The 114832-nt window shown below is 66.1% G+C and carries 113 protein-coding genes and 1 pseudogene (2 of these 114 running past the window's edge); 61 read left to right on the plus strand and 53 right to left on the minus strand.

The annotated features are described in order from the left end of the window. The 8 genes from SLQ33_RS20030 to SLQ33_RS20065 form a co-directional block, all read left to right on the plus strand. Window positions 1-727, plus strand: the 3' portion of a protein-coding gene (locus SLQ33_RS20030; RefSeq protein WP_319455913.1) for an acyl-CoA dehydrogenase. 272 nt of this gene lie to the left of the window's left edge; the window shows 727 of its 999 coding nt (coding positions 273-999); its start codon lies beyond the left edge, outside the window; its stop codon occupies window positions 725-727. Further along, complete coding sequence (locus SLQ33_RS20035; protein WP_319455621.1) at window positions 711-1895, plus strand: acyl-CoA dehydrogenase family protein; 1185 nt, start codon at window positions 711-713, stop codon at window positions 1893-1895. The genes SLQ33_RS20030 and SLQ33_RS20035 overlap by 17 nt, the downstream gene beginning before the upstream one ends. Window positions 1896-1948: 53 nt before the next feature. Further along, window positions 1949-2803 carry an enoyl-CoA hydratase/isomerase family protein gene (locus SLQ33_RS20040; RefSeq protein WP_319455622.1) on the plus strand — a complete coding sequence of 285 codons (855 nt, stop codon included), beginning with the start codon at window positions 1949-1951 and terminating at the stop codon, window positions 2801-2803. 47 nt (window positions 2804-2850) lie between these two features. Continuing rightward, window positions 2851-3219: a nuclear transport factor 2 family protein gene (locus SLQ33_RS20045; protein WP_319455623.1), complete on the plus strand. Its 369-nt coding sequence runs from the start codon at window positions 2851-2853 to the stop codon at window positions 3217-3219. Window positions 3220-3334: 115 nt separating this feature from the next. After that, window positions 3335-4936, plus strand: coding sequence for an AMP-binding protein (locus tag SLQ33_RS20050; RefSeq protein WP_319455624.1), 1602 nt, complete (start codon window positions 3335-3337; stop codon window positions 4934-4936). Window positions 4937-5004: 68 nt separating this feature from the next. Further along, window positions 5005-6255, plus strand: a complete 1251-nt coding sequence (locus tag SLQ33_RS20055; protein ID WP_319455625.1) for a cytochrome P450 — start codon at window positions 5005-5007, stop codon at window positions 6253-6255. Next, window positions 6252-8102, plus strand: coding sequence for an NAD(P)/FAD-dependent oxidoreductase (locus SLQ33_RS20060; RefSeq protein WP_319455626.1), 1851 nt, complete (start codon window positions 6252-6254; stop codon window positions 8100-8102). The genes SLQ33_RS20055 and SLQ33_RS20060 overlap by 4 nt, the downstream gene beginning before the upstream one ends. 443 nt (window positions 8103-8545) lie before the next feature. After that, the gene (locus SLQ33_RS20065) at window positions 8546-9676 is read left to right on the plus strand and encodes a cytochrome P450 (RefSeq protein WP_413467680.1); all 1131 of its coding nucleotides are present in this window, start codon (window positions 8546-8548) and stop codon (window positions 9674-9676) included. 466 nt (window positions 9677-10142) lie between these two features. Here SLQ33_RS20065 and SLQ33_RS20070 read toward each other — a convergent pair whose 3' ends face one another. The 3 genes from SLQ33_RS20070 to SLQ33_RS20080 all read right to left on the minus strand — a co-directional run bounded on the left by SLQ33_RS20070 (window position 10143) and on the right by SLQ33_RS20080 (window position 12333). Further along, window positions 10143-10280, minus strand: coding sequence for a hypothetical protein (locus SLQ33_RS20070; protein WP_319455628.1), 138 nt, complete (start codon window positions 10278-10280; stop codon window positions 10143-10145). A gap of 172 nt (window positions 10281-10452) precedes the next feature. Continuing rightward, window positions 10453-11526: a dihydrodipicolinate reductase gene (locus tag SLQ33_RS20075; RefSeq protein ID WP_319455629.1), complete on the minus strand. Its 1074-nt coding sequence runs from the start codon at window positions 11524-11526 to the stop codon at window positions 10453-10455. Between the two features lie 18 nt (window positions 11527-11544). Next, window positions 11545-12333, minus strand: a complete 789-nt coding sequence (locus SLQ33_RS20080; RefSeq protein ID WP_319455630.1) for an SDR family NAD(P)-dependent oxidoreductase — start codon at window positions 12331-12333, stop codon at window positions 11545-11547. Window positions 12334-12643: 310 nt separating this feature from the next. Here SLQ33_RS20080 and SLQ33_RS20085 point away from each other — a divergent pair, with 310 nt between their 5' ends. From SLQ33_RS20085 to SLQ33_RS20160, 16 genes are all read left to right on the plus strand, one after another. Continuing rightward, window positions 12644-13273 (plus strand): TetR/AcrR family transcriptional regulator, encoded by a 630-nt coding sequence (locus SLQ33_RS20085; RefSeq protein WP_319455631.1) that lies wholly within the window; start codon window positions 12644-12646, stop codon window positions 13271-13273. 38 nt (window positions 13274-13311) lie between these two features. Continuing rightward, the gene (locus SLQ33_RS20090) at window positions 13312-14055 is read left to right on the plus strand and encodes a hypothetical protein (protein ID WP_413467676.1); all 744 of its coding nucleotides are present in this window, start codon (window positions 13312-13314) and stop codon (window positions 14053-14055) included. Between the two features lie 206 nt (window positions 14056-14261). Further along, on the plus strand, window positions 14262-14864 hold the full coding sequence (locus SLQ33_RS20095; protein ID WP_319455632.1) for a TetR/AcrR family transcriptional regulator: 603 nt from the start codon (window positions 14262-14264) through the stop codon (window positions 14862-14864). A 180-nt stretch (window positions 14865-15044) separates the two neighbouring features. After that, window positions 15045-16577 (plus strand): MorD protein, encoded by a 1533-nt coding sequence (locus SLQ33_RS20100; protein ID WP_319455633.1) that lies wholly within the window; start codon window positions 15045-15047, stop codon window positions 16575-16577. 23 nt (window positions 16578-16600) lie between these two features. Beyond that, complete coding sequence (locus SLQ33_RS20105) at window positions 16601-17404, plus strand: CbbQ/NirQ/NorQ/GpvN family protein (protein ID WP_319455634.1); 804 nt, start codon at window positions 16601-16603, stop codon at window positions 17402-17404. Window positions 17405-17417: 13 nt separating this feature from the next. Continuing rightward, window positions 17418-17549: a hypothetical protein gene (locus SLQ33_RS20110; RefSeq protein ID WP_319455930.1), complete on the plus strand. Its 132-nt coding sequence runs from the start codon at window positions 17418-17420 to the stop codon at window positions 17547-17549. Then, the gene (locus SLQ33_RS20115; RefSeq protein ID WP_413467675.1) at window positions 17546-18292 is read left to right on the plus strand and encodes a hypothetical protein; all 747 of its coding nucleotides are present in this window, start codon (window positions 17546-17548) and stop codon (window positions 18290-18292) included. Before SLQ33_RS20110 ends, SLQ33_RS20115 begins: the two co-directional genes overlap by 4 nt. A gap of 21 nt (window positions 18293-18313) precedes the next feature. Then, on the plus strand, window positions 18314-18724 hold the full coding sequence (locus SLQ33_RS20120) for a hypothetical protein (protein ID WP_319455635.1): 411 nt from the start codon (window positions 18314-18316) through the stop codon (window positions 18722-18724). Between the two features lie 17 nt (window positions 18725-18741). Continuing rightward, window positions 18742-19812 (plus strand): dihydrodipicolinate reductase, encoded by a 1071-nt coding sequence (locus SLQ33_RS20125; protein WP_319455636.1) that lies wholly within the window; start codon window positions 18742-18744, stop codon window positions 19810-19812. Beyond that, entirely contained in the window at window positions 19809-20861 is a 1053-nt protein-coding gene (locus tag SLQ33_RS20130) for a dihydrodipicolinate reductase (protein ID WP_319455637.1), read from the plus strand. Before SLQ33_RS20125 ends, SLQ33_RS20130 begins: the two co-directional genes overlap by 4 nt. Before the next feature lie 12 nt (window positions 20862-20873). Further along, window positions 20874-21929 carry a dihydrodipicolinate reductase gene (locus SLQ33_RS20135; protein ID WP_319455638.1) on the plus strand — a complete coding sequence of 352 codons (1056 nt, stop codon included), beginning with the start codon at window positions 20874-20876 and terminating at the stop codon, window positions 21927-21929. Then, on the plus strand, window positions 21926-22351 hold the full coding sequence (locus tag SLQ33_RS20140) for a VOC family protein (protein WP_319455639.1): 426 nt from the start codon (window positions 21926-21928) through the stop codon (window positions 22349-22351). Before SLQ33_RS20135 ends, SLQ33_RS20140 begins: the two co-directional genes overlap by 4 nt. An 18-nt stretch (window positions 22352-22369) precedes the next feature. Beyond that, on the plus strand, window positions 22370-23557 hold the full coding sequence (locus tag SLQ33_RS20145; protein WP_319455640.1) for a cytochrome P450: 1188 nt from the start codon (window positions 22370-22372) through the stop codon (window positions 23555-23557). Then, complete coding sequence (locus SLQ33_RS20150) at window positions 23554-24807, plus strand: cytochrome P450 (protein WP_319455916.1); 1254 nt, start codon at window positions 23554-23556, stop codon at window positions 24805-24807. The genes SLQ33_RS20145 and SLQ33_RS20150 overlap by 4 nt, the downstream gene beginning before the upstream one ends. A gap of 52 nt (window positions 24808-24859) precedes the next feature. Further along, a complete protein-coding gene (locus SLQ33_RS20155; protein WP_319455641.1) occupies window positions 24860-26062 on the plus strand; it encodes a cytochrome P450 in 1203 nt (400 codons plus the stop codon). Between the two features lie 105 nt (window positions 26063-26167). Next, on the plus strand, window positions 26168-26986 hold the full coding sequence (locus SLQ33_RS20160) for a mycofactocin-coupled SDR family oxidoreductase (RefSeq protein ID WP_319455642.1): 819 nt from the start codon (window positions 26168-26170) through the stop codon (window positions 26984-26986). 64 nt (window positions 26987-27050) lie between these two features. Here the strand turns inward: SLQ33_RS20160 and SLQ33_RS20165 are convergent, their stop codons facing one another. The 3 genes from SLQ33_RS20165 to fgd are packed head-to-tail and all read right to left on the minus strand — an operon-like array spanning window position 27051 to window position 31288. Further along, a complete protein-coding gene (locus tag SLQ33_RS20165) occupies window positions 27051-28193 on the minus strand; it encodes an acetate kinase (RefSeq protein ID WP_319455643.1) in 1143 nt (380 codons plus the stop codon). Then, window positions 28190-30259 (minus strand): phosphate acetyltransferase, encoded by a 2070-nt coding sequence (gene pta / locus SLQ33_RS20170; protein WP_319455644.1) that lies wholly within the window; start codon window positions 30257-30259, stop codon window positions 28190-28192. Before pta ends, SLQ33_RS20165 begins: the two co-directional genes overlap by 4 nt. Window positions 30260-30277: 18 nt before the next feature. After that, entirely contained in the window at window positions 30278-31288 is a 1011-nt protein-coding gene (gene fgd / locus SLQ33_RS20175; RefSeq protein WP_319455645.1) for a glucose-6-phosphate dehydrogenase (coenzyme-F420), read from the minus strand. A 79-nt stretch (window positions 31289-31367) separates the two neighbouring features. On the opposite strand from fgd, the gene SLQ33_RS20180 reads away from it, so the two are divergent. Then, complete coding sequence (locus SLQ33_RS20180; RefSeq protein WP_319455646.1) at window positions 31368-32105, plus strand: MBL fold metallo-hydrolase; 738 nt, start codon at window positions 31368-31370, stop codon at window positions 32103-32105. Continuing rightward, complete coding sequence (locus SLQ33_RS20185) at window positions 32102-32869, plus strand: class I SAM-dependent methyltransferase (protein WP_319455647.1); 768 nt, start codon at window positions 32102-32104, stop codon at window positions 32867-32869. Before SLQ33_RS20180 ends, SLQ33_RS20185 begins: the two co-directional genes overlap by 4 nt. Here the strand turns inward: SLQ33_RS20185 and SLQ33_RS20190 are convergent. From SLQ33_RS20190 to SLQ33_RS20210, 5 genes are read right to left on the minus strand one after another with little or no spacing between them, the layout of a single operon-like run. Then, on the minus strand, window positions 32851-33144 hold the full coding sequence (locus SLQ33_RS20190) for a hypothetical protein (RefSeq protein WP_319455648.1): 294 nt from the start codon (window positions 33142-33144) through the stop codon (window positions 32851-32853). The two genes, SLQ33_RS20185 and SLQ33_RS20190, sit on opposite strands and share 19 nt — an antisense overlap. 22 nt (window positions 33145-33166) lie before the next feature. Then, the gene (locus tag SLQ33_RS20195; protein ID WP_319455649.1) at window positions 33167-34075 is read right to left on the minus strand and encodes an LLM class flavin-dependent oxidoreductase; all 909 of its coding nucleotides are present in this window, start codon (window positions 34073-34075) and stop codon (window positions 33167-33169) included. Next, window positions 34072-35187, minus strand: coding sequence for an LLM class flavin-dependent oxidoreductase (locus SLQ33_RS20200; RefSeq protein ID WP_319455650.1), 1116 nt, complete (start codon window positions 35185-35187; stop codon window positions 34072-34074). Before SLQ33_RS20200 ends, SLQ33_RS20195 begins: the two co-directional genes overlap by 4 nt. After that, the gene (locus tag SLQ33_RS20205; protein WP_319455651.1) at window positions 35184-36140 is read right to left on the minus strand and encodes an LLM class flavin-dependent oxidoreductase; all 957 of its coding nucleotides are present in this window, start codon (window positions 36138-36140) and stop codon (window positions 35184-35186) included. The genes SLQ33_RS20200 and SLQ33_RS20205 overlap by 4 nt, the downstream gene beginning before the upstream one ends. Next, window positions 36137-36631, minus strand: coding sequence for a GNAT family N-acetyltransferase (locus tag SLQ33_RS20210; protein ID WP_319455652.1), 495 nt, complete (start codon window positions 36629-36631; stop codon window positions 36137-36139). Before SLQ33_RS20210 ends, SLQ33_RS20205 begins: the two co-directional genes overlap by 4 nt. A 136-nt stretch (window positions 36632-36767) precedes the next feature. Between SLQ33_RS20210 and SLQ33_RS20215 the strand changes: the two genes are divergently transcribed. After that, window positions 36768-37619, plus strand: a complete 852-nt coding sequence (locus SLQ33_RS20215; RefSeq protein WP_319455653.1) for an SDR family oxidoreductase — start codon at window positions 36768-36770, stop codon at window positions 37617-37619. Here SLQ33_RS20215 and SLQ33_RS20220 read toward each other — a convergent pair. Genes SLQ33_RS20220 through SLQ33_RS20250 form a run of 7 tightly spaced genes read right to left on the minus strand, consistent with a single transcriptional unit; the run spans window position 37606 to window position 44265 of the window. Next, complete coding sequence (locus tag SLQ33_RS20220; protein WP_319455654.1) at window positions 37606-40257, minus strand: AAA family ATPase; 2652 nt, start codon at window positions 40255-40257, stop codon at window positions 37606-37608. The genes SLQ33_RS20215 and SLQ33_RS20220 overlap by 14 nt on opposite strands. Window positions 40258-40310: 53 nt before the next feature. Beyond that, on the minus strand, window positions 40311-40703 hold the full coding sequence (locus SLQ33_RS20225) for a hypothetical protein (protein WP_319455655.1): 393 nt from the start codon (window positions 40701-40703) through the stop codon (window positions 40311-40313). Continuing rightward, a complete protein-coding gene (locus SLQ33_RS20230) occupies window positions 40704-41927 on the minus strand; it encodes an O-succinylhomoserine sulfhydrylase (RefSeq protein WP_319455656.1) in 1224 nt (407 codons plus the stop codon). Further along, on the minus strand, window positions 41924-42337 hold the full coding sequence (locus SLQ33_RS20235; protein WP_319455657.1) for a rhodanese-like domain-containing protein: 414 nt from the start codon (window positions 42335-42337) through the stop codon (window positions 41924-41926). The genes SLQ33_RS20230 and SLQ33_RS20235 overlap by 4 nt, the downstream gene beginning before the upstream one ends. A gap of 13 nt (window positions 42338-42350) precedes the next feature. After that, window positions 42351-42809, minus strand: coding sequence for a lumazine-binding protein (locus SLQ33_RS20240; RefSeq protein WP_319455658.1), 459 nt, complete (start codon window positions 42807-42809; stop codon window positions 42351-42353). Then, complete coding sequence (locus tag SLQ33_RS20245; protein WP_319455659.1) at window positions 42809-43903, minus strand: ATP-grasp domain-containing protein; 1095 nt, start codon at window positions 43901-43903, stop codon at window positions 42809-42811. Before SLQ33_RS20245 ends, SLQ33_RS20240 begins: the two co-directional genes overlap by 1 nt. Before the next feature lie 23 nt (window positions 43904-43926). Continuing rightward, the gene (locus SLQ33_RS20250) at window positions 43927-44265 is read right to left on the minus strand and encodes a UBP-type zinc finger domain-containing protein (RefSeq protein ID WP_319455660.1); all 339 of its coding nucleotides are present in this window, start codon (window positions 44263-44265) and stop codon (window positions 43927-43929) included. A gap of 55 nt (window positions 44266-44320) precedes the next feature. On the opposite strand from SLQ33_RS20250, the gene SLQ33_RS20255 reads away from it, so the two are divergent. Both SLQ33_RS20255 and SLQ33_RS20260 read left to right on the plus strand, forming a co-directional pair. After that, the gene (locus tag SLQ33_RS20255; RefSeq protein WP_319455661.1) at window positions 44321-45913 is read left to right on the plus strand and encodes a Na+/H+ antiporter; all 1593 of its coding nucleotides are present in this window, start codon (window positions 44321-44323) and stop codon (window positions 45911-45913) included. Window positions 45914-45923: 10 nt separating this feature from the next. Continuing rightward, on the plus strand, window positions 45924-46727 hold the full coding sequence (locus SLQ33_RS20260) for an alpha/beta fold hydrolase (RefSeq protein WP_319455662.1): 804 nt from the start codon (window positions 45924-45926) through the stop codon (window positions 46725-46727). On the opposite strand, the gene SLQ33_RS20265 is transcribed toward SLQ33_RS20260, so the two are convergent. Next, window positions 46693-47055, minus strand: a complete 363-nt coding sequence (locus SLQ33_RS20265; protein ID WP_319455917.1) for a DUF6653 family protein — start codon at window positions 47053-47055, stop codon at window positions 46693-46695. The two genes, SLQ33_RS20260 and SLQ33_RS20265, sit on opposite strands and share 35 nt — an antisense overlap. A gap of 22 nt (window positions 47056-47077) precedes the next feature. Beyond that, window positions 47078-47209: pseudogene (locus tag SLQ33_RS33620) on the minus strand (DUF6653 family protein); the annotation flags it as partial. Window positions 47210-47260: 51 nt separating this feature from the next. Here SLQ33_RS33620 and SLQ33_RS20270 point away from each other — a divergent pair. Together SLQ33_RS20270 and SLQ33_RS20275 are read left to right on the plus strand one after the other, a co-directional pair. Continuing rightward, on the plus strand, window positions 47261-48466 hold the full coding sequence (locus SLQ33_RS20270; protein ID WP_319455663.1) for a cytochrome P450: 1206 nt from the start codon (window positions 47261-47263) through the stop codon (window positions 48464-48466). Window positions 48467-48471: 5 nt separating this feature from the next. Further along, on the plus strand, window positions 48472-48660 hold the full coding sequence (locus SLQ33_RS20275; RefSeq protein ID WP_319455664.1) for a ferredoxin: 189 nt from the start codon (window positions 48472-48474) through the stop codon (window positions 48658-48660). Here the strand turns inward: SLQ33_RS20275 and SLQ33_RS20280 are convergent. From SLQ33_RS20280 to SLQ33_RS20290, 3 genes are read right to left on the minus strand one after another with little or no spacing between them, the layout of a single operon-like run. Further along, window positions 48623-49336, minus strand: a complete 714-nt coding sequence (locus SLQ33_RS20280; RefSeq protein WP_319455665.1) for a hypothetical protein — start codon at window positions 49334-49336, stop codon at window positions 48623-48625. The genes SLQ33_RS20275 and SLQ33_RS20280 overlap by 38 nt on opposite strands. A 34-nt stretch (window positions 49337-49370) precedes the next feature. After that, a complete protein-coding gene (locus SLQ33_RS20285; protein ID WP_319455666.1) occupies window positions 49371-50003 on the minus strand; it encodes a PaaI family thioesterase in 633 nt (210 codons plus the stop codon). Then, complete coding sequence (locus tag SLQ33_RS20290) at window positions 50000-51295, minus strand: adenylosuccinate synthase (RefSeq protein ID WP_319455667.1); 1296 nt, start codon at window positions 51293-51295, stop codon at window positions 50000-50002. Before SLQ33_RS20290 ends, SLQ33_RS20285 begins: the two co-directional genes overlap by 4 nt. A gap of 93 nt (window positions 51296-51388) precedes the next feature. Here SLQ33_RS20290 and SLQ33_RS20295 point away from each other — a divergent pair, with 93 nt between their 5' ends. Genes SLQ33_RS20295 through SLQ33_RS20310 form a run of 4 tightly spaced genes read left to right on the plus strand, consistent with a single transcriptional unit; the run spans window position 51389 to window position 54486 of the window. Next, window positions 51389-52024 carry a peptidase M50 gene (locus SLQ33_RS20295; protein WP_319455668.1) on the plus strand — a complete coding sequence of 212 codons (636 nt, stop codon included), beginning with the start codon at window positions 51389-51391 and terminating at the stop codon, window positions 52022-52024. Window positions 52025-52038: 14 nt separating this feature from the next. Next, window positions 52039-52830 (plus strand): site-2 protease family protein, encoded by a 792-nt coding sequence (locus tag SLQ33_RS20300; RefSeq protein WP_319455669.1) that lies wholly within the window; start codon window positions 52039-52041, stop codon window positions 52828-52830. Further along, complete coding sequence (locus tag SLQ33_RS20305; protein ID WP_319455670.1) at window positions 52821-53528, plus strand: hypothetical protein; 708 nt, start codon at window positions 52821-52823, stop codon at window positions 53526-53528. Before SLQ33_RS20300 ends, SLQ33_RS20305 begins: the two co-directional genes overlap by 10 nt. Window positions 53529-53586: 58 nt before the next feature. Further along, window positions 53587-54486: a cation diffusion facilitator family transporter gene (locus tag SLQ33_RS20310; RefSeq protein ID WP_319455671.1), complete on the plus strand. Its 900-nt coding sequence runs from the start codon at window positions 53587-53589 to the stop codon at window positions 54484-54486. Here the strand turns inward: SLQ33_RS20310 and SLQ33_RS20315 are convergent. Both SLQ33_RS20315 and SLQ33_RS20320 read right to left on the minus strand, forming a co-directional pair. After that, window positions 54483-55592: a hypothetical protein gene (locus SLQ33_RS20315; RefSeq protein WP_319455672.1), complete on the minus strand. Its 1110-nt coding sequence runs from the start codon at window positions 55590-55592 to the stop codon at window positions 54483-54485. The two genes, SLQ33_RS20310 and SLQ33_RS20315, sit on opposite strands and share 4 nt — an antisense overlap. A gap of 30 nt (window positions 55593-55622) precedes the next feature. Continuing rightward, window positions 55623-56039 carry a DUF3151 domain-containing protein gene (locus tag SLQ33_RS20320; protein WP_319455673.1) on the minus strand — a complete coding sequence of 139 codons (417 nt, stop codon included), beginning with the start codon at window positions 56037-56039 and terminating at the stop codon, window positions 55623-55625. Between the two features lie 127 nt (window positions 56040-56166). Here SLQ33_RS20320 and SLQ33_RS20325 point away from each other — a divergent pair, with 127 nt between their 5' ends. After that, window positions 56167-56922 (plus strand): DUF4878 domain-containing protein, encoded by a 756-nt coding sequence (locus tag SLQ33_RS20325; protein WP_319455674.1) that lies wholly within the window; start codon window positions 56167-56169, stop codon window positions 56920-56922. A 54-nt stretch (window positions 56923-56976) separates the two neighbouring features. Here SLQ33_RS20325 and fbaA read toward each other — a convergent pair whose 3' ends face one another. Further along, window positions 56977-58032 carry a class II fructose-bisphosphate aldolase gene (gene fbaA / locus SLQ33_RS20330; protein WP_319455918.1) on the minus strand — a complete coding sequence of 352 codons (1056 nt, stop codon included), beginning with the start codon at window positions 58030-58032 and terminating at the stop codon, window positions 56977-56979. A 58-nt stretch (window positions 58033-58090) separates the two neighbouring features. Beyond that, on the minus strand, window positions 58091-59494 hold the full coding sequence (locus SLQ33_RS20335) for a PLP-dependent aminotransferase family protein (RefSeq protein ID WP_319455675.1): 1404 nt from the start codon (window positions 59492-59494) through the stop codon (window positions 58091-58093). 46 nt (window positions 59495-59540) lie between these two features. Between SLQ33_RS20335 and SLQ33_RS20340 the strand changes: the two genes are divergently transcribed. Next, window positions 59541-62366 (plus strand): helix-turn-helix transcriptional regulator, encoded by a 2826-nt coding sequence (locus tag SLQ33_RS20340; protein ID WP_319455676.1) that lies wholly within the window; start codon window positions 59541-59543, stop codon window positions 62364-62366. Window positions 62367-62382: 16 nt separating this feature from the next. On the opposite strand, the gene SLQ33_RS20345 is transcribed toward SLQ33_RS20340, so the two are convergent. Beyond that, window positions 62383-63396 carry an alcohol dehydrogenase catalytic domain-containing protein gene (locus SLQ33_RS20345; RefSeq protein ID WP_319455677.1) on the minus strand — a complete coding sequence of 338 codons (1014 nt, stop codon included), beginning with the start codon at window positions 63394-63396 and terminating at the stop codon, window positions 62383-62385. 30 nt (window positions 63397-63426) lie between these two features. Continuing rightward, window positions 63427-63951: a hypothetical protein gene (locus SLQ33_RS20350; protein ID WP_319455678.1), complete on the minus strand. Its 525-nt coding sequence runs from the start codon at window positions 63949-63951 to the stop codon at window positions 63427-63429. A gap of 113 nt (window positions 63952-64064) precedes the next feature. On the opposite strand from SLQ33_RS20350, the gene SLQ33_RS20355 reads away from it, so the two are divergent. Next, window positions 64065-64772, plus strand: a complete 708-nt coding sequence (locus SLQ33_RS20355) for a VTT domain-containing protein (RefSeq protein WP_319455679.1) — start codon at window positions 64065-64067, stop codon at window positions 64770-64772. Here the strand turns inward: SLQ33_RS20355 and SLQ33_RS20360 are convergent. From SLQ33_RS20360 to SLQ33_RS20375, 4 genes are all read right to left on the minus strand, one after another. Beyond that, a complete protein-coding gene (locus SLQ33_RS20360; protein ID WP_319455680.1) occupies window positions 64752-65144 on the minus strand; it encodes a hypothetical protein in 393 nt (130 codons plus the stop codon). The two genes, SLQ33_RS20355 and SLQ33_RS20360, sit on opposite strands and share 21 nt — an antisense overlap. Window positions 65145-65249: 105 nt before the next feature. Further along, the gene (locus tag SLQ33_RS20365; RefSeq protein WP_319455681.1) at window positions 65250-66158 is read right to left on the minus strand and encodes an LLM class F420-dependent oxidoreductase; all 909 of its coding nucleotides are present in this window, start codon (window positions 66156-66158) and stop codon (window positions 65250-65252) included. Between the two features lie 9 nt (window positions 66159-66167). Then, the gene (locus SLQ33_RS20370) at window positions 66168-67256 is read right to left on the minus strand and encodes a dihydrodipicolinate reductase (RefSeq protein ID WP_319455682.1); all 1089 of its coding nucleotides are present in this window, start codon (window positions 67254-67256) and stop codon (window positions 66168-66170) included. 8 nt (window positions 67257-67264) lie between these two features. Then, window positions 67265-68296 (minus strand): Rieske 2Fe-2S domain-containing protein, encoded by a 1032-nt coding sequence (locus SLQ33_RS20375; protein ID WP_319455683.1) that lies wholly within the window; start codon window positions 68294-68296, stop codon window positions 67265-67267. On the opposite strand from SLQ33_RS20375, the gene SLQ33_RS20380 reads away from it, so the two are divergent. Then, a complete protein-coding gene (locus tag SLQ33_RS20380) occupies window positions 68295-68957 on the plus strand; it encodes a TetR/AcrR family transcriptional regulator (protein WP_413467674.1) in 663 nt (220 codons plus the stop codon). The two genes, SLQ33_RS20375 and SLQ33_RS20380, sit on opposite strands and share 2 nt — an antisense overlap. 286 nt (window positions 68958-69243) lie before the next feature. Then, the gene (locus tag SLQ33_RS20385; protein ID WP_319455684.1) at window positions 69244-69897 is read left to right on the plus strand and encodes a hypothetical protein; all 654 of its coding nucleotides are present in this window, start codon (window positions 69244-69246) and stop codon (window positions 69895-69897) included. An 18-nt stretch (window positions 69898-69915) separates the two neighbouring features. On the opposite strand, the gene nhaA is transcribed toward SLQ33_RS20385, so the two are convergent. Both nhaA and SLQ33_RS20395 read right to left on the minus strand, forming a co-directional pair. Beyond that, window positions 69916-71808, minus strand: a complete 1893-nt coding sequence (gene nhaA / locus SLQ33_RS20390) for a Na+/H+ antiporter NhaA (protein ID WP_319455685.1) — start codon at window positions 71806-71808, stop codon at window positions 69916-69918. A 20-nt stretch (window positions 71809-71828) separates the two neighbouring features. Continuing rightward, window positions 71829-72602 (minus strand): IclR family transcriptional regulator, encoded by a 774-nt coding sequence (locus tag SLQ33_RS20395; protein ID WP_319455686.1) that lies wholly within the window; start codon window positions 72600-72602, stop codon window positions 71829-71831. A gap of 207 nt (window positions 72603-72809) precedes the next feature. Here SLQ33_RS20395 and SLQ33_RS20400 point away from each other — a divergent pair, with 207 nt between their 5' ends. Together SLQ33_RS20400 and SLQ33_RS20405 are read left to right on the plus strand one after the other, a co-directional pair. Then, window positions 72810-73577, plus strand: coding sequence for a CoA transferase subunit A (locus tag SLQ33_RS20400; RefSeq protein ID WP_319455687.1), 768 nt, complete (start codon window positions 72810-72812; stop codon window positions 73575-73577). Continuing rightward, window positions 73574-74233: a 3-oxoacid CoA-transferase subunit B gene (locus tag SLQ33_RS20405; protein ID WP_319455688.1), complete on the plus strand. Its 660-nt coding sequence runs from the start codon at window positions 73574-73576 to the stop codon at window positions 74231-74233. The genes SLQ33_RS20400 and SLQ33_RS20405 overlap by 4 nt, the downstream gene beginning before the upstream one ends. Here the strand turns inward: SLQ33_RS20405 and SLQ33_RS20410 are convergent. The 6 genes from SLQ33_RS20410 to clpB form a co-directional block, all read right to left on the minus strand. Further along, the gene (locus tag SLQ33_RS20410; protein WP_319455689.1) at window positions 74220-75359 is read right to left on the minus strand and encodes a glycoside hydrolase family 76 protein; all 1140 of its coding nucleotides are present in this window, start codon (window positions 75357-75359) and stop codon (window positions 74220-74222) included. The genes SLQ33_RS20405 and SLQ33_RS20410 overlap by 14 nt on opposite strands. Before the next feature lie 15 nt (window positions 75360-75374). Then, on the minus strand, window positions 75375-76019 hold the full coding sequence (locus tag SLQ33_RS20415; protein ID WP_319455690.1) for a TrmH family RNA methyltransferase: 645 nt from the start codon (window positions 76017-76019) through the stop codon (window positions 75375-75377). Further along, window positions 76012-76917: a hypothetical protein gene (locus SLQ33_RS20420; protein WP_319455691.1), complete on the minus strand. Its 906-nt coding sequence runs from the start codon at window positions 76915-76917 to the stop codon at window positions 76012-76014. Before SLQ33_RS20420 ends, SLQ33_RS20415 begins: the two co-directional genes overlap by 8 nt. A gap of 6 nt (window positions 76918-76923) precedes the next feature. After that, window positions 76924-77700: an SDR family oxidoreductase gene (locus SLQ33_RS20425; protein WP_319455692.1), complete on the minus strand. Its 777-nt coding sequence runs from the start codon at window positions 77698-77700 to the stop codon at window positions 76924-76926. A gap of 14 nt (window positions 77701-77714) precedes the next feature. Continuing rightward, on the minus strand, window positions 77715-78518 hold the full coding sequence (gene ttfA, locus SLQ33_RS20430) for a trehalose monomycolate transport factor TtfA (protein WP_319455693.1): 804 nt from the start codon (window positions 78516-78518) through the stop codon (window positions 77715-77717). A 278-nt stretch (window positions 78519-78796) separates the two neighbouring features. Beyond that, window positions 78797-81343, minus strand: coding sequence for an ATP-dependent chaperone ClpB (gene clpB, locus SLQ33_RS20435; protein WP_319455694.1), 2547 nt, complete (start codon window positions 81341-81343; stop codon window positions 78797-78799). A gap of 133 nt (window positions 81344-81476) precedes the next feature. On the opposite strand from clpB, the gene SLQ33_RS20440 reads away from it, so the two are divergent. Both SLQ33_RS20440 and SLQ33_RS20445 read left to right on the plus strand, forming a co-directional pair. Then, window positions 81477-82040 carry a hypothetical protein gene (locus SLQ33_RS20440; RefSeq protein ID WP_319455695.1) on the plus strand — a complete coding sequence of 188 codons (564 nt, stop codon included), beginning with the start codon at window positions 81477-81479 and terminating at the stop codon, window positions 82038-82040. Between the two features lie 53 nt (window positions 82041-82093). Next, window positions 82094-82651 (plus strand): hypothetical protein, encoded by a 558-nt coding sequence (locus SLQ33_RS20445; RefSeq protein WP_319455696.1) that lies wholly within the window; start codon window positions 82094-82096, stop codon window positions 82649-82651. A 6-nt stretch (window positions 82652-82657) separates the two neighbouring features. On the opposite strand, the gene SLQ33_RS20450 is transcribed toward SLQ33_RS20445, so the two are convergent. Together SLQ33_RS20450 and SLQ33_RS20455 are read right to left on the minus strand one after the other, a co-directional pair. Further along, window positions 82658-83602 (minus strand): antibiotic biosynthesis monooxygenase, encoded by a 945-nt coding sequence (locus SLQ33_RS20450; RefSeq protein ID WP_319455697.1) that lies wholly within the window; start codon window positions 83600-83602, stop codon window positions 82658-82660. Between the two features lie 9 nt (window positions 83603-83611). Continuing rightward, window positions 83612-85006, minus strand: coding sequence for a guanine deaminase (locus SLQ33_RS20455; RefSeq protein WP_319455698.1), 1395 nt, complete (start codon window positions 85004-85006; stop codon window positions 83612-83614). A 128-nt stretch (window positions 85007-85134) separates the two neighbouring features. On the opposite strand from SLQ33_RS20455, the gene SLQ33_RS20460 reads away from it, so the two are divergent. Genes SLQ33_RS20460 through SLQ33_RS20470 form a run of 3 tightly spaced genes read left to right on the plus strand, consistent with a single transcriptional unit; the run spans window position 85135 to window position 89653 of the window. Continuing rightward, window positions 85135-85956: an FAD binding domain-containing protein gene (locus SLQ33_RS20460; protein WP_319455699.1), complete on the plus strand. Its 822-nt coding sequence runs from the start codon at window positions 85135-85137 to the stop codon at window positions 85954-85956. Then, window positions 85953-88670, plus strand: coding sequence for a molybdopterin-dependent oxidoreductase (locus SLQ33_RS20465; RefSeq protein ID WP_319455700.1), 2718 nt, complete (start codon window positions 85953-85955; stop codon window positions 88668-88670). The genes SLQ33_RS20460 and SLQ33_RS20465 overlap by 4 nt, the downstream gene beginning before the upstream one ends. An 11-nt stretch (window positions 88671-88681) precedes the next feature. Next, complete coding sequence (locus tag SLQ33_RS20470) at window positions 88682-89653, plus strand: antibiotic biosynthesis monooxygenase (protein WP_319455701.1); 972 nt, start codon at window positions 88682-88684, stop codon at window positions 89651-89653. Here SLQ33_RS20470 and SLQ33_RS20475 read toward each other — a convergent pair. Both SLQ33_RS20475 and SLQ33_RS20480 read right to left on the minus strand, forming a co-directional pair. Then, window positions 89650-92817, minus strand: coding sequence for a multicopper oxidase domain-containing protein (locus tag SLQ33_RS20475; RefSeq protein WP_319455702.1), 3168 nt, complete (start codon window positions 92815-92817; stop codon window positions 89650-89652). The genes SLQ33_RS20470 and SLQ33_RS20475 overlap by 4 nt on opposite strands. Window positions 92818-92911: 94 nt before the next feature. Then, window positions 92912-93397: a nuclear transport factor 2 family protein gene (locus tag SLQ33_RS20480; RefSeq protein WP_319455703.1), complete on the minus strand. Its 486-nt coding sequence runs from the start codon at window positions 93395-93397 to the stop codon at window positions 92912-92914. 103 nt (window positions 93398-93500) lie between these two features. Here SLQ33_RS20480 and SLQ33_RS20485 point away from each other — a divergent pair, with 103 nt between their 5' ends. Genes SLQ33_RS20485 through SLQ33_RS20495 form a run of 3 tightly spaced genes read left to right on the plus strand, consistent with a single transcriptional unit; the run spans window position 93501 to window position 96288 of the window. After that, the gene (locus tag SLQ33_RS20485; protein ID WP_319455704.1) at window positions 93501-94151 is read left to right on the plus strand and encodes a GAP family protein; all 651 of its coding nucleotides are present in this window, start codon (window positions 93501-93503) and stop codon (window positions 94149-94151) included. 46 nt (window positions 94152-94197) lie between these two features. Continuing rightward, window positions 94198-95367 carry an FAD-binding oxidoreductase gene (locus SLQ33_RS20490; RefSeq protein ID WP_319455705.1) on the plus strand — a complete coding sequence of 390 codons (1170 nt, stop codon included), beginning with the start codon at window positions 94198-94200 and terminating at the stop codon, window positions 95365-95367. An 18-nt stretch (window positions 95368-95385) separates the two neighbouring features. Then, a complete protein-coding gene (locus tag SLQ33_RS20495; protein ID WP_319455706.1) occupies window positions 95386-96288 on the plus strand; it encodes an aldose 1-epimerase in 903 nt (300 codons plus the stop codon). 4 nt (window positions 96289-96292) lie between these two features. On the opposite strand, the gene SLQ33_RS20500 is transcribed toward SLQ33_RS20495, so the two are convergent. The 4 genes from SLQ33_RS20500 to dnaK are packed head-to-tail and all read right to left on the minus strand — an operon-like array spanning window position 96293 to window position 100378. Further along, a complete protein-coding gene (locus SLQ33_RS20500) occupies window positions 96293-96694 on the minus strand; it encodes a heat shock protein transcriptional repressor HspR (protein ID WP_319455707.1) in 402 nt (133 codons plus the stop codon). A gap of 2 nt (window positions 96695-96696) precedes the next feature. Next, window positions 96697-97863, minus strand: coding sequence for a molecular chaperone DnaJ (dnaJ, locus tag SLQ33_RS20505; RefSeq protein ID WP_319455708.1), 1167 nt, complete (start codon window positions 97861-97863; stop codon window positions 96697-96699). A 38-nt stretch (window positions 97864-97901) separates the two neighbouring features. Beyond that, window positions 97902-98519, minus strand: coding sequence for a nucleotide exchange factor GrpE (gene grpE / locus SLQ33_RS20510; RefSeq protein WP_319455709.1), 618 nt, complete (start codon window positions 98517-98519; stop codon window positions 97902-97904). Continuing rightward, window positions 98516-100378: a molecular chaperone DnaK gene (dnaK, locus tag SLQ33_RS20515; protein ID WP_319455710.1), complete on the minus strand. Its 1863-nt coding sequence runs from the start codon at window positions 100376-100378 to the stop codon at window positions 98516-98518. Before dnaK ends, grpE begins: the two co-directional genes overlap by 4 nt. 395 nt (window positions 100379-100773) lie before the next feature. Between dnaK and SLQ33_RS20520 the strand changes: the two genes are divergently transcribed. Together SLQ33_RS20520 and SLQ33_RS20525 are read left to right on the plus strand one after the other, a co-directional pair. Further along, the gene (locus tag SLQ33_RS20520; protein WP_319455711.1) at window positions 100774-102087 is read left to right on the plus strand and encodes a histidine phosphatase family protein; all 1314 of its coding nucleotides are present in this window, start codon (window positions 100774-100776) and stop codon (window positions 102085-102087) included. Between the two features lie 84 nt (window positions 102088-102171). Continuing rightward, window positions 102172-103056, plus strand: a complete 885-nt coding sequence (locus SLQ33_RS20525) for an IclR family transcriptional regulator (protein WP_319455712.1) — start codon at window positions 102172-102174, stop codon at window positions 103054-103056. Between the two features lie 7 nt (window positions 103057-103063). Here the strand turns inward: SLQ33_RS20525 and SLQ33_RS20530 are convergent, their stop codons facing one another. Beyond that, on the minus strand, window positions 103064-104164 hold the full coding sequence (locus SLQ33_RS20530) for an acyl-CoA dehydrogenase (protein WP_319455713.1): 1101 nt from the start codon (window positions 104162-104164) through the stop codon (window positions 103064-103066). A 60-nt stretch (window positions 104165-104224) separates the two neighbouring features. On the opposite strand from SLQ33_RS20530, the gene SLQ33_RS20535 reads away from it, so the two are divergent. The 9 genes from SLQ33_RS20535 (at window position 104225) to SLQ33_RS20575 (ending at window position 109890) form a co-directional block, all read left to right on the plus strand. After that, the gene (locus tag SLQ33_RS20535; protein WP_319455714.1) at window positions 104225-105145 is read left to right on the plus strand and encodes a hypothetical protein; all 921 of its coding nucleotides are present in this window, start codon (window positions 104225-104227) and stop codon (window positions 105143-105145) included. Between the two features lie 123 nt (window positions 105146-105268). Next, on the plus strand, window positions 105269-105628 hold the full coding sequence (locus SLQ33_RS20540) for a VOC family protein (RefSeq protein WP_319455715.1): 360 nt from the start codon (window positions 105269-105271) through the stop codon (window positions 105626-105628). A gap of 57 nt (window positions 105629-105685) precedes the next feature. Beyond that, the gene (locus SLQ33_RS20545) at window positions 105686-106402 is read left to right on the plus strand and encodes an MBL fold metallo-hydrolase (protein WP_319455716.1); all 717 of its coding nucleotides are present in this window, start codon (window positions 105686-105688) and stop codon (window positions 106400-106402) included. 165 nt (window positions 106403-106567) lie between these two features. Next, window positions 106568-107107, plus strand: a complete 540-nt coding sequence (locus SLQ33_RS20550; protein WP_319455717.1) for a hypothetical protein — start codon at window positions 106568-106570, stop codon at window positions 107105-107107. A 58-nt stretch (window positions 107108-107165) separates the two neighbouring features. Continuing rightward, window positions 107166-107414 (plus strand): type II toxin-antitoxin system prevent-host-death family antitoxin, encoded by a 249-nt coding sequence (locus tag SLQ33_RS20555; RefSeq protein ID WP_319455718.1) that lies wholly within the window; start codon window positions 107166-107168, stop codon window positions 107412-107414. Between the two features lies 1 nt (window position 107415). Then, entirely contained in the window at window positions 107416-107811 is a 396-nt protein-coding gene (locus SLQ33_RS20560) for a type II toxin-antitoxin system VapC family toxin (protein ID WP_319455719.1), read from the plus strand. A 41-nt stretch (window positions 107812-107852) separates the two neighbouring features. Next, entirely contained in the window at window positions 107853-108476 is a 624-nt protein-coding gene (locus tag SLQ33_RS20565; protein WP_319455720.1) for a TIGR03085 family metal-binding protein, read from the plus strand. A 10-nt stretch (window positions 108477-108486) separates the two neighbouring features. Beyond that, a complete protein-coding gene (locus SLQ33_RS20570) occupies window positions 108487-109419 on the plus strand; it encodes an LLM class F420-dependent oxidoreductase (protein WP_319455721.1) in 933 nt (310 codons plus the stop codon). A gap of 27 nt (window positions 109420-109446) precedes the next feature. Then, window positions 109447-109890, plus strand: coding sequence for a hypothetical protein (locus SLQ33_RS20575; RefSeq protein WP_319455722.1), 444 nt, complete (start codon window positions 109447-109449; stop codon window positions 109888-109890). Between the two features lie 13 nt (window positions 109891-109903). Here SLQ33_RS20575 and SLQ33_RS20580 read toward each other — a convergent pair whose 3' ends face one another. The 3 genes from SLQ33_RS20580 to SLQ33_RS20590 form a co-directional block, all read right to left on the minus strand. Next, on the minus strand, window positions 109904-111622 hold the full coding sequence (locus SLQ33_RS20580) for an Hsp70 family protein (RefSeq protein WP_319455723.1): 1719 nt from the start codon (window positions 111620-111622) through the stop codon (window positions 109904-109906). A gap of 37 nt (window positions 111623-111659) precedes the next feature. Continuing rightward, entirely contained in the window at window positions 111660-113162 is a 1503-nt protein-coding gene (locus SLQ33_RS20585; RefSeq protein ID WP_319455724.1) for a dynamin-like GTPase family protein, read from the minus strand. 66 nt (window positions 113163-113228) lie between these two features. Further along, window positions 113229-114832, minus strand: partial view of a dynamin-like GTPase family protein gene (locus SLQ33_RS20590; protein WP_319455725.1) — the 3' portion only. 253 nt of this gene lie beyond the right edge of the window; 1604 of the gene's 1857 nt are visible here — the last part of the coding sequence; its start codon lies off the right edge, out of view; its stop codon occupies window positions 113229-113231.

Raw genomic sequence — 114832 nt, forward strand, 5'->3', positions numbered from 1 at the left:
CGACCGGTTCGACCCGACGCGCGTCGGTGCCGCGGTGCACGCCGGCGTCACCGCACACCGGAACCCCGAGGGTTGGGTTCTCGACGGTACGGCTCATTTCGTTCTTGACGGAGACCGCGCGGACCGGCTTGCAGTGGTCACTGCAGCCGGAGTGTTCGTCGTCGACGCCAGTGAGGTGATCGCTCGTCGGGTCGCTGTCTTCGACCCCGTCCTGCATGTGGCGGATCTACGGTTCGATGACGTGCGCGTCGCCGAAGAGGACCGCGTCACCGCCGACGCCGAACGGGCCTTACACATTGCGCTCACCGGGATGGCGATCACGACCGTCGGCGCGTGTCAACGCATCGTCGACCTCACACTGGAACACCTCAAGCAGCGCTACCAGTTTGGAGTCCCGATCGGCTCGTTTCAGGCGCTGCAACACAAGGCCGCGGACATGCACGTGGCGATCGAGCGGGCGCGGGCCTTGTCATACTTCTCGGCTCTGACCATCGCCACTGACGATCCACGTCGCCGCCTGACCGCCATGATGGCCAAAGCCGCAGCGGGCGAGGCTCAGTCACTGGTCGTGCAGCACGGCATGCAGTCCTTTGGCGCAATGGGACTCACCTGGGAGAACGATCTGCAGTTCGCCATCAAGCGCGCAAGAGCAGGGGAACTGATGTTGGGCGGCGCTGCAGAGCATCGCGCAGTTATCGCAAAGGAGTACCGTGCAGCTGACTTTTGATAACGATGTCGAATCGTTCCGGGCTGAGTTCTCGGCGTTCCTTGACGACAACCTGCCGACCGAAGCCGAGACATTCGAGCGTCCGCGGTCGGTCTCGCATATGCCAACGTGGGCCCGGAAGTGGCAGCGCCTGCTGTTCGACGAGGGCTGGTTACTCCCCGCGCAGCCGCCGGAATTCGGAGGACGCAACGCGACCGTACTGCAGCAATTCGTCCATCTCGATGAACTGTGTCGACGACGCATCTTCCACAGTTTCAACCCACAGGGTGTCAATATCGTTGCAGCCTCGCTGATCACGTTCGGTACCCCCGAACAGAAGCAGCGCTGGGCGTTGCCGGTGCTTCGGGCCGAGATGACCGCCTCACTCGGAATGAGTGAGCCCAGCGCGGGTTCCGACCTTGCATCACTGCGAACGCGCGCCGTCCGCGAGGGTGACGAATTTGTAGTCAACGGGCAGAAGGTATGGACGTCGGGCGCCCACGACGCCGACTTCCTGTTGGCATTCGTTCGAACCGACCCGGATGCCCCCAAACACAAGGGAATTTCAGCGCTGATCATTCCGACCGATACCGAGGGCGTGGTGTGCCGACCGTTCCCTGATGTCGCCAATCAAGACAACCTCGACTTCAACGAGGTGTTCTTCACCGACGTCCGAGTATCAGCTGAGAATCTCGTAGGAGGGCTGCACCAAGGATGGCTGGTAGCCAATGGGTCACTCGGGCACGAGCGCACGATGATGTGGCTCATGCTGGCCGACCGGATCGACAATCTCATGGCAGACTGCCGGCCCCGCACCGATGTCGAACGCGATCGGTTCGCGTCGACAATCATTGACTACCAAGCCCTTCGGGCGATGGGATCAGCAGCACTAGGACGTGCCGCGCGCGGTGAAATGGACACCGCATCAATTTCCGTGCTCAAGCTCTTCGGCTCTGAAGCCGAGCTGCGCGCAGCAGACCTCGCACTGAGTTCGGTGGGCATTGACGGCCTGCGGCATCCGGTGACCGAGCGCTATGAGCATATGAATCCCGACGAGTACTTCGCCAGCAGGTTTGAGCGATATACGCGTGGCATCGCGGCAACCATCGCCGGCGGGACGTCAGAGATTCAGCGCAACATCATCGCGCAACAAGTACTTGGTCTTCCGCGCGGGCCGAAGCGCGACTGATGACGAATTGCCATCGGTGACGGTGACGGTGTCGGAGACGGACAGGAGGACTCGTGGTTGACGCGCAGTGGGCTGCGATGACCTGCATCCAGGTGAAACGGCGGGCGAGCATCGTCGAAGTACGCCTGAATCGGCCCGAGAAGATGAACGCGATCAATAGCACCATGGAAAAAGAGTTCTATTCGGTCCTCGCGGACTGCGATCGTATGGACGATGTCAGGTGCGTTGTGCTCACCGCCGAAGGCGCCAATTTCTCATCAGGTCACGATGTCCAACAAGTGGCTGCCGAGACCATCGGTGGGCAGGCGCCGGCGACGATTCAGGACAAATATTGGGTGCATACTGGCGACCTCCTCCCACCGTGGCGCTTCTCCAAGGGGCTTGTCGTCGCCGCCAAAGGTTATGTCGGACCTCATGCGAACACCTTTTTGCTCGCCGCCGACATAGTCATCGCGGCGGACAACTCGCGCTTCAGTTGGGAAGAATCTCGGGTCGGCGTCGGTGCACCGTACGGCCCCTATGCACTCATGCCCTTCCACTTCCCCATCCGTGTCATGAAGCAGTTGTGGATGACGGGCGGATGGCTAGACGCGGAGACGGCACATCGATTGTTCTACGTGAACAGAGTCGTCGCGCTCGGCGAGGAAGAGGCCGTGGCGATGCGTTTCGCGATTCAGATAGCACGGATGGAGACCGGCGATCTCGTCGCCAACAAACGCGGCACACACCGTCTCTACGAAGCGGCGGGGCTCTCCGCGATGGTTGATGTGGGTCGAGATCCATATGTTCCCAGCGCGGAAGCGGCGGTCGCCAAAGAACATCATCTCCGCCTGATTCACGAGAAAGGTGTGAGAGCCGCTGTACGCGAACGTGATACCGGCTGGGATGAAGAAGTAAGCAAAGTATGAATGCTTGATCCCGGCGCCGCCACCTGATACTGCGAGAAGGGACCGAAATGTCAGACACCAACGCAATTGTCGCGGCCATCAACGCGCACTGCGAAACGCTGAGTGATTTTGACAAGGATGGCTGGCTGGCTCTTTGGGCTGACGACACAGTTCTGGAAGACCCCGTGGGGGTGGATACCTACACCGGTATCGAGAGTCTGCGCACGTCGTTCTGGAAGTTGGTCACCGACCTCTCCCCGATGAAGCTATGGCTCGAGCGCGACGTGATCGTCTGCGGCAACGAGGCCATCGCCATCCTGCAAGGCGTGGTGACCCGTGAGGGCTCAATGCAACACGTCGGCCCCCTGGTGGATCACTTCACCTTCAACGAGGCCGGAAAGATCTCGATGATGCGCGCCTTTTGGAAGTACGCGTGACTTCACCGTGAACGGACCGAGCGCGTACGCGACCAACCCCGTACCTGGAGCACGCGCAGTGCCTGGGAGCTCTGACCTGCATTCACGAGAAACGCTGCCTGCCATCGTCAATCGCATGGCTGAGGCGGATCCGCACAGGGAGTTCGTGCGAACGGTGCACGGTGCATCAGCGACGTGGGCGCAACTCCAAGAGTCGATGATTCTCTGGGCAGCTCGGTTCCTTGCGCTAGACGTGAAACGGGGCGACGTCGTCGTGACGCTCCTCGACGCGGGGCTCGACTCATTGGCCGCTTGGCTGGGCCTTTCGAGCATCGGCGCTACTGATGCCGCGACGAACCCGGAATTTCGGGGCCGCATGCTCGCCTACGCGATCAACAACTGCAGTCCGACGCTAATCGTCGTGGCGGCGCAGTACGTGCCGTTCGTCGACGCCGTTGCGGCGGAACTACAAACCGTCAAGCGCGTACTAGTTCTGGATGCTGACGTACATGACGTCGCGCACAGGTCGCAGTTGCCTGGCCTGACGCAGCCGCAGGCACTTCGGCCGGACATCGCCGAGGCGCAGAGGCGGATGTGTAACCCCCAGATGCACGAAATCGCGTGTATTACCTACACATCAGGTACCACGGGACCCTCCAAAGCGGTCAAGTTGCCATGGGGACAGCTGCATTCGATCAACCTGGGGACATTCCCGTTCGAGGACCTCGCGCCATCAGACGTCTTCTATTGCACTACCTCGCATGCACATTTCGGGTCCAAGTCGATCCCGTACCACGCAGCCATGGCCGGCGCTCGGGTCGTCATCAGGTCGCGGTTTGCCCTCAACAGCTTCTGGCAGGATGTCTCCGAGTTCGGCGTAACGACTGGCATGCTCGTCGGATCGATGGCGGATTTGTTGCTGAGCTCTCCCGAAAGCCCTTCGGGCAACACGTCGCTCAAGAATCTCTTCATGGCTCCGCTCGGCTCTTGCTATGAGCAGTTCAGCGGGAGATTCAACACCCGCATCTGCACGGTCTACAACAGTACTGAGGGTGGCGTCGCGATCCGGTCAGGATGGAACCCGACGAACGCACGCACCGTAGGTCGCGTCCGGGAGGGCTATCCAGGGTTCGAGGTCCGACTCGTGGACGAACATGACATTGAGGTTCCCGACGGGATGCCCGGCGAATGCATCGTCCGTGCCAACGTGCCATGGGTGATGAACGCCGGCTACCTGAACAACGACGCTGCGACGGTGGCCGCTTGGCGCAACGGGTGGTTCCACACCGGCGATGCGCTCATCCGCACTCCCGACGGCGACTACGTCTTCGTCGACCGCCTGAAGGACGTCATCCGGCGCAGGGGTGAGAACATCTCGTCCTTCGAGGTCGAAGCCGACGTGCTGCGAAATCCGGAAATCCTCGAATGCGCCGCGGTGGCAGTTCCGGCCGACACCACCGAAGACGAGATCCTGCTGTTCGCGGTGAAGCGTTCCGGATCCTCGATCGGCCCGCAGGAGCTGTGCGCGGAGCTCGAGACCCGCATGGCGCGTTTCATGGTGCCACGCTATGTCGAATTCGTGGACGAACTGCCGAAAACCCAAGCGACTCAACGCATCGTCAAGGCCGACTTGCGTCAACGGGGTACAGGGCCCCACACGTGGGATAGAAAGAATCAGGGGTACCGCACTTCCAGCGAGTGCGATGTCCAACGAGAGATGTCAGAGGACAGATCATGACGACAGATAGGAATACTTCGACTGCCGGCTGTCCGGCTGGCGGAGAGCGGCTGGAATCCCTTGCGGGAGTGTCGTTCATCGACCCGGCTATTCAAGAGAAGCCTTTCGCCTACTACCGCGCTCTTCGCGACGGCGACCCGGTGCACTTCGAGGAGGACCTCGGGATGTTCCTGGTGTCGCGACACGAAGACTTGATGGCGGTGCTTCGAGACCCGATCGTCTTCTCCCAAGAACTCGGCTATTACCGGCAGATGGCTCACGGCCACCTTGACGAGATGAAGGACATCCTCATACGCGAGGGGGGCGGGTTCTTCCCGGACGTCGCGAACATCGATCCACCGCGTCACACCCGCGCGCGCCGTCTGCTGTCGCAGGCATTCGGCAGGCTGCGTATGAAAGCTCTTGAACCGCAGTTCGAGCGGCTCGTCGATGAGCTCATCGACGGATTCGTCGAGCGCGGTGAGGCGGACGGCTTGCACGATCTCGCCTTGCCGATGGCGATCGCCTTCAGCATGCAGCAATTGCAGGTCGACGATCTCGACATGAGCACGATCAAGCGTTGGGGCAGTGCCTATTTGTCGCAGTTCAGTCTCACGAACACACGTGAGGACATGATCCGGGCGGCTCACGACCTCTGTGAAATGCAGAACTACCTGATCGAACTCGTCCGGAGGCGAATGCACGCTCCAGAAGACGACATGCTCTCAGACATCATCAGAGCAGACACCTCCGACGAGGAACCCCTCAGCTTCGAGGAGTTGGTTGCAACCGCCCGGGCGCTTCTCATCAACACCCACGACTCGATGTCGACGGCGTTCACCAACATCCTTTTCAAGGTCGCGACGGACCCCGCGATCGCCCAGCACTTCTATGAAGCTGCCGACGACGATTCGCGGATGGGGCGCTTCATCGAGGAACTCATGCGGCTCGAGCCGCCGGTACGGGCATTGTCTCGCGTGACGACCAAGCCGGTGACGCTAGGCGATACACAGCTTCCGGAGGGCGCGCACCTACTCATCCTCTTCGCATCCGCAAACGACGATGAAGCGGTCTTCGAGTGTCCGCGCCAGTTTGATTCGGGTCGGGTCAACATCCGGAAGAGCCTGACATTCGGAGCCGGTGTTCATCTGTGTTTAGGCATCGCACTGGCCCGTATGCAACTTCTGGTCGCGGCGAGGCAAACAGCAAAGCGGATGGGGGACATCAGCTTGGCTATACCGATCGAAGACATTCGTTACCTACCGAACGCCGCTCTGCTAGCGATGGAACGTCTTCCCCTCGTGTTCACGCCGCAGGGCACAGAAGGGCTGGACAGATGACCTGCGATCCCACCATGGTGCCTGCCCCACATGAGGTGGACATCCCGTCGCTGAGAAACAAGTACCGAGAGGAGCGGGATCGCCGGCTTCGTCCTGATGGCCAGGAGCAATACGACGCCGCATCCCAGAAGACGGAGGCACTCGACTTCAGCGACCCTCACATGGCTCGGTCGTCGCGCCGTGCCCTCAGCGACGACGTCGACGTTGTGGTACTTGGCGGTGGTTGGGCCGGTGTTCTCGCCGGGTACCACTTGCGACAGGCCGGTGTGACGGACTTCCGAATCATCGAGCAGGCAGGCGATTTCGGTGGCGTGTGGTACTGGAACAGATACCCTGGTTTGTCGTGTGACAACGACTCCTACTGCTATCTTCCGCTGCTGGAGGAGATGCAGTTCTTTCCCTCTAGGAAGTTTGCCGACGGGCTCGAGATTCGCGAGTATTGCCAAAGCGTCGCAAGAAGATTCGAGTTGTATGACGGCGCGCTGTTTCATACGTGCGTCAACGCGTTGCGGTGGGACGAATCGATCAAACGGTGGCGCGTGACAACGGATCGTGGCGATGATCTGCGAGCGCGATTCGTCATCATGGCCATGGGTCCGATCAATACACCGAAGGTGCCACGTGTAGCGGGACTGGAGAATTTCCAGGGCAAGATGTTCCACACCGCCCGATGGGATTACGACTACACCGGCGGGAGCCAGCACGAACCGGTCCTCGACCGGCTGAGCGACAAACGAGTGGCAATCGTAGGCACGGGCGCTTCCGCCATTCAAGCAGTTCCGTTCCTGGCCAGATACGCCAAGCAACTCTACGTGCTCCAACGCACTGCTTCGACCGTAGACGAGCGCATCAACACTCCTACCGACGAATCTTGGCTTGCGACATTGAAGCCCGGTTGGCAGCGCGAACGTCAGATGAACTTTCACCATGCCGCAATCGACGGTTTGTCCCCGGGCGAACAGGATCGGATCTGCGATATTTGGACAGAGCTCAACAGGAACCTCTCGGCTGAGTTCGATGAATCAGGCTGGCCGCAATCGCCTGACGAGTTTCTTGCCACGCGCGAGGTGATGGACTTCCGCGTCATGGAGCGGTTGCGAGCGCGCGTTGATGCTGTGGTGAAGGACAAAGAGACCGCCGCGATTCTCAAACCCTGGTATCGGCACATGTGCAAGCGACCTGCTTCGAGCGACGAATTCTATCCGGCGTTCAATCGGCCGAACGTACGACTCCTCGACGTCTCTCCCACGCGCGGCGTGGAGCGCATGACGAGCCGGGGCTTCATGCACGAGTCTGCCGAACATGAGATCGACTGTTTGATATTCGCGAGCGGCTTCGAGGTGACCAGCGACCTTCAGCGAAGGTGGGGAATCGACAAGATCTCCGGCCGCGGTGGTCAATCCTTCTACGACCATTGGGCACACGAGTTTCGGACCTTGCACGGCGTGATGACCCACGGATTCCCGAATCAGTTCTTTGTCGGCTTCTTCCAAGGCGGATTCAATGCGTCGACGACGGAGACATTCAACAACCAGGGCCGCCACATCGCATGGATCGTCAGCCAAGCACTCACCCGCGGTGCTCGGACCGTAGAGCCGAGCAGGGCAGCGCAAGACGCGTACGTCGACCACGTCCGCGAAGTCGCCGTCGACACCTCCGCGTTCATCCGAGATTGCACGCCAGGATATTTCAACAATGACGGACAAGAAGTCGCGGACGAAGAGGGTGAGCTGCGGCCACGGTCCTATACCGGCGAGACATACGGCTTGGGGTATTACGCGTTCGAAAAGCTTTTGGAGGACTGGCGTTCCAAAGACGACCTGTCCGGGCTGGTGGTCGAAACGTGACTCACGAATCAGTCACGACATCACCCTTCCGGCCCGTGGGTCCTCTGCATCCCCTGTCGGTTGAGCGCCGTAGCAGTCAAGGCTGATATGCCGCGTCAGTAGCTCGACCGCACGGCGCCCGTTCAGCGGTGCGGCTCACCGCTGGTGTTCAGATCGATCAACATGCAACGGAGGACAAGTAGTGGAACCAGAGCACGAACTGACGTTGGGCCAGCGGGCCAAAATGGGGATTCAGGCCTCAGCCGCGGTCGCCCGCAATCCCAAGGTGTTGATCGCGCTGGTGAAGTACAAGCTCTCCGAGCGGAACCAACGACGGGGACAGCCTGACCCCACCAATTCAACTGATCGCATATAGAGGGGCGAATTCCGTGACAGTCCATACCACCCGCGACGAGCTCTACTTCGACCCATACGACGTCGAAATCAACGCGGACCCGTATCCGATGTTTCGCCGCCTACGCGAAGAGGCGCCGTTGTACTACAACGCGCAGCACGACTTCTACGCATTGAGCCGGTACGACGACGTCAACAGAGCACTGGTCGACCATGACACCTTCAGTTCGGCACGGGGTGCGATCATCGAGCTGATCAAGGCTGGCATCGAAATCCCCCCGGGCACTGTCATTTTCGAGGACCCGCCGATCCATGACATGCACCGCAAGCTGCTGGCCAGGATGTTCACCCCCCGTAAGATCAACGAACTCGAGCCCAAGATCCGCGAGTTCTGCGCGCAGAGCCTGGACCCACTGGTCGGTGCGGGACGATTCGACTTCATCACCGACTTCGGCGCGCAGATGCCGATGAAGGTGATCAGCTCGCTGCTCGGCATTCCCGAAGACGACCAAGAGATGATCCGCGACTACGGTAACGCGACGCTGCGCACCGAGGCCGGTAAACCGATGGACGCCGCCGCCGAAGGCATGCTCACGGGCGGCATCTTCGAGGCATACATCGAATGGCGCGCTGGCCACCCGTCCGACGACATCATGACCGAACTGCTCAACGTCGAATTCGTCGACGAGACTGGTACGGTCCGACAGCTTCGGCGCGAAGAAATCTTGGTCTATCTCAACGTGGTGGCCGGCGCAGGCAATGAAACCACGACCCGGCTCATTGGTTGGGCCGCCAAGGTGCTGGCCGAACATCCCGATCAAAGGCGCGAGCTAGTCGAGAACCCCGCGTTGATTCCCAAGGCCATCGAGGAGATCTTGCGTTACGAGCCGCCCGCCCCGCATGTTTCCCGCTATGTCACTCGCGACATCGACTTGTACGGAGAGACCGTGCCGGAAGGCAGTGTGATGATGCTGCTGGTCGGCGCCGCCGTCCGCGATGAGCGCCAGTTCCCGCCGGACGGTGATGTGTTTGACATTCATCGCGAAGCGCGCCAGCACCTGTCCTTCGGCGTCGGTACGCATTATTGCCTCGGCTCGGCCCTGGCCCGGTTGGAAGGCCGGATCGCCCTCGAGGAGATGCTGAAGCGGTTCCCCGAGTGGGACGTCGACATGGACAATGCGTCGCTGTCTCCGACGTCGACCGTGCGCGGCTGGGACACCATGCCCGCGATTGTGCGGTGACCTACGCCCGGGACGCACTGAAGACCTCGCAGATCGCGCTCTTCACGGGTACGAACGAGGACGCCGATCGATGGCTTTCCCGGATCGGAGATGGCGGAGTTGATCGTGAGCCTCGAGGACGAATGCTGGAACCGAGCGCGCGGCGTTCTGTAGTGGGTGCCTGGTGACCGCTACCGATCTGTATGGCATTGGTGGACAACCATAGTCGGCGCACGGCAGCAACTCCACGTCGTCGATCTGAAGTGCGGTGGCCTCGTCACATCGCAGCTCCGCAGAACGAACACACACCGTGGTGCGCCTCGATTGTTTCCACGCAATCAATCGGACGGCGGTAAGGTTACTGATGCAAGTCATCGAATTCTGGAGCTGCGGGGATCCCCACGACCGGTTCCGTGGAAAGTAGGATGTTTTGAGTACATTCGTCCCCCCGACCGCGCGCCAGGCCAAGTGGATGACCATCGGTGGACTAGGTCTTGTTGGACTCGGCATTGCGCGCGTCGTGGCGTTCCTTAATCATGGCGGACTGATGTTCCTTCTGCTCGGCGCATCGTTCCTCGTTCTCGGCGTCGCGTCGGTACTCGGATCGATATACCGGATTCGTCACGGAGACAGTGCGGAGTCGACCCGAGAGGAACGCAGCGATCCGACTGAGCAAAAGCCCTCGGCATAACGACAACGCGCGCTTGCGGCCGAGGGACCTCTGGTGGATCAGATTAAGAACGATCGGACGGTTCCGTCACACCAATCGATCTGGAGTGCTCAACCTCCGGACGACATCACCACATCAAGCCGCGGATGACCTCTGCCTGTGGAATCTGCTCGATCGAGATCAATCCTGCTGGGGCGCTGCAGATCCAGTCGATCACGTTGACGACTCGCGCTGCGGTCGACACGCACCCGGCATCGGTGGAATCAAGCTCCGGGTGGGAGACGTGCGTGTTGAGCTCGACTCTTGGATCTCCCTCGACGACGACACGGTGGACGCCCACTTGGTTGTCGGGCGGAAATGGCCATTCAGGTGCGGCGACAGAGGTGAGCCGATTGATGTGCTCCATAGTTATCACCGGAACCCCGTCGCGCACGCCCTCTGCCGCGAACCGGGCGGCGGCCATCTGTCCGGGCTCGACAATCGCCATCTTGCATTCGATTCGTTGCTCGGCGTACCACGGCTCGGCTCGTTGACGAACCTCGTCGAGGGTGATTCCCAATTGTTCGGCGAGGTTGCGCACGGGCCCACCCCACATGCTCGTGATGACACCGGGCAAGAACAACATTGGCGTCTCTTCATCGGGCGTCATCCCGAAACCCATTGACTTGCCGGTGAACTCGTAGTCGTCGTAATTGGCATAGTCAAAGATCTCTTGTACCGTGACCGACTCCGCGCGGGTAACCAGGCTCAAGGCGCTGTGCACTTCGGTGTCGCCCGAGTAACCGGGGTCGATGCCGTTGACATAAAGCGAGGAATTTCCTGCCGTGCAAGCCTGTTCCAACGGCGCCAGTAGCCAATCGTCAGCCTGGCGAGGAGCTACCAGCCACACCATCGACGTGGCCACGACATTGATACCCGCGGCGAGGAACATGGACATCTGCTCGAGGGCTTCCATCGGCCTGGTCTCGCCCTGTGCGGTATAGACGACGCAATCGGGCCTTAGCGCTATCAGTGCGTCGATGTCATCTGTGGCGATGATGCCCGACGGGTCGGTCAGTCCACACAGTTCGGCTGCGTCGTGCCCGATCTTGTTGGGACTGGCGGCGTGCACCCCGACCAACTCCAGATCCGGCCGGCCGATGAGCGCGCGCAGCGAGTGGCGCCCCACATTACCGGTCGAAACCTGTACGACTCTTCGCATTTCGTCTCCGTTTCAGCCCTAGTAGTCGGGAATCGGCAGCGGCGAGTTGTTCGATTCGATGCCTCCGTCCACGTGGAAGATCGCGTTGGTGGCGTAGCAATCCCGCGTGGCTAGGTATACACAGAGCCGACCGAGGTCCTCGACGTCGCCGAGTCGATGGAGTGGCGTGGCTTCATTCATCTTCTCCACAGATCCGGGCATCAAATCCAAGCTGCCCTTCAATCCATCGGTGGCGAACGAACCGAGGGCGATGGCGTTCACCCGAATCTTGGGAGCCAGTTCCTGAGCCATTGCCCGAGTGAGCGCTTCCATTCCTCCTTTGGCCACGCAGTATGCAGTGAGCGCGCGGATACCGAAGCGTGCCGAGCCTGATGAGATATTCACGATCGATCCGTGCCCAGCTTCGAGCATGTGTGGCGCCGCAAGCTGGCTCATGATGAAGGCCGACGTGACGCACCAATCAAAGGTGTGTCTGAAATCCTCGTCGGTGATGTCCAGGAAGCGTGCGTAGGTGGACCCGCCCACGTTGTTGACGAGGATGTCGATGCGCCCGAAGTGATCCATGGCAGTTCGGACGACGCGCTCGCCGTCAGGCCGGCTCGTGGCGTCAGCGACCATCGCCAATCCCTTGCCCCCGGCCTCCTCTATGCCGTCAATCGTCCCGACGATGTCGGACTCGGTCCGCGCGGTGCCGACGACAGTTGCCCCGGCTTCGGCCAGAACTCTTGCTATGCCTTGGCCGACACCCTTGCCTGCGCCGGTCACGATTGCGACTTGTCCGCCCAGATCGAACTGCTCCAGCGCCACACGAACTCCTTCGCAAACTCACGTGACCATGTCGGCTTCATCTAACGTACCTAATTGACCTACGTCAATGACCGAAGTCTGGCTCGATGACCAAGCATGGCTTTGAAACAGGCACGGCTGGCCCTCGAAACGAAGGCCACCCTCGTCCAAGGTCGCCGCCATGGGAGTTTTCAACAGTTACACCCAGCAAAGGTGCCATATCGAGGCCCGACTGCCCCTGAATCGGCCGCGCTAGTCCGTTTCGCGATACTGTCGTGGAAATCCACTGCTGAGACTCCCGATGAGTCGAACAAGAGTGCAAAGGACAGGGATGGCCGTAACTGACGGTTCCTCGACGCGCGAGACCAAGCGGCTACAGACGCGGGAGCGCCTGTTGGGCGCCGCCATCGCCGAGTTCAAGCGCTCGGGTATGGCAGACGCCGACGTCGGAGCGATAGTGACGGCAGCCGGCGTCGCGCACGGGACGTTTTTCTTTCATTTCCCAACGAAGGAACATGTGCTCCTCGAACTCGAGCGCCGAGAAGAAGAACGCATCGTCAAACAGTTCAACCAGTTCCTGAAGACGCGCCGCGGCCTGTCAGACGTGCTCGAGGAATCCGTGCGGTTGGTGCTGGGGTTGGAGCGCCGACTTGGCGACGTACTGTTCAAGGACTTTCTAGCCCTCCACTTTTCACAGACCCGCCCCCCTCTGGAAGATGGCAACGACCACCCTGTGATCGTCCTGGTCGCCCAACAGATCGAGCAGGCGCGTGATCGGGGCGATATCGATCCGAAGATCGACCCGATGAACAACGCGGTGTTCTTCTTGCTGGGGCTTTATGCGCTGTTGGTCACCACGCTCGAATGGCCGACGCGCCGCGCCCTGGTCGATGACTACGTTTCGAAGACGATGCGCAGCATGGAACCGCCAAGCACGACCAGACGGGCTCGTCCCGCATAGCAATCGCCGACTGTGGGTGCTTCGGAATAGGGGGTCCGGTGAACCTTCGGAGATCGACGGCTGTCGTCCCACCTGCGAAGACGTATGCGGCAACGTCACCCGCCGATACGTTCGCCAGTGGCCTTGACGAACACATGGAGGCATCGCGGCTTGCCCAACGGCAGGCTGACAAGTGGCTCATCTCGGGCAGCCTCCTGATCGGCACCGCCGCCCTGGGCATCTTCGGACTTCCCCTCTTCCTACGGGGCGTCTGGCTCCTACGCAAGGCTCAGCGGGGCGGGTTGACGGTTCGGCCGATGTTGGTCACGCTGCTCGGATATCTCGTGATCATCGATGCCGCCATCAACACTGTGGGCTGGGCGCTCGACCTGGTGGCCAACCACACGATCCTGGCTCGAATCCTGTTGAACGGCTGGGGCGCAATGTTCGACGGCGGGTACTTCTGGCACTACAACGAGCTGTGGCTCGGCGGTGCTGCCGGCCCGGGCGAGAAGGCCATGGAAGTCGGGATGATCCTCACCGTCTTCACCATGCGAATCGCCGCGGCGATCGGCTTCCTGCAGATGAAGCGCTGGGGCCACCAGTGGATGATCATCACCTGCTGGATGGGCGTGCTCATCTGGTGCGTTTACGTGTTCAACATGACCATGTACGCCGATGTGCGTTTCGCAGGCGTCATCCTGCCCGTGGTCGGTTGGTGGCTCTACGACATCTTCTACATCACCCCGTTCTTGGCGATTCCCTATCTGCACACGGTGAATCGCGAGCTCTTCTCCGATTGACCCGTGTCCTACGAGTTACTTAGAGGCCGCCGGCTTCTAGCCAGCACAAGCGGCTTCAGCTAACCAAGAATCTCAATTGATAGCGCTGCAACCACTGCGGATCCCACCGTGCGTGCCGGTTCCATCCTCTCGATCACGCGCTAGAGGCGGGGTGCACATGCTGAACTGTTGTTGACTTAGGTCAGTCATTGGATTACAAAGAAGCGATGGCGTCACAAGTCAGGCACTCCGTGCGGGGAGCACGTCGGGAGCAGACGCGCCAGCGGATCCTCGGCGCGGCCATAGCCGAGTTCAAGCGCTCAGGAATGGGCGCGGCGGATGTGGCGGCCATCGTTGCCGCCGCTGGGGTCGCCCACGGCACCTTCTACTTCCACTTCCCCACCAAAGAGCACGTCCTGCTCGAGTTGGAGAATCGCGAAGAGGCCCGCATGGCAACCGAATTCGCGAGGTTCTTAGGGGAAGACCACGATCTCAAGGCCACGTTAACGAAGGTGGTCCAGCTCGTCACGGGACTGGAGGAACGTCTCGGTGCCACATTGTGCAAGGAACTACTGGCGCTGCACTTCTCGCCATCGCGTCCGTACGCTGACGACTGGACCGATCATCCGGTCGTCGTGCTGTTGGTTCGCGAGCTCGAGCGCGCGCGGCGAGACGTAGTGGTCCATCCGGACGTAGACGTTTTCTTCACTGCGACCTTCTTCCTTCTCGGCATCTACGGCGTGCTGACCACCACCGACAGCCGCGGCTCACGCGCCACCTTGCTGACTGGCTTGATAACCACGGCGATGCACGGCTTGGGTGCTCGATGACTACCGCGTGCACGGATAAACCGACAAGAAAGAGGTCTAAACATGGACTGGGTCTTCGAGATTCTTCGCTACGTCTTCGCATGGGGCGGGGTCGTCCTGATCATCTGGTTCTGGTACTGGCTGTTCTCCAACATCGGCACCTTCTGATCACAGCCGAGTCGCCTCGCCGGGACGCACGCCATGGTTGAGCTGACGGATGCCCATGCGATGGCGCTTGAGCGAAGTTGCTCCTTGACGGCAGTTGCGCTGAGCGGACAACGCCGGGAGGGAGTGCGATTGGTGACAGGCGTCAATCGCGAGTTCGGTCTGAGTTCGAATCTTGATTTCGTGTACGTGCCTTACCCCCAAACCGAGCGGGACTGGAACCGTACGACCGTGACTTGCGCTGTGGCGGTGCAATGTTCGCCGTCCAAAGAACGAGTGCTGGAGTATCGACTTCACCAACTGTCCGTACGTGAGCTCATTGCTCTCACCCTCGTCGAGGCCCGCGTCGCCATGGGCTGGATCGCTTCGACCTGGCCCGGGCTCACCCCCGAATTGCGACGCGTCATCACAGACTTCGAGACCCTGCCGGGTGACCTGAACGCCGACGACATGCTCAATCGCGCGATAGCCCTGGCGCGTACGAAGCAGCCCCTCGTCCTACATCCCCTGATGGGCAAATTGCCCGCAGCGCACACGTCGCCGCAACAGATATCCGACAAGCTGCGCCGCACGCTCGGCAGACTGCCGTGGACCACGAACCAGAAGCGGAAGCCAGGAGCACATACCATGCCCGCCGGTGGCGACGGAGGCGTCCGCAACACCAATCTGCCCCCACCCAGTCGTCCCCATGAGAACGATCTCGACGTCACCCCGGAGCACCGGCCAGGCATCCCCTATCCCGAATGGAACGCATGGACGACGAGCTTCATGCCGAATCACGTTGCCGTGCTGGAACACACCCATTCCAGCCGTACCAACCGGCCGCCTGCCGCCTCGGCGGAACTACAGAAATGGTTCCAGCAGTGCACTCATCGCGCCATGAAGAACCGTCTCGAAGACGGGTCGGATCTGGACGTAGAGCAGTACGTAAGTCACTACATCGACTTGACCACTGGCGAAGCGATCGAACCCCGGATCTTCCGCGAACTGTTACCCAGCAGTCGCGACGTCACCACAGCCCTACTTCTCGATGGCAGCTCTTCGTTGGGCATCCATGGGGGCAAGATCTTCAAGCTCGAATTGGCATGCGCCGACGCGCTGTCGCGGGCGATGACACTCGCGCGCGAACGTCACGGCATCTTCGTCTTCACCGGTAACACGCGACACCGGGTCGAGGTTTCTTGCCTCAAGGACTTCCCAGACCGACGGTTCGTCCCGCCAGGCAGCCTTGGCCTGTCGACGGGCGGATACACCAGACTGGGTGCTCCGATCCGGCACCTGACCAGTCGGCTGTTGGCGCAGCCATCCGAGCGCCGTCTGCTCATCGTCATCGGCGACGGCTTGATCTCCGACGAGGGATACGAGGGCCGGTACGCCTGGTCTGACGCGGCGCACGCCGTCGAGGAGGCCAACGAAGCAGGCGTCTCCATCTACTACATCGGCGTCGGGCCCACTCGCGTCGATCCGCTACCAGAAGTGTTCGGACCCCGCCGCTCCCAACGTATCCGGCGGGTCGAGGAACTGCCCCGGGTACTAGCCAGCGTTCATCGCGAACTCGTAGGCGCATGACCGACCAAACACATGGAGAAGAATTGAGCACCGACATCTATTACTCGAACGGCAAGGAAGTCCAGCTGTTCGAGCAAGCGCACCAAAGGCGCCTTCCTGTGATGCTGACGGGCCCTACCGGATGCGGCAAGACGCGTCTGGTGGAGCATATGGGGTCACTGTTGGGGCGGCCGGTGGTCACGATCAGCTGCCATGACGATCTCACCAGTTCAGACCTCGTCGGCCGATTCATGGTGACCGGCGGCGACGTCGTGTGGACCGATGGGCCGCTAACCCGCGCCGTCAAAGCGGGGGCGATCTGCTATCTCGACGAGGTCGTTGAAGCCCGCCACGATTCGTTGGCCATCTTGCACTCGTTGACCGACCATCGCCGCGCGCTGTATCTCGATCGTGCGGGTGAGATTGTGCAAGCGCCCGACTCGTTCATGCTCGTGTGCTCCTACAACCCTGCCTATCGCAGCTCGCTGAAGGAGCTCAAGCCATCCTTCCGCCAGCGCTTCGTCACGCTGCCGATGCGGTATCTGCCAGCCGACCGCGAAGCGGAGGTGATCGTCGCCGAATCAGGCATCGAATTGGCCAGCGCGCGTCGGCTTGTCAACTGCGCCACCGCTATCAGGACCGCTGACGCGGCGTTTCATTTTGAGCCACCGTCAACTCGCGTCCTGGTCACCGCAGCGCAGCTAATCGTAGTCGGGGCTACGGAATTGGAAGCGGCCGAGGCGTGCGTCCTGGCTCCGCTTTCCACCGACGGCGCGATCACCGACGGCCTGCGTGAGGTCGCCATTGCCAGTCTGGCAGCTACGGACAACTCGAGCGCACCACTCTAGGAAGGAACGGAACATGGTGGATCAAAAAGAACGAAAGCGCAAGAGAGCGCTGATCATCTTCCAGGTGGTCATCTACGGATATCTGCTGTTGATGTTCTCCATTCAGCTATACATGTCCTTCGCACGCGGGTGGTGGGATCTGTGAACATCCCTCTGGCTGATCGCTTTTCGCGGACCAAGCGGGCTGCTGTACCGAAAGGCACCTTGAAACCCAGCAGCTCCGGCAGTCTCGAAGAGCATGACGAGGAATCACGGCTCGCACAACGCCGCGCCGACAAGTGGATGATCATCGGCGCCGGCCTGATGGGATGCTGGGCGCCCGGGATCTTCGGGTTCCCGATCTTCATGCGTGGCATCTGGCTGCAGCGGCAGGCGGCGAACGCGGGTCTTACCATGCGGCCCATGATCGTCACACTGATCGGCTACCTGGTGATGATCGATGGGATGCTCAACACGCTGGGTTGGGGCCTAGACTGGCTCGCCAATCACACGCTGATCAACCGCGTATTGACGGCCGGTTGGGGCTACCTGTTCGACGGCGGGTACTTCTGGCACTACAACGAGCTCTGGCTCGGTGGCGCCGCCGGGCCGGGTGAGAAGTCGTTCGTGTTCGGCTTCATTCTCACCGTGTTCGCGATGCGCGTGGCTGCCGCTATCGGGTTCCTCCAGATGAAGCGCTGGGGCCACCAGTGGATGATCATCACCTGCTGGATGGGTGTGGTGATCTGGGTTACCTATGTGTTCAACATGACGCTCTACGCAGATGTCCGATACGCAGGCACCATTTTCCCGGTCGTGGGCTGGTGGATCTTCGACATCTTCTACATCACGCCCTTCTTGGCGATTCCCTACCTGCACACGGTAAATCGCGAAATCTTCTCCGACTGAATTGGCCTAAGGAGCACGATAATGACTACCTCCACACCGACCGAGGAAGACACCCCGGCCGAAGATCTGCCACCGGGCACCACGCCGTACTACGCGCGCATGCACAAGTACATAAAGCGTGGGGTTCTGGTCTGTCTGATAGCGCTGGTGATCGAAGGCGCCTTCACTCTGCCATTCATGGCGGTGTACTACGGCTACCCGACGTTGAGCCTCACCGAGATCTGCAGTGAGCTACTCAAGGTCCGCTACTCCGATGACACGCTGGAATGCCAGGTCCCCTACCCCGCGTTCGGGCCGCCCGAAGGCGCCGAGGCCAAGGAAACCGCTCAGGACAAATGGGGCATCCAACCGGTCCCAGAGTACAAGCGCATTGGCTTCCGCGAACTGGTGCGCATCCACGAGGAGCGCGAGGCCCGCAAAGCTGCTCAGTGATTCGGCAGCCGGACACCATGAGACAACTGCGGGTAATCCAGTGGGCCACTGGCAATGTCGGCAAGCACGCCATCGCCGCTGTACACGAGCATCCAGACCTCGAACTGGTAGGGGCGCTGGTATACAGCGGCGACAAGGCGGGACTAGACGTCGGCGAGATTGCCGGAATCGGTGAGATCGGTATCACGGCAACGTCCGACATCGACGCTGTTCTAGGACTGGATGCCGACTGTGTGCTCTACATGGCCCAGGGCGACTGGAATCCGTCGGCCGCACTTGACGACGTCTGTCGTCTCCTGGCGTCCGGAAAGAACGTGGTGTCCACGGCCGTCACGGCGTGGATCTACCCCGAAAGCACCGCCAATGACGTACTCGAACGCCTCGAAAGCGCATGCGACGAAGGCCAAACGTCGTTTCATGGCACCGGCATTGAGCCCGGATGGGCTGCGGAGGTTCTGCCGCTGACGATGTCCGGCCTGTTCCGGCACATCGACTCATTAGTTGTGCAAGAGCTAATGGACTATTCCACCTACGCCGTACCGTTCGTCCTATTCGACGTCATGGGATTCGGTAAGCAGCCCGACGAACGAGTACCGATGGACGAACCCTCGGTCGGCGCAATGTCATTCAAGGGTTCGCTGATGCTGCTTGCCGACGGTCTTGGGGCCTCCATCGAAGACTTTGTGTGGGATCGCCAAGTCGCGACTACCGACAAGCCGATCGAAGTCAAGGCAGGACGCATCGAGGCTGGAACCGTTTCAGCACAGCGGTTCTCGTACTCGGCCATCATCGAGGGCCGGCAGGCCCTCACCGTGGAGCACATCACGCGACTAGGAGCCGACCAGGCGCCAGACTGGCCAGACGGTCGCGGCTGGAAGGTGACCGTTGAAGGCCTTCCGTCGATGGTGCTGGAATCGCGCATCGCAATTCACGACGAGGACGACACCGACCAGAGCTGCTTGGGCACCGCCATGCATGCCGTCCACGCGATTGCACCGGTGTGTGGCGCCAGCCCCGGCATACGTACCTTTCTGGATTTACCCACCATCGTGGGTCGCGGAGTTCTTACGACAGGGAACCGCAAGTGACGTACCGAGTTGTGCAGTGGACGACGGGGAATGTCGGGAAGAAATCGATCCACGCCATAGCCGAGAATCCGTCACTCAAACTTGTCGGGTGCTACGCGTGGTCCCCCGACAAAGTCGGTCGCGACGTAGGCGAGCTATGCGGAATCGGACCACTGGGTGTACACGCCACCGCGGATGTCAACGCGCTACTTGCCCTCAAACCCGACTGCGTCGTCTACAACCCGATGTTCGCCGACGTCGATGAGCTGGTGCGCATCCTCAGCACAGGAATCAATGTGGTGACGACATCCGAATTCATCACCGGCCACCAAATGGGCACCGACCGCGACCGTATCGCGCAAGCATGCGAACTGGGTGGCTCGACCATCTTCGGCAGCGGCATCAATCCCGGCTTCATTCAGTTGTTTGCAATCGTCACGGCTGGACTTTCCGATCGGGTGGATCGGATTTCCATAGTCGAATCCTTTGACACGACGATCTACGACTCTCCCGCGACTGAAATCCCCATGGGTTTCGGCTATCCCATCGACGAGCCAGACCTCAACAGCATCACCGAAAAGGGATCCGGCATCTTCCGAGAGGCGGTGCTGCTGGTCGCTGACGCACTCGGAGCGCAACTCGACGAGGTGCGGTGTGAGGCCGAGTACGCACAGACAACTGAAGATCTGCAACTTCCCGGCGACTGGGCCATCAAGGCCGGATGCGTCGCGGGCATCGACGTTCGGTGGAAGGGCATCCTCAACAACCGCGAGGTCATCGAGATCCGCGGCATCTGGACCAAAGGTCAATCGCTGGAACCGGTCTGGTCGACGGGATTCGGCTACACCATCACGGTCGAGGGCCGGCCGACGATCAAGAGCACACTGAGCTTCGAGCCACCGCCGGATTTCGTCGCCGACTCGCTCGACGACTTCATCATGCTCGGGCTGACCATCACCGCCATGCCCGCAATCACCGCGATACCCGCCGTCGTCGCGGCGCCCCCCGGCATCGCCACGTACAACGACTTGCCGCTGTTACTTCCGCGCGGCGTTCTCGCCACAAGCTGAAAGGGTGCTCCCGTGCCACAGAAGACCTACCGAGTCATCCAGTGGATGACCGGTGATGTCGGGCAGGTGGGCGTTCGGCATTTCGCGGACTGCCCCGTGTACGACCTCGTCGGAGTTCTGGTGCACAGCAAGGAGAAGGTCGGCAAGGACGCGGGTGAGATCGTCGGCATCGGACCGCTCGGCGTTACGACGACCGACGATGTCGACGCTGTCATCGCCTTGGAGGCCGACTGTGTGTTCTACACACCGGTCATCATGGATGTCGACACCGTCTGTCGGCTTCTGCGGTCGGGCAAGAACGTCGTCACCACCAGCGGCTTCTTCCATCCTTCGCCAGACTTCGACGAACCGGGGCAATTGATTCGGGCCGCATGTGAAGAAGGGGGAACCTCATTCCACGGCGGCGGCATCCATCCCGGGTACGCCGGCGACGTCCTGCCGCTCACGCTGGCCCGCGTGGCCAGCAGGATCGACAAGATCCTCGTCTTCGAAGTCGTCAACGTGCTCACTGACGCACCGCTGGACCACATCGACTGGATGGGCTTCGGCAAGGAGAGAGAGGTATTTCTCTCAGAGCCAACACTTTTGGGACTTGGTGTGCCGTTCTTTGCGCAGTCGATGCACATGATCGCCGACGGCCTCGGAGTCACGATCGATGAGGTCACTGCGGACCTGAATGCAGCGACCGCGACTGAAGACATTCCGCACCCACTCGGTGCGATCCCCCAAGGGTCGGTGGCAGCTCAACATCACGAATGGACGGCGTGGGTTGACGGTCGGCCGTTCATCGTCTTTCACGCCATCTACACGACAGGTGGTCCCGGCCAACTCGAGCCGGCGTGGGACTGGGGCAAGACACGCTATCGGATTGTCATTGAGGGAGACCCGCCGACCGAGCTCACACTAGAAGGCGTCGACCCGCTGGACGGCGCGATGGTGCACCCCGGCTATAGCTGGACAGCGATGGGCGCCATCAACGCGATTCCGGATGTCTGCGACGCCGCACCGGGCTGGGTAACCCACCTAGACCTTGGTTTGGTTCAACCCCGCGGACTGGTCCGCAAATGACAGCGGAGCACACGTCGCCATCGCTGCACCACGTTGTGTTCGCCGTCGCACCGAACCGCCACGACATAGTGGCACGGTTCTTCAACGACCTCGGTTTCGCGCTGCAGCCCGGCGAACTCACTGAAGCCGGACTGCGCATCGCCCTGGACTGGGACCGAGGGATAGAACTCATCAGCCCGATCCCCGGATCGACCGGTGCGGTTGCCGCATCGGTGAACGAGTTCCTGGAAACCAATGGCGACGGCATCTACACCGTGGTGGTCCGGGTGCCGACCGCCTCCGACGCCGAGGCGGTCGCCGAACGACACGGCGCCGCCGTTCGCTTCCGACAGCGCCTCCAAGGCAGCGGAACTCACCTCGAAGAGATCGACTTGTCCGTGTTCGGCCTGCCATTGACCCTGTTGGACACCAACTTACCGTGAAAGGCCACAGGATCTGCCATGACCGAAACCGTCGCAGGACTGCCGCTACCAAAGATCCTCTACGGCCAAATTCCGATGTCGCACGACCGAGGCACTGGATGGGCCACGTTGCGCGACCTCGGGCCAGTGGTTGAGGGAGAGAACTGCTTCTATCTCACGCGACGGGAGGAGATCCTTGCGGCACTGCGTGACCCCGAGGTCTTCTCGTCGAAGACCGGCTACGACGATATGATCAGCGCGGTTCCCCTCGTACCCCTCGGATTTGATCCGCCGGAGCACACCCGCTATCGCAGGATTCTGCATCCATTCTTCAGCCCACAGACACTCGGATCGGTACTGCCGTCGTTGCAGGCTCAAGCTGCCGAAATCATCGAACTGATCGCACAGCGAGCTGAGTGCGAAGTGATGGCCGACCTGGCAACGCCGTATCCGTCTCAAGTCTTCCTCACTCTTTTCGGCCTACCCCTCCAGGACATGAAGCGCCTCATCACGTGGAAGGACGCCGTCATTGAGCTCGGCCTGGTCACGAACCCAGACCTGACGCCGGCTGTGGAGCTGTTCACCTACCTCACGGAAGCCGTTCAAGCACAACGACAAAGCCCCGGCAACGGAATCCTGTCGCACCTCCTACACGCCGAGGAGCCGCTTACCGACAACGAAGCAATCGGTCTGTCGCTCGTCTTCGTGCTCGCCGGGCTGGACACCGTCACGTCAACCATCGGTGCGACCATCCTGGAGCTGGCTCGACGGCCCGAGCTGCGCGTCTCGCTACGGGAAAATCCCGACCAGGTGGGGGCCTTCGTCGAGGAAATGATTCGACTTGAACCGCCGGCACCCCTGCTTGGTCGCGTGACTACGCGACCGGTGACCGTCGCAGGCGTCCCTCTGCCTGCCGGCGCGGATGTTCGGCTGTGCATCGGCGCAATGAATCGCGACGGGAGCGACGCACTGTCCGGCAATGACATCGTGCTGGATGGCAAGGTGCACAAGCACTGGGGCTTCGGTGGTGGTCCGCACCGGTGCCTTGGCGCTCATCTAGCCCGGATGGAACTGAAGATCGTGGTCACCCAATGGCTGGACCGGATACCAGAGTTCGAGTTGGCGCCCGGATTCGTTCCCGCAATCAAATGGCCATCCGCTACGTGCACGTTGACGGAGTTACCCCTGCGATTCGTCACGACTTCGACCGCCATGGAGATTTCATGACCGTCCGAACCTCCAAGCCGAGCGTCTTCGACGCCGGGCTCCCCACGCTCGACTATGACTTCACGGCGACCCCGCAGGACATCTATCCCCAGTTTCGATCGGCGCAGCAGCGGGCGCCAATCGCATTGGGCCCCATTGGGCCTGAAGTATTGACCTACGATCTGGCCAGGACGATTCTGGGCGATCCTCGTTTCGGTATTCCACCGGGCATTCACCTCACCGCCCGCGGCGTGACATCAGGTGAACTGTGGGACAGGGTGACTCGCAGCATCCTCTGCATGGAAGGCGAGGAGCACCGCCGCTTGCGCAGCCTAGTGTCAAGAGCGTTCACACCTCGCGCGACCGCGGGGATGGACGAAACCATCCACTCCGTCATCAATGAACTCACCGATGCGGTCGAATCAGAGGGGCACTGCGAGTTCGTCGAGCAGATCGCGCGCCCATACCCGATCCCGGTCATCTGTGCGCTACTCGGCGCTCCCCGGGCGGACTGGAAGCAGTTCGCGAGGTGGGCCGAAGACATCTTCAAGATTGTTAGCTTCGACGTCAACCTCGCCGAAGAGGAACCCGCCGTGCTGAAAGCGTGGGACGAGTTCAACGCCTACGTCGACGACATGATCGCCGACCGTCGGAAGCAGCTGACCAACGATCTTCTCTCCGAACTCATTCGAGCAGAAGTCGACGGCGACCGGCTCAACGGCCAGGAAGTGAGCATGCTGGCCTTCAGTATCCTGCTGGCCGGGACGGATACCACCCGAACCCAGTTGGCTGCGTCGATGCAGGTTCTTTGCGAGCACCCCGACCAGATGGCAGTGCTTCGAGACCGTCCCGAGTTGGCGATGAATGCCGTCGAGGAGACGATGCGCCATTCACCTTCGATGTGCAGCACGCTGCGCAGTGTCACCGACGACGTGACAGTCGGTGAATACACCTTTCCCGCTGGCACATTCATCCTCGTAAACACGTACGCCGCCAACCGTGACCCGGCCATCTACGACGATCCGACCCGCTTCGACATCACGCGCGACGACCCGCCGCCGATCCTGACATTCGGTGGGGGCGTCCACTACTGTCTGGGAGCGAGCTTGGCCCGTCGGGAACTTAGTGAGGCACTCAAGATCCTGGCACACAGGATGCTCAACCCGCGCCTTGTCGGCCCCGCGCCATGGAGGCCATTGCTCGGCATGAGCGGACCCACAAGTCTGCCAATCGAATTCGACACCCTGGTGCAGACGACCGTCCGAACATGACACTTGTCTCGGACCTTCGCGTGTCTGGTGCATCTCGAATTAGGAGTGATTCATGAGCGATTCGCAGCTGGTGTTTGATCCTGTCTCGGATGAATTCTTCCGTGATCCCTATACGTTGTACCGGCGTATGCGCGCCGAAGCACCGCTGTACTACAACGAGACCGAAGACTTTTACGCGATCACCCGTCATGATGACGTCGCGGCGGCCTTCAAGGATCACGAATCATTCTCCTCTGCAAGAGGACTCGACCTTGCGATGGTGCGCACCGGAGACGTACCGCACAAGATGATCATCCTCATGGATCCTCCCGATCACCGTGCCATGCGCAGTCTGCTGAACAAGGCCTTTACTCCCCGGGCCATGCAGTCCCAGAAAGCCACGGTCATCGAGGTCGTCGGCCACTACCTCTCGAAGGCAGACCCCGACCACTTCGACGTGGTCCAGGATTTCTCTGGACCGTTTCCCGTTGAGGTCATCACCAGAATGGCCGGTGTTCCCGCCGAATATCGCCAGCAGGTCCGCCACTGGATAGACACCAGCCTGCACCGCGACCCCGGGCAACTCGAGTGGAACGAAACCAACATGAAGGCCAATATCGAGGCCGCCGTCTATTACTACGGCCTCGTTCAAGAACGCCGGGCCAACCCGGAAGACGACATGATTAGTCGGTTGATCTCTGCTGAGATCACCCGTGAGGACGGTCAGCCTGGTCGCCTCGATGACGAGGAAATCACCGGCTTCGCAGTTCTTCTCGGCGGCGCCGGCGCCGAGACGGTCACCAAACTGATCGGCAGCGCGGCCGTCGTATTCGCCCAGAACCCGGATCAATGGCAGAAACTTCTCGACGACCGTACGAAGATTCCCGATGCGGTTGAGGAGCTGCTGCGCTACGTCGGACCCGTTCAATACAACGTCCGTTACACGCTGAGAGAAGCTCATCTTCCCAGCGGCACCATCCCCGCCGGCAAGCCCGTCTTCCTCATGGGTGCCGCCGCCAACCGTGACCCTGAAGCCTTTAGCGACCCCGAAGCCTTTGATATCGACCGTGACCGGTCCAAGGCTCAGAACCTCGGGCTCGGCTACGGCATCCACAGCTGTCTCGGCGCTGCGCTCGCACGTCTGGAAGCCGCAGTTGCACTGGAACATCTTCTCGACTTCATGCCCCAATACGAAGTCGACTGGGACAGTCTGCAGAAGGTAACCATGCAAAACGTCGCGGGATACTCCCGTGTGCCCGTACGCGTAGTCCGCTGATGGCGTCGGACGTTGGAGCCTGTCGCGCCCAAGCGAGGGCGTTTCATTTCGGGAGTGTGTGACACCCATGCCGCCCTCAGTCGCGATAACAGAAGGAGCGCTTTGATGACAACATCGAAATCCCATCGAGTATTGGGCAAACGTGTTCTTGTGACCGGAGCCGCCCGTGGGATGGGGCGTAGCCACGCACTGAGGCTCGCCGAGGAGGGTGCGGACCTTGTCCTAGTTGACATCTGCGCGTCGTTGCCGCATATCGATTACCCGTTGGCAAGCGAAGCGGAGCTTGCTGAGACGGCGTCGCTGGTCGCCGATCTCGGCCGCCGCTGTGTGAGTCGGGTCGTCGATATCCGTGACGATGTAGCAATGCGGCAAGTGGTCGACGACGCTGTCGACGAACTAGGCGGCTTGGACGCAGCGGTAGCCAATGCCGGTGTGTTGACTGTTGGGAGTTGGGACAAGACAACTCAAGAGCAATGGCGGACAGTTGTCGACGTCAACTTGATCGGAACGTGGAACACGTGCGCAGCGGCCATTCCTCACCTGCTAGCTCAGGGCGGAGGCAGCCTCGTGAACATCAGCTCCGCCGGCGCGCTGACGGGCTACCCGCTCCAGGTGCCCTACACCGCGTCCAAGATGGGCGTGGTCGGCTTAACGATCGCGTTGGCCAACGAACTGGCCGCACAGAGCATCCGGGTCAATTCCGTGCATCCCACGGGCGTGGCGACCGGGATGATCCCGCATGCCCTCGGAGACTTGTTGGGCGGAGAGCGAGCCGATCTGATCCCCACCTTCGTCAACGCAATGCCGACGCCATGCGTCGAGCCGGTAGACGTCAGCAATGCCGTCTTGTATCTCGTCTCCGACGAGGCGCGATTCGTTACCGGTTTGCAATTCAAGGTCGACGCCGGAGTAACCATCAAATGAGCAATTACGTTGATATGTAACGCTATTGACTATCGGCTCCTTCCCCGAGAAGACTCGACACGAGTTACGAGAGCGCCACGCACGCCCGCGCGATCGCGAGCTCCTCGTCGGTGGGGATGACGAGCACGGTGATCGGCGAATTGTCGGCCGAGATCCGTCGCGGCCCCTTGGCGGGGCTCTCGTTGAGGTGCTCGTCGAGTTCGATGCCGAGCGGCGCAAGGCCGCTCAGCGCGTCCCGCCGGACGGCCGCGTCGTTCTCGCCGACGCCCGCGGTAAACGTGATGACGTCGGCACTCCCGAGCAGCGCGAGGTAGGCGCCGATGTACTTGCGCAGCCGGTGGATGTACACGTCGTAGGCCAATTGCGCTGCCTCGTCGCCTGATTCGATCCGCCTGTGCAGCACGCGGAAGTCGATGTCCCCACTGAGGCCCGACACGCCGGAGCGCCGGTTCAGCATCGACTCGATGTCCTCGACGCTCATCCCCGCCGTGCGCCAGAGGTACATGATGAGACCGGGGTCGACGTCGCCTGAGCGCGTGCCCATCACCAGCCCCTCCATCGGCGTCAGCCCCATGGAGGTGTCCAGCGGACGACCACCCACGATGGCCGACGCCGACGCCCCGTTTCCGAGGTGAAGCACGATCTGGCTCAACGATTCGAGCGGCGCCTGCAGGTACTCGGCGGCCTGCTCGCTGACGTACTGATGCGACGTCCCGTGGAAGCCGTACCGCCGAATGTGCCACTGCGCGGACACGTCCCGGTCGATCGCGTAAGTCGCCGCGGCAGGCGGAAGATCGTGGAAGAACGCGGTGTCGAACACCGCGACGTGGGGCAGGTCCGGGAGCACGCGGCGGGCGACCTCGATGCCGAGCAACGCGGGCGGATTGTGCAGCGGCGCCAGCGGCGAGAGGGTCTCGAGCGTCTCGATCAGCTCGTCGTCGACGACGGTCGGCTGGTACAGGTCGGGTCCGCCGTGGACCACCCGGTGCCCGACTGCGACGAGCCCGAGTTCGTCGAGCACGTGCCCGTCGGTGGCGAGCGCGTCGAACGCCGCCCGCAGCGCCGCCTCGTGATCGGGCACCTCCGCCTCGCCGATGCGCTCCACGATGCCGTCGACCACCAGCCGTCCCGTATCGGGTTCGACCACTGCGTATTTCAACGACGACGAGCCACAGTTGATCACCAGCACCGTGCGAGGATTACTCACTTGCCCTGCGCCTGGATCGCGGTGATGGCCACCGTGTTGACGATGTCCTCGACGAGCGCGCCGCGGGACAGGTCGTTGACCGGCTTGTTCAGCCCCTGCAGCACCGGACCGATGGCGATGGCGCCCGCGCTGCGCTGAACGGCCTTGTACGTGTTGTTGCCGGTGTTCAGGTCGGGGAAGATCAGCACCGTCGCACGGCCGGCGACCTTCGACTCCGGCATCTTCGTGGCGGCCACGGACGGCTCCACCGCGGCGTCGTACTGAATGGGCCCCTCCACCAGTAGTGCTGGTTCCCGCGTTCGCACCAGTTCAGTTGCGGCCCTTACCTTGTCGACGTCGACGCCCGTCCCCGACGTGCCCGTCGAGTACGACAGCATCGCCACCCGCGGATCGATGCCGAACTGCGCGGCGGTGCGCGCCGACGAGATGGCGATGTCCGCCAGCTGTTCCGACGTCGGGTCAGGAACGATCGCGCAGTCGCCATACGCGAGCACCTCGTCGGCCAGACACATCAGGAAGATGCTCGACACCGTGGACACCCCTGGGGTCGTCTTGATGATCTCGAACGCTGGCTTGACCGTGTGCGCCGTCGTGTGCCGCGCTCCCGACACCATGCCGTCGACCATGTCGTTGTGCACCAGCATCGTGCCGAAGTACGAGACATCGTGGATGGTCTCGCGCGCCTGCTCGACGCTGACGCCCTTGTGTTTGCGCAATTCCGCGTACTGCTCGGCGAACTGGTCGCACAGCTCGCTGGTCCGCGGATCCAGCACGACGGCCTCGGACAGGTCGACGCCGAGCTCGGCCGCGCGCGCCCGGACGGCCGGCTCGTCACCGAGAATGGTGAGCTCGGCGACCGAACGCTGCAGCAGCCGGCCGGCGGCCTTCAGGATGCGGTCGTCGTCGCCCTCGGGGAGCACGATGCGCTTGCGGTCCGACCGCGCCCGGTCGAGCAGCTGGTAGGTGAACATCTGCGGGGTGACCACCGAGGGTATCGGAATCGACAGTTGCGCAATGAGTTCCGCGGTGTCGACGTAGGTGTCCATCAGTTCCAGCGCGGTGTCGATCTTGCGCTGCGAGCTCGCAGTGACCCGGCCCCGCGCGTACGCGACCGCCCGCGCAGTGTCGTACGTGCCGAGTTCGGTCGCGACGATGGGCAGCCGCAGCCCGAGCCCCGCCACCAGTGCCGCGATCGACGGGTGCAGTGGTAGCCCGCCGTTGAGGATGAGGCACGACAGCGACGGAAAGCCCGCTGCGGCATGGGCACTCGCCATCGCCAGCACAACGTCCGAACGGTCGCCAGGGGTGATGACCGCCATGCCGTCGGTGAGTCGCTCCAGCACGTGCTCGGCCGTCATGCCCGCCACCAGCACGCCGAGCGCCTCGCGGTTCATCAGCTCCTCGTCGCCGCTGATGCGCGTCCCGTGCACCGCGTCCCGCAGCTCCGCGACCGACGGGGCCACCAGAAGCGGCTCCTCCGGAAGCACGTAGCACCCAACGCCGTCGGGCTCGATGCGCTTGAGTGCGGCCGCCACCGCGTCGAGTTCGGCTGGGTCACAGCGGTTCGCGACCACCGCCGCCGTGTGGGCGTGCTGGCCCGCGAGTTCCGCCAGGCACAGCTCGACGACGTGCGCGACGTCGTCGGGCGTCCGGTCGGCCGCCCGCACGGCAAGCACCACCGGCGCCCCGAGGTTCACCGCGATCCGCGCGTTGACCGAGAGCTCGCTGGGAGAGGCCACGTCGGTGTAGTCGCTGCCGACGATCAAGACGGCGTCACATCGCTCGGCCATCTGGTGGTAGCGGTCGACGATGTCGCCGATCGCAGTGTCGGGATCCTCGTGCAGCTGCGCGTACCCGACGCCGACGCACTCCTCGTAGCTCAGCCCGGCCGTGGTGTGGGCGAGCAGGAGCTCCAAGATGTAGTCGCGCTCCTCGCCCATCCTGGTGATGGGCCGGAACACGCCCACCCTCGCGACGGTGGCTGCCAGCCGGTGGAGGATGCCCAGTGCGATGGTCGACTTGCCGGTGTCACCCTCGGGCGACGCGATGTAAATGGAGCTGGGCACGACTGCCAGCCTGCCAAATCACCCCAGCTTGCGCAGGCGCGGCTCCAGATCCTTCTTGAAGAGTTCAAGAAAGCGCCGCTGATCCTGTCGAGGATCGTGGAACACCAGGTGATTCAGCCCCCACGTCACGTACTGGCCGACCATCTCGACGGCCTCGTCGGGATCCGACGCGACGATCCAGCGCTTGGCGACCTGCTCGATGGGCAGCGCGTCGGCGGCCTTCTCCATCTCGATGGGGTCGTTGATGCTGTGCTTCTGCTCGGCGGTCAGCGACAGCGGCGCCCAGAATCGGGTGTTCTCGAGTGCCTTCTTGGGGTCGGGATCGTAGGAGATCTTGATCTCGATCATCCGGTCCACGTCGTCGGGGTTCTTGCCCGCTGCCTCCGCGCCCTCGCGCATCGCGGGGATCAGCTTGTCCTTGTAGAGCTCTTCGCCCTTGCCCGACGTGCAGATGAACCCGTCACCAGCGCGCCCGGCGTACTTGGCCACCTGCGGCCCGCCCGCGGCGATGTAGATCGGGATGCCGCCCTCGGGCACGTCGTAGATCGACGCGCCCTTGGTCTTGTAGTACTCACCCTCGAAGTCGACCCGGTCGCCGAGCCACAGCTCGCGCATCAGCCGCACCGACTCACGCAGCCGGGCGTAGCGCTCCTTGAACTCGGGCCACTCCCCCTCGTACCCGGTGGCGATCTCGTTGAGCGCCTCTCCGGTGCCCACACCCAGGAAGATCCGGTCGGGGTACAGACACCCCATCGTCGCGAATGCCTGCGCGATGACCGCCGGGTTGTATCGGAAGGTCGGGGTCAATACCGACGTGCCCAGGATCAGCCGCTCGGTGCGCTCGCCGACGGCGGTCATCCAGGCCAGCGAGAACGGCGCGTGCCCGCCCTCGTGACGCCACGGCTGGAAGTGATCGCTGACGGTGGCGCTGTCCATGCCGTGCGCTTCGGCCGCGACGGCGAGTTCGACGAGTTCGCGTGGGGCGAACTGCTCCGCCGACGCCTTGTATCCCAGTTTGAGTTGAGCCACGTTACGTTTCTACTCCTCGAGCCCCGTTGCGTATTCCCCGGGCACTCGGAGCCCCTTGGGATCCGCCTAGACTGACGGTGTGGCGAGTTCGGTCGAATTGCACCAGATCACCGACACCGTCCACTTCGCCCACACCGACCTGGTCAACTGGACGCTGGTCGCCGATGACAACGGGCTGCTGATCATCGACGCCGGATTCCCCGGGCAGCGCGACGACGTGCTCACGTCGATTCGCACGCTGGGCTTCGACGTCGACGACATTCACGCGTTCCTGCTGACCCACGCTCACGTCGACCACTTCGGGACGGCGATCTGGTTCGCGAAAACCCATGGCACACCAGTGTTCTGCCACGAAGCCGAGGTCGGCCACGCGCATCGCGAGTACCTCGAGCAGGTGTCACTGCTGGACCTGGCCACCAAGATGTGGCAGCCGCGCTACGTCAAGTGGTCGCTGGAGATCGGCATGAAGGGCGCCCTGACGCGTGCCGGCATTCCGACGGCGCATGCCTTGACCGAGCAGGTGGCGGCCGCGTTGCCTGGCACTCCGATGGCCATCCCGTCACCGGGGCACACCGGCGGGCACTGTTCGTACCTGGTCGACGGGGTCTTGGTCAGCGGCGACGCGCTCGTCACCGGCCATCCGGTGTCGACGCGCAGCGGCCCGCAGCTGCTGCCCGGCATCTTCAATCACGACCAGGACGGGTGCGTGCGCAGCCTCGCCGCGCTCGGGATGCTCGACACCAACGTGCTGCTGCCAGGACACGGCCCGGTGTGGCGTGGGTCCATCCTGGAGGCCGCAGAGCGGGCCGCGCGGTGACCGAACGCGCTCCGGTCCATCGCGATCGGCGCAGGGCCGAGGCATTCGGCTCCGCCGCCCAAAGCTACGACGCGAACCGTCCGCACTATCCCGAGGCGCTCATCGCGGAGTTGGTGCAGCGCGACGGCCTCCGCGTCCTCGACGTCGGCGCGGGCACCGGCATCGCGTCCATGCAGCTAGCCCAGGCGGGGGCCAACGTCCTTGCCGTGGAACCCGATTCGCAGATGGCGCGTGTCGCCTCCGAGAAGGGACTTTCCGTCGAGGTGGCGACCTTCGAGGCGTGGGATCCGGCGGGCCGCAGCTTCGACATGGTGGTGTTCGCGCAGTCGTTCCACTGGGTCGAACCTCGACTCGCGTTGCGCAAGGTCGCAGCGCTGCTCAACCCGGGTGGACGGCTGGCGCTGCTCTGGAACCGCGTCGCTCCCGTCACGCCCGACAGGCAGCAGCTCGATCGCGCATACGCCGGCCTGCTGGACGAATGGCAGCGGCCGTCCGTCTACGTCGAGGGTGACGAGCTCGGGCCGCTGCTCACCGAAGCCGGCTTGGCGAGCGAACGCCGGCGCCACGTCGACCACCTGCACTACCCGACCGAGCGTTGGGTGAACATGGTGACCACCTACTCCAACGTGCTCACCTTGGATCCAAGCGTCCAGGAGGAACTTCGGTCTCGGCTCGAGGCGTGCATCGGGGACTCCGGGGTCGACGCGACCAACGATGCGCTCGCGGTGGTGTGCACGGTCGGCGATCAGGTGAGCACGGCGTAGCCCAGGAGGAAGACCGCCACCAGGCACAGTCCGCAGCCGATGATGATCGCGGGCATCAGGATCATCGCGTCGAGTTCGCCGTCATCGAGTGCGTCATTGCCGATTGGCCCGAAAAGCACCCGGGCCACGCGGGTCTCACGGAAGCCGCGGACGATCCGCGCAACCAGCGCGGTCTCACGGCTACGGCCGACGACCACCCGCATGGCGATGCCGACCGCGAACGTCAGCAGCGCACCAGCGAGTAACAGCCATCCCACTACCGTCTGCGACAGCATGTGCACCGCCTCACCCCGCTACTCAGCGTAGTCCGGCCGTCACCCCCAGATGGTCGCGCAGGGTGGTGCCGGTGTACTCGGACCGGAACGCGCTCCGCTCCTGCAGGAGCGGGACGACCTTCGCGACGAAGTCATCGAGACCATCCGGGGTCAGGATGAACCCATCGCACGCGTCGGATTGGACGTGGAGGTCGAGTTCGTCGGCAACCTGTTCGGGGGTGTCACCGAGCCCACCCGTGGCAACGGCAAACACCTTGACCTGGGCGGGATCTCGCCCAATGGCGACCACGCGAGCCTTGACGTCGGCGTAGTAATTCTGGCCCGACACGAGGTCGGCGTGCGGGGTGAACAGTGCGTCGGCGTGCCGGGCCCCGAAGTCGCGCCCGTCAGCCGAGTCACCCGCCTGCAGCAGGATCGGATGGCCCTGCGGCCCCGCGGGCAGTGTCGTGAGTCCGCGGACGTCGAAGTGCGCGCCGCGGTGCGACACGTCGTGCACCCGGTCGGGGTCGACGTACACGCCGGTCGACTCGTCGGCTCGGATCGCGTCGGCGTCCCAGCTGTCCCAGAACTCGCGTGCCACGGTCAGGAACTCCGCGGCCCGTTCGTACCCGTCGGAGTGCGACGTCGCGATGTTCCAGGCCGCTCGCCCGTCCGATAGGTGATCCAGGGTGGCGAATTGCCTTGCCACCTCGAATGGTTCGTTGACCGTGGTGTTGACGGTGCCCACCAGTCCGAGCCGCTCCGTGACCGCCGCCAGCGCGGCGAGCATCGAAAGGGTGTCCGGGTGCCCCTCGGGCAGGAGGATGAAGTCGAACAGCCCGCGCTCCGCGGTCTGGGCGAGCTGCTGGAACGATTCGAACTCGAGCCGACTGTCCGAGTCAGGGAAGCGCGCACCGAGGTGGATCTTCTTGCGCTGCTTGCCTTCCCTCACCCCAGGCCCCAACGCTGCGCCAGCAGCCGATGTGAAGCCAGCCGGTCCTCCTGGCGGTACGTCACCGACGTCACGACCAGTTCGTCGGCCCTCGTCGCGCGCTGCAGGGTGTCGAGCTTGTGGGCCACCTCGTCGGAGTCGCCGACGAACTGCGTTGCGGTGCGGTCCCTGGTGAGCTCGTCCTGCTCCTCGGTCAGCGGCTCGACCGAGTCAGGATCCGGGTACGGGGCCGCGCCACCACCCGCCCGGATGGAGTAAACCCAATGGCCGTAGCTCGACGCCAGGTGTCGTGCGGTGGCGGTGTCATCGGCTACGACGATGTCGGCCGACACCACGACGTAGGGTTCCGGCAGTTCCGCCGAGGGTTGAAAGTCGTTGCGGTACACCTCGATCGCCTCGAGTGCGGTGGCCGGGGTGATGTGGTAGCTGGCGACGAACGGCAGCCCGCGCGCCGCGGCAACCCTGGCGCTCTGACCCTTGCTGCTTCCGAACACCCACGGCCGCAGCCCGGTTCCCGCGGCGGGCGTGACACGGACGTCGAAATCGTCGACGGTGTAGGTCCCGCCGAGCATCGCGAGGATGTCGTCGACCTGGTCGGCGAAGTCGGGGGCCACGGCGTCGGGCTGTTGAAGTACCGACATCTGTGCCCGCAGTACCGGATTGCGCATCAGGGCGCTCATGTCGAACGGGGCGGGCACGACGACGCCGTCCACCTCGTGCCATTCCCGCGGCGCCGACTTCGGCCTCGGCGCCTGCGTCTCGTTGGCCTCGCGGCGGCGCTGACCGGAGCGCCCGATGCCGAGGTCGATGCGACCCGGGTGCAAGGCATCGAGGATGCCGAAGGACTCGACGACGGCCACTGCCGTCGTGTAGCCGAGTTGCACCGCCGCTGCCCCGACCCGGATCCGTTCGGTCGCGGCGGCGAGCTGCCCGATGAGCACCGCGGGCGACGAGCTCGCCACCGCGACGAAGTGATGCTCGGCGAGCCAGTACCGCCGATACCCCCATCGGTCGGCGTGTTGGGCCAGCTCGACGGTGTTGCGCAGCGCCGTTGCGGCGTCACTGCCCGCGCTGATCGGCGCGAGGTCGAGTATCGACAGCGGAACGTTCACGGGTGCCTCGACTCTGCATGGAGATTGGTGGCGACGGACAGTCCCAGCCGGGACCGCAGCGGCTCGTCGCCGTATTCGGATCGAAATGCCCCGGCCTCGCGCAGGGCGGGCACGAACTCGTCGACGATGAATGGCAGGTCGACGGCGTTGACGGCGGGCCGCAGCCGGACCCCGTCGATTCCGATGGCATGCCACCTCAGCACCAGCTCGACCAATTCGGCTGCGGTGCCGCAGTACACGTAGGCGTCGGATCGCCGGTCGACGGTCCCGTCCGACGTGACGTACACGTCGGCGTAGACCTTCAGATGCGCGCCGCCCACCTCGGCGACCTCACCGAGGATCGAGCGCAATGCGCCGTCATCGGACGGGGTGACGAACACCAGCTCGGCGCTGCGCGCGGCGAACTCGTAGATGGGCCGCGCGTGGGCGAGCGCCGCGACGACCGGCTGGTTCCAGCCTTCCCACCCCCGGCGCACCACGTCGACGGCGTCGACGGCCTCGGCGAACAGGTCGACGTCACCGACGTCGCGGCGACCGAACAGTGCCGCCTCGTGCGCGGTGCCGCTGACTCGCGGCTGCCACCCGGCCCGGCCGTGGGAGACGAGGTCCAGCGTCGCGATCGCCTTCGATACGTTCAACGGCTTGGTGTGGGTGACCGTCGCGACCGGGATCAGTCCGATGTGCTTGGTGGTGGGCGCGACCCGCGACGCGACTAGTACCGCGTCGAGTCGCCCTGCGAACCAACGTGATTCGAGTTCCGGCCGGCGCCGTCGCTGCGGCGTCAGCCCGTCGTCGAACGTGACGAAGTCGACTCGGCCGCGCTCGGCGGTGGCCGCCAGGCCGGCCCAGTACCGCCCGCTGAACACCGACGGGCGGTTCGGCGTGTGGCGCCACGCCTCGGGGTGCCATCCGTAACCCTCGAGTGCGACGGCCACGTGGAGCAGGTCCGTCATTCGAGTTCCTTCGCGAACGCCATCGGGTAGACCTCGCCCTCGGCAGGCAGCGGCTCGTCGAGCTTCGCGTACCCCGCGGCCAGGTACAGCGCCTCGGCCTCGGGCTGGCGGTCACCCGTCGTGAGGTACACCCGGCGATATCCGCGGGACGCGATCTCGCGTTCGAGCGCGTCGAGCAGCAAGCGCGCATGACCCCGCCGCCGGAAGCGCGCATCGGTCCAGATGCGCTTCAGTTCGGCCGTCCGCTCGTCGAAGCGGCGGAACGCTCCACCCGTGACGGGCTCGCCCGCGAGAAGCCCGACGAGCATGCCCCCTCCCGGCGCGGCGAACTCCTCCGCCGGGTAGCCCCGCAGCCACCTGTCCACGCCCGCGACGGTCCCGCCGTATCGGGTGGCGTACTCGACGGCGAGTTCGGCCAGTAACGGTTCGGCCAGCGGATCGTCCTGACCGACCGTGACGAAGCGCAGATGGTTCACGGCTGACACTGGCATCACCTAACTCTCCAACGCACACAGGGCGGCCGCATTCCAAACTGCCGGTTCCACTCGGCGTGATTGCAAATGCCCCGAGGTCGTTCGAGCAACGACCCTTTTGAAACCAAACTTGACACGTGTAAAGTTCGCCGTCATGGACAACATCAGGGGCAAGACCGTCGCCATCACGGGTGCCGCGCGCGGCATCGGCCACGCCACTGCCAAGGCGCTGTTGAGCAGGGGCGCGCGGGTGGTCATCGGCGACCGCGACGTCGCGGTGCTCGAATCGGCAGTCACCGAGCTGGCCAAGTTCGGCCAGGTCAGCGGCTATCCGTTGGACGTCACCGACAAGGAGTCGTTCGCGACGTTCCTCGACAAGGCCCGCACCGACGGGCAGGGCCACGTCGACGTGTTGATCAACAACGCGGGCGTGATGCCCGTCGGTCCGTTCCTCGGACAGTCCGAGCAGGCGATGCGCTCCGCGATCGAGGTCAACCTCTACGGCGTGCTCACCGGCTGCCAGCTGGTGCTGCCCGAGATGGTCCGCCGGCGCAGGGGACACATCGTCAACGTCGCGTCGATGTCGGGCATGGTCGCCGTGCCGGGCCAGGTCGTCTACGCAGGGACGAAGTTCGCGGTGGTCGGGCTGTCCACCGCGATGGCCGACGAGTTCGCGCCGCAAGGCGTCGAGGTGACCGTCATCCTGCCCACGTTCACCAACACGGAGCTCATCGCGGGCACCAATGCCACCGGCGCGCAGAAGCCCGTTCAGCCCGAGGACATCGCGGCGGCGATCGTGAAGGCGCTCGACAAGCCGAAGACCCACGTGTCGGTGCCTGCTCCGCTGCGGTTCGTCGGTGCGGCCACGTCGATGCTCGGCCCCCGCGCGCGGCGTTGGCTCGCCAGGAAGACGGGCACCGACCGCGTGTTCCTCGACTTCGACACCACGGCACGCAGGGACTACGAAGACCGCGCGCAGTCCTCGACCGGCGTCAACGAGACGTAGGGCCCATCCCCCTGCGCATGATCTCCGCCAGCTCGCGGCGGGTGGTGACGCCGAGGCGCTGACACGCCCGCAACAGGTGGCCTTCTACGGTGCGCACCGACATGACCAGCTTGTCGGCGATCTCCTTGTTCGTGAGGCTGGCCGCCACGAGTTCGGCGACTTCGCGCTGCCTGCCCGTCAACGGCACGGGCGCGGTCGCGCTTCGCGTGGCAGGCGTGCACAGCCCACCGCATTCGCCTGCCAGCTGCTCGGCTGCCGAGGCGGCAAACTGGGCACGTCCGCGATGCTGCGCGGCCGTGAAGGCCGCCGCCGCCTGCGCGGCCGTGTCCGCCGCGGTGCACCGGTCGCCGATCGCCTCGTACGCCCGCGACGCCTCCAGCAGGCCCTCGCCGCTGTGCGCATGCAGCGAATCGGCATGGGCGGCAACGGCGTCGGCGAGGGGCAGCGCCAAGGCGTCGGCGAGCTCGCGCGTCCGCTTGACGATGTCGTCCAGCCCGTCGACGACGCCCCACTGCAGGGCCGCCTGCAGACACGCCACCTCGTGCGTTGGCTGCTGCCGGTCGCGGGCCACCCTCGCCTCCGTCAGCACCGTGTCGATCGCCTCGGCGAGCGAGCCACCCGCCGCCAGCGTCCAACCCGTGGCCAACGCCAGCCCCGTCTGCATGAACAGGAAGTCGTCGGGGACGGCGTGGCGGGCCACGGCCAGCATCTCGGCGGCTTCCTCGGGCCGGCACTGCTTGGCGTACAGCTCGGTCAGCGCGAAGGCGCACGCGGGCCGCAAACCCGTTGTGACGGCATGGTCTTCGACCCCCGCGAGAGCTTCCCGCAGCAGCCGGCCCGCCTCCTCCAGGTCACCGCGCATCAGCCGCGCGCTGCCGAACAGGAAGACCAGGTTGGCATACGCCAGCCCGGGCACGTCGTTGGCGGACTCCGCGAGCGTCGTCGCCGCGTCGACGCATTCGGTGATGCGACCCGTCAGGCGGCATGCCCTTGCGTAGACGCCGAGGAACCAGAACCGCATGTGCGAGGTCTCATACGAGTTGGTCGCGCGTTCCAGCGCGGCTGCGGCCGCCGGGGTGATCTCGTCGTCGTTGCCGAGCGCACCACACGACATCACCATCGCCACCGTCGCCAGCATCGCGGACAGATCGGACAGGCCCTCGGAATCTAGTGCGGTCCTAGCCTTCTGCTGCGCGTCGACGCACCGCGCGAACACCGCGTCGACACAGGCCTCGACGGCGAGCCGCTCGGCGCGTTCCGCGTCGGTCTCGGGCCCCGCCGCCAACTCCGCGAGCACGTCGGCGGCCTCACCGGGCTTGGCCAGCATCCACATCAGGTTCGCCGCCAGCACGGTGGCCCAGCGGTGGCGGTCCGCGTCGGGGCGGGCAACGAGCCCGCGGAGCAGCTCCTTGGCCTTTGCGCCGTCGCCGGCGAGGAATCGGTTGAGCGCCTGAAGCTCGACCGCCTCGACCGAGCCGAGTGCCGTTGCGGCTCCGGCGAACTGATCGGCGAGGTCCAGGTCGAGCAGCTGCATCGAGTGGCGGGCGGCCTCGAGGTAGAGCCCCGGATCGGGCGCCAAGTCCGATTGCAGCACCAGCAGTGCGCGACGGACCGTCGCCTGCGGATCGCGATCGTCCGTGTCGTACAGGCGCCGGGCCAGCTCGCCGCGCACCTTCGACTGGTGTAGCTCACCGACCGCCGCCCGCCGCAGCTCCCCGAACAGCGGATGGGCGAGCCGGGCCAGCAAGGTGGTGCCGGAGCGCTCGACCGTGATCAGGTGCATTGCGTCGGCGGCCTCGACGTGCTCTCGTCCGACCACGTCGGTCAGCACCTCGACCTCAAGTGGCTCACATTGCGACAGCGTGTCGACCACGCGGGCGAGTTCGGGCGGCAACCGATCCAACTGGCTGCCGACGAGGTCGCTCATGCTCTGCGACACCGCGACGTCACGGTCCCAGATCCAGTACCCGGCCGCCTTGTGGAAGCGTTCGGCCGCCACCTGGTCCCTGATCAGTTGCTGCAAGTACAGCGGGTTGCCGCTGGTGAGCTTCCAGAACCGCTTGGCGCTACGGGCGTCGATCGGGCCGCCCAGCGTGCGCTCCACCATCGAGCGGGTGGCGTCCTCGGTCAGCGGGTCCAGGTCGAGCCTCGCCAGCAGCCCGTCCTTCCACAACGCCGTCACGGCGTCGGGCGCGGCGTTTCCAGTGCGAAGGGTGACCACCAGTCGCGCCTCGCGGGTCTGTGCGAGGTGGTGAACGACGTGCGCGGAGAACCCGTCCAGCAGATGCGCGTCGTCGATGCCGATCAGGCACCGGCCGTTGCTGCCCGCACCGACGAGCGAGTCGATGACGCGGCGCACGCTGGGCGCGGGCGCGGCGACGGCCGCCATCGCCTCGCTAGACAGCGTTGTGGTGAACGCACCCAACGGAATTGGACGCGCAGACGCCGTCCCGACGATCCAGTTCGTTGGCAGTCCGGTGGCCGCGGCCCGGCCGATGAGCTCGCGCGCTAGCCGCGTCTTGCCCACGCCGGCCGCCCCGGCGATCACCACACCCGCATACTTGCCGACCCCACTGAGCGCACGGCGTAACTCCGCCAGCTCTGCGTCCCGCCCGGTCAGCGCATCCCCGCTGGTCACGGCCCGACTATAGTCCTGAATCCCGCGCAGCAGGCACCGAATTAGGGGAACCTTTAGGCCAGCCCCGGCTCGGCCTCACCCGCGCGGTATGCCTCGATGAGCTCGAGCCGTTCGAAGAGTTTCTCGACCGTCAAGACCGCGTCGCCTCCGCCGGCGCCGACCAGGATGACGTGCGGCTCCTCGGGATCGCTGACCCAGATTCGCGTGACCGCCTCGGTGGTCTCGTCGTCGTCGTCGACCTCGATGGCCGACGGTGGGTAGTACCAGGTGAGGTAGTCCTCGGTGGAGAAGTCGCGGTCGAATTCCCAACCCCTGGGGATGATCTGATTCGCGATCTGGGCCACGCCCTCGATGTCGGCGTGGACGTCAGGGGGTAGCCAGCGCTCGTTGCGCGCGACCAGCCGCCGCTTCCTGCGCGCCTTCTTCGCCGCACTCGCCTTGGACATTTAGCCCAGCGCCTGGTCCAGGTCGGTGATCAGGTCCTCGGTGCCCTCCAGCCCCACCGACACCCGGACGACGCCATCGCCCAGTCCGATCGCGGCGCGGCCCTCGGGGCCCATCGCGCGGTGAGTGGTGGTGGCAGGGTGGGTGATCAAGGACTTCGCGTCGCCGAGATTGTTGGAGATGTCGATCAGGCGCAGCTTGTCGAGCACCTCGAAGGCACGCTCCTTGCTGCCACCGTTGAGCTCGAACGTGACGACGGTGCCGCCGCCACTCATCTGGCGCTTGGCCAGGTCGTACTGCGGGTGCGACTCCAGGAACGGGTACTTCACCCACGACACCGAGGGATGAGTTTCGAGGAACTCAGCGACCCGATGTGCGGAGCGGTTCGAGTAGTCCACCCGAACGGCAAGCGTCTCAAGGCCTTTCAGCAACGTCCAGGCATTGAACGCGCTGATTGCGGGACCGGTGTGGCGCATCAGCTTCTGCACGGGTCCGTCGATGTACTCCTTGTCGCCGAGGATCGCGCCACCCAGCACTCGGCCTTGACCGTCGATGTGCTTGGTGCCCGAGTACACCACGACGTCGGCGCCAAGCGGCATGCCCTGCTGCAACAGGGGCGTCGCGAAGACATTGTCCAACACGACCTTTGCGCCCGCCGCGTGGGCGAGGTCGCACACCGCGGCGATGTCGACCAGCGACTGCATCGGGTTGGACGGAGTCTCGAAGAACACCGCCTGCGTGGGCTTGCTCAGCGCCTCCGCCCACTGCGAGAGGTCGTCGCCGTCGACGAACACGGTCTCGACGCCCCAGCGCGGCAGGATCTCGTTGCACACCACGAAGCACGATCCGAAGAGGCTGCGCGCGGCCACCAGCCGGTCACCCGTGGCGAGCAGCGCACCGAGCGACGTGAACACCGCCGCCATGCCCGTCGCCGTCGCGAACGCCGCAGGCGCGCCCTCGATGAGCCGCAGCCGCTCCTCGAACATCGAGATCGTCGGATTGCCGTACCGCGAGTACACGTAGCGGTCGATCTCGCCGGTGAACGCCTTCTCCGCATCGGCGGCGGTGTCGTAGACGTAGCCGGAGGTGAGGTACATCGCCTCGGCCGTCTCGTCGAAACCAGACCGCAGCAGACCACCGCGCACGCCGATGGTCGCCTGGCTGACGCCCTCGGGAAGGGCGGCCGGGATGCGCACAGAAGGTACCGACGACCCAGCCTCGGTCATGATTGTCTCCAGGGAAGTCCGATGGCCCGCCATCCGGTGCCGCCGCGATGGCCTTGCTCGTCGAGGTTGCCCTCGAACCCGTCGAGCACGTTGTAGGACGGTGCGATGCCCGCGGCCGTCGCGGCCTCGGCGGCGCCGATGGAGCGGTTACCCGAACGGCACAGGAACACCACGGGGCGCTCGCCCGGCGTCACACCCGCCGCGACGAGGTCGTCGACGAAGCCGTCGTTGTGCGAGCCGTCGGTCGCGTTCCATTCGACGTAGACGACGTCGCGCCCGAGGCTGGAGATGTCCGCCACCCCAACGAAGCGCCATTCGGCAGCCGTCCGACAGTCCACGAGTACGGCCTCGGGGTGGTCGCTCAGCAGTTCCCACACCTCTTCTGGCGTGATGTCTCCGGCGTAGCTCACGACGGCGAGTGTCTCATGTCTGCCTGTCGCAAACCTTCCACGCCCCGTCCTCCCGGACGAGGGCCACCTCGGAGCTCGACTTGTCGTCGGGTTTCTTGCCGAAGTGGTAGGTCGCCTTGACGGTGGCCTTGTCGCCGTCGATCCGCAGGTCGGAGACCTCGTCGACGTAGCGCTCACCGTTCTTCTCCACCGAATCGCGCTGACCAGCAAGGACATCGGCTTCGACGCCTTGTGCGGCGGCACAGGTGAAGCCGCGATAGTCGGCGTAATTCTGGCGCTGGAGCGCGTCATTCTGTCCGACGACGGCGGCCCTGAGCTCCTGATCGGGAGTCGGCGGACGGGAGTCGAACGCGTTGACGGCGAAGATTCCGATCACCACGAGCACGATGATTGCCAGCGCACCCAAGAAGGGTGCGATCGTCGGCCGGTCCGGCGACTCGGGCACCGGTTCGGACGGCTCGGACTCACTCACTAACCGGCCCCACCGAGGGCGGCCGCCACCCGGTGCGCCCGGTCCCGCGCCCGCACGACGTCGGGTGCGGTGGCCAACGCGACGGACGCTCCGTCGACAAGTCGCACGTCGGTCTCGGGGATCGCCAACGCCTCGGCGAGGGCATGCACGCCCGCAGGCGACGCGCCTTCACCCACCTCCGCCGCTGCGGGCGAGATCGTGATGGTGTCGAGCGGCAGCCCGAGGATGGCCCTTGAGTGCAGTTCGAACTGCGAAAGCCGTTGCGAGCGCAGCGTAACCAGGCCGCTGTCGACGGGCCCGGCGACCACGGTGGCGAAGTACACCTCGTCGCCGCGCAGCAACAGCTCGACCCCGAACACGCCGCGCCCGCCGAGCGAGTTGACGATGCGGGCCGCGACGGAGCGGGCGGCGTCGAGCGCGGCCAACGGCATCGCATGCGGCTGCCACGCCTCCAACGCCCCGTCGGGGTGAGTGCGGTGGCCGATGGGTTCGCAGAAGTGAACCGCCGGACCGGATTGGCCGGTGGTCCGCACCGTGAGCAAGGTGACCTCGTCGTCGACCTCGACGATCGACTCGGCCATCACCCGCGGAGCGCCTGGGGTCGCCGCCTTCCACGCCGGTTCGACGTCCTCGGTGCGCAGCATCACCGACCGCCCGTCGGACTGGGCGCCCGCTGCAGGTCCGACGGCCAGCGGGAACCCGGCGTGCTCGGCGACGGCGGCGAGTTCCTCCACCGATCCCGCGAACCAGAACGGCACCGTCGGCAAGCCCAGTTCGTTGGCGGCGAGCGTGCGCAAACCCTCGCGGTCGACGGACAGGCGCGTGGCGCGGGGGCTGGGGAACACCTCGACGCCCTCGCACTCGGCGGCCGCGATCAGCACGTCGGCGGGGACGTCGTCGGACGTCGCGACGACGTAACTCGGCGCGTGCTCGTCGATCAGAGTCGTCACCGCCGCGGCGTCGGCGCACTGCTCGAGCGCGACGACGGTGCCGAGGCGCCGGAACGCCGATGCGAGCTCGCCGCCCGAGTCGCCCGCGCCGAGCAGCAGCACCGTCGGAGGGGTCGGGGCGTCGTCGTGCGTCGGTTCACTCATCGCGAGACCACCTTGCCAGACCCTCAGCCCAATCGGATGTCGACATAGCACCACCGCCAACTCTCGCCAGGCTCGACGGACCGCATCACCGGGTGGCCCGTCTGGTGAAAGTGCGCGTTGGCGTGCTGATGCGGGCTGGAGTCGCAGCAACCGACATGCCCGCAGGTCAGACACATGCGCAAGTGCGCCCAGGTGTCGCCGCCGTGCTCCGAACACTCGCCGCAGCGGCCAGGGGTCAACGGTGCCGGCTCGTCGCCATCAGCAGCCTCGGCCAGGTGCTCGCAGGTTTGGGGCGGGGAAGCTCTGACATGCTCTTTGCGCAAGCGCTCATCGGTGTCGCGGCGTCGCGTTCTCCTCCGCATGCTGTCAAGGATAGGGGCGGCTTGGTCGTGAACTATCGGTAGGGAGGTTCGGCACGTGGGTGCCCCGCTGCTTGCAGTACTGGTGATCTCGGTGTTGTTCGCCGGGGTGGCACGTCGGTACGACGTGTCTGCGCCACTGGCCCTCGTCGTCGCAGGCTTGCTGGCGGGGATGATCCCCGGCCTCGGTGGCATCGAGCTCGAACCCGAACTGGTGTTGTTCGTCATCCTGCCCCCGCTGCTCTGGTCGGCTGGCCTGGAGAGCAGCTACGTGGCCCTGCGCCGGAACGTGCGGCCCATCGGGCTGCTCGCGGTCGGGCTTCCGCTGGCGACGACGTTCGCCGTCGGTTTCGTGGCGTTCCACACGGTGCCCGAGCTGACGATCGCCGCGGCGTTGACGCTCGGCGCGATCGTGGCGCCGCCGGACGCGGTGTCGGCGGCGGCGATCGGCCGTCGGCTCGGCCTGCCGCGCCAGATCATGACCCTGCTGGGCGGCGAGAGCCTGCTCAACGACGCGACGGCCCTGACCGCCTACAAGGTGGCGCTGGCCGCGGCGATCGGCACCGCCGCCACGTGGCAGTCGGGACTCGGGACGTTCGCGCTGGCGGCGGCGGGTGGCGTCCTCGTCGGCGGCCTCATCGGCGGCGTGATCGAGTACGTGAGGACGTGGTTCGACGACCCGATGGTGGAGAGCGCGATCGGGTTGGTGGCGCCGTTCTTCATCTACTTCGTCGCCGAGCAGGTACACGGTTCCGGCGTGATCGCCGTCGTCGTGGCCGCGCTCATCCTCGGCCAGCGCTCGTCGCGAGCGGGCTACGCGACCCGGCTGCAGGACGACGCGGTGTGGAAGGCCGTGCAGCTGATCTTGGAGTCGTTCGCGTTCCTGCTCATCGGGTTGCAGCTGCCCACGGTGGTCGGTGAGCTCGCGGGCATCTCGGCAGCGACACTGGCCATCGCGTCGGTGGCAGTGCTGGCGACGGTCATCGTGGTGCGGCTGGTGTGGGTGTACGTCTTCGCGTATCTGCCGCGCATGTTGTCGGCGAGCGTCCGCGAGCGCGAGCCCCGAAAACCCACGCCCTCAGAGGTTTTCATCGTCGCGTGGGCGGGCATGCGCGGGGTGGTGTCACTGGCCGCGGCGTTCGCCGTCCCGATGACGACAAGCTCCGGCGCGCCCTTCCCCGGGCGTCCGCAGCTGGTCTTCCTAACGTTCGTCGTGGTGATCGGGACGTTGCTGTTGCACGGGCTGACGCTGCCCTGGTTGATCAGGGTGCTCGACGTCTCCAGCGACGACGACCAGCAGGACACGTTGCAGCGGGCCGCGGCGCAGACGAAGGCCGCGACCGCTGCGGCCGCCCGACTCGACGAAATCCTCGCCGAGCAGCGGCCGGGGTCTCATGCCAACGATGCGGCCGAGGTGCTGCGCGGCTGGAACGAACGGCGCCAACGCGCGGCGTGGGAGCGGTTGGGGCGCGGCGCGGACGAGATCGGCGAAAGCCCCGCATCGTCCTTCAAGCGACTGCGGTTGGAGATGCTCGCGGCCGAACGCGCGGCGTTCATCGCCGAACGCGACGCGGGTGCCATCAGCGACGAGGTGCTGCGCTCGGCGCTGCACGGCCTGGATCTGGAGGAGGCCACCCTCAACCGCAACTAAGGTAGGTGACGTGGAGGACCACACCATCGACACCGCGCTCGGCCGCGTGCGGGTGCGCACAGGCGGCACCGGCGAAGCGATCGTGTTCTGGCCGAGCCTGTTGATGAGCGGTGACATGTGGCGCGCACAGGCCGACCACTTCGGCCGCGACTACCGCGTCATCCTCGTCGACTCACCGGGGCATGGCGAAAGCCAAAGGCTCACAGCCCCGTTCACGTTCGACGAGTGCGCGCAGGTCGTCGTCGACGTGCTCGACGAACTCGACGTCGAGCGCGCACACTTCGTCGGCAACTCCTGGGGCGGCATGATCGGCGGCACCTTCGCCGCCGCCCACCCCGACCGCATCGGCCGCGCGGTGCTCATGAACTGCACGGCTTCTGCCGCGGGGTCGTGGCAGAAGTTCGAATACGGCTTCCTGCTTCGGATGGCCAAGCTGATCGGTGGCATCCGACCGCCGCTGACCCGCTCGGTGCTCAATGCCTTCCTCGGCCCGACGACGTTTCGCACGCGGCCCGACGTCGTCGACTTCGTGCGGCGCTCCGTGCAGTCCGTCGACATCGACTCCAGCGCGTGGGCGGTGCGCAGCGTGGTGCCCCGCCGCCCGGATCAACGCGCGCGGCTGGCAGCTGTCACCGCACCCGTGCTCGTCGTCGCGGGCGCCGAGGACGCGACCTTCCCAAACCCCGAGACCAAGGCGATGGCCGACGCCATCCCTGGCGCGCGGTTCGTCGTCCTCGACGGCGTCGCACACCTCGCCGCGCTGGAGGATCCCCCGCTGATCAATCGGCTGGTGGGCGACTTCCTGGCGGGCTGACGGGCTCGTCGACCATGGCGTCGTACAGCAGGGCCATGCGGTCGAGGAACCAGTTCTTGCCCGTCATGTGCAGCGCCAGCCCGAACAAGGTCATCCACACGTCGTAGCGCACCACGCCCCAGACGACGAACGGCACCCCGGCGACGTTGAGCGCCGTCAGCACCCACGGCGCGACCCGGTGGTTCTTCGGAATGGGGTGCGCTTTCCTTTCGCCCCAATACTTCTCGCCAAGCACGGCCCGCGACGCCCAGTGATCCAGTGACTTCGGCGGCGGGAACGCGCGCGGATTCACCATCATCCACACGACCACCACGCCGACCGCCGCCAGACACCACCCCCCCGAGCCACTGCCGCGCCCACACCGCGGCCACGAGCAGCGCGGGGATCGGGATCCGGGTGTAGACGCTCCACGGGTTGGCGTGCCGAAGCCACACGTCGCCCTCCAGCCCGAAGGCCTTCTTCACCGAATCCTCGAGGGGCATGCCGCGATTGTCGTCTGCGCCGGCGTCGGCGTCAGGCGTACTTTCGAAGAGGTGACCCAAGCTCCTGCCCTGCCACCGGTGCACATGCGGCGCAACGCGTTCGATCCCACTCCCGAACTCGGCGAACTCCGGGAGGGCGTCGGAGTGCAGTCCGTCGTCAACGCGTTCGGTATGCAGACGTACATCGTGACCCGCCACGACGACGTCAAGGCGATGCTGTCCGACCACCAGCACTTCGCCAACGCGCGTCCACCCGGGTTCGTGCTGCCCGGCGCCCCCGAACTGTCCGAGGAGGAACAGGCCAGCTCCCGCGCGGGCAACCTGCTTGGGCTCGACCCGCCCGAGCATCAGCGGCTGCGTCGGATGCTCACGCCCGAGTTCACCATCCGCCGCATGAAGCGGCTCGAGCCGCGCATCGTCGAGATCGTCACCGAGCACCTCGACGCGATGGAGGCGGCCGGCACGCCCGCGGATCTCGTCGAGTCCTTCGCCCTGCCCATCCCGTCGCTGGTGATCTGCGAACTGCTCGGGGTGCCCTACGAAGACCGCGCCGACTTCCAGAAGCGAGCGTCGCGCCAGCTCGACCTGTCGCTCCCGGTTGCCGATCGGCTCGCCGTCGTCCGGCAAGGCCGCGAGTACATGCACGCGCTGGTGACGGACGCCCGCCGCCGCCCAGGTGATGACATCCTCGGCATGCTCGTCCGCGAGCACGGCGCCGAATGCACCGACGACGAGCTCGTCGGCATCGCGGGTCTGCTGCTGCTGGCCGGCCACGAGACCACGTCGAACATGTTGGGGCTCGGCACACTTGCGCTGCTGCGTCACCCGGACCAGTTGGCCGCCGTGCGCGACGACCCCGACGCCGTCGGCCCGGCCGTGGAGGAGCTGCTGCGCTGGCTGTCGATCGTGCAGACGTCGATACCGCGGATCACCACCGCCGAGGTCGAGGTCGCAGGCGTGACGATCCCGGCCGGCCAGCTGGTGTTCGCGTCGCTGCCCGCGGGCAATCGCGATCCCCACTTCACCGACGAGCCCGACGTGCTCGACATCGGCCGCGGCGCACCTGGGCACCTGGCGTTCGGCCACGGGGTGCATCACTGCCTCGGGGCGCCGCTGGCCCGCATGGAGATGCGCATCGCGTGGCCCGCACTGTTGCAGCGGTTCCCGAACCTGGCCCTGGCGGAGGACGTCGCCGATGTCCAGTTCCGGTCGTTCCACTTCATTTACGGGTTACGGTCGTTGTTGGTTAGGTGGTGATGGAGATGAAGCTAAGCGCCGATCACGACGACTGCATCGCTTCGGGCAACTGCGTGATGATCTCGGACGCACTGTTCGATCAGGACGACGACGGCATCGTCGTGCTACTCGCCGAGGACGTGCCGGAGTCCGAGGAAGAGCACGCCCGCGAGGCCGTCAGGACCTGCCCGGCGTCGGTGCTTCACCTGAGCTGACGTCGGGGTCGTCGTGATGTAGGTCGATGACGCCTGCGCGAACCAGGGCCAGCAGGCTGACCAGCAGCACCCAGACCGGGAACGCCACGGTCAGCCACTTGCTGAAGTCGCTGCCGATCAGAATGGCAAGCGCGACAAGGTAAGTGGTCGCGATCAGCCAAGTCGGCATCAGCCGCGTCTTCAACCAGATCGTGGCCAGCGAGATCATGAACACCCCGGCCATGCGCAGCGCATAGGTGTTGCTCAGCGTCGTCAGCAGGTGCTGGCCGAACAACGCGACGTCGCCGGTGGCGACGGCGTCGGCCTTGGTGGCCCGCAGCGCGACCAGCCCCACGCCGACGGCCGTCGACGCGAACATCATCGCCAGGAACAGCAGCCCGCTGCCGACGAACACCGACGAGAAGAACTTGTCCTCGAACTTGCCGAACCCGTCGCGCACCACGCCGATGAACCATAGGAACGTGATGCCCGCGAACGGCATCAGGATGGCCGCCAACCTGAGCTTGCCGTGGGCTCCTTCGATCCACTCCGACCCCGGCTGGCCGCCTTCGGGCAGGGCCGTCTTGATGAGCACCAGCGCAGCGCCGAACAACAGCGCGAAGAGCACTCCGGCGAAGGCCGCCGCGCGGGGTGTCGAGAGCATGCGGATGTTTCGTTCGGCTGGGCGTTCGCTCATCGCGTCATCGTGTCACGGGAGCGGTGCCCCAGGCTCAGGGTTGGCCGGGCAGCAGCCGGATCATCAACCCGTTCGCCTCGGCCAGCAGATTGTCGTCGGGGTCGCGCAGCTCGGCGTTGACGAACGCCTTGCGCCCCTCGGTCTCGCGAATCCACCCGCGCGCGGTGAGCGGGACGTCGATCGGCGTGACTTTGCGGTAGTCGACGTGCAGGAACCCCGTGCGGCTGATCGGCCGACCCGCGCCGTGGATGACCATGCCGAACACCGAGTCGAACATCAGCGGCAGCACCCCGCCGTGGACCGCGTAGTTGCCGCCCACGTGGTAGCGGCTGAACTGCACCTTCGCCTCGACGCCCTCGGCGTCCATCTTGCTCACCGTGAAGGGCGGCATCAGTAAGTTGCCGGCGCCCGGCATCGACGGCATCCGCCCGGACGGCCCGACGCCCTCGGCCACCTGGAACGGCTCGAGCAACGCGACCAGCTCGGCGACGCGCGCGGCCGCCTCGATCCAGGTGTCACTGTCGGGATTGGTCGACACCGCGAGGTCCTGCAACCGTCGCATCGACGAGACGAACGGCGCGAAGCCGGGTCCTGGCTGCGCGGGCTCGAAGATCGGGAAGCCGCCATGCCGGTCGTACTCGGGGTCGAGATCCTTCGGGTCGGTCACTTGGGCGCCAATACATCACGCCGCACGATCGTCTGCTCGCGGCCCGGGCCCACTCCGATGCACGAAACATGGGCTCCGGCAAGCTCTTCGAGCCGCAGCACGTAGTCGCGGGCCTTGGCGGGCAGGTCGTCGAACTCGCGTGCGTCGGAGATGTCCTCCCACCAGCCGGGCAGTTCCTCGTACACCGGTACGGCGCGGGCGATGTCGCTCTGCGTCATCGGCATCTCGTCAGTGCGCTTCCCGTCGACGGTGTAGCCGACGCACACCGGCACCGTCTCCAGACTCGACAGCACGTCGAGCTTGGTCAGGAAGTAATCGGTGATGCCGTTGACCCGGGTGGCATAGCGCGCGATGACCGCGTCGAACCAGCCGCAGCGGCGCGCACGGCCCGTGGTGACGCCGACCTCGCCACCCGTCTTGGACAGGTAGGCGCCGAACTCGTCGAACAGCTCGGTGGGGAACGGCCCCGAGCCAACGCGGGTGGTGTACGCCTTGAGGATGCCGAGCACCGTCGTGATGCGGGTGGGCCCGATGCCCGAGCCGACCGCCGCGCCGCCCGCAGTCGGATTCGACGACGTGACAAAGGGATAGGTGCCGTGGTCGACGTCGAGCAGCGTGCCTTGCGACCCTTCCAGCAGCACCGTCTCGCCGCGCTCGAGCGCCTCGTTGAGCAGCAGCCGAGCGTCGGCGATGCGGTGTTTGAAGCCTTCCGCCTGCTCGAGCAGCGCCGTCACCACCTCGTCGGCGTCGAGCGCCTTGCGGTTGTAGATCTTGACCAGCACCTGGTTTTTGAATTCGAGTGACGCCTCGATCTTTTGAGTCAGCGACTCCGGGTCAAGCACGTCGGCGACGCGGATCCCGATGCGCGCGATCTTGTCCTGGTAGCAGGGCCCGATGCCGCGGCCGGTGGTGCCGATCTTCTTGCTACCCATGTAGCGCTCGGTGACCTTGTCGATGGCCACGTGATACGGCATCAGCAGGTGCGCGTCGGCGGAGATCAACAACCGCGACGTGTCGACGCCCCGGTCCTCGAGCCCGCTCAACTCGGTGAGCAGCACGCCAGGGTCGACGACGACGCCGTTGCCGATGACGTTGGTGACGCCGGGGGTCAGAATCCCCGACGGAATGAGGTGCAGGGCGAAGTTCTCGCCGGTGGGCAACACCACCGTGTGCCCGGCGTTGTTGCCGCCCTGGTACCGCACGACCCACTGGACGCGACCACCGAGCAGATCGGTGGCCTTTCCCTTGCCCTCGTCGCCCCATTGGGCGCCGATCAGGACGATTGCCGGCATGGCATAGTCTCCCGCTCATCTGCAGCATCAATACTGTGTGCAGCCGGTGACACACCCTATCCGACAGATCCCTGCGTTACCGCGAGGAGCCCGTTGACCGCCCCAGCCGTCGTCGTGTTGCTGTTCGGACGCCGACGCGTGCCACGTTCCCTGGCCGACCTACCCGTCGTCGCGGTGACGGCGCCCGAGGACGTCGACGCGGTGACGGCGCCCGAGGACGTCGACGCGGTCACCCAGGTGCGTCGCGTGGTGGTGCTCGGCACGCACGCGGATCTCGCGACGGTGCTCACCCGGCTGCTGCGCACCGACCGGCTCGACGTCGAAGTGGGCTTCGCCGACCACAATTGGAGGGCACGCCGGGCCCGCAGCGGCACGGCCCGACGCGTCCCGTTGATCCGCGACGAGACCGGCACCGTACTCGTGCACGCCGCGTACTGGCTACCTCCGGACGACACCACGCGCACCGTCGCGGGCGAGGCCGTCGTCGACGACACGATGCTCTTCGACGGCGAGGTGACCGCGGTGCGCATCGAGCCGCTCCCCGAACTGCCCGGCCTGCGGGCCAGCGTGCTCACAGGCCGCATGCGGCCGCGACGCTGGGTGACCGGCCGGGCCGCCCAACTCGGCACAACGGCGGCCCTTGTGGTGCGCGACGGGGTGCCCGGTCCGCGGACGGTCAAGCGCTCGACGTTCTACCGGCACACGCAAGGCTGGCTAGCGGTTCGGTGACGTAGCGTCGAATCGTGAACATCCGTCCCATCCGTCAATCCGTGCGCCCGAGCCCGATCTTCCTGGCGATCGTGGCGATCACGATCGGCGGCGGAGCGCTCGCCTGGCTAACCCCGATCCCGCCCGACGGTCGTCCGCCGGTCTTGGCGTACGTCGGGGTCTTCGTCTTCGTGGTGTTCGGGTGGCTGGTGTCGCTGTGCCTGCACGAGTTCGGGCACGCCTACACCGCGTGGCGGTTCGGCGACCACGACGTCGCGGTCCGCGGGTACCTGACGCTCAATCCGCTGAAGTATGCGAGCCCGATGATGTCGCTCGGCCTGCCGCTGCTGTTCATCGCGCTCGGCGGCATCGGGCTGCCCGGCGGGGCGGTGTGGGTCCGCACCTGGCAGATGACCCCTCGGCAGCGGACGATCGTCAGCCTCGCGGGCCCGTTCGCCAACGCCGTGCTCGCCGTCGTCCTGCTGACGGCCACCGCATTGCTGTACGACGACACCCACTTCGTGTTCTGGGCCGCGATGGCGTTCCTTGGCTTCCTTCAGGTCACCGCGCTGGTGCTCAACCTGCTTCCGGTGCCCGGGCTCGACGGCTACGGCGCGCTCGAGCCGCACTTGAGCCGCGACCTTCAAGCCAAGCTGAACCCCGTCAAGCAGTGGGGCCTGTTCGTCCTGCTCCTGCTGCTGTTCATCCCGCTGTTCAACAAGGTGTTCTTCGGGGCGGTGTCCGACATCGTCGGGCTCACCGGAGTCGACCAGCAGCTGGTCGCGTGGGGCAATGCGCTGACGCGGTTCTGGTCGCGGTGGCTGTAATTGTGACCGTGCCGTATCCGGAGTACCCGCCGCCAGGCTACGGGCCACCCATGCCTCCGTATTATCAAGCACCGCAACGCAAGTCACGTACTGGGCTGTGGATCGGCCTGGCGGCGGTCGTCGTGCTGGCGATCGTTGCCATTACCGTCACGACGGTGTTCCTGCTGACGCGCAAACGGGACATCACGGAGCTGACGGCGTCGATGCTCATCCCGGAGTCCGACTTCCCGTCGCTGGAGGCCGCCGAGTTCGTCGACGAGCCGATCGCCGAAGACGACGAATACGACTTCGATCCAGCGGACGTCGATCCCGCCGAGTGCTTCTACGTGGTCGAATACCCCCACGCGACGCAGGCGACCAGCAAGTCCGTCACCAACGACGACGAGGGCTTCACCGTCAAGCTGCGGATCAACGACGAGTGGCCGGACCTCAAGAAGATCGTGGCCGAGTGCGACTCGCGCGCGATCGAGTTCGCCGACCTGGAGGGCACCGTCCGAGCAGTGGACCACCCGGAGCTTCCGGACTGGGCGGTCGCCGTCGCTTTGGACACCGACGAAGACCAGTTCGTCTACGTATCCGGCTACTACCGCGGCGTCCAAGTCGACGCCGAATACTTCGGGCGCCAGTACGCCAAGTCCGATCTCGACGAATTGGTCCGCATGTTCAACGCGCAGGTGGATCGACTTTCGGAGCACTGACGCGAGGCTGGAGCGAAGGGCTTGCAATATATGCGGTTTTGCGCATATATTGCTGGGCATGGGTGCCGGCCACGATCACAACCACGGCGGTGCTGACACTCGGGTGAGCCGGATGGTCATCGCCGCAGCGGTGCTCGGAGTCTTCTTCGTCATCGAACTGACCACCGCGTTGTGGATCAACTCGATCGCCCTGCTCGCCGACGCGGGTCACATGCTGACCGACCTCGTCGCCATGTTCATGGGCCTGACGGCCGTGCTGCTCGCCCGTCACGGACCGGCGTCGGCTGCCCGCACCTACGGCTGGCATCGCGCCGAGGTGTTCACCGCCGTGGCCAACGCCGTGCTGCTGCTCTGCGTGGCGGGCTTCATCCTGTACGAGGCCGTCGAACGGTTCGGCAACGCACCGGACGTGCCTGGCGTGCCGATGATCGTGGTGGCGCTGGCCGGCCTGCTGGCCAACCTCGTCGTCGTGCTGCTGCTGCGCTCCCAGTCGGAACAGAGCCTGGCGGTCAAGGGCGCCTATATGGAGGTCGTCGCCGACACGGTCGGCAGCATCGGCGTGCTCATCGCGGGTGTGGTCACCGTGACGACCAGCTGGCCGTACGCCGACGTGGTGGTCGCCGTGCTCGTCGCAGTGTGGGTGTTGCCCCGCGCCTTCTCACTGGCCCGGGCGGCGCTACGCATCCTGTCCGAGTCGTCGCCCAGCCACATCGACGTCGACGAGCTCCGCACAGCGCTGGAGGCCGTCGACAACGTGACGGGCGTGCACGACCTGCACGTGTGGACGTTGGTGCCTGGCAAGGACATGGCCACCGCGCACGTGACGTGCTGCGGGGACTCGACGAAGGTGCTCGAGGAGGCCCGGGCGGTGCTGGCCGCGCGCGGACTTGCGCACGCCACCGTTCAGGTCGAACCGCCAGAGACCGCCGAGGACTGCGAACAGCACCTCGGCCACTAGGACCGTACGAACCACGCCAGCCAGTCCCGGCTCGACGTGCGCAGGTAGTGCAGCGGGTCGACCTGCTCGTCGGGGAAGAGTTTGAATCCCATTGGTGGACCGCTTGATTGGTCGTGAAAGTACGCTCCGCTCACCCATGTCGGGTTGATGTCGAGTTCCATGCCGCGGACGACGCCCGCGTCGGCCAAGATCCGGCCAAGGCTGCACACCGACAGCGCGGGCCCACCGACGTACACCTCGGCTCCAGTGGCGGTGACGCCGAACCCGGACCGCTGGATGAAGGCGGCCTGCCCGATGGTGTCGCCCCACTCCTTCGGGCCGCCGGTCGCGCACGTCGGGTTGACCTGGCCGCCGTCGACGAGCGGGACGAGGTTCTGCCGGACACTGGCCACCGTCGGGCCCATCCGCACCTCGCCGTTCCAGGTGCCGACGTCGGCAGTGCCGTCGGTGTGCAGCACCAGGCTGGCCTTCCCGTCGACGAGGGGCGTGACGATGCGGCCCTCGCTGTAGTAGCCGCCGTGGCTGCGGTCGCTGAGCCGAAAGCCGCCGTTGAACACCGCGGCCACGGTGTGCTGCTCCGACGCGGTCAGCGACGAGGACGCCCGCCAACTGCCGCCGGGGTCCGCCGCCCCTGGCCGGAGCTCGCCGCGGATCAGCGTCGGATCCATCCGCATGACGCCGGCCACGAAGGAGGTGTGCGCGGCGTCGGGCCGCAACTCGGCGACCTGAACGGCGGGTCCACCGCGGACGGTGACGACGGTCTGCCAGACCCCCTCGTTGGACAAGCGCGGCCCAGGCGCAAGCACTGCGAGCGGCGTCGCGTCGAACTGGGCGGACGGCAACGCGCGGGTGATCGCACCGGCCGGTTCGGCGATGCCACCTGGTGGCGCGCCGCCGACCGCAGGCGGATCTTGTTCGTACTTCAGCCGTTCCAGCCACGTGACCTGGGTGGCGAGGCCGTGATCGCGCCCCCACTCCGCGAGCTTCGCCTCAGCACTGTCGGCGCCGGGCGCGCGCAGCGCCTGCAGCGCCATGGCGGCCAGCACGACGAGCACTACCGCCACCGTCCCCAAGAGCGCGTTGACGCACCGTCGCACCCACCTCACGCGGGCGAGCGTGCCACGCTCAGGTGCGAACTAGCTGAGGCCCAGCTGGGAGCGTGCCGCGGGATCACAGTCGTCGAGCAGGTCCAGGCAACGGGCGTATTCGGGGGTTTCCCCGATCACGTCGGCGGCCCTCGCCAGGGCGGCGACACACCGCAGGAAGCCCCGGTTGGGTTCATGGCTATACGGCACCGGGCCGAAGCCCTTCCACCCGTTGCGCCGCAGCTTGTCGAGGCCCCGGTGGTAACCGGTCCTGGCGTAGGCGTACGCGGTGATGGCCTTGTCGTCGTCGAGCGCCTGTTCGGCCAGCACTGCCCAGCCGATCGACGCGGCGGGGTGTGCGGCCGCCACCAACGCCGGCTGCTCGCCGGCCGCGAGCTCGGCTTCTGCCTCCTCGTCCGCTGGCAGCAGCACTGGATCCGGACCCAGAAGATCACCCATCCTCGTCATGGGCCCATTGTGCAGTGCGGCGTTGCGACCGAACTCTGGGGCTGGCCTCGGGCACCGCCCAGCGCGGGTGGATAAGCTCGGCGGGAGCAAGAACTCGGCACGTGAGACGAGGGAGACTGAGCCAGGCATGTCGAACCCAACGGGGTCTGACGAGGAAGCACAACCCGCCGCCGGCGACGCCGGGGCCGAGACCGAGCACATCGCCTCCGTGGCGTCGGCCGACGATGACCAATCGTCGACCCCGGAGCGCCGCTTCACCGCTCCGTCCGGTTTCGACGGCAGCACGCAGATCATCAACACCGTTCCCGAGCCCGCCACCGAGGTGTTCGCACCACTGGACGGCCCTCCGGGAGCAGCGCTCACCGAGCCCATCGCCGCAGCGACTCCCGTTGCACCGCAACTCATTCCAGGTCGGGTCGACGCACCAAAGCCGCCGACGCGGCGGCGCAGCTGGGGTTGGGTGATCGCGGTGATCCTGGTGATCCTCGCGATCGTGGCGGTCGCCATCTTCGGGACGGTGTTGTTGACGCGCGAGGACGCGCCGGCGGTGTCGCAGGAGGACAAGGTGCGCAGCACCATCCAGAACTTCGACACGGCGATTCAGAAGGGCGACCTCGCCACGCTGCGCAGCATCACGTGCGGCGACACCGCCGACAGCTACATCAAGTACGACGAGAAGCAGTGGAGCGACATCCACTCCCGCGTCGCGGCCGCCCGTCAGTACCCGGTGGTGGCGAGCATCGACCAGGTCGTCGTCCACGACAGCCACGCCGAGGCCAACGTTACGACGTTCATGGCGTTCGACCCGGCGACTCGCTCGACGCGCAGCTTCGACCTCGAGTTCCGCGACGAGCAGTGGAAGATCTGCCAAGCCCCCGGCTAGATGTGATTTCGGCGCGGTTTCGGACGCTGACCGGGCAAAACCGCGCCGAAATCACTAGCTTCCGGTGATGCTGCGGCCGCTGCTGTGCAGGTCGTTGCACGCCTCGATGACGCGCTCGGTCATCGACGCCTCGGCCTTCTTGAGGTAGCTGCGCGGGTCGTAGACCTTCTTGTTGCCGACCTCGCCGTCGACCTTGAGCACACCGTCGTAGTTGGTGAACATGTGCGCGGCGAGCGGCCGGGTGAACGCGTACTGCGTGTCGGTGTCGACGTTCATCTTCACCACGCCGTAGCCCAGCGCCTCCTCGATCTCCGACTTCAGCGAGCCCGAGCCACCGTGGAAGACGAAGTCGAAGGGCTTGCTGCCCGCGGGCAGGCCGAGCTTGGCCGACGCGACCTTCTGGCCCTCGTCGAGGATGTCGGGACGCAGCTTGACGTTGCCCGGCTTGTAGACGCCGTGCACGTTGCCGAACGTCGCGGCCAGCAGGTACTTGCCGTGCTCGCCCGCGCCGAGCGCCTCGATGGTCTTCTGGAAGTCCTCGGGAGTGGTGTAGAGCTTCTCGTTGATCTCGGCCTCGACGCCGTCTTCCTCGCCGCCGACTACGCCGATCTCGATCTCGAGGACGATCTTGGCGCCCGCCGCGATCTTGAGCAGTTCCTGCGCGATCTCGAGGTTCTCGTCGATTGGGACCGCCGAGCCGTCCCACATGTGCGACTGGAACAGGGGGTTGGCCCCCTTGGCGACGCGCTCGGCCGAGATGGCGAGCAGCGGCCGGACGTAGGTGTCCAGCTTGTCCTTGGGGCAGTGGTCGGTGTGCAGGGCGACCGAGATCGGGTACTTCTCGGCGATGACGTGGGCGAACTCCGCGAGTGCGACCGCGCCGGTGACCATGTCCTTAATTCCGAGCCCGGAGGCGAACTCCGCGCCACCGGTGGAGAACTGGATGATGCCGTCACTGCCGGCATCGGCGAAGCCCTTGATCGCGGCGTTGACGCTCTCCGAGCCGACGCAGTTGATGGCCGGGAACGCATAGGAGTGCTCCTTGGCGCGGCCCAGCATCTCCGCGTAGACCTCGGGGGTGGCGATGGGCATGGTGTTCCTCTCGGCGATCCGGCTCAGGTTTCCCGTGCAGTATCTCAATAAGCCGGTCCGCTTGACAGCGGGACCATCAGTCGAGCCCGTTCGCCGCTTTACCGAGTATTTCGATGCCGTGCAAGATCTGGGACTCGGACACGTCGGCGAAGCCGAGTATCAGCCCAGGTGGACCGGACCTGCGATCCGCGTACCAGGGCTGCAACGCCTCGACCTTCACACCCAACTCGAACGCCCGATGCACCAGGTCGTCGATCGGGTAGCCGGCAGGGAAGTGCACGGCGAGTTGAACGCCTGCGGCGGCGCCCATGACGGTCGCGTCCGGGAACCACCGCTCCAGGCCGCGCAGCATGGCGTTGCGTCGGCTGATGTATCGCCTGCGCATCTGGCGCAGGTGCCGGTCGTAGTCACCCGAGGCCAACAGTTGACCGAAGGCGATCTGGTCCATGATCGACGTGCCCAGATCCGCCGACATCTTGTACTTGGTGACCATGCTCACCAGCTCCGCGGGCAACACCATCCAGCCCAGCCGCAGGGCGGGCGCCAGCACCTTGCTCGTCGTGCCCAGATAGATCACTCGATCCGGAGCGAGCGCCTGCATGGCGCCCACCGGTGCCCGGTCGTAGCGGTACTCGGCGTCGTAGTCGTCCTCGATCAGATAGTTGCCCGCCTGCGCCCACTCGAGAATCGCCGCGCGGCGGGGCGGTGACATGACCACACCGGTCGGGGACTGATGCGCCGGGGTGATCAGGACGGCTCGCGCATCGGTGGCCGCCAAGGCGTCCACGTTGATGCCTTCCTCGTCGACCGGGATGGGAATCGCGTCGACACCACTGTGCCGCAACGCAATACGGTGAAACCAGAAGGCCGGGTCCTCGATGGCGACGGGCAGCTTGCCGAGCTTGCGCAGCACTTGCGCGGACAGGCTGATGCCTTGCGTCACGCCGCCGCACACCACGATCTGGTCCGGTTCGGCGAGCACGCCCCTGGTACGCCGCAGGTAGCCCGACAGTGCTTCACGGAATGCGGCTTGCCCTTGTGGCGCAACGTAACCGAACACGTCCGACGGCGTCGTGGCCAAGCCCTGGCGCAGTGCTCGCAGCCAGGCGTTGCGGGGAAAGTTGGCAAGATCGGGGCACCCGGGCGTGAAGTCCACGGCGTAGGAGGCACTGGTCTTCACGTCGGCCGCGGTCGTCTCCTCGGTGAGATAGACACTGGCGACCCGGGTTCCGGACCCATGCTGACTGACTAGGAACCCCTCGGCGACCAACTGAGCGTAAGCGTCCACGACCAGGCGACGGGACACTCCGAGATCGACTGCGAGCACCCGTGACGACGGCATGCGGGCTTGCGGTAGCAGTCGACCGGCACGAATGGCTGCGCGCAGTCCGTCGGTCAATTGACGGTGTAGCGGCTCGGGCCGACTCCGGTCGATCTCGACCAGCACTTCTGGACCCTTAGTGGTACCCGAAACCGCCATGAAAGTGGAGCTTATCCTGACGCCACCGCAAGGCTAGTTTTGGGACATGAAGGTCGGGGGCGCACCGGAGGTCGAGGATCCTCGCGGCGTTTCGTCCGTCCTGCCGGATCGGCCCGTATATCCTTGTGCGACTGCGGCTTCGGTCACCGAGCTGTTGTCCAGAGCATCGGAGGCACCCGCGGCGCTGTTGATGTCCGGCGAGGCGGGAATGGGCAAGACGACCCAATGGCTGGCCGCCGTAGCGCAGGCAAGGGAGTGCGGATTCGCAGTGTTGTCGGCCCGCGCCTCCGTTGGCGAGTCGACGCTTGCCCACGCAGTCCTCGCCGATTTATTGAGCGGAATGGACTCGAACCTCTGGTCCGATCTTCCGCTCCCACAACGACGAGCGTTGGACGTCATTCTGCTGCGAGACAACAGTTGCAGTGCGGCGCCTGAGCTCCGCACGACGGCGACGGCCGTGTTGTCGGCGGTGCAACGGCTCACCGAGGCATCACCGGTGCTGCTGGCCATCGACGATCTGCAGTGGCTGGATCCCGCGAGCGCCGACATTCTGCCGTTCGTGACCCGCCGACTGTCCGGACCCGTCGGCGTGCTGACGACCGTTCGTACCGACGCGGGCTCATCAAGCGCGACAGCCGAACTGGACCTAGCTCGGGTGTCCGAAATGCAACGGATCACCCTGGCGCCGTTGACGCTCGGCGCCCTTCACGAAATGCTGCGCCAACGACTGGGACGGTCATTCGCCCGGCCCACCCTGGTTCGCATCCACGAGACTTCAGGTGGAAACCCCTCCTACGCGCTCGAATTGGCTCGGGCGATGGACGACACCACGGGGTTGGACGCCACCATCTTGCCGAGCGCGCTCGTCGACGTCGTGCGAGCTCGGGTCGGATCCCTCGACCCCGACGTGCAGCGGGCACTGCTGGCCACGGCAGCCCTCACCTCTCCCACCGTTGCGTTGGTCGCCCATGCGCTGGATGCCGCGCCCGCCGACGTGCTCGGACTGCTCGAGAGCGCAGAAGACGCCGGAATCCTGAGGATCGACGGCAATCGAGTTCACTTCGCGCACCCTCTGTTGGCGCGTGGCGTCTATTCCGGCGCAAGCCCGGCCCACCGCAGGAGAGTGCATCTCAGCGTGGCCGAAGGCATCGTCGACCCCGAACTGCGGGCCAGGCATCTGGCGCTGGGCAGCGCGGTCGCCGATCCACGACTCGTTCGGCTGTTGGACTCGGCCGCGGAATCTGCCCGACATCGTGGCGCGCAGGCGACGGCGGCCGAATTGTTGGACCTGGCCGTCGGACTGGGAGGTGACACCCCGACGCGCCGCATTCGTTCTGCGGCCCGTCATTTCGCCGCAGGTGACGTGCGCCATGCCCGAGCGGTGCTGGAGCAGTCGATGGCCAGCTTCAAACCCGGTGTGCAGCGAGCGCGAGCGCTCGGCGTGCTCGCGGGCATCCACCTGTTCGACGATAGTTTCGCCGCCGCTGGTGAACTACTGCGGCAGGGGCTTGCCGAATCCACTCAGCTGTCGACTGCGCGGGTGCAGATGTTGATCGCGCAGGCCTTCACGCACATGAACGCAGGCGACGTGGACGCAGCAGTCGTCAGCATCGACGGTGCGGTTGCCGGAGCTAGGGCGTTGCGAGCCGCGGCTCTGCTGAGCCAGGCGCTCGGGCTTCGACAGGTGCTGGCCCTGCTTCGCGGCGACGGTCTCGACGAGTCCGCCATGCAACAAGCGCTTGGGTTGGACGATCCTCGTACCGACACCCCGATTCCCTTCCGCGCGACGATGAATCACGTTCTCCTGCATGCGTGGAGCGGGCAGCTCGATCGTGCTCGCACCGAACTCTCGGCGCTGCGCCGACGTTGTCAAGAGCGTGGCGACGAACACGAGCAGTTGTACGTCGGATTCCGTGCCGCATGGATCGAAATCTGGCGAGGTGACTTCCTGGCCGCATCGGACCTGGCGAGGGAAGGAAGTGAGCGCGCCGAACAGTTGGGCGGCGACATCCCATTGGCGATGGCAGCCGCGACGCAGGCCTCGCTCGACGCCTACGCCGGGCGGGTGCACGATGCCCGTCGGCACGGTCGCGTTGCGCTGGAAGCCTCCCGGCGCTGCGGCTGCAAACCCCTATCCAGGGCGGCGATCGCCAGCCTCGCGTTCGTGGAGTCATCGCTCGGCGATCACGCTGCGGTCGCCGCACTGGTGGAACCGTTGCTCGAAGCCGATGCCGAGCGGCCGCGGGCGACCGAACTCGCCACCGCCGCGTACCTTCCCGATGCAGCCGAGGCACTGATCAACCTGGGTCGCCTTGACGAGGCCGAAGTGCTGATCGACCGACTCGAGCGCAACGGTCGACGACTCGACCGCCCGTGGATGCTGGCCGTCGGCGGCCGCTGTCGCGCGATGCTGTGCGCGGCGCTTGGCGATGCGGACGCCGCCACCGAGAGCGCCGAGCGCGCCATGGCACACCACGAGCGCCTCCCGATGCCGTTCGAAAGGGCACGCACTCAACTGCTTCTCGGCCAGCTCCACCGCAGGCAACGCCGCAAAGACCGCGCGGCCGCCGCGCTGGCCGCCGCACTGGACTGTTTCGAAGCGCTGAACACCCCGCTGTGGGCCGAGCGAGCGCGCGCCGAACTTGCCCGCGTCACGCCGTCGGTCCGCAACGGTGCCGTGCTCACCCCATCCGAGCGCGCCGTCGCCGAACTCGCGGGAACTGGAATGAACAACCGTGACGTCGCGGCCAGTTTGTACATCAGCCCGAAGACGGTCGAGGCCACGCTCACGCGCGTCTACCGCAAGTTGAACATCCGATCCCGGGCCGAACTCGGAAGGTACACGGCTCAATTCGATAGGGAAGCCAGCTAGCCGCCGGCCGTTCGGGTCAGTTCAAGAGCACGATCCGGTAGCGCGCCTTGCCGGTGTCCATGGCCTCGTAGGCCTCGGCGGCCTGCGCGAGCGGTCGTTCCTCGATGACGGCACGCACGCCGGTCTGCAGCGCGAAGTGCATGGTTTCCTCGACGTCGCGCGCGGTGCCCGACGGATGGCCGGTGACGGACAAGCCGTCGTTGATCAGCTGAAGCGGGCTGATCGGCAGGTTGTCCGGGGTCACGCCGATGACGACGAGCTCGCCCTGGGGCGCCAGCCCGCCGACCGTGGCCGCCATGGCCGCGGAGTTGGCGGCCGTCGCCAGCACGACGGCCGCCCCGCCCAATTTCTTTAGCTCGGCGGCGGGGTCCGAGGAGTTGGAGTCGATGTAGTGATGGGCGCCCAACTCCTTGGCGTCCGCGGCCTTGCCTGCTCCGCGTGCGATGGCGACGGTTTCGAAGCCCATGGCCCTGGACCACTGGACGCCGAGGTGACCGAGCCCGCCGATGCCGAGCACAGCGACGAGGTCACCCGCCTTGGCCCGCGTGCTGCGTAGCCCGTTGAACGTCGTCACGCCCGCGCATCCCATGGGCGCGGCTTCGGCGAACGACAGCCCTTCCGGGATGCGGGCCAACGCCGTGGCGGGCGCGGTGAGCGATTCGGCGTATCCACCCGGGTAATGCCAGCTCGGCACCTGCAGCCGCACGCATTGCATGAACTGGCCCTTGCGGCACGGAGTGCACCGGTTGCAGTTGCCGCCGAACCAACCGACGGCGACCCGATCCCCGACGGCGAAGTCCTCCACCCCGTCGCCGACCTCGGCGATGGTTCCGGCGGCCTCGTGCCCAGGGGTGATGGGCCACTGCAGCCCCGGGAAGCCGCCGTTGACGAAGCCGTGGTCGGTTCCGCACACGCCGCAGGCGGCGACGGCGATGCGGACGTGATCCCTTGGCGGCGAAGTGGTTTCGACGTCGGCGAGCATGAGTGGCTCACCAGCGGCGGCGACGTGAACGGCCTTGTGAGTGGACATGGCTCGACACTAGTCCCGACGCGGTATGCCCTACTCGGGAATCTTTGGCTTGATCTGGTTGATGAGATCGACCGCCGCGGCGGTGGATTCGTCCGCCGACATGCTGACCGGAGTCGCGACCTGCACCGAGTTGTAGCGGTTACCCGCGGCGAACTCGACGGCACCCGCGAGGATGCGCGTCCCGTCGGGTCCGGGCGTCGTCGGCACCTCCACCGCCGGCAGCGTGTCGTCGGTGGCGGTGTCGGGTGCGCCGATGTCGACGGTCACCGACTCGTAGGTGTCGGGGTTCTCCCAGAAGCAGGCTGTGCGGCCGCCCTGCCCACTCGGCACTCCGTCCACGGTGACGCCGATCAACGGGGCCACGTCCTCCTTCGACAACAACGCGCACGCGTCGACGGCGTCGGGTGCGGCGGAACTTTCGGTGGCGGACGCGGCCGCCGCGCCATCGCCCTCCGGGGTGGCGGTCGATGGCGGGTTCGACGAACACGCGGCCAGCGCCAGCCAAACGGCGGCGAGCGCCACGGGACCCAGCATTCGGAAGCCGACAGCAATCATGGACCCGACGCTATGGGAGCCATGTGAAGAAGTAATCAGGTGTTTCCCTACGACCTGACCGACGTTTCGATGAAATTCGGGCCGCGCAGGCCACGCCGGTATCTTGGTGTCCCATGACCACCACCACCCTCGCGCTCATGCCGGACTTCCTGGACCCGGTGACGCTGATCGGGTACTTCGGTACCTGGGCCCTGGTGGGGTTGCTCGTCGTCGTCTTCGTCGAGTCGGGCGTGCTGTTCCCGGTGCTGCCCGGTGACACCCTGCTGTTCGTCGCGGGCATGCTGGCCGCAGGAACGGAGACCGCTGCGAACGTCGACAGGAGCGACTTCGCCCTGTGGAAGCTGCTCGTGTTCATCCCGATCGCGGCGATCCTCGGTGGTCAGGTCGGATACTGGATCGGCCGCAGCATCGGCACGTCGATGTTCAAACCCGACGCGCGGTTCCTCAAGCAGCGGTATCTCGACGAGGCGCACGCGTTCTTCGAGGCTCGCGGCCCGTTCGCCATCGTGCTCGCCCGGTTCGTGCCGATCGTGCGGACCTTGGCCCCGATCACCGCGGGCGCCGCGCGGATGGGCTATGGGGTGTTCACGCTCTTCAACGTCATCGGTGCGGTTGTCTGGGGCGTCGGGCTGGTCCTGCTGGGCTATGGACTCGGCCAGTTCGAGATCATTCAAAAGCTGCTCGAACCGATCTTCATCCTCATCGCACTCGTCTCGGTGCTGCCGATCTTCTTCGAGTGGCTCAAGCGGCGCAAGGCGGCCAAGCGCGCTGCGGACGAGCCCGCCGAGCCCGCCGCCGAGTCAAACCGCGATGCGCTGTAAGGACTCTGGATCGTCACTCAGGAACCGCGAAGTCGGAAATCTGGCGTGCAGTGCCGCAATGAGCCGGTCGATTTCCGTGAGTTCGGTTTCCTTTGCCGCAATGACGCGCGTCATCCGGCTCGCGCCCGACACGCTGGCTTCTTCCGGGCGGGCCGCCAGCGACGCGTGAAGATGGGCAAGTTCTCCGACGAGTTCACTCCGACGTTCTTCGAGTAGGTCCTGGTAGTACTCGGCCTGGCGCAGTTCGGCATGCAAGTGGGACTTCGTGCGTTCAACCGCCGCGGCGGCGGGGCCGTTCATCACGCACTGTCGCTGCTCGTGCTCGACGTCTACGACGGTCTTACCGTAGAGATACTGCGTGCGCTGCGTCACTGCCATGAGCGGACGATAGGGGCGGAGCATTGCGCCTAGGCTGCTACTTGTTCACCGGGGTGTCTCCATGTGTTCACCTGCCCGGATGTCGCCGTGTGAGGATTGCTACCCGAGTTCGAGCGCGGCGGCCAGTTCACGCAGCGCAGGCCGCGGATCGAGCACGGGTGCGTCGCCCAGCACCTGGAGCACGACGTGATCGGCCCCCGCGTCGAGATGCGCGCGCACCGAGGCCGCCGCCTGCTCGATCGAGCCCATCCCGACCATCGCCCGCGCCAACCGGTCCGAGCCGCCGCGGACCAGATCCGACTCGTCGAAACCCTGCCGCAGCCAGGAATTCCGGTAGTTGGGCAACCCGCTGTACACGTCGAGGTGTCCGTGCGCCCACGCCATCTGCTCGTCGGCAGTGCCGCCGACCGTGACAGCCTGCTCCGACACGACCCACTTGTCCGGTCCGAGGACGTCGCGTGTGACCCGGGTCTGCTCCGGCAACACCAGATACGGGTGCGCGCCGTCGGCGTGGGTCCCGGACAGTTCGATCATCTTGGGGCCGAGCGCGGCAAGCAGCCGCACCGGCCGCCCGGCGCCTGGCTCGACTGCATCGGGGACGGCCGCCATCTTCTCGAGATAGGTCCGCATGGTCGCCAACGGCTTCGCGTAGCTGCCGCCCATCATGTGATCGACCAGTGGGCCGTGGCTGACCCCAAGGCCCAACACGAACCGCCGCGGAAACAGCGCGTTGATCGTGCGGCCGCCCACCTCCGCTGCGGATGGAATCCGGACGTGGATGTTGGCGATGCCCGTACCGACCACCAGTCGGTCGGTGGCGCTTAGGAACGCCATCGACTGCGTCAGGCACTCCTTGCCAACCACCTCGGGGATGAAAAGCGAACCGTAGCCTAGGGATTCGATCTCGCGGGCCACGTCCTGGGCGTCGCGCATGGCCCAGGTTTCGCTGGCCCACCAGACCCCGACACGGCTGGGAAAGTCGACGGGGGGACGTCCGGAATCGGCCATCACCCGACTCTACGCAACCGACGTTTTGAACCTTCCGGCGAACCCACGCAGCGGAAGGTCGGCACTGGTGAGCAGTCCTGGCGGGGCCGCGACGACTGCCTTGATGGCGTTCAGGGCAGGTAGGCCCGTGACGGTCATGCCGATCGACGCGAAGTTCTCCGGGTTGGACAGGTCGACGCCGGGCTTCGGGAACACCATGTGCTTGTTGTAGATACACGGGTCGCCCATGATCTGAGTGATGTAGCAGCCCTTGATATCCCAGCTCGGGTCGGTGTGCGGAGTCATCTGCCATTCCAGATGCGTCTCCACCTTGGGCACGCCGCCGACCATGCCCTGGTACTTGATGTAGTTGCCGCCGAGCGAGCCCTTGGGAAGTTGGTACCAGCCCAGGTCGATGTCCTTGGTGCATGCACCGAGCTCGTAGCTGAACTTGACCTCGTCGAGTTGAATGTCGAAGCAGTCGGCCATCATCAGCACGCTGTCGGCGAAGACGCGCGTGTACTTCTCGAGCTTGTCCGGGATCGACGGATCGTCCACGGGCAGCCCGTAGCCGACCTCGATCCAGGTGTCCTTGCTGTGGTGACACGACACGTCGACGGACTCGATGGTGGTGACGTTCTCGATCTCGGCGACGTCGGCCGAGCAGACGACTCCGAGGATCTGGTTCACGCCGGGGTTCATTCCGGTGCCGTAGAACGTCGAACCGCCTTTTGCGCAGGCTTCGGCCAGCAGTTGCGAGACGGGCTTGCCCGACGGGTGTGGGTGGTTGGTGTCGCGGTGCCACCCCGTGATCCAGTCCGCCGTCGTGACGATGTCGATACCCGCCTCCAGCACCTTCACGTAGAGGTCCTCGTCGGGGAACACGCCGTGAAACGTCAACACGTCGGGCTTCGCGGCGATGATGTCGTCGACCGAACCCGTCGCGAGCACTCCGACGGGCGGCAGCCCGACGAGCTCGCCGGCGTCGCGGCCGATCTTGTCCGTTGTGTAGCAGTGCAATCCGATCAGTTCGAGATCGGGATGCGTGGCGATGCGCTTGATCATCTCGGAGCCGACGTTGCCCGTCGCCACCTGGAAGACCCGAATCGGAGTGTTCATCGAAGCGTTCAGCCTTTCTGGTTGGTTGCCGCTGCCTGAAGGTCTGCGGCGCTGCCGCCCCGACCGTCGGGATAGAACTGCAGGGCCCACGTGCGGATCGCGGTGAAGCCCTCGTACTCGGAGGTCGACAGCGCGGGCGGATCCGAGTAGCGCTGGTGGCTCCAGATGTGGATGTCCTGGCGAAACTGGCGGATGATCTCCTCGCCGAACTGGATCGCCTTCTGCTCGGCGCGCGGCGAGTCCTTGCCGGGCACCCGACCGATGTAGGCCATGAACCGGACGTCGGAGGTGGCGTCGTCGACGGGCGTTATCGCGGAGATGGTCCGGTTGTCGACCATGCCCCAGCTCTTGGTCACCGCGATGCCGAGCCCGCCGTTGATGGCCTCGACGCCGCTGCGGACGTCGTCGATGGACTGCTGCTCGTCGCCCTCGAACGTGATGGTGAAGTCGACGTAGGACACCGGTTCGGCGAAGTCGTGCCGGGTGAATACGGGCACGATCGGCGTCTGGTGCACGTATTTGAAGTGCGCGAAGTCGACGCCGTTCTCGAGCACGTACTGCGGGTGCATCTCGTGGCCCTGCTCGAACAGGCGCTGCTGCGGGTAGTAGCCGTCGGCGCTGCTGCCGTCGGAGAAGCTGGCGAAGACGTCGGGTGCGTCGAAGAACGGTTCGCGGCCCTCGGTGTCGTGCCAGATGTAGATCGACGCGTTCCGTTCGGCCACCGGGTAGGTCCGCATGCGGCGACCGCGGTTCGGCCGCGACTCGTAGGGAATGCAGACGTTGCGGCCCTCCTGGCTCCACTGCCAGCCGTGGAACGGGCACTGGATGACCTCACCGATGACCTTGCCGCCGAAACCAAGGTGGGCGCCGAGGTGCTCGCAGTAGGCGTTCATCACGGTGACCTGACCGGTTTCCGACCGCCAGGCCACCATGTCCTCGCCGAAGTACTTCATGGCGTGGACGGCTCCGACGGCGACCTCGTCCGACCAGGCGACCTGGAACCAGCCGGTGGGCTTCATCGAAAGTGGCGGTTTGGCCATGTCGACAAGAATCACAGAGGGCTCTATCATTCGTCAAGTGGCAGATGCTCTGGTGCGCCGAACCAACCGCCGCGGTCAAGCGACGCGCGACGCCATGCTCGACGCGGCATTGCGCGCACTGGCCACCGGCGACACCGCCGCCGCGTCGGCCAACCGCATCGCCAAGGACGCGGGCGCCACCTGGGGTGCGGTCAAGTACCAGTTCGGCGACATCGACGGGCTCTGGGCAGCAGTGCTGCGTCGCACCGCCGAACGCCGTGGCCAACTCCCCTCGCAGGCCACTCCCGACGCACCGTTGCGCGAACGCGTGGCCGCCATCATCGACCTGCTCTTCGATGGGCTGTCCGCGCCCGACTCCCGGGCCATCGAGACGCTGCGTGCCGCGCTCCCCCGCGACGGGGCCGAGTTGGATCGGCTCTATCCACAGACCGCCGCCGAGCTTCAGTCGTGGGGGCGCAGCTGGATCGCGGCCTGCCAGAACGCCTTTGCCGACGTCGACGTCGATCCCGAACGCGTGCGCGAGGTCGCCTCCTTCATCCCCGGCGCCATGCGTGGCCTCGTCTCCGAGCGCCAGCTCGGCTCCTACTACGACCTCGATCTGGCCCGGCGCGGGCTGACGAATGCGATCGTCAACTACCTGCAGGGCTCCCGCATCGACTAAGCGTCGCGAGTTCTGCGTGGTGGTCGTGGATTCGCCGAACCACGACCGTGGTGCAGAAGTCGGCGCCGCGACGTGTGTTGCTAGTCGGTCGCTCAGCTGGCGAAGCAATACCTCCGGACCCCACTGGTACCCGAAACCACCATGAAAGTGGAGCCTTTCCTGACTCCACGGAAGGGTTACCTTGGTTTCATGCGCGTTAGCTAGCGCGCCCATCGCGAGTGTCCTTGCGACGTTGTGTCTGCCGCACGCCCACCCCGCGGCCCGCCGACAGTGAAGGACGCTCGACATGACTACTCGCATCAAGAACTCCCACCGAGCCGTTGCGATCCGCCGCTCGGCCGGCGCCATCCTCGCGGGCGGCCTGCTCTCCGGCTCGCTGCTGTTCGCGGCTCCCGCAAGCGCTATCCCGGATAGTGATTCGGACGGTTTGACCGACGTGCAGGAAAACGATACGTACAAAACCAACCCAAACGTGAAGGACACCGACGGGGACGTGCTTTCGGACGGCGTAGAGGTTGATCGTGGGTTGAATCCGCTCAGCGCGGACACTGACGGTGACAAGCTAGCGGACGGCGAGGAGAACAGACTTAAGACGAACCCGCTGGTCCAAGACACCGATGGTGACACGTTCCTTGACGGCTACGAGGTCGACGTCTCGAACACCAATCCCTTGGTGGCCAATCCGGCTCCTGCGGCCCAGGCTCCGGCACCGCCGGCGCTGACACCCAATCCGTTTCGGGCAGAAGTGCTCGACGACGTGGACGTTTACGACGTCCCAGGCGGTGACGGAAACGTCATCAGGATTCTTACGAAGGGCTCAAGGGTGTTCCCGGTGAAGCCCTGCCCAGCCGCTGATTGGTGCGAACTGACCACGTCCCCTCCAGGACAAAGCGTGGGCTGGGTCTGGGGAGCGTTTCTAAAGAATGAACGAAACGGGTGAGCGGAGCATCGGACTAAGTCAGCCGGCGGGCGACCCGTTCTCTAGCGCCCGAATCAAACTGGCCGCGTCCCATGGCCCTTGGTGGCGCCTGCCGTTGACGAAGAACGTCGGCGTCGAGTTCAGGTCCATCAACTCGGCGTCCTGCGCATCGTCCTGCACCCGGTGCAGCACCTTGGGCGAGCGCAGGTCCTCGTCGAACTTCGCGATGTCCATGCCGACGCCGTCGGCGTAGCGATAGATGTGCTCCCACTCGAGGTAGTCCTGGAACTCGAACATCCGGGTGGCCATCTCGAAGAACCGGCCCTGCATTGCGGCGGCCTCGCTGGCGCGGGCGGCGTCGACGGCGTGCTGGTGCACGCGCTCCAACGGCAGATGCCGCCACACGTAACGCAATTCGTCGCCGAAGTGGGCGCGAACCTCGTCGATGGAACCCGTCGCCCGGCTGCAGAACGGGCACTCGAAGTCACCGTACTCGACCAAGGTGAGTCTGCCGTTCGGGTTGCCGCGCATGTGGTCGCGGTCGGGGTCGACGTCGCGAATCAGGGTCATTCCCACCGCAACCGGCGGGCTCAGCCAGTCGGTGATCCGGAAGATGGCCCAGCCGAAGAACATCGCCAGCACCGATGCGACCAGCACGCCGACCCTGGCCTGGTCCTGCTTCGCCGGGTCCTCGATGGCGAGGTCGATGATGAACAGCGCGATGGTGAAGCCGATGCCGGACAGCGCGGCGCCACCGGCCACGCGGCGCAGCGTCAGTCCTGGCGCGAGTTGGCCGATGCCGATCGCGCGCACTAGGGCGGTGGCGCCGGTGATGCCGACGAACTTGCCGACCACCAGCCCGGCGACCACGCCCCAGAACAGCGGCGAGCGCACCGCGGCGGCGATCGTCTGCCCGTCGAGGTGCACGCCCGCATTGGCCAGGGCGAACAGCGGAAGCACCACGAACGAGACGTACGGCCCGAAGCCGGTCTGCAGTCGCTCGTTGATCGAAATCGACTCGCGCAGACTGCGAGTGGCCGCCCGGGCGTACTCGGAGTTCGGCGACTGCCGGAAGGCGCGGATCACCCCGACGGCCTCCTCCACCCGCTCACGTTCCGGGGTGAACACGGGGATCAACAGGGCGACGGCCACCCCGGCCAGCGTCGGGTGGACGCCACCGATGAACAGGGCGAGCCACAGCGCGAATGCCAGCAGGGCGTACGCGGGCCCCCGGCCGGCGGGCAGTAGCCGTACCGCTGCGATGGCGGCGATGAGCACGGTCGCGATCAACAGGGGCAGGTATCGCACGTCGTCGGAGTAGAACAGCGCGATCGCGAGCAGCGCGCCGACGTCGTCGACGACCGCCAGGGTCAACAGGAAGGTGCGCAACCGGGCCGGGCACTGCGGGCCGATGATCGCGAGCGCGCCAACGAGAAACGCCGTGTCCGTGGAGATCACCACGCCCCACGCTCGCGCGTCGTCGCCGGTGGGGTTGAGCACCAGGAAGATCATCGCGGGCACCAACAGCCCGGCAAACGCGGCGACGACGGGCACCGCCGCGCGGGCGCGGTCGGTGAGCTCTCCGATGGTGAACTGGCTCTTCACCTCGAGCCCGACGATGAAGAAGAAGAACGTCATCAGGCCGTCGTTCACCAGGTGTTTGACCGTGATTTCGGCGTGAAGGTCACCGAACATCAGCCCGACGGGCATGTTCCAGAAGTCCGAGTAGCTTTGCGCCCATGGCGAATTCGCCCATGCGACGGCGACTATGGTGAACACCAGCAGCAGTGCTGCCGCGATGTTCTCCCCGCTGCGGGCCGCCGTCGGATCACGGCCCAACTTGCTCGGCGACGGCCTGGCTGACCGAGGAGCGTCGCCGGAGCTCGTCTGGTCGGCTGCGGGTTCGTCGGACACCCGTTCACCATCGCTCATCGGGGCACCGTGTGCACGCGTCAGGGTTGAAGTCGCCCTGACAACAGGTGGGCCTGCTCAAGCAGGAGGGTGCCCAACTCGTGGTGACGTTCGGGCTTGAAGCGCGTCTGGACACCCGTCAGGCTCAGTGCCCAGGCCGGCCTCCCGTCGCGGTCGAACACGGCGGCACCGATACCCCAACTCCCATCGACGATCAACGCGGGGTTCACCGCATAGCCGGTGCGCCGGGTGGATTCGATCCGCGCGCGGATGGCCGCTTCGGCGTGGCCGGAGCCCCAGTCCGACTCGGGTTGGACCCGGCTGAAGAAGTCGTCGACATCGCGGTTCGACAGGTGACTGAGAATCGCCAGGCCGGCGCTGGCGACGCCCAAGGGGAATCGGATCCCGACGTGCAGGACGTGTGAGCGCAGCGGGAAGCTGCCCTCCTCGGCGAGGACGCAGACCGTCTCATCGCCTCGGCGGGTGGAGAAGAAGGCACTCTCGCCGGTCTCACGGGCCAACCGGGTGACCACCGCCCGCGCCTGATCGGTGACGTCGTACCGGTACGCAGCGCCCACGCCCAACAGGTAGAGCTCAGGCCCCAGGGACCATCGTCCGGTCTTCGCATCGCGGGCCACCAGGTGTTCATCGGTCAATGAGACGAGCAACCGATGCGCGGTTGGGCGGGCGAGGCCCGCGACCTTTCCGAGTTCGGTGGTCGACGCCCCTGCGGGTTCGGCCGCGGCGACCGCGCGCAACACGGCACCGACGCGCGCGACGACGCTGGCCCCTGGCGACTGCTCAACCACGGCCACGATGCTAGTCGTTCACTGAATGAACACCAAGGCTGTGGACGCTCACTGTGCGAACAGTTTGGGATCAGTCCCACGTACGGGTTGATTCGACGAGAATGATCGTTGTTCAGTAGCTATCAGCCAAAACAACGGCGACGAGCTGCCCCGCGCCATCACGTACCTGGCGTTTGCACAATGAACGTGGACCAATGCGCATGAAGGAGAGTCATGTCCTCGAAGGTGTACGACTCGGCCGCCGAGGCCGTCATGGACATCACCGACGGTGCCTCGCTGGCCGTCGGCGGATTCGGCCTGTGCGGCATCCCCGACGCGCTGATCGACGCGATCGCACAGTCGTCCGCCACGAACCTCGAGGTTTTCTCGAACAACTGCGGGGTCGACGGCGTCGGACTGGGCGTCCTCCTGTCCCTCGGACGCGTTCGCCGAGTCACGGCCTCGTACGTGGGTGAGAACAAGGAATTCGCGCGCCAGTACCTCGCGGGCGAGCTCGAGGTCGAGTTGACCCCACAGGGCACCTTGGCCGAACGCATGCGTGCGGGCGGGGCTGGGATCCCTGCCTTCTTCACGCCGGCCGGGGTGGGCAGCCCGGTATCCGACGGTGGCCTCCCGTGGAGGTATGCGCCGGACGGATCGATCGCAGTCTCCTCGCCCCCCAAGGAGATTCGCGAGTTCGGCGGCAAGCGCTACGTCCTGGAGGAGTCGATCAACGCCGACTTCGCGCTGGTCCACGCGCAACTCGGTGACACCGAAGGCAACCTCGTCTTCAACAAGACGGCGATGAACTTCAACCCGCTCGCCGCCATGGCGGGCCGCATCACCATCGCCCAGGTCGAACAACTGGTGCAGCCAGGTGAAATCGACCCTGCCGCAGTGCACCTCGCGGGCGTCTTCGTCCAGCGCGTCGTGCACACCGGACCACAGGACAAGAAGATCGAGAAACGCACCGTCCGCGAATCGGAAGGAACTGCCCAATGACCGAGTCGAAGACCGTGGGTTGGAACCGCAACGAGATGGCCGCCCGTGCCGCCGCGGAGATGGTCGATGGTGAGTACGTCAACCTCGGGATCGGGCTGCCGACACTCATTCCCGGCTATCTGAGCGATGAAGTCAAGGTCACGCTGCATTCAGAGAACGGAATTCTAGGGACGGGTCCGTATCCGACCGAGGATGACGTCGACCCCGACCTCATCAATGCTGGCAAGGAGACGGTGACGGTCAATCCTGGTGCGGCATACTTCGATTCAGCGCTTTCGTTCGGCATGATCCGTGGAGGTCACATCGACACCGCGGTACTGGGCGGTATGGAGGTCTCAAAGACCGGCGACCTGGCGAACTGGATGGTGCCCGGCAAGATGGTCAAGGGCATGGGAGGGGCGATGGACCTGGTCCACGGCGCAGCCCGGGTCATCGTCCTGATGGAGCACACCGATCGTGCCGGCAACCCGAAGATCGTGGAGACCTGCAGCCTGCCGCTCACCGGTCAGGGCGTCGTCGACCGCATCATCACGAACCTGTGCGTCATCGACGTAGCGGGCGACGGCACCCTCGTGCTGCGCGAACTCGCCCCGGGAGTCACCGAGCAGGACGTCGTCTCCGCAACCGGAGCCGACCTCGAGATCAATCTGTCGTAGCCGCCGGCTCGTCGGGGGGTCCGCTGTCGTCGGCGAGCGTATGGGCAGCCTCCATCAACATCCATCCGGCCACCTGAACCGAGAGGTCGCGCTCGGGAACTTCGGAGGCGTTCACCGCGCCCTCGACGAACTGCGCCTCTTTGCCGCCCGCGTTTGGCAACTCGGCGTTGCGGTCCCAGAACGGGCCGAACAACGGCAGGCCGTCGACGGTCTGGCGGTAGTCCCAGGCCGACTGCGCCGACTTGAGCACCAGCTCCTTGGCCGTCGCGCGGGCCGTCGTGTCGTCCGCCGTCCGCTCGGGAAGCGTCGTCGCGACGAGCGCGAGGTAACGCGCGGTGATGGCGCCGAACAAGCCGCCGTCGCCACCACCGGCGCCCTGGATGACGCCGTCCGTGGTCATGTTGTCGCGGATGGCCGCGACGAGGCGCTGTACGCGCTGCGCGTGATGAGCGTCCTCCGTGTGGGCCGCGAGCTCCACCTCGAGGCCAAGCACCACGCCCTGGCAGTACGTGTACTGCGCGCGAACCAGCGAACCGGCCTTGATGCCGTCGAACACCAGGTGGGTCTCCGGATCGATCAGCGTCTCGTCGATCCAGTCGGCCATCTGCTGAGCGCGCCGCAACCGGTCCTCGTACCGGGCGAGGAAGATGCCCGCGGGGCCGTTGGCCGGGGCGTTGAAGAACTGGTCCTGCTTGCGCCACGGGATGCCGCCGCCGTCCTCGGGCACCCACGAGTTGAGGAATTGATCGGCGAGCTTCTCGAGGGCCTTGGGGCGCTCGACGCCTGCGAGCCGGCCTGCGCGCTCCAGCGCCAGCGCCAGCCAGGCCATGTCGTCGTAGTAGTCGTTGGTCCAGCGGCCGGTGTTGCGGATCCGGTGGGCGCGGATCTGCCGCTCGATGCGCATGACGCGTTCGGGTTGCGGATCGCGTAACTGCGCGTCGACGAGGCAGTCCAGCACGTGCGCCTGCCACCAGTAGTGCCAGAACTTGAACGTCCGGTACTTCCGCTCGGACGGCCACGCGACCACTGCGAGTTGGGTGCCGGGCAACCCCCACAGCTTCTTGAAATGCCGCTTGCCGATCGCGGCCTCCGCACTGGCGGCGCGATTCGCCCATACCTGGTCCATGGTGTCGATATTGCCCTACCAGGCCCTGTTGAGGTCGGCGTGTTGCGCGATCCACGCGTGCATCGCAATCCCCGCTGCGACGGCGGCGTTGATGCTCCGCGTCGAGCCGAACGCAGCAATCGACACCGTCTCGGAGGAACCGAGTCGCGCCTCCTCCGTGATGCCGGGGCCCTCCTGGCCGAAGATCATCAGGCATTCGCGTGGCAGCCGCGCGTGTTCGAGCCGTACCGAGCCGGGCACGTTGTCGACCGCCACCACCGTCAGCCCCGCGTCGGCGGCGAACGTCAAGAGCTCCGCAGTGGTGCCGTGGTGCTGCAGGCGCTGGTAGCGGTCGGTGACCATGGCCCCGCGCCGGTTCCATCGGCGTCTGCCAACGATGTGCACGGTGTCGACGGCGAATGCGTTGGCGGTCCGCACCACTCCCCCGATGTTGGCGTCGTTGTCGAAGTTCTCGATCGCGACGTGAAGCGGGTGCCTGCGCTGGTCGATGTCGGCGATGATCGCCTCCCGGGTCCAGTACCGGTAGGCGTCGACGACGTTGCGGGTGTCGCCGTCGGCCAGCAGCTGCGGGTCGTACCGCGGATCGTCCGGCAACTCGCCCGGCCAGGGTCCGACGCCGGGGCCATCGGTCCACTCGGTGGGGCCTCGTACCTCACTCACGGGGCGTGGTCCACAGCGCGGCGTGCGTGCCGATCACCGATACGGAGGCGAACAGCAGCGCCTGGTTGATCTCGCCCTGCGTACACAGCGAGGCCCGCACCGACACCGCGTCAAGCGAGGCGTCGGGCAGCACCAACAGCGACGCGCCGTAGACGTCGCACGCGTGCGACAGTCCCGGGGGTGGCAACGTCGGGCCCACCACGATCATCAGTGGTCCCCCGCGGCGCAGCGACTCGTCGCGGTATCGCGCTGCGAGACCGTTGATTTCGAGACCGAGCAGCATGTACCCGTTTCCGGTGAACGCCGCGGGATCACCGAGCGCCGTCGGTGCGAGCTGCGCGCCGTCGGCCCGGAACGCGTCCACGCTCGTGGACGCAATGACCAGCCCGGTGTCGTTCTCGTTGGTGGGAGTCAGGCCGACCGGATATGCCGCGGCGTAGGCCACCGTCGTACCGGCCATCCGGTCCTGCGGCGAGTACGCGTACACCCCGCGCACCTGAGTCTGATCCCGTAGCGGCCCCAAACACACTGTGCCCGTGAGCTTGTCGGGCGCGGGCGCCGCAGCGGGCTCGAGGTCCAGGCTGGTCACCCCGGTGCAGCCGCCAAGCGCGTTCGCCTCGATGGGATGCGCCAGCGCCCCATACAGCCCGAACCGCAGCGACTCCGGCTTGGCGTGCTGGCCGCCGGCCTGGGCCACGGACGCGTCGACGTCGATCAGCACGTAGTCGCCGTCGAAGCGCAGGTTGGCCACCGAGACGTTCCAGCCGAGCACCGACAGCGACTCGCCGATTTTCGCGGATGGTGCACCATAGGTGCGCCCGGCGTCGGGATCGCTCGAACAGGCGACCAGGGCGGCTCCGGTGACGATCGCGAGCAGTGCCGCAACGAGTGTGCGCACGCGGGGTTAGGTCCGCCCGCGGCCGCGACCGACGACTTTGGTCATGGCGCGCACCAGGTTTCGCGGCACCATGCGACCGCCGGTGGTCAGCAGTTTGTACTGCAGCCCCGGGACGATCACGACCTGGCCCTTGGCCACGTCGGCCAGACAGTCGCGGACGACGTCGGCCACTTCGAGCCACAGGATCGACGGGGTGCCGTCCATGTCGATGCCGGCACGCTCGTGGAACTCGGTGCGCACGAAGCCGGGACACAGCGCGTGCACGCCGACGCCGGTGCCTTCGAGCCCGTTGGCCAGGCCCTCCGAGAAACTGATCACCCACGCCTTGGACGCCGAGTACGTCGACCCGCGACCGGGCAACAACCCGGCAACGCTCGCCACGTTGATCACGGTGCCCGCGCCCGATGCCAACATCGGCGGCAGTGCGGCGTGCGTCAGCGCCATCACGGCGGTGACGTTCACGTCGAGTTGGGACTGCAGCGCCGCGAGGTCGGACGTCCAGAACTCGCCCGAGGTACCGAAACCGGCGTTGTTCACCAGGATTCGCACGCCTTGGGCGAGCCGCTCGGCCACCTTCTGGCGATCCGCGGCGACGGCCAGGTCGGCGGGTAGCACTTCGACGTTGGCGCCCGCCTCGTCGTGGAGTTCGGCCGCCAACCGTTCGAGGCGTTCGACGTCACGCGCGACCAACACCAGATCGTGGCCGTCGACGGCGTAGCGGCGGGCGAATCCCGCGCCGAGGCCGGACGTCGGCCCGGTGATCAGTGCGACGGGGCGGGCCATGCCCGACAGGTTACTCAGCGCTGATAGTGCGGCGACTGGCGGCCGTTGCGCACGGGTGGGCGCGCCTGCGTGTAGCGGCCGACGTCGCCCTGGCCCGGCGGTTGGTCGCTGCGGCCCGTTGGCAGTTCGGCGGGGCGGGCGAGCGGGCGGCTTGGTGCAGCTGGGCGCCGGGCGATGGCCTGGCCCGCGACGCCGTTGTGGCCCGGTTGCGGGACGGGCGGCAGGACGCGGAGCAGATCGTTGAACTGACGGACCGTGAGCAGGCCCTCGTCCCACTGCGCGCGGGTGCTGCCGATCGGCATGCTGACGAGCGTCCAGTTCTGCTCGTTCCACATGATCTCGGCGCAATCTGGCGCGGCATGCGCGAACGTGACCATGCGCCGATCGCAGGCGCGCCGTGCGGCGTCGAGGTTGGTGGAGTACACCATGCGCGGGCCGATGGCACCGAGCAGCCAGATGTCGCCTTCGCGCGGTTCCTTGATGTCCTTGAGTCGGACGTCGACGACGACGTTGGTGCCGACCTTGCGGTGCAACGCGATCACGGTGGCCACGTCTTCGAGATCGAAGATGAAGACGGCCTCGCCGCGGATCTGGCCGAGCACCACGTTCTTGGCGGCGACGTCGCCGACGGTGGACATCACGCCGCGCTTCCAACGCTTCACGATGTCGTGAGACTCGTGTTCGTAGTCGAACCCGTGCGACTTGGCCCACGACTTGCGGCGGCGTCCGAGCCCGCGTCGACGGTCGGTGTCGACGTACAGCAATACGGCCGCACCCACGAAACAGAGTGCGGACAGCGTGAACCAGAGCGGGACCATTGGGCCCCAGCCTACTGGTTGGTACCGCTTTCTCCCGAACTCGAAAAGGTCACAACCCGGTTACCAGGCGGCACGGTTTGCCGAGCGCTGGTCCACCAACGACGACCGCCCTACAGAACTCGGCATTCGACGCATCGAGTTCTGCATGAGGGTCGTGATTTCCGCTGATCAACGACCCAGCTGCAGAAGTCGAGCCGGTTGGCGTCGAGCTCTGCATCACGGTTGTGACGTGCGGGAACCCCCGTGCCGAAACGCACGGGGGTTCCCAGAGCCGTTGCTCAGCCCAGGATCAGGGCTTCTCCGTCGGCACTGACGTTGACGGGAACCACGTCGCCGTCGTGCACGTCGCCGGCCAGCAGCAGCTTTGCCAGCTGGTCGCCGATGGCCTGCTGCACCAGGCGGCGCAGCGGACGGGCGCCGTACACGGGGTCGAACCCGCGGTTGGCCAGCCATTCCTTCGCCGGCAGCGACACCTCGAGGGTGAGCCTGCGCTGCGCCAGCCGCTTCTGCAGCTGCGCCAACTGGATGTCGACGATCTGGACCAGTTCGTCGGGTTGAAGCGCGGCGAAGATGAGCACGTCGTCGAGTCGGTTGATGAACTCCGGCTTGAACGCCGCCCGCACCGCCGCCATCACCTGCTCCTCCGAGCCGCCCGACCCGAGGTTGGACGTCAGGATGAGGATCGTGTTGCGGAAGTCGACCGTGCGGCCCTGGCCGTCGGTCAGCCTGCCCTCGTCGAGCACCGCCAGCAGCACGTCGAACACGTCCGGGTGGGCCTTCTCGACCTCGTCGAACAGCACCACCGTGTACGGGCGCCTACGCACTGCCTCGGTCAGCTGCCCGCCCTGGTCGTACCCGATGTAGCCGGGAGGCGCACCCACCAGCCGAGCCACGGAGTGCTTCTCGCCGTACTCGCTCATGTCGATACGGACCATGGCGCGCTCGTCGTCGAACAGGAAGTCCGCCAACGCCTTTGCCAACTCGGTCTTGCCGACGCCAGTCGGTCCGAGGAACAGGAACGAGCCCGTTGGTCGGTTCGGGTCGGCAACGCCTGCCCGACTGCGGCGCACCGCGTCGGAAACCGCCTGCACGGCCTTGCGCTGACCCACCACGCGCTTGCCGAGCTCGTCCTCCATGCGGAGCAGCTTGGCGGTCTCGCCCTCGAGCAGCCGGCCCGCCGGGATGCCGGTCCAAGCCGCCACGACGTCGGCGATGTCGTCGGGGCCGACCTCCTCCTTGAGCATGACGTTCTCGCGCTCCTGGGCGACGGGCAGCGCCGCGTCGAGCTTCTTCTCGAGCTCGGGGATGCGCCCGTACCTCAGCTCGGAGGCCTTCGCCAGGTCACCGTCGCGCTCGGCCCTGTCGGCCTCGCCGCGCAACTTGTCCAGCTGCTCGGTGAAGTCGCGGACGATGTCGATGGCACTCTTCTCGTTCTGCCATCGGGTCGTTAGCTCCGCCAGCTTCTCTTTGTAGTCGGCGAGCTCGGCACGCAGCTTCTCGAGCCGATCCTTTGAGGCGTCGTCGGACTCCTTCTCCAGCGCCATCTCCTCGATCTCGAGCCGGCGGACCAGCCGCTCGACCTCGTCGATCTCGACGGGCCGGGAGTCGATCTCCATGCGCAGCCGCGACGCGGCCTCGTCGACCAGGTCGATGGCCTTGTCGGGCAGGAAGCGGCTGGTGATGTAGCGGTCGGACAGCGTGGCCGCCGCCACCAGAGCGGAGTCGGTGATGCGCACGCCGTGGTGCACCTCGTAGCGGTCCTTGAGCCCGCGCAGGATGCCGACGGTGTCGTCGACCGACGGTTCGCCGACCAGTACCTGCTGGAAGCGCCGTTCGAGGGCGGCGTCCTTCTCGATGTACTTGCGGTACTCGTCGAGCGTGGTCGCGCCGACCATGCGGAGTTCGCCGCGGGCCAGCATCGGCTTGATCATGTTGCCCGCGTCCATCGCCGATTCGCCGCTGGCGCCTGCACCCACGATGGTGTGCAGCTCGTCGATGAACGTGATGACCTGCCCGGCCGAGTTCTTGATGTCGTCGAGCACGGCCTTGAGCCGCTCCTCGAACTCGCCTCGGTACTTGGCGCCTGCCACCATCGACCCGAGGTCGAGCGAGACGACGGTCTTGTCGCGCAGACTCTCCGGGACGTCGCCCTCGATGATGCGCTGGGCCAGGCCCTCGACGATCGCGGTCTTGCCGACGCCGGGCTCACCGATGAGCACCGGGTTGTTCTTGGTGCGACGGCTCAACACCTGCACGACGCGACGAATCTCGTTGTCGCGCCCAATGACTGGGTCCAGCTTGCCTTCGCGGGCCTGGGCCGTCAGGTCGGTGGAGTACTTCTCCAGCGCCTGGTAGGTGCCCTCGGGGTCGGGGCTGGTGACGCGGGCGCTGCCGCGCACCTTGGTGAACGCATCACGCAGCGCCTGTGGCGACGCGCCGTGACCGGTCAGCAGTTTCGCGGTGTCGCCGTCGCCGGTGGCGAGGCCGACCATCAGATGCTCGGTCGAGACGTACTCGTCGTCCATCTCGGTGGCGAGCTGCTGGGCGGCGGTGATGGCCGCGATCGAGTCGCGGGACAGCTGTGGCGTCGAGTTGGCGCCGCTAGCGCTGGGGAGCCGGTCGACGAGGCGTTGCGCCTCGGTCCGAATGGTCGCCGGATCGACGCCGACCGCTTCCAGCAGGGGCGCGGCGATGCCGTCGTTCTGCGTCAACAACGCCATCAACAGATGGGCGGGCCGGATCTCCGGGTTGCCTGCGGTGGTGGCCGCCTGCAACGCCGAGGTCAGCGCCGCCTGGGTCTTCGTGGTCGGGTTGAACGAGTCCACGACACCTCCATTCTTGAGACAGTGGCCATCGAGTGGCCAGGAAAATGCTTGTCGCCTTGTCCAACGCCGTCAAGGTTGAGTCTGTTCCGCTCAACTCTGACCAATTTTCCGCGACGTCGACCACACTGGTTCCATGCGCTTCAACCCGCCGCCGAATTGGCCGCCCGCACCGCCCGGCTGGACGCCCTCGCCCGACTGGCAGCCCGATCCGTCGTGGCCACCGATACCACCTGGCTGGCCGCTGTGGGTTGCCGAACCCCCGACTCGGCGGAAGGCCGGACTGATCATCGGCGCAATCGCCGCCGTGTTGCTCATCGGCGTCGGCGTCGTGGTCGCCATCATCGCCACGCGGGACTCGCCCAACGTCACCGTAACCGGGTCGACGACCACCACCCAGGTAGCGCAGTCGGACGAAGACCAACTGCGCGACGTCGTCGACCAGTTCGAGAAGGCGTGGAACGACGAAGACTACGACGAGTTGAGCGAACTCATGTGCGCGGAGATGCGCAACGACGACGAGTTCGGCGAGAGTGAGTTTCGCGAGATGCGTGACGTCGGAGGCCAACTGACCCTGACGATCAACTCGATCGACATCAACGGCGACGCAGCGACGGCCACCATCTTGAACAGCGGCGAAGATGCCGACGACATCGGATTCGTCCGCGAGGACGACGAGTGGAAGTGGTGCGAGTTCTGAGCCTGGCCCGACGATGCCGACGCATGCCGACACTTCATCGTTCACACTGAGTCATGCGCTTCAACCCGCCGCCGAACTGGCCGCCCGCGCCGCCTGGCTGGACGCCCCCACCCGGGTGGCAGCCCGACGCGTCCTGGCCGCCGCTGCCGCCCGGCTGGCAGTTGTGGGTAGCGGATGCCCCGCGCCGCAAGACCGGGCTGATCATCGCCGGCGCGCTCGCCGCAACGCTGCTCGTCGTCGTCGGCGTCGTGGTCGCGATCGTCATGACGCGGTCCACGCCCGAAGTCACGGTGACCTCGCCGACCACCACCACCAACGAACAGAGCGACGAGGAGCAGATCGAAGAGGTCGTCGCGCGCTTCCAAGACGCGTGGAACGACGAGGACTTCTCCGGGTTCGAGCCGATCGTCTGCCAGGAGATGGCCGACGCCGACGAGTTCAACGAGTCCGACTTCCTCGAGGCGCGACAGGATTCCGACGAGATGGACATCTCGGTCACGTCCGTCGACGTCGACGGGGACTCCGCGACGGCGAGCGTCGAGGGGTCGGGCGGTTCCCGCGACATCCCGTTCCTGCGCGAGGACGACGGCTGGAAGTGGTGCGACCCCTAACGGGCGCTAGCCGTAGTCCCAGTACTGCAGCCACGTGACCGTCGCGAAGATCGCGAGCGTCACCGCGTAGACCCCGACCACCACGAGCGCCCCGCGCAGCGAGACGACCCACCCGGCGCCGTCGACCGGGTCGAGCCAGCGACGCATCCGCCTGGCCGCGAACGGCATCAGTAGCCACTGCAGCGCCGACACGCTGGCAACCTCGCTGAGCCACATCGCCAGCCAGGGCTCCGCACCGGCCCGGTCGAGCTGCGGACCGAGGAACCTCGACAGCAGCATCACCGTCGGGTACAGCACCATCAGCACGAGCATCGCCGACTTCCAGCTGGGCGTCAGCTCCGTCTCACCGTTCTCGATGCGCACCGTGGTGCCGAACGGCGTGGTGTGCGACGCCGTCGAGAAGTCCCGTTCCAACGTCGAGCGCAACGACGCCAGCGACGCCTGCCGCTGAGTTGACTTCAGCCACGCGCCGAGCAGTCGCTCAGTGCGGAACCGGATCATCGACGTCCACTCTCCTGCGACTCCTGGCGGGAACACGACGGTGCCCTCGTAGCCAGCGAACTGGGAGCTCACCTCGGTCAATTCGCCTTGTGCGCTGGTGAAGTCGGCGTCGCGGCCGCCGGCGACACGGTGTCGGAACACGGCGACGCCGGGTGGGGTGAGCTCGCCTTCGATGACGACCAGGTCCGGCGACGCGCGGTGGAAACCGTGCCGAGCACCCTCGCGCAGCACCGCCGCCCGCACGGTGCCGTCGAGCCAGTCATTGAGGCCTTGCTCGTTACGGAAGGTGGCTGACACCGCGAAGTCCAGCCGCTCGTCGTCGTGGACGGATGTCACCGACTCGACGAACCCGGGCGCCTCGCGGGCGGCCGAGCCCAATGCGGCGGCCCACTCGTCGAAGCCAGCCTGCTCGACGGGGCGGTGCAGGATGGTGACGGCGCTGGCACTCATCGGAACCTCCTAGGCGGGATCGAGTCGACGGCCGCGCACGTATACCGCTGCGATCGACGACTCCCGAATGCCCATCAGCAGGGCGAAGAGTGTTTGGTCCCTGGCCAAGTCGTGATCGGCGGAGCGTACCGCCAACGTGGTGTTGGCCTCGAGCATTGGAGTGCCCGCCGGGTCGACCACCACGAAGTCGGCCTCCTTGCCGACGTCGAAGTTGCCGAAGCGGTCTTCCATGTCGAGGGCGCGGGCACCGCCAAGCGTCCCGATGAAGAGCAGCTCGGCCGGGTGCATCGAGACGCCCGCCTCACCGGGTTCGGTGATGTGCACCTTGAACGCGTCGCCGAGCACCCGAGGGATCAGCCACTCGTCGCCGCCGCCGAAATCCGTTCCGGCCGAGACGTTCACCCCGGAGGCGATGGTCCGCTTCCACGGCATCGTGCCGGAGCCGAGGAACAACTGGGAGATCGGGCAGTGCGAGATCGACGTCCCGGTCTCGGCCATCCGTTCCAGCTCGGCGTCCTGGCAGTGCACGCAGTGCGCCAGCACGGTGCGCCTGCCGAGCAGGCTCGCCCCTCCGACCGACGAGCCGGGGAGGAACTTCCCGTCGTACGTGTCGAGGTACGTGTCGACCTGATACGTCTGCTTCGTCACGTCGACTTCGCCGGTGCCAGGGCGGTTGTTCTCATTGAGGTGGGTGTGCACGTAAACGCCGCGGTCGCGGACGGACTCGTAGAGCTCGCCGAGGTTCTTCAGGGTCTCGGTCGTCACCGACAGCGAGAACCGCGGCACGATCGCCACGTGCAGCAGCGCGGTGTCGACGGCGCCCGTGTCGGCTGCATGCCACCTCTCGATCTCCTCGCGCGTCAGCCGGATCGCGTCGGCCTCCGACGTAAGCGCCGTCTCCGGCCCCACCGTCTGGATGCCCCGTCCGCTGACTATGCGCAGTCCGCGCCGCTGCGTCTCGGTGAACAGTGCGTCCTGCGCATGCGGGAAGGCCGATCCGAAGACCATCGCGGCGGTGGTTCCCGCGGCGATCCGACGGTTGCAGAACTCGACCGCGGCCCGCTGTGCGAACTCCACCTCGGCGAACCGCGACTCGGACGGGAAGATGCACAGGTTGAGCCATTCGAGCAGCTGCCCGCCGCCGTACGAGTCGCCTGCGTAGGTCTGCGGGAAGTGGACGTGGGTGTCCACGAAGCCGGGCAGCAGGAACCCGGGACGATGGTCGTGGACGACCGCGTCACCGAACTGCTCGGGTAGTTCAGACCTCTTGCCGCAGAACGTGATCCGGCCCGCATCGTCGACCACCAACGCGCCGTCGGGGATGTCCACCAGGGCGTCGGTCGCCCCTGTGACGGCGGGCCGACCAGCGACGTGGAACACGTGGCCGTAGTGAACGTGACTCATCGGACCATGATGGCAGTTCCTGCTGATTGACGCGTCGGTAGAAAAGTTCGGCCATTCCGGTCCCTCGGTTCAGCAACCGCCATACAGTCAGGCGGCGCAGGGTGTGCCGGCGCGCAAAGGGGGCCTCCGTGGACATCACCACCATCACCGAAGTCGTCCGACGACCTCCGGAGCAACCGGGGACGCTCTGGCGGGCTGGCGACGCCTGGCTGGCGGGCGGAACGTGGCTTTACTCGGACAAGCAGCCCGAGGTACAGCGCCTGATCGACTTGATGCCGCTGGGCTGGGACACCCTGGAGGCCAGTGACTCGGGGCTCGACATCGGCGCGATGTGCACGATTCACGCGCTGTACACCTTTGCGGCACCTGATGATTGGCGTGCGGGCCCGTTGTTGCCCGCCAGTTGCGAGGCTTTCCTTGCTTCGTTCAAGGTATGGAACTCGGCGACGGTCGGGGGCAACATCTGCATGTCGCTGCCCGCGGGCCCGATGATCACGTTGACGGTCGCCCTCGAAGCGACCTACACGCTGTGGGGGGCCACCGGCCGCGAACGAACCGTCGACGCAGGCGATTTCGTCACGGGCGACCACCAGAACGTGCTTGGCCCTGGCGAGCTGCTGCGCAGCATCCACATTCCGGCGACCGCGCTCCGCAAACGCCATGCGCACCGGCGCTTCACCCTGACTCAGATGGGCAGGTCGACGATCTTCATGATCGGCACGCAGAGCCCCGGCAGCGACGACCTGCTGCTCACCATCACCGCGGCCACCACCCATCCGGTTCGACTGTCCTTCGACTCCATGCCAACGGCCGAGGCGCTGGCCCACCGGATCGATTCGATCAGCGACGACGTGTGGTTCGACGATCCGAACGGCGCGCCCGATCACCGTCACCACCTGGCCAGGTACTACGCCGAACAGATCCGCGCCGAACTCGGAGCCCACTCATGACGTACACGGTGAACGGCAAGACGTTCGACGCCGAGCCCGACCCCGGCCAGTGCCTACGCACGTTCGTCCGGTCGCTCGGCGCGCTTGGCGTCAAGAAGGGTTGCGACGCAGGCGATTGCGGTGCCTGCACGGTCTGGCTGGACGGTGCCCCGGTACACAGTTGCATCACCCCGGCGTTCCGTGCCGACGGCCGCGAGGTCACCACCATCGAGGGCCTCGGCACTCCGGACGACCTTCACCCACTGCAGCGCCAGTTCCGCGACGCCCCCGGCTTCCAGTGCGGGTTCTGCACCGCGGGCATGATCATGACCGCGGCGACGTTCACCGACGCGCAGAAGCAGAACCTACCGCGCGCCCTGAAGGGAAACCTCTGCCGCTGCACCGGGTATCGCGCGATCGAGGACGCGATCAACGGCGTCGCCGAGATCGAGGAGTGCAAACCCGGTGAAGCCGTGGGCACCAGCGTCGGAGCGCCCGCGGCCACCGGAGTCGTCACGGGAACCGTCGAGTACACCATGGACACCCAGATCGAGGGCATGCTCCACCTGAAGGTGCTGCACTCTCCGCACGCGCACGCCCGCGTCCTCTCGATCGACAAGAGCGCCGCGCTCGCCGTGCCCGGGGTTCAGCGCGTCTACACGTGGGAAGACGTCCCGCGCAAGCACTTCAACACCGCCATCCACACCGACCACCTCGTCGATCCCGACGACACCTACATCCTCGACGACGTCATGCGGTTCGTCGGCCAGCGGGTGGTGGCAGTGCTCGCGGACTCGGTGCGTGCCGCCGAGGAGGGCGCCCGCTTGGTCGTCGTCGAGTACGAGGTGCTGCCCGCCGTGTTCGATCCTGAGCAGGCGATGCTCGACGGGGCGCCACAGCTGCACGGCTCCCACGACCCGTTCATCCAGGATCCGAATCACAACATCCTGCTGGAGCTTCACGGCGAGATCGGCAGTGTCGAAACCGGTTTCGCCGAGGCGGACGTGATCCACGAGGGTACCTACTTCTCGCCGCGGGTGCAGCACGCCCACCTCGAGACGCACGGGTCGATCGCCTGGATGGAGGACGGCAGGCTGCACGTGCGCACCAGTTCGCAGTCACCGTCCATCTGCAAGGGCAAGCTGGCGCACCTGTTCGACCTGCGACCCGATCAGCTGCGAGTGTTCTGCAAGCGGGTCGGCGGCGGCTTCGGTGGCAAGCAGGAGGTGATCTCCGAGGATCTCGTCGCGCTGGCCACGTTGGATACCGGACGTCCGGTGTGCTGGGAGTACACCCGCGAGGAGGAGTTCACCACGGCGTCGCCGCGGCACCCGATGACCGTGACGGTGAAACTCGGCGCAAAGGCCGACGGCACGCTGACCGCGCTGCACTTCCGCAACGTGTCCAACACCGGCGCCTACGGCAACCACGGCGGCGAGACGTTGTTCGCCGGCGGCGCCGCAGTCGGCCAGTACCGTTGTGCCAACAAGAAATTCGACGGGTACGCGGTCTACACGAACACCGTGCCTAGCGGCGCGTTGCGCGGCTACGGCATGACCCAGCCCACCTTCGCCGTCGAGTCGGCGATGACCGAACTGGCGATCGCACTCGACATGGATCCACTCGAGTTGCGTCGGCGCAACGTCGTGAAACCGGGTGACGCCATCGAGGCGCTCGGCGAACATCCCGACGACGTCAGCTTCAGCGAGGACACGCTGTCGGAGTGCATCGACCTGGTCGACGAGGCGTTGCGACGGACGTCCGACGTGCCAGATCTCGGGCCCGACTGGCGCATCGGCGTCGGCACTGCGAGCTCCATCCACGAGACGGCACCGCCGACCGAGCACATCTCCGAGGCGTGGGCCACGCTGCGGGACGACGGCGTCTATGAGATCGCGGTCGGCACCGTCGAATTCGGCGAGGGCACCTCGACCGCGCACGTGCAGATCGCCGCCACCGTGCTCGGCACCACCCCAGCGCGGGTGCACCTGGTGCAGTCCGATACCGACCGGACGGGCTTCGACACCGGTGCATTCGCGAGCGCGGGGCTCTTCGTCTCAGGCAACGCCGTGCAGAGGGCCGCCACCGCACTGCGCGACGGCATCCTGCGCTTCGCCGCCCGCCACACCCACGCCGAATTGGCCGCGTGCTCGATGAACGACGACGGGGTGCAATGCGGCGACTCGCGGCTCTCACTGACGGAGCTGCTCGACGCGGCCCGCGCACGGGGGACCCGGTTCACCGAGGCCCGCAAGGCGTACGGGTCCCCGCGCAGCGTGTCGTCCAACGCACACGGGTTCCGCATCGCCGTGCACCGGGTCACCGGTGAGATCCGAATCCTCTACAGCGTCCAGGCCGCCGACGCCGGCGTCGTGATCAACCCCGTACAGGTGCGGGGCCAGATCGAAGGCGGGGTGGCACAGGGCATCGGCTTCGCCCTCACCGAGAACTTCCACGTCGACGAGCACGGCGTGATGATCAACCCGAACCTGCGCAACTACCGAATCCCCACGTATGCCGACATCCCCCGCACCGAGGTGATCGTCGTCGAGTCGCACGACTCCGTCGGGCCGATGGCATCGAAGGGCATCGCGGAATCGTGCATCAACCCGGTCGCACCGGCACTGGCCAATGCGCTGGCGGATGCCACCGGAGTGCGCTACCGCGAGCTGCCCTTCACTCCCGAACGGATCTACAGCCGACTCGGCTCAAGCCACCTGACTCCGGCGACGTGAAGGACCAGTAGATGGACACCAAGAAAACCACCGACACGGCGGCCACGGTCATCATCGGGCAGAAGGTGCGGCCCGGACAGGAGCAGGAGTTCGAATCCTGGCAACAGGGGATGAACCGAGAGTCCTCCAAGTACCCGGGATTCATTGCCGCCGAGATCAATCCACCAACCGCAGTTCAGTCGGACTGGGTCGTGGTCTACCGCTTCGACTCCGTGGCCCACGTTCAGGCCTGGATCAACAGCTCAACCCGGCAGAGACTGATCGAGCGAGGGAGACCGTTCGTCGACGGCCCGGGAACTCAACAGGTCATCGGTGGCGGTGCACGCCCCACCGATCCGCTGGTGACCGTAGTCGTCACCCACAGCGTCAGCCCGGCCGACGTCGCTGATTTTCTCGCGTGGCAGGAGCGACTTCGCCTGGCGGAGAGCCAGTTCAATGGTTTCCGCGGCACCGAATTGTTCCGCCCGGTGGAGGGCGTCCAGGATGAATGGACGGCGCTCTACCGGTTCGAGAATGCCGACGACCTCGACACATGGCTCCTCTCCAAGGAGCGCGAGCAGTTACTCGCCGAGGGCAAGAAGTTCTCCGAATTCCGATCGCGCACCATCGACAACTCGTTCGGCAGCTGGTTCGCGTTCGACGAGAACGGCAAACAGGCGCCGCCGCCGTCGGAAACCAAGACCTCCATCGCGGTATGGGTTGGCCTCTACCCGACCGTGGTGATTCTGACTCTTCTGCTGTCCCCGCTGAAGATGCCGCTGTGGCTTGGCATGCTCGTCGGAAACCTGTTGTCGAGCTTCGCCATCAGCTTCCTGGTGATGCCCTACTACGTGAATCCGTTGCTCAAGCGCTGGCTGCGACCACCGTCGGATGTGCCAAAGGCCCGCACGAACTGGCAGGGTATCGGCACCGTCGTCGCGGTCAACCTGTTCTGGGTGATTGTCTTTTACCTGGTGACCAGGGTGTTCTGGCACCTACCCTAGCGTCCCGCCAACGGCGCCGGGCCGGTTACTCCTGGCAGCGCGGGCAGCGTCACGATCACCTTGGGCGCCACCGTCGTTGCGGCCGGATCCGGCCGCGCCAGTGCGAGTTTGCGCACCTCGGCGCCGCCGGCACCCTGACCACTCACCAGTAGATCCGCGCCACTCGTCGTACTGGTGGTCGCGACCGTCACCCCGCCGGTGAACGGTTCGAACGACGCGATCTGGGTGTACTTGATGTCGGTGTCGTGATGGTTGGGGCTCTCCAGGTACATGCCTGGGAAGCCGTCCAGCCGCGACCCGTTCGACCACACCCGCACGGTTCCGGACCCACCGAGCTGACCGGTGACGATGCTCTTCGCACCCCCCTCGACACCCGCAACCCAGCCGGTCGACAGGGACACTCCGCCGGTGTAGCCCTCGTCGTACGCCAGGAAGCTCGACGTCATCGTCGGTTCGTTGGGCTTGCCGATGTGTTCGGGGACGGTGCCGTTCGCCTGCGCCCGCTCGGTCGGCGTGTACAGGTCGAAGCGGAAGGTCTTGATCAACGGCGCGTCTCCCGGACCCGGCGCCGTGACGATGGTCTCGCGGCCCGAACCGAGCTCCACCATGCCGGTCGCCAGCACCACGCCAGACTTGGAGCCGGGATACGGCGTGAAGCTGGAGAACACGTCCGGCGCCTTGCCCCGCTCGCTGGGCAGCGTCGATGAGAAGACCTTGACCTGCGAGTCGATGCCGGAGCCTGAGCCCACGATGACGTTGTCCGCCAACGCATTTCCGTCGATGTCGGCGCCCGCGACATTCACGCCGCCCTGGAATCCGGCGTCAAACGGAGCGAACCTGGCCAACTCCGCCGTGAATCGACCCTGGGCCGAGTCATTGCCGTCATAGACGACGACCTGGTTGTCCACCCCGGCACCGGTGCCGACCACCAGGTCCAGGATCATGTCGCCGTTCACGTCGGCCATCGCCACGCTCGGGGTGCCCTCGAAGCCAGGGAACGGTGTGACGAACGCAATCACCTTGTCCCCGTTGCCGTCGTGTACCCGGACCGTGGCCGGCTTACCCTTGGACCCTGGCACCGCCACCGCATACGTCGACACCTCGGGGATGACGTTGATGGTCGCCATCAGTCCGTTGTCCTCGTGGTTCAGGCGGTGACAGTGCACCACGTAAGTGCCCGCATATTCGATGAAGTCGGAGCGCAACGTCAGCGCCGCCGGAGCGAGCGGGTTTTCTTCCGCGTCGATCACCGGCGGCGGCACGTTCGCATTGTCGATGCCGAACGGCTGCACCCCGGTGGTGGTACCGATGATGGGGCTCACGACCTTCTGTACCTGAAAGTCGTTGACGTGAATGTGGATCGGGTGGCTGTCGTTGTTGTAGTTGGTGAACGACCATTCCTCGACGGAGTTCAGCCGTGGCTGAATCAGCGGGATGTTGGGAAAGACGTTGTTGTCGAACTGGTAGTTGAAAGCCTTCGGATCGCTGTTGCTGGCCTTCTTGTTGCCGAAACCACCGCCGATGTCGAGTGCGCGCTTGACGTCGGGCTCCATCACGGAGGTGTCCACGAATGACGTGTAGGCGTCCAGGTTCTGGCCCGGCTCGAATGCGGTGGTCTGCCCCTCGCCGCTATCGGGCGTGACCTTCAGCATGGTCTGCGTCGGGAAGGAAAAGAAGCCGTCGCGCGCCGCGATGTACTTGGGGTCGATCGTGACCGTGCCCAGTACGGCCGGGGAGTTCTTAGTTCCGTTGTTGGTATACAGCACACCGGGTTCGGAGATCCCCTTGACGCCCTGACCCGGCGGCATCTCGACGACGAGGTCGCCGGACTTCGGCATCGTGACCGCGATGGCGTAGCGCGACCCCGGCGGAATCTCGAGGTACGTTCCGTCGCCGTCCACGGGACGTTGCACCTGGGTGTAGGGGTTGCCGTCCTGTCCGACGATCGCAAACTTCGGGTGGTTGCCCGTCGCCGTCTCGGTGAATCTCAGTGGCACGAAGGCGATGTCGCTCATGTTGGCGAACACCCAGATCTCGGTCTGGCCCGGCTTGAGCTTGAGCTCCGGCTGGAACTGGCCGTTGATGGTGAATTGCACGTCGCGTTCGTTCTCGGGCAGCGACGGGTCGGCCGGGATGGTCTTCGACGGACTGGTGAAGGTCTGCAGATTCTGCGGGACGAACTGGTTCTGGCCGCGGTGGTTGTGGACCGACAGCGGCCCGGCGTACCAGTTCGTGAAGAACTCGGCATCCTTGGTGGACTGCGAGAAGTTCACCGGGGCAAGGCTCGGTTGGTACGTACCGTCGGCGAGCTGATTGCCCTCCGGCGGCTTCAGCGTGCTGACCCACTGTTCCCAGTACGGGTTGTTCAGTTGGTGACCGCCGTTGGCCCGGTCGAAGACGAAGTTGTACTGCAGCGCCATGTCGCGAATGGGGATCTTGTTCTGCGTGACCAGGGGTAGGTTGCCGTCCGGTCGACCGATCTCCAACAGGCCCGCCAGGCCCATGTACGTCTGTTGCGCGGTCACGGTGTGGCGATGGCTGTGGTACCAGTACAGGCCGTTCGGCATGTTCGACGGCACGGCGTAGTCATACCTGTTGCCCATGCCGGCCGGAATCGACAGCAGCACGTTGTCGGCGTTTCCGGACGGGCTCACGTGCAAGCCGTGGGTGTGCAGGTTGAGCGGCGCCTCCCTGAGCACGGGCGGATAGATCGGGACGTCACCGCCAGCAGGAACATAGGCGGGGTCGTTGAAGTCGTCGATCGTAAGGCCTTGTAAATCGTTGTCGTAGTGGATGATCAGCCGTTCGCCGGGGTCGACGCGCAAGGTCGGCGCGGGGTAGACGCCGTCTGCCTTGGTCGATCCGTCCGAGCTGGTGCCCTTGATCACCTCGTAGCCGAAGACGAGGAAGTTCGACACCGGCTCCTTGACGGTGTCGAGGTTGACCGTGCCCTGGCGGGCCGACAGCCGGACCTCGAGCACGCCGTCCTTACTCGAGAGGCGAACCGGTTCACGGAAGGGCGCGGGCTTGCCCTCGGGTCCGGCGTTCACCCCGGCTTCGGGTTGCGGCGCCACCTTCTGCTGGGGCGAACAACTCGTCAGCATCGCCGTCAGCGTCACGACGGACACGACGGCAAGGACGGATTTGAAACGACGCAACGTCACGGTGCCCCCTGGCGGCCATACCAGCAAACGTTGCTGGCCAATGGAGGCTACCCAGCGAGAACGGTTTCAATTGTCGAATCCGCCAATTTACGGGCTAGTCGGCCACGGTCTCCTGCGCGGTCAGCGCTTTCCATACCCCGTTCTGCAGGATGAAGACGTCGATGAAGCGCTCGCGGGCCACCACCTCGCCGTCCTGCGTCACGGTGTTGACGCCATGGATCACCGCCGAGTCCCCGTACACGTCGACGATCTGGTCGGATGCATTGAATGCGAGGTCGAGCGGCTCCATGGCGGCGATCTCCTGGGCCCTGTCGAATACCTCGCCGTCGGCGTTCACGTGTCGAAACGTCGGCCCGAGAATCGATTCCACGGTTGCCACGTCGCCGGTCGTGATCGCGGTGAGCCACCGTGCCTCCTGCGCAAGCACGTCGGCGCACGGCGGCGCCCCAAGCGCGAGCGGCAGTCCGGTGCCGCTGTCGACACACGTGTCCGCTTGGGCCGTCGCCGGTGTCGCGATGACCGCGACCGCCATCGCGGCGCCCACTACGGCGACGCGCACGACGCTGACAGGTCTGCTCATGGAACGATCCCCCCACCTCGACTGGGCCGGAGTCTATCCACCATGCCGTCAATTCAGTCCGGCTTCGCCAACTAGCCCGATTTGCTTGCTAACTTGACGAACGATGCTGACCGAACTCATCCCCCTGGCCCTGGTGGTCGCACTTTCACCGCTGTCGATCATTCCCGCGGTGCTGGTGCTCCAAACGCCGCGGCCGAGGCCGACGGGACTGGCCTTCCTGGTCGGCTGGGTGGTGGGGCTGGCGGTGCTCACCCAGGTCTTCGTCGAAGTGTCGGGCCTGCTCGGTGGCGGGCTGGACAAACCACCGCCGTGGGCGTCGTACGTCCGCATCGTCGTCGGCATCGCCCTCATCGCGTTCGGCCTCTACAAGTGGCTCACTCGGAAGCGCTCGGAACACTCGCCGAAGTGGATGAGCAGCTTCGCCAAGATCACTCCAGCCCGTGCGGTCGTCACCGCCATGGTCCTCGTCGTCGTCAACCCCAAGGTGCTGTTCATGTGTCTCGCAGCGGGTTTGGCGATCGGCACCGAAGGCCTGGGCCGGACCGGGGCTTTTCTCGGCGTCGCCTACTACGTCGCGGTCGCCGCCTCCACGGTTGCGCTGCCAACCCTGGCGTACGCGGTCTCCGGCGATCGGCTCGACCCCGCGCTGACGAGGGTGAAGGACTGGATGGAACGCCAGCACGCGGTGCTCGTCGCGGCCATCCTGGTCGTGCTTGGTGTGATGGTGCTGTACAAGGGAATTCACGGACTGTAGGACTACGGGTCCGGCAGCACATCTCCGCCGCCTACACTCGAACGGCGTGGGACTCGACGACCGTGAGGCACTGGCGACGTTGCGCGCCGCGGTCGACCCCGACGGCGGCGATTCGGCCGAACTGATCAGCAGGTTCTATACCCGCTGGTTCGCCATCGACACGTCGGCGCGCGACCTCTTCCCGCCCGACATGGAGAAGCAGCGCGCGGCTTTCGCCCACGCGCTGACGTGGTTGTTCGGTGAGCTCATCGCCCAACGCGCCGACGAGCCGGTCGCGTTCCTCGCCCAGTTGGGCCGCGATCATCGCAAATACGGTGTTACCCAACAGCATTACGACAGCATGCGCGACGCTCTGGACACCACGCTTCGCAGCCACTTCGCCGACCAGTGGGACGAGCGCCTCGCCGCAACCGCCCGCGACGCGGTGGACCTGATCGTCGGGCTGATGCGCGGAGCGGCCGACGCCGAGAAGGGACTGCCCTACCGCGACGGGACGGTCATCGAACACATCCGGGCCGCTCGCGACGTCTCGGTGATCCGCCTGCAACTCGATCGGCCGCTGTACTACCACCCCGGTCAGTACGTCACCGTGCACGTGCCGCAGTGGCCGCGCCGGTGGCGCTACCTCAGCCCTTCGATCCCCGCCGACCGCGGCGGTTCGATCGAATTCCACGTCCGCTCCGTCGCAGGTGGGATGGTCAGCCCGGCCATCGTGGACGAGACCAAGCCCGGCGACCGGTGGCGCATCTCCAACCCCCACGGCGCCATGCAGGTCGACCGCGACGGCGGCGACGTCCTGATGATCGCCGGAAGCACCGGACTGGCTCCGCTCCGCACGCTGATCATGGATCTCACCCGGTACGGGGTGAATCCGCGCGTGCACTTGTTCTTCGGCGGCCGCTTCCCCTGCGACCTCTACGACCTTCCGACGCTGTGGCAGCTCGCATCCACCAATCCGTGGCTGTCGGTGACGCCGGTGACGGAGTACTCGACCAATCCACCGTGGGCAGGCGACTACCCGGATCCCGAGCCGCCACGGGGCCTACACGTACGCCAATCCGGCACGCTGCCCGACGTGGTGACGAGGTACGGCAACTGGGGCGACCGCCAAATACTCATCTGCGGCGGACCCGAAATGGTCGAAGCCACCAAGGCCGCGCTGATCTCCAAGGGTGCGCAGGAGCACCGAATACAACACGATCCACTTCCAAGTTGACCGTGACAGAATTCGACCATGCCTGAGTTCGAGTCCGTCACGCTCAAAGATCCCTCGTCGGCGATGACGGCCACGTTCGTTCCCGTCGCAGGCATGATCGGAACCTCGCTCGCCGAGGACGGCGTCGAGTTCCTTGGCCAGCGCCGCGGCCTGGACGCATACGTGACGTCCGGCAAGACGATGGGCATACCGATCCTCTATCCGTGGGCAAATCGATTGAGCGCCAGCAAGTATGGCATCAACGGCGCCGTCGTCACCCTCACGGCGGGCACCGGCGGCGTCCGCACCGACCAGCACGGCGTCCCCATCCACGGCGTGCTCGGGGCGTACCCCGGTTGGCTGGTGACCGAGCGCTCGGAGAACTCGTTGACGGCGGTGCTCGACTACGGCGGCAAGCCGCGGCTGTTGGCGTCGTTCCCGTTCCCACACGTGCTGACTCAGCAGGTCACGCTCGAGGATCGCACGCTGACCATCGCCACCACCGTCATGCCGACCACCGCGGCGTCGGTGCCGTTGTGCTTCGGCTACCACCCGTACCTGCGGATCCCGGACGTGCCTCGCGAGGAGTGGCTGCTCACCACGCCGGACATGCGCCATCTGCCCGTGGACAACTGGGGCATCCCGACGGGCGAGCACGAAGACTGGAACGGAACCACCGAACCACTCAAGAACATCGAGTACGACGACGGATTCGACAAGGTGCGCGACGGGTCGGTATTCACGCTGTCAGGCGCCGACCACCGCATCGACGTCGCGTTCGAGAAGGGCTATCCGGCCGCTCAACTCTTCGCGCCGCGCAACGACGACGTCATTGGCATCGAGCCGATGGCGGCTCCGACCGACGCGCTGCGCCGCGGCAACTACCGCTTCGCCGTCGCGGGCAGTCCCGAGACGGCGCGCTTCTCCATCAAGGTGTCGTAACCCGTCACTCGCCCTGGCGGCGGCGACGCCCAGCGGTGGGCTGCCACACCACCAGCGCGGTGCTCTTGGGCACCACTGCGACGTCGCGGCGCTGCGTGGCGCGCGCCCGGTCGAGTTCGTTGGCGAGCTCGACCAGCCTGGCCTGCAACGCCTCCACCTGGTTGGTGAGCTCGATGATGCGCTTGATCCCGGCGAGGTTCACACCCTCGTCCTGAGACAGCCGCTGCACCTCGCGCAGCAGGTCGACGTCGTGCTCCGAGTACCGCCTGCCGCCGCCCGACGTCCGCTGCGGACTGACCAGCCCGAGCCGGTCATAGGTCCGCAGCGTCTGAGCGTGCATACCCGCCAGTTCGGCGGCCACCGAGATCAGAAACGTCCGGGCCTCGTCATGGTTCCGCTTGGCCACGATCACGCCCCCGCCCAGTTCGCCCGCGGGTCGAACCCGCTGGCCCGCTCGGCCTTGGCGTAGGCCTCGAGCGCCTCGGCGGACTCGCCCTCGAGGTTCGGCGGCACCGCCACCTTGACGGTGACCAGCAGATCGCCGTGGCCCCCGTGGCGCTTGGGAACGCCACGTCCACGCACCCGCAGGATGCGGCCGTCGCTGGTGCCCTTTGGCACCCGAACGCCGACCTTGCCCTCCAGCGTCGGCACGGAAAGCGTTGTGCCCAAGGCGAGTTCGTGGAAGCTGACGGGCACGCTGACGGTCAGGTCGTCGCCGTCGCGGCCGAAGACCTTGTCCGGCCGGACGTGCACGGTGACGTACAGATCGCCCGACGGTGCGCCCCGCAGCCCCGCCTCACCCTGACCGGCCAACCTGATGCGCTGGCCGTCCTCGACGCCCGGTGGTATCCGGACGTTGATGGTGCGGGTGCGGGTGGTCACGCCGGTGCCCCGGCACTCGTCGCAGGGCTCTTCGATGATCGAGCCGCTGCCCCGGCACTCGGTACACGGTTCGGAGAACCCGAACGCCCCCTGATTGCGGTTGATGACGCCCGAGCCGTTGCAGTTCGCGCACACCTTCGGACTGGTGCCCGGACGCGCTCCACTGCCGTGACAGTTGGTGCACGGCGCGGGACTCGTCAGCCGCAGCGGCATGGCGACGCCCTTGGTGGCCTCAAGGAACGACAGTTCCGTCTCGGTCTCCAGGTCGTTGCCGCGACGCGGGCGGGTCGCCCTTGGCTGCTGCGCGCCGCGTCCGAAAAGCCCGCCGAACAGGTCGCCGATGTTGGCGCCGCCGGTCTGGCCAGCCTGGTCGAACAGGTCGCCCAGGTTGAAGTCCGCAGTGTCGCTGCTGAATCCGCCGCCGCCGGGTGGGAAGCGGCGCCCGAAGCCACCGTTGGCGAAGAGCCGACGGGTCTCGTCGTACTCCTTCTTCTTCGTCGCGTCCGTGAGCACTTCCTTGGCCTCGGAGACGGCCTTGTACCGTTCCTCGGCCACGGAGTTGCCCGGGTTGCGGTCGGGGTGGTTCTCCGCCAACAGCTTTCGGGCTGCGCGCTTGATCTCGTCCGCGGTTGCCTCAGAGGAGACGCCGAGCTCCTTGTAGAAGTCCTTCTCGACCCATTCGCGTTGGGCCATCCCGCGTCACCTCCTCACCAAGACTCACGAGTTGTTCCCTAGTCCGATTCTGTGCCGTCATCGCCGCCGATGTCGTCATCACCACTGACTTCGCCGTTCGTGTCGGGCTCCTCGACGGCGTCGACGACCCCGACCATGGCATGCCGTAGCACCCGCTCGCCGAGCAGATAGCCCTGTCGCATCACGGTCCCGACCACCGGATTCGCCCCGTCGCCCTCGTGTTGCACGGCCTCGTGCCGGTCCGGGTCGAAGGGGTCGCCCTCGACGCCGAAGGACACCACGCCGATTCCCTCGAGTGCGGCGGCCAGCTTGTCGGCCACGGACTTCAGCGGACCCGATTCGAGGTCGCCATGGTTGCGCGCCCGGTCCAGATCGTCGAGCACCGGTAGCAGTTGCATGACGACGCCGGCCTTGGCTCGATCGGCGGCGGCCTGCTCCTGCCGAATGGACCGCTTGCGGTAGTTGTCGTACTCGGCCTTGACGCGCTGCAAGGTGGCCTTGAGTTCTGCGGCTTCATCGGACTCCGGCGCCGCCGCCGGAGCCGGCCCGCTACGGGCCGGTCCGGAGGCGGTCTCGCGTACCTCGCCGGTGTCGGGGTCGATGCGCCGCTTGTCGGTGATGATCACCGGCTCGTCGTGCGAATCTCCCTGAGTCACTTGCGCTCCTCGACGTCCTCGTCGTCCTCGACGACCTCCGCGTCGACCACGTCGTCGTCCCGCGGACCGGAAGCCGCGCCACCGTCGCCGGGCTGTTCGGCCTGCGCGGCCTCGTACATCGCCTGGCCGAGGGCCTGGCTCTCGACGCCTAGCTTCTCCATCGCGGACTTGATGGCCGCGATGTCATTGCCTTCCAGCGCAGTCTTGGCCTCGGCGATGGCGCCGTCGACCTTCGTCAGCGTGTCCTCGGGGACCTTCGACCCACCCTCGGCTTCACGCTGCTCCTTGACGAACTTCTCCGTCTGGTAGACCAGCGACTCGGCCTGGTTGCGGACGTCGGCCTCTTCGCGCCGCTTGCGGTCCTCCTCGGCGTGCGCCTCGGCGTCCTTGATCATCCGGTCGATCTCCTCCTTGGACAGGCCGGAGCCCTCCTGGATCTTGATCGTGTTCTCCTTGCCGGTGCCCTTGTCCTTGGCCGTGACGTGCACGATGCCGTTGGCATCGATGTCGAAGGTGACCTCGATCTGGGGCACGCCGCGCGGAGCGGGCGGGATGCCGGTCAACTCGAAGCTGCCGAGCAGCTTGTTGGCCGACGCGACCTCGCGCTCACCCTGGAACACCTGGATCTGCACCGACGGCTGGTTGTCGTCGGCCGTGGTGAACGTCTCGGACCGCTTGGTCGGGATGGTGGTGTTGCGTTCGATGAGCTTGGTCATCACGCCACCCTTGGTCTCGATGCCCAGTGACAGCGGCGTGACGTCGAGCAGCAGCACGTCCTTGACCTCGCCCTTGAGCACGCCAGCCTGAAGGGCGGCGCCCATGGCGACGACCTCGTCGGGGTTGACGCCCTTGTTGGGCTCCTTGCCACCGGTCAGTTCCTTGACCAGCTCGGTCACCGCGGGCATGCGGGTGGACCCACCCACCATGACCACGTGATCGATCTCGCCGACCGAGATCTTGGCGTCGGCAATGACCGACTGGAACGGCTTGCGGGTGCGGTCCAGCAGATCCTGCGTGATCTTCTGGAACTCGGCCCGGGTCAGCTGCTCGTCGAGGAACAGCGGGTTCTTGTCGGCGTCGACCGTGATGTACGGCAGGTTGATGGACGTGCTCTGGCCCGAGCTGAGCTCGATCTTGGCCTTCTCGGCCGCTTCCCGCAGCCGCTGCATCGCCATCTTGTCCTTGGTCAGGTCGATGCCCGCGCTGGCCTTGAACTTGTCGACGAGCCACTCGACGATGCGGTCGTCCCAGTCGTCGCCACCGAGGTGGTTGTCACCGGACGTGGCACGGACCTCGACGACACCGTCGCCGATCTCCAGCAGCGAGACGTCGAACGTGCCGCCACCGAGGTCGAAGACCAGGATGGTCTGTTCCTTCTGGCCCTTGTCCAGGCCGTAGGCCAACGCCGCCGCGGTGGGCTCGTTGACGATGCGCAGCACGTTGAGGCCGGCGATCTGGCCGGCTTCCGTGGTGGCCTGGCGCTGGGCGTCGTTGAAGTACGCGGGCACGGTGATCACCGCGTCGGTGATGTCCTCACCCAGGTAGGACTCGGCGTCGCGCTTGAGCTTCATCAGAATGCGCGCGCTGATCTCCTGCGCGGTGTAGTTCTTGCCGTCGATCTCCACCGACCAGTCGGTGCCCATGTGGCGCTTGACCGACCGGATGGTGCGATCGACGTTGGTGACCGCCTGGTTCTTCGCGGGCTGGCCCACGAGCACTTCGCCGTTGCGCGCGAATGCGACGACCGACGGCGTGGTGCGCGAGCCCTCCGAGTTGGCCACGACGACGGGGTCGCCACCTTCGAGGATGGCGACGACGGAGTTGGTGGTCCCGAGGTCGATTCCGACCGCACGAGCCATAGTTACTGCCTCCTGTTAGACGTATAACGGGTCTGAGTGGACCGCGCGCAAGTCTGCTCCGGCCGACCAAGTAAGTCAACCCAGACTTGAGCCCAGTTCACTCAAGTTGTCGAAGTGGTCAACGGAGGCCGTCGCGGAATTGTTCCCCGGGGCGCGTGCCGCCCCGATCCCGGCGGCCGCATGCCCCGTCGATTTCTGCACGGGGGTCGTTCCGACGGCCGTTTCACGACCCTGACGCAGAAGTCGGCGGTCGGACACGTGTCTCGGTGACCGGGATCACAGGTTGTCCACAGTTCCCCCAAAGTTCACCGTGAGGCGTCCATCCCACCAGCAGGAGGAAGTCTTCAATGAACGCTGCGTCTCGATCTGACGCAACACGACGGCTGTGGAGCACCGTGGCCGTCGCGCTGACCTCGCTCGCGCTCCTCTTCGGCGCGGCGGTCCCGGCCGCCGCGGCCGAGTTGATGAGGGTGACGTTCGTGCGTCACGGCCAGTCAGCCGGCAACGCCTCTGGGCTGATCGACACGTCGACGCCCGGTCCCGTGCTCACCCCGTTGGGCCAGCAGCAGGCGCAAGACGTCGTGGGCACGCTTGGCGACAACAACTACGACGCCATCTACGCATCGACGATGGTGCGCACGCAGCTGACCGCGGCGCCGATGTCGCAGTACCTGCGCCTGCCGATCACGGTGCTACCCGGCCTACAGGAGGTAGAGGCCGGCGTCTTCGAAGGAACTCCAGAAGCCAACGCCGCCAACGGCTATGCGAAGTTCCCACTGGCGTGGGCATTTCAAGGCAACCTGAACCTCCGGATCCCTGGCTCGATCGACGGCAACGAGTTCGACGCCAGGATGGACGGCGCTCTGCAGAACATGTACGACAACGGGGACCGCAACCCCGTGGTCTTCTCGCACGGTGCCGCGATCATGTTCTGGACGATGATCAACGCCCAGAACCTCACGCTGGAGCAGAAGATCAACCTGCTGCGGACCGCCCCGTTGGGCAACACCGACTACGTCGTCATCGAGGGCAACCCCGAGGACGGCTGGACGTTGGTGAATTGGAACGGCCAGGCATTCAGTCCCGAGCCCACCCTGGGTGCAGAGGTGCAGCGCCAGGTGCGGACGCTGGTGCGCCAACTCGCGGCGACCGCGCAACAGGTTTCCGCGGCGTTCGCCACGGGGAATCTCGGGACGGTCCTGACGGCGATCAATCAGGGCGTTGCCGACGCGGTCTTCTCGGTCGTCAAGTTCGGCCGGGCGGTGAACGCGAAGGTGATCCAGGAGTTGGAAACGGCGTCCGCGCCCGCCCCAGCCGCGTCGACGTCCACGCTCGCGGCCACCAGCACGGTCAGTCCCACCGCAGCCCGAACCGTCGAGCCCGAACCGAGTTCCGCACCCAAGCCGCAGGCGGTCGAGGCATCGAAGTCCACGACGACCACCGAGCCGAGCTCCGAGTCGAATTCCAAGTCCACGACGACCGAGCCCGCCAAGGTCACCACGACGGACCCGGCCGAGGTCACCACGACCGATCCGAAGGATGCCGTGAAGGACGATGAAGCGGTACCTGGTGAGCGCGACAGTGGCTCAACTCAGGAGGTGCACGACTCCACCACAGAGTCCGAAGCCACCAGTTCCGTCACCGACAAGCCCGATGCCGATGCGGATGCCGGTGGCGCCGCTGACAGCGCGAAGAGCGACGCCGCGTGAGGTAGCGACGAGATACAGAGTCGGCCCCCGCTCCGGAGCGGGGGCCGATTTCTGGTCGGGTGAGGCTACAGTGAAATCGCTTCGATGACATCGACTTCCGTGCGGGAGATGGTCTTGCAAACAGCTACGAGCGGCGACGCATCCGACGCACCGACGTCGATGATCGACCGGGTCGCGCTGATCCTGAACGCGTTCGATCGAGCAGGCAAACTGCTACGCCTAGACCAGGTCGCCACGCGCACCGGACTGCCACGCTCGTCCGCTCATCGCATCCTCACGCAGTTGCACGCAGCCGGACTGCTGCAGCACGGGCCGGACGGCTACTGCCTCGCGTCCTCGCCCCTCCCGGCGAGCCGCATGGTCGATCATTCGGGGCTACGCGGAGTGGCGTCGCCGGTGCTCGAACGGCTCCATGCCGACACCTCACTGGTGGTGCACCTCGGGGTGCTGCTCGGGACGGATGTCGTTTACCTGGACAAGATTTCGGGCGGAACCGGTGTCCCGGTACCGACGCGAGTGGCCGGAAGTACCCCGGCGCACGCCAGCGCACTCGGCAAGGCCATGTTGGCTCAGCTGCCCGCCGAGGCGGTCGACGCGCTGCTAGCCGATCCGCTTCCCAAGCGCACTCCAGCGACCATCGCCGACCTCCCGACCTTGCATCAGGAGTTGGCGCGCATCAGATCCCGGCACGGCCTCGCCTACGACGATCAGGAACTTGCGGTCGGCCTGTCCAGCGTCGCCGCCCCGATTCGAATCGCGGACCGAGAGTTCGCGGGCCTTTCTCTCACCGGCGCGGTGCCGGTTCAGCGGCTGCAACGCATGGCGCCCTTCCTCACGCGCGCCGCGAGGGGCATCGCGGAACATCTCGGCAGCACCAACGTCGCGTCGACCCAGGAGGCCTCCGTCACCGTGACCGACGACATGTTGTCGAGGGTGCTTCGTACGCTGTCCTCCGACGACTGGGTATAGCCGACACTCACCAAATGAGGTCGTCGACGTTGAGCCCCATGGCGAACCGGCCCACGACGGCCAGCACCTGCTCCACGTTGCTGGAGACGTGCATCCGGGCCGTCTGCACGTCGCGCCACACGCGTTCGATCAGGCCGTCGTCGGGACCCGGAGACTGCACGATCGCACGGGCGGCCCGCACGGCCCGCTCGGAGGCCATCACCTGGTCGCGTCGCGCACGCAGCACCGACTCGGCATCCGGATGGCCGCCCGCGCGAACGCACTCCACGAGCTCGGCCATGTTGCGTCGGATCTGGAGCACCGACAGCTCGACGTCGGTGCTGGCCATGGCGACCGCACTCAGCGCCGGCTCCGCATGGGTGATCGACGTGGCCAGTAGGCGTTGGGCGGCGCCCAGCAGCGGGATGGTCCCGGCAAGGGTGTACAGCGTCGGCTGCGGCAGCCGGTCCAGCGGCGTCGCGGTCACGGCCTCACCTTGATCGAGCCAGCTGAACGCGCGATGTTCCGGTACGAACACCCCGGAGGCGACGACGTCGTCTGCGCCAATCCCACGCAGCCCCAACCCATTCCAGGTCGGCTCGACGACATAGTCACTCCCCGGGACCAGAACCCCGATGAAGTCCTGCGCGGCGCCGTCCGGCCCTACTCGCAATGCCGCGGCACTCAGCCACGACGCGTGGCGGGCGCCCGTGCACCGAGTCCACCGACCGGAGAGCCGAAACCCTCCGTCGACGCGCTCCAGCCGCCCGGTCGGCGCGTACGACGAACACAGCAGCGCCCGGGGGTCAGCACCCCAGATCTCCTGCAGTACCAGCTCATCGCGCACCGACAGTCCCCAGTTGTTCACCGCGAGCCATCCGGCCAACCAGCCCGTGGACACGCACGCCGAGGAAAGCTCGCGGGTGGCCGTCAGGTAGTCGTCCGGCGCGGCTTCGGAACCTCCGAACGGCGCCGATTGCAGCAGCGAGAAGTATCCGGCGTCATGCAGGCTGGCGATCACGCTGGGGTCCACTGCGCCGTTGCGGTCGACGTCCGGCGCTGCCGCCTCGATTTCGGGCAGTAGCGTCCGGACCGCGCTGAGCACGGATTGGGACGTACTCGCACTCACCAACGCATGCCCCATGCCACGATCAGTGCATACCATTTGTCGACGTCTGCGGAGGTAGGTATGGCGGAGACAGAATCGATTGCGGCGCTGAGTCGTTCAGGAGCACATCGGGTATTGCAGCCGGCTCGCTACGGCGGGCTGGCTGGGAGTGCCGATGAGTTCGTTTCGGCGGTCTGCGAGCTCGCCGTGCGCGATGGTTCGCTCGGGTGGCTCGCTATGACGTTCAATGCGGCCGCCCACGAACTTGCTGCGCTGCCCGAGCCGGTGCTCGACGAGGTGTGGGGTGCGGATCCAGAAGCGCTGATCGCCACCACCTTTCGAGGCAGCGGAGAGCTCGGCCCCAACGACGCGTTAACAGGTCGTTGGGAGTCCGTCGTCGGAGCCGAACACGCCCAGTGGCTGCTCCTGCCCGCCGACGACGGCGGCCCCGTTCGCGTGCTGGTGCCATGCAGCGCGGCGCGCCTCGAACCGCCTGGCGCGGGTCGGCGCGGCCTCGGTGCGGCGGGTATCTGCGACGTCGAGGTCGCGGCGGTGGAGGTCGACGAGCGTCACGTGTTCAGCCACCGCGACGGACCGGCCGTGATCGCGGTGAGGGGCGCCGCGGCAGCCGTGGTGGGTTCGGCCGACGGCGTCTGGCGCAAACACGTAGCCCAGGTGCGGGCACGGCTGGCCACCTCGTCCGGCGGCGACGAGGTCAGCGATGCGGCGGCGGCGCAAGTGGCCTGGGCGGCGTCCGACATCGACGCCGCAAGAGTTCAGGTCACGTCACCACTCGAGGCTGCGGGTGACCTCGCCGCCGCGATATGGGTCCATCGGCAGGCCGTGGCGCGGGCGCGTGACGCGGCCGATCGGTTGCTCGCGAACAGCCGCCATGCCCTGGACGCGTCCGATCCGGTGACCCTCGCGTGGGAGGACGTCCAGGCGGGTTGCCGAATGGCCGCGCAGCTCGTCGACGGGCTGGAATCGGCCGCGATACGATGACCATGATCTGAAGAGACAGACCGGTTTGGGTGAGTCCCGGTCACCATCGTCCAACCGTCGATGGCCCAACCCGTCACGGGTTCCCTGATCACGATTATTTCGTGCTATCAGGAAGGCCCTCCCGTGAAACTCAACCACCTCGACCTGCAGGTCGCCGACGTTCGCGCCACCGCTGCGCTGTTCCAGTCGCTCTTCGGCCTACGGCTTCAATCCAATTCGCGCAGTTCATCCATCGCCATCCTCGGTGACGGCGATGGATTCGTCCTGGTCTTGCAACGCACCAGGTCGGCCGCGGAGACGTATCCGTCGGGTTTCCACTTCGGATTCACCCTCGAATCCGTCGCCACCGTCCACGACGTTCAGGCGCGTGCCCGCGCTCTGCAGCTCGACGTGACTGAGGTCATCGAGAACAACCGCGGAACGATGGTGTACTGCCGCATGCCCGACGGCTACCTCGTGGAGGTCAGCAGTCCGCGTCGCTGATTGCACGTAATTGTCCGTCACCGCCATTCGGGCGCCGCCGCGGCGCACCATGAACGTATGGATACCGCAGTCGACGAAATTGCACCGGGCATCTTCCGGCTGTCCACCTGGATTCCGGACATCACCGAGCACGGATTCACCTTCAACCAGTTCCTGCTGACCGGCGACGAACCGTTCCTCTTCCACACCGGCCAGCGCTTCCTCTTCCCTGCGGTGTCCGCCGCCATCGAGCGGGTGCTGCCGCTGACGAGCCTGCGCTGGATCTCCTTCGGGCACCTGGAGGCCGACGAGTGCGGCGCGATGAACCTGCTCCTGGACGCGGCCCCGAACGCTGAGGTCATCCATGGCGAACTGGCCTGCATGTTGTCGCTGACGGACATGTGCGACCGCCCGCCGATCGCCGCCACCGACGAACCCCGCGACATCGGTGGCCACCGAATGCGCTTCCTCGCCACACCGCACGTGCCGCACAACTGGGAGGCCGGGCTGTGGTTCGACGAGACCACGTCGACCCTGCTCGCGGGCGACCTGCTCACCCACGTCGGCCAGTGCCCCGCGCTCACCGAGTCCGACGTCGTCGCACCGGCGCTCGACGCCGAGGGCATCTTTCACGCCACCGGACTGAACACCAACCTGGCGCCGACCCTCGAGCGACTCGCACAGCTGAATCCGACCACGCTTGCGCTGATGCACGGAGCCTCGTACTCAGGCGACGGCGCGGCCCAACTGCGTGCGCTGTCCGACGGCTACGCAGCGATGGCCACGGCTTCCTAGCCGAACTTCGGCTGCGCTGAGGGTCGCGAATTCCGCCGGATCACAGCCCTCAGTGCAGGCAAATCACAGGGACACGGCTTCATAACCATCGCCCGTCACACGTTTCACACGCGCCACTGCGTCGGTACCGTCGAAGGCACACGGCCCAGGGAGGCGAAGGACGCGATGAACGCCCGGCGGATCGCGGCATGCGTGCTCGCGGCGGGTGCGCTGCTCACGGGCTGCCAGTCGACGGTGCCGGGTGAGCCGCAACCCAACGCAGGCAACCCGACCGAGCCCAGCTTCTCGACGCCGCGGCCGAGCCGGTCGTCGCAGACCCCGACCCCGACGTCGAAGCCGAGTTCGCCCACCAAGGCTCCAACGCCCGGCGAAGCGCTCCCGTCGGAGAACGGCTGGTCGTTTATCGAGACGAAGTCGGGCAAGACGCGCTGCCAGCTCAGCCAAGAGGAAGTCGGCTGCGAGGCGCCGTTCACCAACGCGCCGATGATCGACGGCATCCAGGCCAACGGGATCAGGCTGACCGCCGACGGTGAGCAGGAGTGGCTCGTCGGCAACCTCGGCGACCCGCCCGTCGTCTCGCTCGACTACCGCACGTACACCGCGCAGGGCTGGACCATCGAGGCAGCCGAGGCGGGCACCAAGTTCACCAACGACGCCACGGGACACGGCATGTTCGTGACCATCGAGAAGGTCGACTTCTTCTGACCGAAATGCCTCGACGGAAAGTGTAGCTAGCTGTAGCACTCATTGCTACGATGGGGTGATGGCCAAGACGATCGCACAACGCGAACTGCGCAATGAGAACGCCAAGGTCATCGAAGCGGTGACGGCGGGCGAAACCTTCGTAGTCACCCGAAACGGCGAACCGGTGGCCGAGCTGCGCCCGATCAAGGCCGGCCGCCGCACGTTCATCTCCCGCGACGAAGTCGCCGCGCTGGCGGCAGCTGGCGTGCGCATCGACCATCGTGCGTTCCGCGCCGACCTCGACCGGTTGATCGACCAAGGACTGTGAATTGACGTCTGGCCTTCTCGATACGTCCGTCGTCATCGACTGGCACGACCCCGTCGTCATCGCGGCCCTACCCGACGAGGCGGCAGTATCTGCGATCACTGTGGCCGAGTTGGCGGCCGGGCCACATCTCGCCGCGACCGCGATCGAATCGGCGAAGCGGCAGGCTCGACTGCAGGAAGTCGAATCGATGCTCGAACCGATCCAGTTCGACGGTGCCACCGCACGGAGTTATGGACTCGTCGTCGCCGCCATCGTTGGCGAAGGAAGGAAGCCGCGAAGCCGGTTCGCGGACCTACTGATTGCCGCGACGGCACACGCCAATCGCCTTGACCTCTATACCCGAAACGGTGAGGACTTCATCGGACTGGAAGAACTCGTCCGCGTAATCACCATCTGACGCAGCACTATCCACGGCATGTTCGACGAGGGGAAGCACACATGAGCATCGCCCAGCGGGAACGCGCTGCACTCGTCACCACGATGCGCGGCACCGGCCCCGAACAGCCGACCCTGTGCGGGGAGTGGACGACGCGCGAACTCGCCGCGCACCTGGTGGTACGCGAGCGTCGGCTCGACGCCGCCCCTGGCATCATGGTCCCGGCGCTGGCCGACTACACCGAACGCGTCACCCAGCAGGTCGCCGCCGAGACCGACTGGAACGTGCTGCTGGACAAGATCGCGTCGGGCCCACCGCTGCTGTCTCCGTTCAAGCTGCTCGATCCGGTGGTGAACGTGGCGGAGATGTTCATCCACCACGAGGACGTGCGGCGCGCGGTAAGCGATTGGGAACCAAGGGAACTCGCCGACGACGAGCTGACCGCCATCTCGCGTCAGGTGGGGATGATGGCCCGCATGGGGCTCGGCAAGGCCCCTGGCCACGTGTCGTTGCGCACGCCCGAGGGCAAGACGCTGGCCACCGTCGGCCGCGGCGGGACGGTCGTGGTGACCGGGGCGCCGCTCGAACTGCTGATGTTCGCGTCCGGACGCGACCAGGCCCGCGTCGAGTTCACCGGCGACGACGAGGCGATCGCTGCCGTGCAGGCTGCCAGGGGAGGCATCTAGGCTGGGGCCCGTGGACTTCCGGGTATTCGTCGAACCGCAACAAGGCGCCACTTACGGCGACCAGCTAGCCGTCGCACGTGCAGCCGAGGACTTGGGCTATTCCGCCTTCTTCCGATCCGACCACTTCGTGGCGATGGCCGGGGACGGGCTGCCTGGGCCGACGGATTCCTGGGTGACCCTCGGCGGCATCGCGCGCGAGACGTCGACGATCCGGCTCGGTACCTTGGTCACCTCGGCCACGTTCCGCTACCCGGGCCCGTTGGCGATCTCGGTGGCTCAGGTCGACGAAATGAGCGGTGGCCGTGTCGAATTGGGGCTAGGCGCTGGCTGGTTCGAAGCCGAGCACAAGGCGTACGCCATCCCGTTCCCGCCGTTGGGCGAGCGCTTCGACCGGCTGTCGGAGCAACTCGACATTCTCACCGGGCTGTGGACCACGCCGACGGGGCAAACGTTCGACTACTCCGGCAAGTACTACGCGATAGCGGATTCGCCCGCCCTGCCCAAGCCGGTGCAGGCGCCACATCCTCCGATCGTCATCGGCGGCAGCGGCGCCAAACGCACTCCAGCGCTGACCGCAAAGTTCGCCGCCGAGTTCAACAGCCCGTTCGTTGCGGTCGATGAGCTGAAGACCCAGTTCGGCCGGGTCGCCGCGGCGCTGGCCGACGCGGGCCGCGCCCCCGATTCGCTGACCTACTCGGCGGCGTTCGTGGTGTGCGCGGGGCGCGACGAAGCCGAGCTGGCCCGCCGCGCGGATGCCATCGGCCGCGAGTTGGACGAGCTGCGCAGCAATTCGCCGCTCGTCGGCACGCCCGCGGAGATCGTCGACAAGTTCGGCCCCTTCGCAGCGGCCGGATTGCAGCGGGTTTACCTACAGGTGCTCGACATGTCCGACTTGGATCACCTGGCATTGTTCGCCGACGAGATCATGGCCCGGCTGCACTGACTGGGGCCGCGGCTACTATCAGTGCCCGTGACCGGTGACCGCGACGACGTCCGAGGTGGTGACGCGCCCGCCGAGCCGGCCTGGCACGAGCGCACGTCGACGCTCGTCGGGGCCAGCGCCGCGGCGCTCGTCGTGATGGCGCTGCTGTACTTCATCACCTCGACGCTCGTCCGGGAGTTCAACGACCCCGCGCCGACGCCGCAGTACTTCCTGGATCCGGGTGGTAGCTCGAGCTCGTTCTCGCGCACGGGCTCGTCGACCAGCACGACTCAGACGATCACCAGCACCAGTCCGCCCGTCACCAGCGACATCAACAACCCGGGTGAGACGACGACGTCCGGCACCGATACCTCGACCTCGCCGAGCGAGTCGACGTCGCGGATCCTGCCCCGCACCAGGGACGACGAACCCAGGACGACGCGCTCCCGGCCGCGGCTCAACGAAACCAGGACGCTGTACCCGCAGCCCTGACCCGCGCGGCGGCTCACGCCCAGGCGCTGCTCGGGGCCGCAGGCAAGGTCAGCGGCGGGAGACTCGGCAAGCTCGGCAGCGAGACCGGGGGCTCGCTCGGCGGTGAACTCGGCGGCTCACTCGATGGCGGCTCACTCGACGCAGTCGCGGTCGTGGTGGACGTCGGCGTCGAGGTCGACGTGGACGTCGTAGTGGACGTGGGCGTCGACGTCGTCGTGGTCGGCTCCGTGGTGGTGGTCGTGGTGGGCTGCACCGACGTCGTGGTGGTCGGCTCCGTCACGGGAGGTGGGGGCGGCGGCGCCTCGACGACGGACGGCTGCGGTTGCGGCGCGGGCCGACGCGGCGCAGGAGCCTGCGTGTACTGCACTACGGTCGGCCCCGGTCCGGGGTCCTGGACCGACTGCGTGACGGGCGGGGCCGCGAGCACCTCGCTCGAAGCCGACGCCGGGGACTGCGACGTCACGCTGGTGATCGGGCTGGCCGCCGCCGTGCTCACCGTGTCGGCGTCCATGGTGACGACGAGCCCCGCCGCCGCGGCGAGCGCAGCGCATGCCGCAGCGGCGAATAGCACGGCGGGGCGCCGGTACCACGCCAACGATGCCACCGGCTCGTCGTCGTCGACGTGCTGGAAGGCGACCTCGGGACGTGCCCACTCGACGCCATGAACGTCGTCGAACTCCTCGAACTCGTCGAAGTCCCCCGCTTGCGACCACGCGAGCGCAGGTTCGGCCTGCGGCACCGCACTGGCGGCGGCCGGCGCCGCCATCGTCGACGTACCTGGCGCCGCGACCACGCGTGTCGCCGTTTCCGGCTCCCGGCCGGCCAGCATCGCCGCACCGATGGCGGCGACCGTCTGCGCGTCCGGGGAGGTGGTCACCGGAGTGCGCAGCGCCTCCGAAAGCCGTTGCGTGACAAACGGAATGCGAGCTCCCCCGCCGACCGTCGCGACGGCGACCAGCTCAGCGGGCCGTACTCCGGCACGCCGCAGCTGGTCGTCGATGGCCAACAGCAACCCATCGACCGGCACGCCAAGGAGGCCGTCGAGCTCGGTGCGGGTCAGCCGGACCGTCGACCCGACTGGGCCGGGCAGCCCGGTTGCCGTCTCGTGGGAGAGCCGCTCCTTGGCGCGGCGGCAGTGGTCGCGGAAGGTGGTCAATGACGCGACGGCGGACGTGTTCGCCGGGTCGACGTCCGCATCGGCGAGCAGGTGGGCGAGCACCGCGCGGTCGATCAGGTCGCCGGAGAACTCGTCGAAGCGCAACGTCGGCGCGATCGGCGCGAAGTCCCGCGCCGCGTCGGCGAGCGTGACGCTGGTGCCGGTGGCGCCGAAGTCGCACAGCGCCACCACGCCACGCGAGGGCAGGCCGGGGTGAGCGCGCAGCGCGACGAGGGCAGCGGTGGCGTCGGACGTCACCGTCATGTCGGGCAGCACCGTGCGGACACGGCCGACGACGTGATCGGGCCAGTGGGCAGGCACGGCCACCGCGAAGCGTTCGCCCGCCCGGCCGGCCACCGCGACGAGGTCGGTGACGGCGGCGGCGAGCAGGCGGTCGGCGGAGTGCGCGGATCCGTCCGGCGCGACGATCGGGACGGGGTCGCCGACGCGCTCGACGAAACCGGTCAGGAGGGTGCCCCGCCACGGGAGCTCCGCGCGGCGCAGAATCGACGAGCCGTCGGGACGCGCCGCGGCGAGCTGAGTCGCGCCGATCGACAACCCAAGCAAGCCACGCATGACTTCTACTTCGCGCTGCGGCGCCGGATCGTTAGCGTCAGCGGCCTAGCGCCGCGTACTCCGCGACCAGCGCTTCGGCACTGCGCACGGCAGCCCGGCAGGCCCTCGTCGTGAAGGGGTCGTTGAGGGGGTGATCGGCGCGCCGGCGCCACCGCTGCGCCGCGGCGAACGCGGACCGCGGACCGTCGTGCGGCGCGTCGGGTTGCAGCCCCAGCCTGCTCGCGGCGTCGGTGCCCGAACCGCCGATGACGCGGCGCAGCGAGGCCATCTCGTCGTCATTCAACGTCGTGGCGCGGCCCCGCAACTGGCTGAGCAGCCGCAGCTCCTCGAACGCGTGCGTGTCCGCCAGCAGCGGATCGATGTCGGCCAGGATGTACGGCGTCGCATAGATCGGGTTGGACTGCACGAACTGCCGCAACGCCAGCAGCGCGGTGTGCGCCTTCAGCAGGTCGGAGCGCTGGGCGAACTGCTGATCGATGACGTCGCGCAACGCGATCAGCCCGCTGCGCTCGAGCAGCTCGTCGGCCAACGCCACCGAGTCGCTGATCCCAGCGCGCAGCACCGCGATCGAGATCCTGATGCCGAACATGCCGAACCGGTCGAGCAGCGCCGCGCGGGTGGCGGCGTCGACAGGCAGCGCGCTGTCTTCGCGGGCGAACCGGTCGACGGACAGCATCGCCTTGCTGAGCTCGGCGACGTCGACCCCGGCCAGCTTCTCCAACGCGACGAACTCGCTCTGGCGCAGGGTTCGTGCCGTCAGCGCCAGCAGCCCCGAAACCGGGACCACCGCCTGGCAGATGCCGGTCTTGTCCATCTCGGAAGTGAACCGGGTCGCGACGTCCTTCGCGGACATCATCGCGTCGATCCGGCCCGCTCCGATCTCGTCGGCCCGGGACGCGACGCCGATGACGCCGAGCGCGCCGGCCGACCCACCGACGAGTTCGCCGATCTGCTTGAGCAGCGCGATGTCCGCCGCGTTGAGCGTGCGCAGCAGGAACACGACGGCGTCCACCCGCGGCACGCCGTCCTCCGGCACCAGCAGCCGCAGCGTCCGCTCGGAGACGTCGCGCGACAGCGACGACGTACCGGGGGTGTCGATGATCGTCGTGTCGATGAGCTCGGCGGCGGGCCACTCGACGTCGAGGTCGACGACGTCGACGGGGTCCAGGCTGGCGAACTCGAACGTCAGGCCACGCTCACCGGACCCGCTGCTGCCCCGCGTGATCGGCACGTTGGAGCGTCGGCCGCCGCGGTGGTTGGCCGTCACCTTGGGGGTGGGGCCGTTGCGGAACCAGGTCACGATGCGGGTGGCCTCGGTGGCGTCGGTGGGCGCAATGTCCTCGCCGACAAGGGCATTCACCAGTGTCGACTTGCCTGCCTTCAAGGTCCCGGCGAGCGCGATGCGGATCGGCTGGTTCAGCCGTCGCCCGATCCACTCCAGTTCGTTGTGCAGCTCGGGCCGGTTTCCGTATGTGGGATCGGACCGGTAGGCCTGGATGGTGCCGCCAAGGATCGCGCGCACTCGATCGCTCGTGCTCATTTCGCGCTACCTCGGGATCCGGTTGGCCTTTGCCGGATAACCAGCATAGGCACTACGGCTGCGAGGTCACCTGGCGACGGGTTGCGCGCTGGGCTCGGTGGGTTGGGGCGACAGCTTCAGCGCGTGCTCGGTGACCTGACGCAGGATGTTGAGTTGACGCTCGAGTTCCTTGACTCGCGTGGCGCGCTCGTTCTCCTCAAGCTTCGCCGCAGCGAGCGCTGCCTGCAGTGACTCGTTCAGCGAGCGCGTGGCCTGGTTGGCGATGCCGCGGTAGTGGTCCCGCAGCTGGCGCTGAACACCCTTGAGCCGGTCCCGCGACTCCTTGGTGACCACGAAGGAGACGTCGTCGACGAAGCGGCGCATGTTGTTCTTGGCGTCGTTTCGCACCCTCATCATTCGGTTGTCCATGTCGTCCTTGTAGGCCTTGCGGCCCAGCAAGGCCCCGGCACCCAACGACAGCGGGTTGAACATCCCCAGCCCTGCGAACGTCGTCAGCATGCCGAACATCATCACGCCGCCGAAGGAGCCCCTCATACCCGAGACCACCTTGTCGCCCGCGCGCAGCGGCTTGGCCTCCAACCGGGAAATCGACTTCATCTCGCCGAAGCCCGCACCCATGTCGCGCGCGTCGAGCTGCGGCATCTCGACCGCGTCGATGCCGACTTCCATGAACGTGCGTGCCACCTCCTGGGCGAGCGCCTCCGCGCGCTGGTAGGCCCAGACGAAGTTGTCGCCGACGGCGGTGGCGACCGCGTGCTCGATTTCGGAGCCGATCTCGGCCCAATGCTTCGTCGGGTCGCAGCCGTCGATGACCTTCTCGGTGTGCTGCGTGATCGCCCGGAACCGACCCCGCAGGTCGTGTTCCACGTCAGCGGTCAGGTCCGAGATTCCGTCGTTGAGCACCTGCTGCCACAGCGCGGTCTGCGCGAGGGCATCCATCGCCTCTTGTTTGCGCCGTTCCAGGTCGTCGGTGAGCCGGCCCCTGGCGTCGGGATCGTTGATCACCGACAGCTCTGTGGTGACGGCGAGCGTCAAATGCTCGGCCGCTGAACGCACTTCGGTGAGTACCTGGTCGCGTACCCGGTCGTTCTCGCGGGACAGCACCCGCTCGCTGAGGAATTTGACGATGGCGGGAAAGTTCGACTCCTCGTTGAGTTCCTTGTCGTCCATCTGAATCGCGTGGCTGCGGAGCATGGAAGAGACCGGGGTGACCGGGACGGTGACGCCGGCCCGTTGCAGGTGTGCCTGGTTGGCCGCGACGATCTCCCGCCAGTGCGGGTACAGGTCGGTCTTGGTAGCCAAAATGATTGCCAACGGGCAGATTTCGAGCGCCTGCCGGATGAAGGTGAGCTCCGGCTCGGTGAACTCCTGGCTGGTGTCGCTGATCATCAGCATCGCGTCGGCGTCGGGCAGCAGGCCCAGCGTCGCGGACAGGTGCGGCTGGCCGTGGCCGCCGACGCCGGGGGTGTCGACGAACGCGAGGCCGTTCTTCAGCAGTGGACTCGGCGCGGTGACCTCCACGCGCAACACCTCGCGGCCGCCGGCCTGGGGTGCGCGGCGCAGGTCGGTCTGGACCTCGCTGGGCGGAATCTCGATCACCTCGGGCTCGGCGCCGTCGCCCCTGGCGACGATCAGCCGCGCCGACGCCTGCTCCCCGAAGGACACCACCG

The organism is Mycobacterium sp. RTGN6 (assembly GCF_033804605.1).
Taxonomy (GTDB): domain Bacteria; phylum Actinomycetota; class Actinomycetes; order Mycobacteriales; family Mycobacteriaceae; genus Mycobacterium.

Excerpts from the sequence above, each read along its gene's own strand:
- SLQ33_RS20210 (WP_319455652.1), bottom strand. The coding sequence starts at position 36,631 with ATGCCAGTGTCAGCCGTGAACCATCTGCGCTTCGTCACGGTCGGTCAG.
- SLQ33_RS20455 (WP_319455698.1), bottom strand. The coding sequence starts at position 85,006 with ATGAGTCACGTTCACTACGGCCACGTGTTCCACGTCGCTGGTCGGCCC.
- SLQ33_RS20325 (WP_319455674.1), top strand. The coding sequence starts at position 56,167 with ATGTCGAACCCAACGGGGTCTGACGAGGAAGCACAACCCGCCGCCGGC.
- SLQ33_RS20205 (WP_319455651.1), bottom strand. The coding sequence starts at position 36,140 with ATGACGGACCTGCTCCACGTGGCCGTCGCACTCGAGGGTTACGGATGG.
- SLQ33_RS20215 (WP_319455653.1), top strand. The coding sequence starts at position 36,768 with ATGGACAACATCAGGGGCAAGACCGTCGCCATCACGGGTGCCGCGCGC.
- SLQ33_RS20140 (WP_319455639.1), top strand. The coding sequence starts at position 21,926 with ATGACAGCGGAGCACACGTCGCCATCGCTGCACCACGTTGTGTTCGCC.
- SLQ33_RS20065 (WP_413467680.1), top strand. The coding sequence starts at position 8,546 with ATGTTTCGCCGCCTACGCGAAGAGGCGCCGTTGTACTACAACGCGCAG.
- SLQ33_RS20445 (WP_319455696.1), top strand. The coding sequence starts at position 82,094 with ATGCGCTTCAACCCGCCGCCGAACTGGCCGCCCGCGCCGCCTGGCTGG.
- SLQ33_RS20370 (WP_319455682.1), bottom strand. The coding sequence starts at position 67,256 with ATGAACACTCCGATTCGGGTCTTCCAGGTGGCGACGGGCAACGTCGGC.
- SLQ33_RS20385 (WP_319455684.1), top strand. The coding sequence starts at position 69,244 with ATGACTACTCGCATCAAGAACTCCCACCGAGCCGTTGCGATCCGCCGC.
- SLQ33_RS20375 (WP_319455683.1), bottom strand. The coding sequence starts at position 68,296 with ATGGCCAAACCGCCACTTTCGATGAAGCCCACCGGCTGGTTCCAGGTC.
- SLQ33_RS20320 (WP_319455673.1), bottom strand. The coding sequence starts at position 56,039 with ATGACGAGGATGGGTGATCTTCTGGGTCCGGATCCAGTGCTGCTGCCA.
- SLQ33_RS20565 (WP_319455720.1), top strand. The coding sequence starts at position 107,853 with ATGAGCATCGCCCAGCGGGAACGCGCTGCACTCGTCACCACGATGCGC.
- SLQ33_RS20440 (WP_319455695.1), top strand. The coding sequence starts at position 81,477 with ATGCGCTTCAACCCGCCGCCGAATTGGCCGCCCGCACCGCCCGGCTGG.
- SLQ33_RS20485 (WP_319455704.1), top strand. The coding sequence starts at position 93,501 with ATGCTGACCGAACTCATCCCCCTGGCCCTGGTGGTCGCACTTTCACCG.
- SLQ33_RS20150 (WP_319455916.1), top strand. The coding sequence starts at position 23,554 with ATGACCGTCCGAACCTCCAAGCCGAGCGTCTTCGACGCCGGGCTCCCC.
- SLQ33_RS20535 (WP_319455714.1), top strand. The coding sequence starts at position 104,225 with ATGGCGGAGACAGAATCGATTGCGGCGCTGAGTCGTTCAGGAGCACAT.
- SLQ33_RS20365 (WP_319455681.1), bottom strand. The coding sequence starts at position 66,158 with ATGGCCGATTCCGGACGTCCCCCCGTCGACTTTCCCAGCCGTGTCGGG.
- SLQ33_RS20275 (WP_319455664.1), top strand. The coding sequence starts at position 48,472 with ATGAAGCTAAGCGCCGATCACGACGACTGCATCGCTTCGGGCAACTGC.
- SLQ33_RS20060 (WP_319455626.1), top strand. The coding sequence starts at position 6,252 with ATGACCTGCGATCCCACCATGGTGCCTGCCCCACATGAGGTGGACATC.
- SLQ33_RS20340 (WP_319455676.1), top strand. The coding sequence starts at position 59,541 with ATGAAGGTCGGGGGCGCACCGGAGGTCGAGGATCCTCGCGGCGTTTCG.
- SLQ33_RS20550 (WP_319455717.1), top strand. The coding sequence starts at position 106,568 with ATGAACGCCCGGCGGATCGCGGCATGCGTGCTCGCGGCGGGTGCGCTG.
- SLQ33_RS20160 (WP_319455642.1), top strand. The coding sequence starts at position 26,168 with ATGACAACATCGAAATCCCATCGAGTATTGGGCAAACGTGTTCTTGTG.
- SLQ33_RS20110 (WP_319455930.1), top strand. The coding sequence starts at position 17,418 with ATGGTGGATCAAAAAGAACGAAAGCGCAAGAGAGCGCTGATCATCTTC.
- SLQ33_RS20250 (WP_319455660.1), bottom strand. The coding sequence starts at position 44,265 with ATGCGGAGGAGAACGCGACGCCGCGACACCGATGAGCGCTTGCGCAAA.
- SLQ33_RS20190 (WP_319455648.1), bottom strand. The coding sequence starts at position 33,144 with ATGCTGTCGCAGACGGTAGTGGGATGGCTGTTACTCGCTGGTGCGCTG.
- SLQ33_RS20335 (WP_319455675.1), bottom strand. The coding sequence starts at position 59,494 with ATGGCGGTTTCGGGTACCACTAAGGGTCCAGAAGTGCTGGTCGAGATC.
- SLQ33_RS20245 (WP_319455659.1), bottom strand. The coding sequence starts at position 43,903 with ATGAGTGAACCGACGCACGACGACGCCCCGACCCCTCCGACGGTGCTG.
- SLQ33_RS20345 (WP_319455677.1), bottom strand. The coding sequence starts at position 63,396 with ATGTCCACTCACAAGGCCGTTCACGTCGCCGCCGCTGGTGAGCCACTC.
- SLQ33_RS20085 (WP_319455631.1), top strand. The coding sequence starts at position 12,644 with ATGGCCGTAACTGACGGTTCCTCGACGCGCGAGACCAAGCGGCTACAG.
- SLQ33_RS20465 (WP_319455700.1), top strand. The coding sequence starts at position 85,953 with ATGACGTACACGGTGAACGGCAAGACGTTCGACGCCGAGCCCGACCCC.
- SLQ33_RS20045 (WP_319455623.1), top strand. The coding sequence starts at position 2,851 with ATGTCAGACACCAACGCAATTGTCGCGGCCATCAACGCGCACTGCGAA.
- SLQ33_RS20145 (WP_319455640.1), top strand. The coding sequence starts at position 22,370 with ATGACCGAAACCGTCGCAGGACTGCCGCTACCAAAGATCCTCTACGGC.
- SLQ33_RS20450 (WP_319455697.1), bottom strand. The coding sequence starts at position 83,602 with ATGAGTGCCAGCGCCGTCACCATCCTGCACCGCCCCGTCGAGCAGGCT.
- SLQ33_RS20075 (WP_319455629.1), bottom strand. The coding sequence starts at position 11,526 with ATGCGAAGAGTCGTACAGGTTTCGACCGGTAATGTGGGGCGCCACTCG.
- SLQ33_RS20225 (WP_319455655.1), bottom strand. The coding sequence starts at position 40,703 with ATGTCCAAGGCGAGTGCGGCGAAGAAGGCGCGCAGGAAGCGGCGGCTG.
- SLQ33_RS20125 (WP_319455636.1), top strand. The coding sequence starts at position 18,742 with ATGAGACAACTGCGGGTAATCCAGTGGGCCACTGGCAATGTCGGCAAG.
- SLQ33_RS20400 (WP_319455687.1), top strand. The coding sequence starts at position 72,810 with ATGTCCTCGAAGGTGTACGACTCGGCCGCCGAGGCCGTCATGGACATC.
- SLQ33_RS20480 (WP_319455703.1), bottom strand. The coding sequence starts at position 93,397 with ATGAGCAGACCTGTCAGCGTCGTGCGCGTCGCCGTAGTGGGCGCCGCG.
- SLQ33_RS20120 (WP_319455635.1), top strand. The coding sequence starts at position 18,314 with ATGACTACCTCCACACCGACCGAGGAAGACACCCCGGCCGAAGATCTG.
- SLQ33_RS20410 (WP_319455689.1), bottom strand. The coding sequence starts at position 75,359 with ATGGACCAGGTATGGGCGAATCGCGCCGCCAGTGCGGAGGCCGCGATC.
- SLQ33_RS20230 (WP_319455656.1), bottom strand. The coding sequence starts at position 41,927 with ATGACCGAGGCTGGGTCGTCGGTACCTTCTGTGCGCATCCCGGCCGCC.
- SLQ33_RS20280 (WP_319455665.1), bottom strand. The coding sequence starts at position 49,336 with ATGAGCGAACGCCCAGCCGAACGAAACATCCGCATGCTCTCGACACCC.
- SLQ33_RS20050 (WP_319455624.1), top strand. The coding sequence starts at position 3,335 with ATGGCTGAGGCGGATCCGCACAGGGAGTTCGTGCGAACGGTGCACGGT.
- SLQ33_RS20545 (WP_319455716.1), top strand. The coding sequence starts at position 105,686 with ATGGATACCGCAGTCGACGAAATTGCACCGGGCATCTTCCGGCTGTCC.
- SLQ33_RS20585 (WP_319455724.1), bottom strand. The coding sequence starts at position 113,162 with ATGAGCACGAGCGATCGAGTGCGCGCGATCCTTGGCGGCACCATCCAG.
- SLQ33_RS20425 (WP_319455692.1), bottom strand. The coding sequence starts at position 77,700 with ATGGCCCGCCCCGTCGCACTGATCACCGGGCCGACGTCCGGCCTCGGC.
- SLQ33_RS20555 (WP_319455718.1), top strand. The coding sequence starts at position 107,166 with ATGGCCAAGACGATCGCACAACGCGAACTGCGCAATGAGAACGCCAAG.
- SLQ33_RS20355 (WP_319455679.1), top strand. The coding sequence starts at position 64,065 with ATGACCACCACCACCCTCGCGCTCATGCCGGACTTCCTGGACCCGGTG.
- nhaA (WP_319455685.1), bottom strand. The coding sequence starts at position 71,808 with ATGAGCGATGGTGAACGGGTGTCCGACGAACCCGCAGCCGACCAGACG.
- SLQ33_RS20580 (WP_319455723.1), bottom strand. The coding sequence starts at position 111,622 with ATGCGTGGCTTGCTTGGGTTGTCGATCGGCGCGACTCAGCTCGCCGCG.
- SLQ33_RS20380 (WP_413467674.1), top strand. The coding sequence starts at position 68,295 with ATGTCGACAAGAATCACAGAGGGCTCTATCATTCGTCAAGTGGCAGAT.
- SLQ33_RS20525 (WP_319455712.1), top strand. The coding sequence starts at position 102,172 with ATGACATCGACTTCCGTGCGGGAGATGGTCTTGCAAACAGCTACGAGC.
- SLQ33_RS20155 (WP_319455641.1), top strand. The coding sequence starts at position 24,860 with ATGAGCGATTCGCAGCTGGTGTTTGATCCTGTCTCGGATGAATTCTTC.
- SLQ33_RS20095 (WP_319455632.1), top strand. The coding sequence starts at position 14,262 with ATGGCGTCACAAGTCAGGCACTCCGTGCGGGGAGCACGTCGGGAGCAG.
- SLQ33_RS20405 (WP_319455688.1), top strand. The coding sequence starts at position 73,574 with ATGACCGAGTCGAAGACCGTGGGTTGGAACCGCAACGAGATGGCCGCC.
- dnaK (WP_319455710.1), bottom strand. The coding sequence starts at position 100,378 with ATGGCTCGTGCGGTCGGAATCGACCTCGGGACCACCAACTCCGTCGTC.
- SLQ33_RS20100 (WP_319455633.1), top strand. The coding sequence starts at position 15,045 with ATGGTTGAGCTGACGGATGCCCATGCGATGGCGCTTGAGCGAAGTTGC.
- SLQ33_RS20310 (WP_319455671.1), top strand. The coding sequence starts at position 53,587 with ATGGGTGCCGGCCACGATCACAACCACGGCGGTGCTGACACTCGGGTG.
- SLQ33_RS20350 (WP_319455678.1), bottom strand. The coding sequence starts at position 63,951 with ATGATTGCTGTCGGCTTCCGAATGCTGGGTCCCGTGGCGCTCGCCGCC.
- ttfA (WP_319455693.1), bottom strand. The coding sequence starts at position 78,518 with ATGGTCCCGCTCTGGTTCACGCTGTCCGCACTCTGTTTCGTGGGTGCG.
- SLQ33_RS20495 (WP_319455706.1), top strand. The coding sequence starts at position 95,386 with ATGCCTGAGTTCGAGTCCGTCACGCTCAAAGATCCCTCGTCGGCGATG.
- dnaJ (WP_319455708.1), bottom strand. The coding sequence starts at position 97,863 with ATGGCCCAACGCGAATGGGTCGAGAAGGACTTCTACAAGGAGCTCGGC.
- SLQ33_RS20290 (WP_319455667.1), bottom strand. The coding sequence starts at position 51,295 with ATGCCGGCAATCGTCCTGATCGGCGCCCAATGGGGCGACGAGGGCAAG.
- SLQ33_RS20470 (WP_319455701.1), top strand. The coding sequence starts at position 88,682 with ATGGACACCAAGAAAACCACCGACACGGCGGCCACGGTCATCATCGGG.